The sequence below is a fragment of the Streptococcus sp. HMSC078H12 genome (genome assembly GCF_001814615.1).
Taxonomy (GTDB): Bacteria; Bacillota; Bacilli; order Lactobacillales; family Streptococcaceae; genus Streptococcus; species Streptococcus salivarius_F.
On sequence record NZ_KV817316.1, the window covers coordinates 79,756 to 195,098 of the forward strand.

Below are 115,343 nucleotides of genomic sequence, written 5' to 3' on the forward strand. Positions count from 1 at the left end.
AAAAAAATTAACCTTTCTTCGTGATAAGTATGATGTCGATAATCTTGGCTTGCGAATAGAGGGTAATATTTGGGATTTGGATTTTCAACTGCTTAATAGTCAAAATCAGGTAGTTGCTAGGATTCAAAAGGAACTCTTCCATCTGACATCGACCTATACTGTTACTGTTTATGAAAATTCATACGCCGATTTGGCCATTTCCCTGTGTGTCGCTATCGACTATGTGGAAATGCTCGAGAATAGCTCAAAATAAAAAACAATTAATTAAGGAGAAACAATGAAACAACTTACTTCAGCACAAATTCGTCAAATGTGGCTTGATTTCTGGAAATCAAAAGGTCACGCTGTTGAACCATCAGCTAACTTGGTTCCAGTTAACGATCCAACCCTTCTTTGGATTAACTCAGGGGTTGCCACTTTGAAAAAATACTTTGATGGCTCTGTGATTCCTGAAAATCCACGTATTACCAACTCACAAAAGGCTATCCGTACCAACGATATCGAAAACGTTGGTAAGACAGCTCGTCACCACACAATGTTTGAAATGCTTGGTAACTTCTCGGTTGGTGACTACTTCCGTGATGAAGCCATCGAATGGGGTTATGAGCTTTTGACAAGCCCAGAGTGGTTTGATTTTCCAAAAGACAAACTTTACATGACTTACTATCCAGATGATAAAGATTCATACAACCGTTGGATTTCTTGTGGTGTTGAACCTAGTCATTTGATTCCAATTGAAGATAACTTCTGGGAAATCGGTGCTGGACCTTCAGGACCAGATACTGAAATCTTCTTTGACCGTGGCGAAGACTTTGACCCTGACAATATTGGTATCCGTTTGCTTGAAGAAGATATTGAAAACGACCGTTACATTGAAATTTGGAACATCGTTTTGTCACAATTCAATGCAGATCCAGCTGTTCCACGTTCAGAATACAAAGAACTTCCTAATAAAAACATTGATACGGGCGCAGGTCTTGAACGTCTTGTAGCCGTAATGCAAGGGGCTAAAACAAACTTTGAAACAGACCTCTTCATGCCTATCATTCGTGAAATCGAAAAAATGTCTGGTAAAACTTATGATCCAGATGGTGACACAATGAGCTTCAAGGTTATCGCTGACCACATCCGTTCATTGGCATTTGCCATTGGTGATGGTGCCCTTCCAGGTAATGAAGGTCGCGGTTATGTCCTTCGTCGTCTTCTCCGTCGTGCCGTAATGCACGGCCGTCGTCTCGGCATTTCTGATGCTTTCTTGTACAAACTTGTTCCAACTGTTGGTCAAATCATGGAAAGCTATTACCCAGAAGTTCTTGAGAAGAAAGACTTTATCGAAAAAATCGTTAAACGTGAAGAAGAAACCTTTGCACGTACCATCGATGCAGGTTCAAGCATGCTTGACGAGCTTCTTGCTAACCTTAAGAAATCTGGTAAAGATACGCTTGAAGGTAAAGACATCTTTAAACTTTACGATACTTATGGATTCCCAGTGGAATTGACAGAAGAGTTGGCTGAAGATGAAGGCTTCAAGATTGACCATGAAGGTTTCAAAGCTGCTATGAAAGAACAACAAGAACGTGCGCGTGCTAGCGTGGTTAAAGGTGGTTCTATGGGTATGCAAAATGAAACCCTCGCCAACATCACTGAACCATCTGAGTTCTTGTATGAAGCTGAAACAGCTGAAAGCCGTTTGAGCGTTATCGTTGCTGATGATGCCCGTCATGATAGTGTTAACTCTGGTCAAGCACTCCTTGTCTTTGAACAAACACCATTCTACGCTGAAATGGGTGGACAAGTAGCAGACCACGGTACGATCTCAGATGCAGCTGGTACAGTCGTTGCGCGTGTGGTTGATGTTCAACGTGCACCAAATGGCCAAGCCCTTCACACTGTTGAAGTTGAAGGCGAACTTGTTGTAGGTGCTAACTACAAACTTGAAATTGACCACACACGTCGTCACCGTGTTATGAAGAACCACACAGCGACTCACCTCTTGCATGCAGCTCTTCATAATATCGTTGGTGATCACGCTGTCCAAGCTGGTTCTCTTAACGAACAAGAATTCTTGCGTTTCGACTTTACTCACTTTGAGGCTGTTACTCCAGAAGAATTGCGTGCTATCGAAGAACAAGTCAACGAAGAAATCTGGAAAGCTACTCCAGTAACAACTATTGAAACAGACATTGATACTGCTAAATCAATGGGAGCTATGGCCCTCTTTGGTGAAAAATATGGTAAGAATGTTCGTGTCGTTTCAATCGGCGACTACTCTGTTGAGCTTTGTGGTGGTACACACGTTGCCAACACTGCAGAAATCGGTATGTTCAAGATTGTCAAAGAAGAAGGTATCGGTTCAGGAACACGTCGTATCTTGGCAGTGACATCACGTGAAGCTTACCTTGCTTACCGTGAAGAAGAAGATGCCCTCAAAGCAATCGCAGCAACACTTAAGGCACCACAATTGAAAGAAGTACCTAACAAGGTTGCTAGCCTTCAAGAGCAGTTGCATGCCCTTCAAAAAGAAAATGCTGCTCTTAAAGAAAAAGCAGCAGCTGCAGCAGCTGGTGATGTCTTCAAAGACGTTAAAGAAGCTAACGGTGTTCGTTACATCGCTAGCCAAGTAGAAGTTTCTGACGCAGGTGCTCTTCGTACCTTTGCTGACCAATGGAAACAAGCAGACTACTCTGACGTACTTGTCCTTGCAGCTCACATTGGCGAAAAAGTTAATGTCCTTGTAGCAAGCAAGTCTAAAGATGTTCACGCAGGTAATGTCATCAAGGTTCTCGCACCAATCGTATCAGGTCGTGGTGGTGGTAAACCAGATATGGCCATGGCCGGTGGTAGCGATGCCAATGGTATCCAAGATCTTCTTTCAGCAGTAGCAGAACAGCTTTAAGATGTGATACAATAAAAGAAACTTGAAAAGGTAGGATGAAAATCCTATCTTTTTCTTTGTAAGTGGTGGTGAAAGTAATGATTGTTTTCATTTCACGATTGAAATAGTGAATACTGGGTGGTATACTATTACAAATCATAAAAATTATAATAGTTTCAAGTAATAGGGAGCTAGCAATGTTTGGACATGACTTTGGTCATCGGTTAAGAGAGTTGAGATTAGCACAAGGACTCACTAAAGAAAAATTTTGTGAAGGGGATGAGGTTTTATCAGTACGGCAATTGACACGTATAGAAACAGGGAAGTCTCAACCTAAACTAGAAACCTTAGAGCACTTGGCAAGACGTCTGAATATATCTTTATCGGAATTGCTTGGAGAGAGAGCTGTAGGCTCAAAGTTGCCGGTAGAATACCTCAATCTCAAATATCAATTGATGCATGCGACTAGTTTAGATAAGCCAAATAATCTAATGAAACTAGACGAAAAGCTGGGTAAAATTATTGATAGCTATTATGATGATTTGCCAGCTGATGAACAGAGGGTTGTTGATATCTTACAGTCAAAACTTTACTCTTATACTTCAAAGACACATCAAAAATTTGGCATGAGCATATTGGAGAAGAGTTTACCATCATTATGTGAGAAAAGGGTATACACTATCAATGATCTACTACTTATAGAACTATATCAAATCTCGTTAGGAGATGGTGATAGTATGAGGTCAGATGGGTTTAGTGAAGGGACTTTTTATACTATTTGTAGAAATCTAATAAATAGTTATGATAATATTCCCACGGAGTATTTATTTTTACTTAGGGATGCCTTATTAGTGGTTCCAATAGTTGAATATGAACGAAAAAAGTTTCATTTATCGGAAGTAGCATTCAATCAACTGCATCGCATTATGGAGGAAACTCAAGATTATCAGAAAAAACCAATTTTGAGAATGCTAGAGGGACAGTATCTATATGTTGTAAAGAATGATATTTTTGAGGCTAAAAAGGCTTATCAAGAAGGGATAATCTTGGCTAGATTATTAGGAGATACCACTTTAGCTGACATCATATCAGAGAAAATGAGAGATGTTATGAAAGAATAGAGCAGGACATACGTGTCCTGTTCTTTTTTTCTAATATGCAGTATATTATATTCATAAGAAGAACTAAAGAATATAACTTATTTCATCGAGATTTTTGAAAATGACACAGTCTAAAATAGAGTATTAAGGAGAATTATTATGAAACCTGCTACAAAACGTTTCACAACTTTAACCGCACTCGCTTTAACTTCCGTTCTATTACTTGGTGCATGTGGTAATAACAAGAAGGAAGCCACATTAACATCGAGCTCTAGTAAGGTTAGTCAGAAAGTGAAATCGACAAAACCATCCTCAAAAGAAAAAGCGAAGAAGTCTGAGAAAAAGACAAAATCTTCTAGTTCAGAAGAAGTATCAAAAGCGACCTCTGGAGAAAAGGATTCACAACCATCAGCCGGAAATGTTGCTGGATCTGCTCAACAAGAAGTTGCCCCAACAAATCCTAGTGAAGAAACAGCTGGAGTAAATCAAGGAACTCCTACAGAACAACCATCTGCTTCATCGGAACAAACACCAGCTACCACAGTAGTTGATGCTACGGCAATGGCTAATGGTGATTTCTCTAGTGTTGCTGGTACCTATCAAAATGACCTAGGGGACACAATTACAGTATCCCCATCCGGTAGTGTAACCCGTGTTGGTGCTGAAAGTGGTTATAGTGATACAAGTAGTCAGCTCTTTAATGGTTTTGCTCAAGATGGCGGTTATGTAGCAGGATTTGCTCATAATGATGGGCCAACCAGTGACCCAATTTTCTTTGATAGTAATGGACAGATTCGTTTCGGTTCTGATGCGATATATGGTCGGATGCATGTTTACAATAAATTAGATTAATGGTATTGTCCCTCGGTACTTAAGAAAAGGAAATTACAAGTAGTAGAAGGAGCACGCTTTAAAAATGTCTCAAAAAGAACATGGAGAAGTGAGAAGTGCTAGTGGTACCTTAAAGGGGACCTATCACTATTTGGATTCTCCCAGTCCCCATTTGTTTCCGTTTGTCTTTATTAGTAACGTAACAGATAGCCTTCAGATGTTTCGCGTGTGTAAGAATGGGAAGCCAATTGCCTTTCCATTACTTCTACCAAATCAGTATAAAATTGTTTACATTAAGGACTTTCAAAATGTTAGCTCCTGCGATGAGATTACAGTGACTGAACATTTAGAAGAATACATCTATGATGAATCATAGTTAGACCAGATTGATACCTATAGTCAAATCAACCCAGAATGAATTAATTAATCTATTCAGATTTGCTTAATGTGTCAAGGAATTAGATGTAGCAAAAGCCCTCAGGTAGCCCTTTGGGCTTTTCTTAATTATAGTTATCTGAAAGAATTAGCTATCAATTTTCTACAAAATAAAGTTTAGTAATATTAATGAAATACTTGTAAAATATTTTTAAAAGAAGTATACTGTAGGTGTGAAAACGGTTCCAAGTTTTATCAAACAGCCTAGAAAGTGAGAGTGATCAAAATGAGGAAGGCATATGTTTTTAAGGAACGCCAACGTTACTCAATACGTAAATATTCTTTTGGAGCTGCATCAGTCTTAATTGGTGCGAGCTTGATGCTTGGTGGACATGCTTTGGCTCAGGAACAAGCCAATAGCGTAAATTCCAACAAGGACTATGAAGTTTTTGTAAATAATTCTGAACCACTTCAAATCGACCAGGCAACTTCAGAAGCTGTTACCGATGTCCTCAATCAACCAGCTTCAAGATCTGAAGCGCCAAGACCTAAGCTTGCCAGCAGTGAAGTTGCTTCTTCTGAAGCTAGTAGTGTAGTAGCTAGCGTGGCTGCTTCTTTGGAAGTACCGGCAGAGGTTGCTCATTCTGCATCTGCTGTCGCTTCTGTTTCTAGATCAGAAGTGGCTACTCCACGTTCTGAAGTGTCATCAGTAGCTAGCTCTGAAGCAGCAAGTGAGACTAACCGTTCAGCAACTTCAGAAGTAGCAGAAACTAGAGTTACTGACCGTGAAGCTGTAGATACTCCTCAACCTGGTGTGGATGGTCCTGTGACTGCTGATGGTTCTCTTGATATTCCATCAAACGGTACTTTCTATTTCCGTCGTACAACTGAAATTCGTACAGCGCCTATCATGGATATCAAACCTACCTTTGTCTTTAGTGCGGGCGACCATGTTATCTATGATAAGGTCTTGAAGAGAGACAATCATCAATGGATTTCTTATATTGGTTATGACTATGAACGCTACTACGCTGATATCGCAGCATTGAAGGCTGAAAACACTAATAGCACCACTGAAGCAACTAGAGATGAAGTCATCCCTGAACGTGGTACTTATTACTTCACTAAACCTGCAGATGTGAAGAATCAACCTAGCTTGACTGCCAAGACTGAGTTTAATTTTGATCCTGGTATGTCAGTTAACTACGATAGATCTTTGCTTGCGGACAACCATCGTTGGATTTCTTATGTGTCATATAACGGTACTCGTCGTTACGTCGACCTAGGTGCTGCTGCAGAGGCTGTAGCTAAACCAAGAGGCGATATCGCTATTGAAAGCCATGACAATGGTGACTTTAGTGTAGTCATCAGTAATGTTTCAGACCAAAACGGTGTCCTCGGGGTATCTGTTCCAATCTGGTCTGAAAAGAATGGCCAAGATGATATCATTTGGTACAATGCAACTCGTCTTAACAATGGTAACTACAAGGTTAACGTCAGTCTAACTGACCATAAGAATGAACGTGGTCTCTACAATGTTCATCTTTACTATGTTGAAACTAATGGTAAATTAGTTGGTGTGGGGGGCACAACTTACACAGTTCCTGCTAAGGTTGAAGAAACTCATACAACTACTAGCTATAGCCTTCCTGACTCAGGAACTTATACTTTCAAAGAACGCTCTAGCATTAAGGCAGAACCTCGTGTAGCAAGCCCAGAGTTAGCCTACTACGATGCTGGTATGTCAGTCAACTACGACAAGATTGTCAGTGGTGATGGTTATGAATGGCTTTCTTACCTCAGCTACAATGGCAACCGCCGTTATGTAGCTGTGGCAAAACTTGCTCAACAAGAAAGCAAACCAAGCGGTACTATCAATATTGAAAACCTCTCTAACCTCGGTTTTGACGTTCATATCACTAATGTTTCTGGTGGTGACAAGGCTATTCAAGGCGTAAGTGTTCCAGTTTGGACAGCTAAAGACGGCCAAGACGACCTTGTATGGCACCAAGCTAGCAGACAAAGTGATGGTAGCTACAAGGTTCGTATCAATGTTAGTGACCATAAGGCTGAAGCAGGTGAATACATTGTCCATCTCTACTATGTCCAAGATGGTAAAATGGTAGGTATCGGAGGCACTAGTACAACTGTTCCAGTTCAAAATGCAACTCGCCACAATCTTCCAGCTTCAGGTTCATATACCTTTACCGCTCGAACTGGCATCAAGACTCAACCTTTGGTAGCCAACCCAGATGTTAGCTACTATGATTCAGGCATGTCAGTCAACTATGACAAGGTTGTCAATAATGACGGCTATACATGGCTTTCTTACCTCAGCTATTCAGGACATCGTTTCTATGTGGCTATCGCACCAACGAGTGTGACTAAACCTGTAGAACAACCTGTTCAACCAAGCACACCATCATCTGGTACCTATACTTTCAAAGAACGCTCTAGCATTAAAGCAGAACCAAGTGTAGCTAGTCCAGAGTTGGCCTACTATGATGCTGGTATGTCTGTTAACTATGACAGATTGGTGACTGCAGATGGTCATACATGGCTCTCTTATGTTAGCCATGGAGGAAACCGTCGTTACATTGCCATTGATGGTAAGGCAACAGCAGTTGCTCAACCAGCAAGTCCAAGCCTAGCTGCGACTGGTACTTATACCTTTACCAAACCTAGCTCTATCAAGGCTCAACCAAGTGTTGCAAGTCCAGAGTTAGCCTACTATGATAAAGGCATGTCCGTTCGATATGACAAGGTCCTTACAGCTGATGGACACACATGGTTGTCTTATGTAACCTATAGCGGTGCAAGACGCTATGTAGATATTTCTTAAGAGTTTTAACATCACTCTCTTTTGAGGGTGGTGTTTTTTGGTTTCAAGAGTTGAATCAATATATTGTTCAATATGTTTTAGAAACATTTGCTGTAAATTAGCGAAAGTTGTAAAATCAAGGTGAAAGTATGGGATTCGTTCTATGAGTAACTAGCATCTTAAGTTATAGAATAAGGATGTTGTAATTAGAGGTGTTCAATTATGTTAGATATTTTTGTTTTAGAAGAAGATTATTTTCAACAAGTTCGTCTTGAGGATGCTATCCATAAGTCTAAACAAATATATATTTTAAGAATTGGGAAGGTCGATTTATACGATAAACCCAATCAATTATTAGAGTGTATTACGGAAAGGGGTTCGCACTTACTGTTTTTTCTAGATATTGCAACTGATAGTGATATCGAAGGGGGAATATTGGTTGCTCAACAGATACGTGAGCGAGATCCTTATGCTAGTATTGTTTTCATCACAGCACATCCCGAACTCCTACCATCAACCTTTCAGTATCGCTTAGCTGCACTTGATTTTATTGACAAGAATTTGCCTGATATTGAATATGAAGATAGGATTATTTCTGATATTGGATTAGCACTTTCTAAAAATGGTCTGAGCCAAATAGAGTGTGCTTTTACTATAGATACAAAGAATGCAACTATACAAGTTCCTTTTCATAAGATACTCTATTTTGAAACATCTCCAACAGTTCATAAGGTGATTCTTCATACAACAGAAGAGCAAATTGAGTTCTATGGTCAATTGTCAAAAATTGTGAAACAAGATTGCAGACTATATAAATGCCATAAATCATTTGTTGTAAATCCCGAAAACATTGTGAGATTGGACAAAGAGTTAGGTATTATTTATTTTGAAAACGGAGAGTCATGCTTGGTTTCAAAAGCTAAACAAAAAGAGATTGTTGCTAAGATGCTTGTTCCAAAAAACATGGCAGTTTGATGTATATAGTATTTTTGTTTTAAAATGTTATTTTCTGATTATGACGAAAAAACGATCTTTTATGACTTCAATGAAAAATTTAGCTGTTTTTGTATTATAATTACCGAGTAAATTATCAGAAAAGGAACACCACTCATGAAAAATACAAGCAAACTTATTGGTTTAGTATTAGCCCTTATCGTAGTTATCCTCGCTATCTTTTTGGTGACTAAATTTAACAGCCATGAATCAGCGCGTGTTAGCACAAGTAGTAGCCCAGCCAAGACGGTCAAGAAATCATCTTCAAGCTCAAGTAAAGCTGTTAAGAAGGATAAGAAATCAGCTCAATCATCATCTTCAGAAGTTTCAAATGAAGAAAATGACAATCAGGCCTCAGCAGTAGCACCTAAGGCTTCTTCTCAAGAACAAGCTCAAGCAGGCGCTACGCAAGGTAGTAAAGTGGCTGAAGCAACAGCTGGAACAGATAATGTTACATCTGAGAAGAACACAAATAACGGTCAATCATCGCTTGACTTTGGTGCCCTTGACAATGGTGATATTAGCTCTCTTGTGGGAACTTGGACTAACGCGAATGGTGAATCAGTTACAATTAATGCTGATGGTACAATTATTAAAAACTCAACAGGTTATACTGCTCAATTGAAGCCTCAAAGAGTTTCAGATAATATTTTCTATGCAGGAGTTTTCTCAGATACAAGCTCAGCTGCATTGAGAGCGATTTCTGGAGGTAGTAACGGCTCTGATTACCTTGTTATTGGTCAGGACCAAACTGCTGAAGGTGTCCCTTATTATCGTAACTAGTACGAAAAAGATTGCTATTTATGAACTGCACCCCAAAAGTTAGACAGATAAAATCTAACTTTGTGGGGTGTTTTTATTATGAAATTGACTTATGAGGATAAAGTTCAAATATATGAACTGAGAAAGCAAGGAGAAAGCTTTAAACGACTTTCAAATCAATTTGGGGTGAATGTTTCTGGTCTAAAGTACATGGTTAAATTAATTGATCGTTATGGAATAAACATCGTTAGAAAGGGAAAGAAACGTTACTATTCTCCTAAATTAAAACGAGAAATGATTGATAAAGTTCTGCTTGAAGGTTGTTCTCAACAAAGTGTTTGTCTGGACTATGGCCTCTCAAATCAAGGATTGCTTAATAATTGGATAGCACAATACAAGAAAAATGGGTATACTATTGTTGAAAAAACAAGAGGGAGACCGCCTAAAATGGGACGTAAGCCAAAGAAGAAACCTGAAGAGATGGCAGCGCTAGAGCGACTTCAAGCAGAAAATGAATACCTGAGAGCGGAGAGTGCTGTTCTAAAAAAGTTGAGAGAACTCCGATTGAGGGACGAGAAAGAGCAAGTAGAAAAACGGAAATTGTTCGAGAATTGGTAACAGAGTTTGCTTTAGAGATTCTTCTAAAGATTATTAAGCTTGCTCGTTCGACCTATTATTACCACTTGAAGCAGCTAGATCAAACGGATAAGAATCAAACTATCAAAACTGAAATTCAAGCTATTTTTACTGAACACAAGGGAAATTATGGTTATCGTCGGATACATTTAGAATTAAGAAATCGTGGTTTTTTGGTCAATCATAAGAGGGTTCAGCGATTGATGAACGTACTCAATTTACAAGCTAGAATCCGGCAGAAACGCAAGTATTCTTCTCACAAAGGAGATATAGGTAAGAAAGCCGACAACCTTATTCAACGCCAGTTTGAAGCTTCAAAACCAATGGAAAAGTGCTACACAGATGTGACAGAATTTGCCATTCCAGCAAGGAGTAAGAAAACTCTTTTTGTTGCTAGTATACTGACTCCAAAAAGTTAGAAATTTAAATAGTTTATTTATGACGAAGTTTTTAGTAATGATAAATTGGAAGAATAAGTGCAACACTTACTTGAACTCATCCTCTAGAGCTTCACAAGTAGTTCTATAAGCTAAACATTCTCCTAAGTTGCTTTTGAGATATTAGAAATTGTGACAGGACTATATTGATAACCATACATTCGATCGATGATATCAACAATTTCTCGAGTTGTTACACCGGTTTAATAACCATCTCTTCCAAGGGGACATCTCGACGTCCATAAGCGGGAAGCAAAGATGGGCTAAAGTTCCCATTACAATCTCTTGGAATGGTTAACTGAACAGTCCCCATATTTGGTTTCAAGTTTCCGTGAATACGTTCCATTGCGACTATTACCAGAATTGTAGCCTGCTTTTTCGTAAGGCTCATACCCTAAAAAGGCTGATAAATCAGCTTGGAGTAGATTATTCTTAGCTGTATCAAGAGAAGAACGGAAAAATTCATCAATATCTTGCTTTGGGGTTAGGATGTTAAGTAAAATCTGTTGGTAAACTGAGCTATAGGAATAAATTTCTTTCTAGTAATGTTTCGCAACTCTACTATAACGGATTTATTCCTTTTTGTGTTTACACAACTTATTTTACACTACCCTTATATCCCACTACTATCAGGAATTGTTTATAAATTTATCTTCTGAAAAAATCTGAATAATCTTTGTTACTATTTTAATAGTCAAGCAGTCTGGACTATTAAATATTGACTTAGAAAGGAAAGTATATGAGTTATACGAAGCCAGTTATAGAAAAAATTTCTACTTTTAAAAATGGTACTGCAGGATTAGTCGCAGGTAGCTTCAGAGATATATTTGGTGGCAGGGCTTTATTTTTAATTAGAATATAATCTATTACCCGGACATATTCATTAAGTTAATATAGTAATTATTATGGAAAACAAGTAATCCACAGAGTGGAGGTGAAAAAAATCTGAAATTTGTTCAATCTTAATCTATTTTCTGATATTTTTCCGAAATTCATATTATAGAATTTAAAAGAACAATTTTTAGCATAGGAGTATCGTATTATGACAAATAAGATTGAAATAAGAGATGTTACAAAAACTCTTAAAGAAGGAGATATATTAAAGAACGTATCCTTTACAGCTGAAGAGGGGGAAGTCACTGCCTTTTTGGGACCGAATGGTGCTGGAAAAAGTTCGACACTACGAATACTTTTGGGTCTGGATAGGGCATCTTCAGGAACTGCTTTAATAGGAGGTAAGAAATATTGTGATATTGAACGTCCTCTTTTAACTGTAGGAGCTTCTTTTGATGGTGTGGGGGCTCCTAGTGATCGAACAGTTTTTCAACATTTGAAAATTGCTGCTGCTAGTAATGGAATAGATTTTTCCAGAATAACAGAGGTGTTATCCATTACTGATATTGAACATAAAAGAAATTCAAAAATAGGCAACCTTTCCTTAGGAGAGGGTCAGAGATTAGGTATTGCAACAGCGCTGTTGGGAAACCCCCAGTACCTGATTTTAGATGAACCTACAAATGGTCTAGATCCTAGTGGAATTAGATGGTTTAGAAATTTTATTAGGGAACAAGCAAGCACTGGTAAGACAGTATTGTTATCTTCACATATACTTTCAGAAGTAGAAGCGGTAACTGATAAGGTTGTTTTTATTGACAAAGGAAGTATCATAGCTTTGGGTACACTTCATAATATATTGAACGGATTTGATAATCTAGAAGATGTTTTCTTTCATTTAACAGGAGGTGACTATGATGAGTAGTATAAAAAGCCATAATACTTTATCAGAGCTATATAAAATTTTTTATAGTAGATCAACCAAAATAGTTTTACCAATTGTTTTTATTTTTCAGCCGTTATTGTCTTATATCAGTTCTAAACAAATTTTAGCAGTTGGATTGAATGCAACCCCTGAAACAAATAGTAGCTTAGTAGAACCAATACCTCCAATTGAGTATATTGGTTTTGAAGCTATACTATTTGGCTTGTTTGCTATGATTATTTTAGGAGCAATTCTTGGAAGTATGGAATATAAAAATAGTTCTTTACGTACCAGCTTGTTATTATGTTCAAATAAGTCAGTATTCTTTATAATAAAATTTTTTGTCACAAGTGTATTTATTTTTGTTGTGTCATTTGTTTCAATCTATTTATCTATTGCAAGTGCACAGTTTGGTTTAGAAAGAGAAGGATTGAGCCCTCTGATACTGAGTAATAATGTTTGGTACTTTATATTGTTAGGATCATTATCGTGGTCGCTACTAACGGTGTTATCCTATTCAATGGCTTTTTATTTTAAATCCTCACTTGGATCATTATTATTCTTATTACCACAAGTCTATAATTTAGGTAGTTTTCTTGCTGACAGAATTCAGCTTGCTAAGTATTTACCAGTATCTTTAGGGCAAGATTTAATTGCAACATCTCCTTTAAAAATCACAACACCAGGACGCAGTGTTTTATTTTTGAGTACTTGGGTATTAGTAATTAGTAGCTTTGCATATTACAAATTTTTGAAAGAAGATGTAGGTAATGTCAGATGAATTCTTTTAGAAGTGAGTATTTAAAGTTTATTTATAATAAATGGTTATTATTGACTGTCCTAGCAACTATAATTTTAGTACCTTTATTTGTTATTTTTTTACATGAAACTCCAAGTTATATAACCGAGGATTATGTTTTAACGCAAATCTTAGAAAGCTTCTATCTCGGACAAGCTGGGATTATTATTATTACAATACTATTTATAGGTCAAGAATTTAACGGTTCAACTTTAAGAAGCAGTTTATTAGCTAACCCAACACGGTGGAAATTCTTTTTTATAAAATTAATAGTAATATTATCAATATCTATATTAGTTTGGAGTCTGGTTGCTTTCTGTACTATTTGCGTAGTATATACTTTTTATGGTCTATTAATTCCCTTACATATTTATACCTTAGCATTAAGAATAATATTGGTATCAATTGGTTTAATATTAATATGTTTTAGTTTAGTTCTTATAACAAGGAGTATAGTTGTTCCAATGGGAATGTCCTTGTCTTTCTTGTTGGGGTTAGGTCAAATGCTTTTGCAATTCAGCGATGCTTTTCTCTACTTCCCGATTATCTCCACTATGAATTCATTTTTTATGATTGAGAATCAATCTTATATCCCTTATACAATAGGTATTGCAATTCAATTTTTATGGGGGATTTTGCTGTTATCTTTCTCTATTTTGCTGTTTAGGAAGAGGAGTGTCCGATAAAAATTTTGTATTTTGTGATAATATTTAGTTATGAAAGAAAAAAAAGTATATCGAATATTAGCAATTGATGATGATGAAAGCATTCTTCGTTTGATAAAGAATTCTTTAGAACGCTCAGAGTTTGAAGTTACGACGAGGAGAGAAGTAGGTAACATAGATATTTGTTCATTTATTGGCTTTGATTTAATTTTATTAGATATTATGATGCCGATTGGTGGTTTAGAAATTTGTAAATCCATTCGAGAACAAATCGATGTACCGATAATTTTCGTAACAGCCAAGCAATTGGATAGTGATTTGGCTAGCGGGGTAAAGGCTGGTGCGGATGATTATATAAAAAAACCATTTAGTATTACAGAATTAGTTGCTCGTGTTAGGATGCATATCCAAAGGGAGGAAAGAACTCGTAAAAATAATAAAGAAATATGTACAAAGAATTTGATAATTAATGTCAGCAATCAAGAAATCTTAATTGAAGAAGAGACTATATCATTGACAAAGCGAGAATTTACAATTTTATATACTTTAGCAAGCAACCCGAAGAGAGTATATTCCGTTGAGGAGCTCTATGAGAGAATATATCCGTCGGAATCAGATGCACAATTTCGTTCTATTGCAGAGTATATTTATCAAATTCGTTCAAAATTAAAACCCTTTTCAATTAATCCGATCAAGACACAGTGGGGAGGCGGATATAGTTGGAACGAAAATTAGATTTTAAGGCTTTAGTAAAAAAGACGCAGTGGACAATTGTTAAACAATTTTGTTTGAATGTAATAGTAGCCTATATTTTTCCTATATCGACTATTTCTATTGATATTCATTCAGAAAATCAGTCAATCGCTAGTGGCTTGTTAGGGCTATTATTTAATGTTTTTTCATGGGTTTATATTTGTATATCTTTGATTATTATAGTTTCTATTAATATTAAAGCTTTGTTAACAAGAGTAAAGCAAGAAATGGAGATTGTTTATCATGGTAGCATGTGGCTAACCTCTGTAAACAATTCATCGAATTTAACAATTCTTGAATTCATAGAAACAAATAAACACATTGAATTAATGCAACAAAGAATTAAAAATATGATTCAGGTAGAGAAAGACCAAAAGGAGGATATTCTCTTTAAAGTTTCAGCGATGGCACATGACTTGAAGACACCTTTGACTGTAATTAAAGGAAACTCGGAATTGTTGCAATTGGCACCTTTATCAGGTGTTGATGTTCAATGTCTTAAAGACATTGAGAGAGCAAGTAACCAATTAGATAGCTATTTTAATCAGTTAATCAACTACTCTAAAACTTTTTACTCTTATCAGATTTCTTTCCATCAGTATCGTATTAGTAATTTATCCAAAATACTGGAACAAGAGTGTGAATACCTTATTGGAGATAACATTGACTACAAGTATAATTCGAAGATAGACCGAGACTGTAATATTGAATTGGATTTAGATTTAATAATCCGTTCGGTGGCAAATATTGTTAATAATGCAATGGCTTATGCAGACGATTCTAAAAAGAGAATCAGAGTTATCTTTGAGTTAGAAGATGGTAGTATTGCCTTAAGTATTTGGAATAATGGTTCTAAATTTTCTGATGATGTTTTAAAAAATTTTGGAAAATTATTTTATCGAGAAGACACTAGTAGAAATTCACAGTTTGAACATTTTGGAATAGGTTTGGCATTTGTAAAACAAGTAATGAGCATTCATTCTGGTGATATACAACTGCAAAATAAGGAAAAAGGGGCTATGGTTAAATTAATTATTCCTATAAAAAATAGTGATAACACCTATGCTTGAATATCGTAATCTTGAATTCTATGAAGTTCATAAAGTAAGCATATTGATAATAATTATTTCAAAATCTTTGCAATTAGCACTCATAACTGATTTATTCGGCTCTTTTCCACCATTTGTCAAGTCTATCAAGGCTTTAAGTAAAGATAAATTGCATGAATGAGTGCAACATTTACTCGAACTCTTCTATTAGAGCTTCACAAGCAGTTTTCTAAGCTAAATATTTTCGTGATTGATGAATAAAGCCTTGTTCAAATCCTCCTCACAGATAGCGGCTAAATCTGTTTTCTTTGGGAAATATTCTCTTAGTAAGCCATTTGCGTTTTCATTGCTTCCTCTCTGCCAAGATGTATAGGCGTCCGCAAAGAAAAAGGAAATTCCTAAGTTCTCTACTAGAGGATAGCAGGCAAACTCTTTTCCCTGTCTGAAGTGAAGGTTTTAAGAGCCTCTTTTGGAAATAGATTACAGAGTTGTTCGATGGCTGAAAACATGGATTTGGCTGTTCTATTTGGTATCTTGAAAACTAAGTAAAAGCGAGTTTTCCGCTCTAGGAAGGTCGCTAAACAGCCCTTGCTTTTGCCTCTGGAAGATACCACAGTATCGAGCTCCCAGTGACCAAAGGTCTCACGATTCCTGACCTCTTTAGGACGTTTGGCAATCGACGTGCCAATCCTAAATGTCCCACGTGTTTCTTTGGGTTGTCGAGTCTTCCCTTTACGACGAAGGACGCTTAAATCCAGATCAATCAAACCAGTATAGAGTCAGTTATAGATAGTTTTAAAAGCTACCATTGGCTTTTGTTCAAGCTGATAGCGGCCATAAATCTGTTCAGGCGACCAGGAGGATTTTAAACAGTTCTCCATTTCCTTTTTTAACTCTGGTGTCAAACGAGATTTTCGACCTTTTTGTTTAGCCTTGTGGTCGTACTGTTCCTGTGCTAAGGCTGCAGAATAACCATTTTGACATCGTTTTAACTCTCTTGAAATGGTAAACTTATGGACGCCAAGTTTACTTGCAATTTGGCAAGGTTTCAATCCTAATTCTAAGTAGGTTTCTATCGTTATTCGGTCGGTTATGGTAAGATGGGAGTAGCTCATAGTTTTTCCTCGGGTTCTTTTGTGTGGTTACTTACAGTTTACACCAATGAAACGCTATGAGTTTTTTTGTTGCACTATATTTTACAATTTATCATAAAATAAATAAAAAGACAGATATCTTTCATTTTAGATAGAGTAAGATTAAATCCTTTATGGAGTAGAGATATCTACCTATAGTGATTTTTATTACAATTCTGAAGGAGTTATGCCATGCTTAACATCTATGTTTTAGAGGATCATTTTATCCAACAAAATCGTATTGAAGAGGTTATTCATACGATTCTTAAGAAAAATAACATTAAAGTGGGTGACTTTGAGGTTTTTGACAAACCCAATCAACTGTTAGAGTCTATTACCGAACGGGGGTCTCATCAGCTCTTTTTCTTGGACATTCAAATTAAAGACGATACTAAAAAAGGTTTGGAAGTGGCTAAGCAGATTCGCAAGAATGACCCCTATGCCAATATTGTTTTCTTCACGACCCATTCAGAGTATCTGCCCTTAACTTTTCAATACCAATTGGCAGCTCTAGATTTTATTGATAAGTCTTTGGAGGGGAAGGACTTTCAAAAGCGTGTGGAAAGTATTATCTTATTAACCTGCAAAAAGATACAGAGTCAGAATCCAGAAGATGCTTTTCGGATTGAGAATGTAAAGACCGTTATTCAGGTTCCCTTTCATGATATCTTGTACTTTGAGACGTCAGATATTGTTCATAAGGTTATCCTTTATACTAAAGAGGAGCAGATTGAGTTTTATGGCAGTCTCTCACAAATCGAAAAGAGTGACCCTAGACTGTTTAAATGTCATAAGTCCTTCCTAGTTAATCCAGAAAATATCATCAAATTAGATAAAAGTACGGGGACGGTCTATTTTGAAAATGGTGGCGTTTGCTATGTTTCAAAATTGAAACTAAAGAGATTGATTGAGAGAATTGGACGATGACAGCGATTAATTTTGTGTTGGATAATCTAGACTTTTTAGCGGAGATTATCCTCTTTATTCTCATTTATCAATACATTACCTCCGAGAAGATAAAGTTAAGATGGTATATCATCATCCCCTTGATTATCCGATTTTTGTTTGTGCTTTCTCCAGCCCTATCCTATGTTTTAGGGCATGCCTTCTTGGTTGTTTATTCCTTCTACAGAAATCGTTATGGCAATAGGTTATTAGATATTTTCTATGGCTTGTTTCCAATCGTCATAGAAAGTCTTGTTCACAATCTTATTATTTATGGGATTGCCTTAGTCATCAATCGTCATTATATGATAGTACTTAACCATTTCCATTTAAACCTTGTCATTGAGTTGCTAGTCTTTCCTGTGTTTTGGTTAATCATTAAGACCTTAAAAGTAGATTTCAAAGCATTGAACTATGGTTTTAGAAAGTCATTTTCAAAGTACTTTTTATTGCTTATAGATATATCAATGTTATCTTATGCCCTCCTTCTCCAATATATTACCTTTTTTGTGCAACAGAGCCCTGGAGGAAGAGATTGGCATGTTTATCTCGTGGTGACTTATGCTTTACTCTTTCTTGCGACCCTTGTTTATATCAATGCGACCTTCAGTGAGAGGCTAAAAGAAGAAGTCCTACTCCAAAAAGATAGGCAAATGAGTGATTTGGCTCATTATAGTCAACAAATCGAGAGACTCTATACTGATCTTCGTCGATTTAGGCATGATTACCTAAATGTTTTGTCTAGTATCAAATATGGCATTGACTCCAAAGATATAGCTATCATTTCCGATATCTACGATAATATCCTTGAAAAAACAAAGACTCGGATTGAGGGAAAACAGTACGAAATTGCCAACCTGATTAATATTAAAGATGAAGCCGTTAAAGGTGTCTTGGCTAGTAAAATCTTGGAAGCACAGGGACAGTCTATTACCGTTCATCTTGAGGTCAGCGACGTCTTTGAAGTATCAAGGATGGAATTGTTGGATTTCATAACAGTGCTCTCCATCTTCTTGGATAATGCTATTGAGGCTAGTTTGGATAGCAGTACTAAACAAGTGAACGTTGCTCTTATCAGTGGAGAGACAAAGGTAGTAATAGTGGAGAATACCATTGCTCAAGAATCTATCAATACAGTCGGTATCTTTAAACTTGGCCGCTCAAGTAAAGGAGAGGGACGTGGTATAGGTCTGTCCACTGTTCGAGAGATTTTAGGGAAGTACCCTAATTGTTCTTTGTCAACACAATCTAAAGACTATCGTTTTAAACAGACGCTAAAAATAGAAGATGTGGTTTGATTATGACGAAAAAACGACTGTTTATGACTTCAATGAAAAATTTATCTTTCTATATATTATAATAACCTCGTAAATTATCAGAAAAGGAATCTCACTCATGAAAAATACAAGTAAACTCATTGGTATCCTATCAGCTCTAATTGTAGTTATCCTCGCTGTCTTCTTAGTGACTAAGTTTAATAGTCATGAGTCGGCGCGTGTTAGCACAAGTAGTAGCCCAGCCAAGACGGTCAAGAAATCATCTTCAAGCTCAAGTAAAGCTGTTAAGAAGGATAAGAAATCAGCTCAATCATCATCTTCAGAAGTTTCAAATGAAGAAAATGACAATCAGGCTTCAGCAGTATCACCTAAAGCTTCTTCTCAAGCTCAAGCAGGAACTACAGATGGTGGACAAGTGGCTGAATCTACAACACCAGCTTCTCAAGTTGGAGGAGTTGAAGGTGGTCGAGGTGCATGGACAGCAACTTCTGGGACATTGACACTTGATGAGGAAACACCTGTATATGCTGCTCCAGATAAAGATAGCGGAGCAGTTTCTACACTTCCTGCCGGAGATGTTGACTGGGATAAATATGAAATTTTACCTGATGGAAACTGGTATAGTTTTGTTAAGAATGGCCAACGTTATTATATTTCATATTCAGATGTAGGACATTGATAAATGATTAAAAAGAAAACATGATAACTCGCATAACGTTATCATGTTTTTTATGTATCGCTCTCTTTTTCCTAACAAAATTACGAATAAATAAGTATGGCTTGCTTCGGCTTTCGATTATGACAAAAAATGGACAGTTTATGATTTAGGTGTGAACAAGTCAAATAAATTTGGTATACTAATGGTCAAGTGAGAAATATTTAGTAATATTCTGTAAAACACTTGTAATATTTGTCACTGAGTGTTACAATCAACCAGTAACATCAATTCGATAGAGAGAAATAATAATATGAAACGAGAAAAATTTTTACACGAACAACAACGTTTTTCCATTCGTAAATATTCATTTGGGGCAGCATCAGTTCTTTTAGGAGCTAGTTTGGTCTTTGCAGGTCAAGCTTTGGCTGATGAGCATCATGAGGTTTCAACATTTTCAGATGCCACTTTGCGTGCTACCTCAGATAGTGATGCTGTGACAGCAGCTGATATTTTCAGTGGCGTAGCAACAGATGGGGCAGCGTCAAGTGAGAAAGCTAGTCAAGTCTCAACAACTAGCCAAACCGTTAGTGAAACTGCTACTAGCGAGGTTGCAAGTGAAGTGAGTACTAGTACCTCACAAGCAACAGATAAAACTTCTGAATCAACAGCTGCCAGCTCAGAAGCAACAAGTACTACAAATGCTTCATCTGAAAAAGCCACTAACCTTGATGTATCTGCCTTAACGAGAGCAGCTGTCAATACTAGTTTGGTGAGCCAACCAGCTACAACTACAGACAGCGACCTTCCAAGCCAAGGAACTTATGTCTACAAGGAACGTACAGAGGTTAAGAATCAACCTAAGGTATCTGCCAAGGCTGAATTTTATGTAAATCCAGGGGATAGCGTCCTTTACGATCAAGTCGTGACAGCTGATGGCTACCAATGGATTAGCTACAAATCATACTCTGGTGTGCGTCGTTATGCGCCAGTGAAACCAGTGGCAGCTGGTAGTGGTAACGGTAATAGTGGTAATGGGGATGGCAAACCTTCTAGTGGTGCTCAAGCCACAACAGGTGCTTTGGATATTCCAGCGACAGGAACTTACTACTTTACACGTGACACAGATATTAAGAAAGAACCAAAAGCAGACCTCAAACCTACTTTTGTTTTCGGTAAGGGTGACCATGTCATCTATGATAAAGTTTTGACAGCTGATAATCACCAATGGATTTCTTACCTTGGTTATGACTATGTTCGCTACTATGCAGATATTGCGACTTTGACACCTGCAAAAGCTGAAACACCAACTGTTAAACCAACAGAAACTAATCAAGCAAAACCAGAAGTTACTGGTGCTGAAAAGCTTCCAGCAAGTGGTACTTATAATGTGACACGTAGCTTGAATGTCAAAAACGAACCTAAAGCTTCTGCAGAAACGCTTTATACCTTGGAAAAAGGCTACAAAGTGAACTATGACAAGGTATTGACTGCAGACAACCACCAATGGATTTCTTACATTAGTTATAGTGGTACACGTCGTTATGTGGATATTGCGACCTTGAAAACTACTGAGTCTAAGCCACAAGAAAATCGTGTTTCTGGTAACCTTACCATCAACAATCAAACCTCTAATGGCTTTGATGTAGTCGTTATTAATGTTTCAGGTGGTGGCAAAGAAGTTAAAGAAGTCCGTGTCCCAATTTGGTCAGATAAGGATGGTCAAGATGACCTTACATGGTATCATGCTGATAAACAGTCAGATGGAAGCTACAAGGTTCATGTAGACACAGCCAGTCATAAGGGGGATGCTGGTACATATTCTGTCCATCTTTACTATATGTTGGACGGTAAGAGAACCTATATCACAGAAACTAAAGCTACAGTCCCTCAATCTGTTGAATCTCAAGTGACTGGAAAATTGACCATCAGCAACCAAACGTCTAATGGCTTTGATGTAGTCGTAACCAATGTTTCTGGTGGCGGCAAAGAAGTTAAAGAAGTGCGTGTCCCAATCTGGTCAGATAAGAATGGTCAAGATGACCTCACATGGTATCATGCTGACAAACAATCAGACGGAAGTTACAAGGTTCATGTAGATACAGCTAGCCATAAGGGTGATGCTGGTACATATTCTGTGCATCTTTACTATATGTTGAATGGTAAGAGAACTTATATTACAGAAACTAAAGCTACAGTCCCTCAATCTACGGAATCTCAAGTAACAGGGAAATTGACCATTAACAACCAAACGTCTAATGGGTTCGATGTTGTCGTAACCAATGTTTCAGGTGGTGGTAAAGAAGTTAAAGAAGTGCGTGTCCCAATTTGGTCAGATAAGAATGGCCAAGACGACCTTACTTGGTATCATGCCGATAAACAGTCAGATGGAAGCTATAAGGTTCATGTAGACACAGCTAGTCATAAGGGCGATACTGGTACATATTCTGTGCATCTTTACTATATGTTGAATGGTAAGAGAACTTATATTACAGAAACTAAAGCTACAGTGCCTCAAGCCACTGAATCTCAAGTGACTGGAAAATTGACAAATAACGGTTCTTACTACAGTGTTCGTGGTAAATACGATGACATTATCATTGTCAATAAGAAACATGGTCTTTCTAAGGACTATAACCCAGGTGAAAATCCTACAGCTAAGGCAGCTTTTGTTCGTCTTCGTGACGATATGATTAACCAAGGTTTGAATGTTGGACGTTCATATAGTGGATTCCGTTCTTATGACTATCAAAAGACTCTTTACGACAACTATGTTAGCCGTGATGGTCAAGCAGCTGCGGACCGTTACTCAGCTCGTCCTGGATATAGCGAACACCAAACTGGATTGGTCTTTGACTTGACTGACAAATCTGGTAATTTGCTTGAAGATTCACGTGCTAGTCAATGGCTTAAAGACAATGCACATAACTATGGCTTTATCGTGCGTTTCCAAGCAGGTAAAGAAGCGTCAACTGGTTACATGCCAGAAGCATGGCACATCCGCTATGTGGGTAAAGAAGCTAAAGATATTCACGATTCAGGTTTGAGTTTGGAAGAATACTTCGGTATCGAAGGTGGCGATTATGCTGCTAGCAGCAAACCTGCTGAAAGCAAACCAGCCACTACAGGTGCTATCAACCTTCCAGCGACAGGAACTTATACCTTTACAGGTCGTGCGTCAATCAAGGCGGAAGCTAAGGTTTCAAGCCCTGAGTTGGCCTACTATGACAAAGGTATGAGCGTTAACTATGACAAGGTTTTGACAGCCGATGGTCATCAATGGCTTTCATATGTGACAGCAAGCGGTGCCCGTCGTTACGTTGATATTGCAACAGTTAAAGCGACAGAAACTAAACCAGAAGTTAAACCGGTTGCTAAGCCAGCGGATAAACCAAATCTCCCAGAATCAGGCACTTATACCTTCACAGGTCGTGCGTCAATCAAGGCAGAAGCTAAAGTTTCAAGCCCAGAATTAGCCTACTATGACAAGGGTATGAGTGTAAACTACGATAAGGTTCTCACAGCCGATGGCCGTCAATGGCTTTCATACGTGACCTCAAGTGGTGCTCGTCGTTATGTTGACATTGCAGCAGTCAAAGAAGAGGCTAAGCCAGAAGTCAAACCGGTTGCTAAGCCAGCGGATAAACCAAGTCTCCCAGAATCAGGCACTTATACTTTCACAGGTCGTGCATCAATTAAGGCAGAAGCTAAGGTTTCAAGCCCAGAGTTGGCCTACTATGACAAAGGTATGACTGCTAACTATGACAAAGTTTTGACAGCTGATGGCCGTCAATGGCTTTCATATGTGACAACAAGTGGTGCTCGTCGTTATGTTGATATTGCAGCAGCTAAGCCAGAAGCAAGTCAACCAGCCGCAAAACCAAGTCTCCCAGAATCAGGGCGTTATTCTTTCACAGGTCGCGCGTCAATCAAGGCAGAAGCTAAGGTTTCAAGTCCAGAGTTGGCCTACTATGACAAAGGCATGAGTGTTAACTATGACAAAGTTTTGACAGCCGATGGTCACACATGGCTCTCATACATGACAGTGAGCGGTGCTCGTCGTTATGTTGATATTGCTTAATAAAGTAATGAATCAGGTTGGACAATGTGTCCAGCCTTTTTTGATAGCCTTTCTTTATCATGAGATTGAATTTTTCAATTTTTGTGACGTCTTTTGGAGTGCTATAATGGTTAATATAGAATCGAGGTTACTATGAAAATCGCATTGGTACAGATGGATGTTGCTCACGGACAACCTACGGAAAATAAAAAGCACGTGAAAGAAATGTTGGAAAGTGCCCTTGGCGAAAATTCTGATGTCATTGTGCTTCCTGAAATGTGGAATACAGGCTATGCTTTAGATGAACTGGATGGGCTTGCAGACAAGGAAGGTTTGGACTCTCAAGAACTCTTGTCTCATTTTGCTAGGAAACATGCTGTGGCTATTATCGGAGGGTCTGTTGCTATTGAGAAGGACGGCAAATTCTACAACACGACCTACGTCTACAATAAGTCTGGGGACCTAATCAATACTTATAGCAAGGTCCATCTCTTTGGCCTCATGGCAGAGGACCAGTACATGTCTTCTGGGTCTTCGGAGTCTATATTTGAGCTTGATGGTGTGACAGCTGCTAGTGTCATTTGTTATGATATACGTTTTCCTGAATGGGTGCGGACACAGATGGCACAAGGGGCCAAGGTGCTTTTTGTGGTAGCGCAGTGGCCGGAACCTCGTGTGCAGCAATGGGAGATTTTGTTAAAGTCGCGTGCGGTTGAAAATCAAGCTTTTGTAGTTGCTGTTAATCGTGTCGGAACAGGACCAGACGATGTCTTTTCAGGGCATTCTATGGTTATCGATCCACTTGGAAATGTGGTCTTACAATCCAAGGAGCATGAGGAGGGCATTTTTACGGCCGATATTAATCTTAAAGAGGTAGATAAGGTTCGAGGTCAGATTCCTGTTTTTGAGGATCGTCGCACGGACTTGTATCATTAAGGAGCGTTTATGTTATTTGAAGAATCGGACTTATTGAAGGCATTGCCAGAACAGTTTTTTGCAGGTTTGGTTGCTAAGGTTAATGCCAAGGTGGCGGAAGGAGCAGATGTTATCAATCTTGGTCAAGGCAATCCCGACCAACCGACCTATGACCATATTGTTGAGGCGCTGTGCGTCTCAGCGAAAAATCCTGCTAGCCATAAGTATTCACAGTTTCGAGGCAATCGTCCCTTTAAGGAAGCAGCTGCTAGTTTTTACGAAAAACATTATGGGGTCAATTTGGATGCAGAGCGTGAGATTTGTGTCATGGGTGGAGCTAAAATTGGACTAGTGGAATTGCCTCTAGCTTTGATGAATCCTGGTGACCTCCTGCTCTTGCCTGACCCAGGTTATCCAGATTACTTGTCAGGAGTGAGTTTAGGCCGTGTGACCTATGAAACCTTTCCTTTGACCGCTGAAAATGATTTCTTGCCAGATTTGGATGCCATTCCAGAGGAGACAGCTCGCCGCGCTAAGTTTATCTATATCAATTATCCGAATAATCCGACGGGGGCTGTGGCGACTAAGGCTTTTTATGAAAAGTTAGTTGCTTGGGCGAAGACCTACGAAGTAGGAGTGGTGAGTGATTTGGCTTACGGAGCTTTGGGTTATCAGGGCTATGAGAATCCTAGCTTTTTATCAACGCCTGGTGCTAAAGATGTGGGCATTGAGTTCTATACTTTCTCGAAAACCTTCAATATGGCTGGTTGGCGTTTGGCCTTTGCAGCTGGGAATGACCAGATGATTGAAGCCTTAAATCTGATTCAAGACCATCTTTTTGTGGGAATCTTTCCTGCCTTGCAGGAGGCTGGGATTGCAGCTCTCTTAGACCCTAAATCTGAGGAGGCTGTTGCTCAACTGAATGCGACTTATGATAGCCGTCGAGATGCTTTTGTCCAGGCAGCTGCTAAGATTGGCTGGCAGGCCTTTCCATCCAGAGGTTCTTTCTATGCTTGGATGCCTGTGCCAGAGGGGTACACCAGTGAGAGTTTTGCGGATCTTTTGCTTGAGAAGGTCCATGTTGCTGTGGCACCAGGTAAAGGATTTGGTCCTGCGGGTGATGCTTATGTTCGTATTGGGCTTTTGGTAGAGCCAGAGCGTCTGGTAGAAGCGGTCAATCGTATCGCCAACTTGCATTTATTTAATAACTAGATAGCAATTATGAAAACAAGTAGTTGAAAAAGACTGCTTGTTTTTTCGTATTAATTACATTCCCCTCTTGACAAATGAATAAAAATGCAATAAACTGGTTACATATTTATTCAAAAGGAGTGCATAAATGAAAGTTTCAATCGTTGGTATCACTGGTTATAGTGGTTTAGAGTTAGTTAAAATTTTGAATAATCATAAAAAAGTGGAACTTGTTTCTATTCACGCAACCAAGGAAGTGGGCCGACGATTGTCTGATGTGTATCCCTATCTGACAGGTGTTTGTGACTTAGATATTGAAGCTTATGATGCGGAAAAGATTATGAAACAGGCAGATTTGGTTTTCTTTGCCACACCTTCAGGAGTCGCTAGCTCGCTAGCAGAGGAATTTGTTCTGGCTGATTTTCCTATTATTGATTTGTCTGGCGATCATCGCTTGCCAGCAGATGTTTATCAAGAATGGTATAAAAAATCACCTGCTAAGCAGAATGTTTTGAATAAATTTACATACGCGTTATCAGAATATGCAGATGTGAAGGATAAGAAATTTATTGCCAATCCTGGATGCTATGCGACAGCGACAGAGTTAGCCTTGATTCCTTTGGTGGCAGTTAGTTTGATTGAGACGGAAAGTGTCATTGTGGATGCTAAGTCTGGTTTAACTGGTGCAGGTAAGGCTTTGAGTGAGTCTAGTCATTTTGTCAATGTTCACGATAATTACGTGACTTATAAACTCAATCATCATCAGCATATTCCTGAGATTGTTCAAACCTTGCAGGTCTTTAATCCGGAAATGCCTGAGATTCAGTTTTCAACGTCGCTGTTACCAGTTAATCGTGGAATCATGGCTACGGTTTATTGTAAGTTGAAGAAGGACGTGACTGTAGCTGATGTAGCTTCAGCATTCACGAAGGCTTATGATGATAAACCCTTTGTACGTGTGCAAGACAGTTTGCCAGAACTACACAACGTTATTGGATCGAATTTTACAGATATTGGCTTTGCCTATAATGAGAAAACCAATGTTCTGACAGTTATTTCGGTCATTGATAATTTGATCAAGGGTGCTGCTGGTCAAGCGGTTCAAAATCTCAACTTCATGCAGGGGTGGGATGAGACAGAAGGTTTACTTATGACACCGTCATACTTGTAGATGTAAGCATAGAGTTAGGAGAAAAAATATGAAAGTCATCGATGGAACGATTGCTAGTCCGCTGGGATTCTCAGCAGATGGGCTACATGCAGGATTTAAAAAGAGAAAAATGGACTTTGGTTGGATTGTCTCTGAAAAACCAGCTAGTGTTGCAGGTGTTTACACGACCAATAAGGTGATAGCAGCTCCTCTAATTGTGACCAAGACCTCAGTTAAAAAGGCTGGAAAAATGAAAGCTATCGTTGTTAACTCAGGTGTGGCCAATTCTTGTACAGGGACTCAAGGTTTGGAGGATGCTTACACCATGCAGGAGTGGACCGCTGAAAAGCTAGGTGTTGAACCAGACTTGGTTGGTGTAGCTTCTACAGGGATTATCGGTGAGTTGCTACCAATGGATACCTTGAAAAATGGTCTTTCCAAGATAGTGGTTAATGGGAATGCTGATGATTTTGCCAAGGCGATTTTGACGACTGATACAGCGACTAAGACTATTGCTGTGACGGAGACCTTCGGACGTGATGTGGTTACTATGGCTGGTGTCGCTAAGGGCTCAGGCATGATTCACCCTAATATGGCGACCATGCTAGGATTTATCACTTGTGATGCTAATATTTCTAGTGATACCCTTCAATTGGCCTTGAGCCAAAATGTGGAAAAGACCTTTAATCAGATTACGGTTGATGGGGATACTTCGACTAATGATATGGTTCTTGTTATGTCAAATGGCTGTACCCTCAATGAAGAGATTCTGCCAGATACACCAGAGTTCGATAAATTTTCGAAGATGTTGAATTTCGTGATGCAAGAGTTGGCTAAGAAAATTGCCAAGGACGGTGAAGGTGCCAATAAACTCATCCAAGTTGATGTAGTCAATGCCCCTAATGCCCTTGATGCACGTATGATGGCCAAATCTGTTGTTGGTTCAAGCCTGGTTAAAACAGCTATCTTTGGTGAAGATCCTAACTGGGGACGTATTTTGGCCGCTGTTGGCTATGCTGGTGTGGATGTCCCTGTGGATAATGTTGATATTATGCTTGGCGGTCTGCCAGTTATGTTGGTCTCTAGTCCTGTTTCCTTTGATGATGAAGAAATGAAAGACATCATGCATGATGATGAAGTCACTATAACGGTAGATCTTCATGCTGGACATGAAAAAGGAACTGCATGGGGGTGTGATCTTTCCTACGATTACGTTAAGATTAATGCCCTCTACCATACTTAAGTTATCTATGACAAAGGAGTTAACTGATGACTACTGAATATATTGTAATCAAGATTGGTGGAGTAGCCAGTAAGCAGCTAACTCCTGAGATATTGGCTAAACTGTCAGAATGGCAGCAGGCTGGTCAAAAAATTGTTATTGTCCATGGGGGCGGTTTTGCTATTAATCAGCTGATGGAGGAGAATCATATTCCAATTCACAAGGTCAATGGTCTTCGTGTGACGGGTCAGTCAGATATGGCCTTGATCAAAGAAGCCTTGGTTGACATAGTTGGGAAAAACTTAGCAGATGAGCTGACAACTGCAGGTTTGCCAGCCTATCAGCTTGTAGATGAATTGCCAGACCTTGTCCATGCTGATTTCTTAGATCAAGAGACCTATGGTTTTGTGGGTGAAGTCAAAAACATCACTAATCAAACCCTAGTGAGCCTCCTATCTCAAGGCAAACTTCCCTTGATTCCTAGCCTAGGTTATAGTGAGCAGGGGGATTTGCTCAATATCAATGCCGATTACCTTGCCAGAGCTGTGGCGATTAGTCTAGGTGCCAAAAAACTTATCCTTATGACAGATGTCAAGGGCGTTTTAGAAAATGGTCAGGTTTTGGAACATCTGAACTTTGTGGACGTTCAGAAAAAAATAGATTCAGGTGTGATAACTGGAGGCATGATTCCTAAAATTCAAAGTGCTGTTCAGACAGTTCAAGCTGGTGTCGAGCAGGTCATTATTGGTGATAACCTAACAGATGGTACCATAATCAAGGAGTAAGAGATGACAAAACTATTTTCAAATTATAAACGGGCAGCGATTGATTTTGCTTCGGCTCAGGGCAATTATTTGATAGATACAACTGGCAAGACCTACTTGGATTTTTCATCAGGTATTGGGGTAACCAATCTGGGCTACCATCCCCATGTCAATCAGGCTTTGACAGAGCAGGTGGGCAAGATTTTGCACCAGCCTAATCTCTATCACAATCAGTTGCAAGAAGATGTTGCTGACCTTTTAATTGGTGATAAGGACTATCTGGCCTTTTTCTGTAACAGTGGTGCAGAGGCCAATGAGGCAGCCATCAAAATTGCCCGTAAGGCTTCAGGTAAACAAGAAATCATTACCTTCCAAAATTCCTTCCATGGTCGAACGTTTGGATCTATGTCTGCCACTGGTCAGGATAAAATCAAACAAGGTTTTGGTGAAGGTGTGCCCCACTTTAGCTATGCCGTTTTTAACGATATCGACAGCGTTAAGACCCTAGCTAGTGAAGAAACTGCAGCTATTATGCTAGAGTTGGTTCAAGGGGAATCAGGTGTGCAACCTGCGGATAAGGACTTCGTTAAGGCTTTGTCTGATTTTTGTAAGGAGACAGGTATTTATCTCATTGTAGATGAGGTTCAGACAGGAATTGGTCGTACTGGTAAGCTTTATGCTTATGAGCACTACGATATTGAACCAGATATCTTTACATTGGCCAAAGGTTTGGCCAATGGGGTACCAGTTGGTGCTATGCTTGCCAAGTCATCTCTTGGAGGGGCTTTTTCTTACGGAAGTCACGGCTCTACCTTTGGAGGAAATAAACTGGCTATGGCGGCGGCCAAGGCTACGCTTGAAGTTATGTTGGCTCCAGGTTTTCTGGATACTGCTCTTAAAAATGGAAACAAGCTACAAGAAAAATTGCAGGCAGCTTTATCTGATAAAGAGACGGTTACCACTGTGCGTGGCTTGGGTTATATGATTGGTATAGAGACCACTGGCAATCTGGGAGAATTGGTTCAGGCGGCTAGAGATAAGGGGTTAATTGTCTTAACTGCAGGGACAAACGTGATTCGTCTTTTGCCACCAATCACCCTAAGTGATGCTGAAATCGAAAAGGGTGTGGCTATCCTATCAGAAATATTTGACTAGAACATAAAAATCACTTGATTCAAGAATCAAGTGATTTCTTTTACTTATTGTCAGTAGCAATCTCGCTGAGAAGTCCTTTAGCTGTTGTTGTTGGCAGAATACGGACACGATTAAGTGAGAGGAGACCATCCTTGGCACTAGCTAGCCCTTCGTTAGTTGTCAGTCCTAACTTGTATGTTTTCTTAGCTAGGTCCAGTGTCGTTTGATTGTAGCGACCTGATGGGTAGGCAATGGTATTGACCTTGGTATTGAGCTTGTTTTCAAGGAAGTCGATAGAATCCGTTAATTCAACCTTTTGTGTTGCCTTGTCAGTGGCTGACAAATCGGGGTGGTTAACCGTATGAGACTGGAAGCTCATGCCGTGCGCCATCATTTCTTTCATCTGCTTGACGGTAAGATTTCCAGCATTTCCCTTCTTAACAAAGCCAGTGATGACATTGTTGGTCGCCTTAGCCTTGTATTTTTTGAGAATCGGATAGGCAATCGTATAGAAATCTTCGTTACCGTCATCAAAGGTCAGCCAGACAACCTTCTTAGCAGGCAAGGCATTTTCGGTGAAGGCTTTATAGGCTTCTTCAGGCGTTAGGAAATAGTAGCCTGCCTTGGCCAAGGCCTTGATTTGTGCCTCGAAGAGGTCTGGGTCAACGATAAGGTTGGCGTTAGAAGCTTCAGATGGATCCATGACGTGTACGGCATGATACATCAGGATAGGGATTTGGACAGGCTCGTCATAGGTTTTCCATTTAGCTGTACTCGTAGATTGGCTTGTCTGGGTTCCTTTTTGGCTATTTCCAGACTGGCTTGGGCGGTTTAACATAAAAACTGCCAGTAAGCCAAGGAGGACTAGATTTAGTAAAAGCAGAAGAAGGTTCAGTTTCTTTCTGTTAGCGTTAGTTGATTTTTTCTTTTGAGAAGTCATTGTATCCCCTTTCAAATAGGTCTAGCTATTATTCTAACAAAAATGGAGTGGAAATGCACAGAATTTTCAGTAAAAAAGAATACTTAGCACCTTAAATGGCAACAATATTCTGTCAATTCCGATAGAAATATGTTACAATTAAAAAAATGTATGTTTTTAAGGAGAAATCGTAAATGTCTATTAAAATTGGATTGCTTGGCTTTGGTACAGTAGCTAGCGGTATTCCTTTCCTTTTGAAGGAAAATGGCGAAAAGGTTCTTGCAGCCTCACGTGACCAACTTGAAATTGCAAAAGTTTTGGTTAAAGATGACGAGGAAAAAAATCGTCTTATCGCTGCAGGCAACGACTACAATTTTGTCACAAATGTTGACGAAATCCTTAACGATGACGAGATTCAAATCGTTGTTGAATTGATGGGTCGTATCGAGCCAGCTCGTACTTTTATCACTAAAGCACTTGAAGCAGGTAAAAACGTTGTTTCTGCTAACAAAGACTTGATTGCTACTCACGGCAAAGAGTTGATTTCTCTTGCCCAAGATAAGGGTGTGGCTTTCTACTATGAAGCTGCTGTTGCTGGTGGTATTCCAATTTTGCGTACTTTGGCTAATTCTTTGACATCTGACAAGGTGACACGTATCCTTGGTGTGCTCAACGGAACATCTAACTTTATGATGACTAAGATGGTTGACGAAGGTTGGTCATATGAGGATGCTCTTAAGACTGCCCAAGAACTTGGTTATGCTGAAAGTGATCCAACCAACGACGTTGAAGGTATTGATGCTGCTTATAAAGCTGTTATCCTTAGCCAATTTGGTTTTGGTGCCACAATTGATTTCGACGATGTGACTCACAAGGGGATTACAAACATCTCTACTGATGATGTAGCTGTCGCTCAAGAATTGGGTTATGTCATCAAATTGGTTGGTGATGTGCGTGAAGTAGAGTCAGGTATCTCAGCAGAAGTATCACCAACATTCTTGCCAAAAAATCACCCACTTGCTAGCGTCAACGATGTTATGAATGCAGTCTTTGTTGAATCTATCGGTATCGGTGAATCAATGTACTACGGACCAGGTGCTGGTCAAAAACCAACAGCAACATCTGTTTTGGCAGACATTATCCGTATTGCTCGTCGTCTTTCAGATGGCAATGTTGGTAAACCATTCAACGAGTTCCGTCGTGACTTGCCATTGGCTAATCCAGCGGACGTTAAGAGCAACTATTACTTTGCCCTTGATACGCCAGACGAAAAAGGTAAAATCCTTCACTTGTCTGAAATCTTCAACTCAGAAGATATTTCATTTGAGCAAGTCTTGCAACAAAAGGCAAATGGCACAACAGCTCGTATCGTTGTGATTACACACGCTATGTCTAAGACGCAACTCCAAGCTGTTACTGAAAAACTTGAAGCAGCAGAAGACTTCACTGTTGTCAACACATTGAAAGTTTTGTCTAACTAATTGATAAGCCTATACTGGTGCGTATAAGAAAGGTATTCAAGGAGAAAAGTCGCTAATGGCTTTCCTCCTTTTGGTGTGTTATTATGAAAATTACTGTTCCAGCAACATCTGCCAATATTGGTCCAGGTTTTGATTCTGTGGGTGTTGCCGTTTCTAAATATTTGACAATTGAGGTGCTTGAACCGGCAGATTCATGGCATATTGAACATGATTTAGGAGATATTCCTTCAGATGAAAATAACCTCCTCATTTCAACAGCCTTGCAAGTTAAGTCTGATTTGCAGCCCCATAAATTGGTGATGACGTCAGATATTCCCTTGGCGCGTGGGCTAGGTTCTTCAAGCTCAGTTATTGTCGCAGGGATTGAGTTAGCCAATCAATTGGCAGACTTGCAGCTTTCAGATGACGATAAACTTGACATTGCGACCAAGATTGAAGGTCACCCAGACAATGTTGCCCCAGCTATCTTTGGGAATCTCGTTGTAGCCTCTTATGTGGATGAACATGTTAATAGCATTGTGTCAGAGTTTCCAGAGTGTGCTTTTGTTGCCTTCATTCCGAGCTATGAACTTAAGACGTCTGATTCACGTGGGGTGCTTCCAAGTGACTTGTCTTATAAAGAAGCTGTGGCTGCATCATCTATTGCCAATGTTGCCATTGCAGCTCTTTTTGCGGGTGATTTGGTTAAGGCGGGACGTGCCATCCAAGGAGACATGTTCCACGAACGCTACCGCCAAAAATTGGTCAAGGAATTTGCGACCATTAAGCAATTGTCAGGCCAATATGGTGCCTATGCAACCTATCTCTCAGGTGCTGGTCCGACAGTTATGACCTTAACGCCAAATGATCAGGCTGAGGCTCTTAAAACGGCTATCGATGGCCTTGGTTTAGATGGTGAAACCTTCATCCTATCTGTGGATAAAGCAGGTGTTGTCGTTGACTAGAAAGAATCAAGGATTGCTTTTTGGACTAGCAACCTATATTCAATGGGGATTTTTATCCCTTTTTTGGAAGCTTTTAGCAGGTGTTTCAGCCTATAACACCTTCTCATGGCGGATTGTCTTTACTGTAGTGACCATGCTAGGTTATGCGCTAATGGCTAAACAAAATACACGTTTTAAAGTCGAACTTGTAGGACTTTGGCAGGATAAGAAGGCCTTGTTTCGCATGCTACTTGCCAGCTTTCTCATAGCAGCTAACTGGTTGATTTATATCTATGCTGTGGGCCATGGGCAAGCGACGCAGGCTAGTCTGGGCTATTATATTATGCCTATTGTTTCTATCCTGTTTGCCCTCATTTTTCTTCGTGAATCATTGAGCAGAACCATGTGGGCAGCAGTAGTCTTAGCTTTTATAGGAGTCTTAGTTCTTGTTGTCAATACAGGAAAGCTTCCCATGGTTTCTTTGGGGCTAGCCCTGAGCTTTGGTTTCTACGGTTTAATCAAAAAAGGGGTTAAGCTCTCCAGTGACGTAGCCATGCTAGTAGAAAGTGGATTGCTACTACCTTTTGTAGCCATCTATCTCATTTTCTTTTCTCCAGAATCATTTTCGTCCTATTCGAGCATGGAAATGTTTCTCCTAGCCATCTCAGGTGTGGTGACCGCTGTTCCCTTGCTTTGCTTCTCGGAAGCAGTCAAAAGGGCACCGCTTAACCTAATCGGTTTCATCCAGTATCTTAATCCTACGATTCAACTTCTCGTAGCCATTCTCGTTTTTGGTGAGACGGTCAGCTTTGGAGAATTGAAAGGCTTCCTCTTTATCTGGATAGCCATCCTAGTCTTTGTAACTGGCCAAATAGTAACATTTCGTAGAAGTTCCTGATAGCTATCGGGAACTTTTTATGATGTCGTCCTAAAAATGAGCCAAGTTTATCTGACAATTTTAGAACTTTAAGATATAATAGTAGTATTAGATTAAAATAGCGGAGAATTTTATGCGAAAAATGAAAAAGCTAGTGAGCTACCTGCTTCTGCTCGCTATCCCAGTTGCCATCGCTGCAGTCTTGTTTATCTTTAACGGTTCGGGCTATCGCTTGTCAGAACAAGATGCGGCAGACATTGCTTACAAAAATGCAGGTGTCAAAACTTCTGAGATTTCTCAATCAACAGTTTCGAAAGCACGTTCTGGACTTCACGGAAGTTATGAGATTAGTTTCACAACGTCAGACAACCATTTTGAGTATACGATTGACGGTCAGTCAGGATCTATTTTGAAACATAAAAGTGACCATCCAACATCTAAGGATGAGGATGATACTCAAAAAAGTGAAGAGCCTAAAGACGAGACTCAACCTAGCGAAAGCAAGGAAGAGACAGCAGTATCCAAAGAAACTGCGCAAACAACAGCTCTTAACCATGCTGGCCTAGCTGAAGGTTCTGTGACCAACTTGAAAACGGACTTGAAGACTGAAGGAGACGGTAAAGTCTACAATATCAGCTTTGATTATGCTGCTAGCGGTCTACGTTATAAATACGCGGTAAATGCTGATTCAGGAGCTATCGTAGCCTATACGACTGAGTATCTGACAGGGGCTGCGACTCCTGCTCAGTAGGTCGCAGATAGAGTGAAAAGCTCTCCTTATTATTGAGGAAAATCCTTGCAATTTCTCTGAAATGGTGTAAACTTAAAGTGAAAACGGTAACAGTGGTTGTAAAAGTTGCCGTAGAATCAAGGAGGCTTTGACCATGAAAGAATTCCAAGCATTTAAAGACACGCTTAGCAATAAGGCTCTCAAAGCCATTTACGAAGAAAGTAAATTGGAAGTTCAAGATGAAACAACCGAAGGTACAGAAGCCTTCTCACTAGCCTTGGCAACCCAAATGGCTATCAATCTACTTGAAAGCTATGAAAAATGGCTAAAAGAAGAAAGAGCTAAGGAAGAAAAATAAGATACAATCCTTGTCGGAAGACAGGGATTTTTCTTATGAAAAATAAAAAGGGAAACATTGTATGTATGTTTCAAGGTGGAATCTGTAGTCTGACTGATTGTGATAGCATCTTCCCCACAATTTCATTTGTCTTGAGATTAAAAATGTGATAGAATAAGACCATTCAGAGGTGCTTTGAAGCCCATTTGTCACAGGAAGCGGTGGTACTGAGAAATCCGCACAAATGTCAAAGCTGGTTGCTGATGGTCAAATTGAATCAAGAAAGCTGTGAGTGGTTGCCACTCAAAATTGGGTGGTACCGCGGATACACATTCGTCCCTGTCATGTTTATGGCAGGGATTTTTTATATCTTTTAAAGAACCAAGACCGAAGGTCGCAGGTGAATTTAGAGTTATTGATGCAGACGGAGCGAAAGCGAGGTCTACGTTCCTATCAAAGGAGGGTGACATGAAGCAATCTTTTGAGACTAGCAAATTGTACTATGGTTTTCCCATTTTTATCTTGGGTTACCAGGACCAGGCACATGGCTATAATGTGACGACTTGTAGTTCTTCCTATAGTCTAGGAGATTGGCTGGTCATCGGAGTTGGTGCTGAGGAAAATGCGGCTGATCAGATTAAGCATTATCAACAGTTCACTGTGAATATCCCTGACGAAAATCTCATGCTTGAGATGGAGCAGGCTGGTTTTATCAGCCATCGAGAGAAGTTGGAACACTTGGAACTGGACTACGAGATTTCTGAACGGACTCAGGCTCCGATTTTGGAGGCCTGTCCAGTCGTATTGGATTGCCAGGTAGATCGGATTATTGAGGAAGATTGCATCTGCCATATCTTTGCTAAGATTCTTGAGCGACTGGCTGATCCAGAGCTCTTAGATGATAAGGGGCATTTTAAAAATGACCGTTTTGCGCCGACTTACTTTATGGGGGACGGCCATCAGCGCGTTTACCGCTATCTAGATGACCGAGTCGATTCCATGGGGAGCTTTATCAAGAAAGCGAGGAAGAAGAATGACAAGAGCTGAACTGCCAGAACGAATCGAAACCGAGCGTCTGGTCTTACGAGTCCGTACAGTGGCGGATGCTGAGGATATCCATGCTTACGCCAGTCTTCCAGAAGTCTCTTACCCAGCAGGCTTCCCACCCGTCAAAACCTTGGAAGATGAGATCTATTACCTAGAGCATATCCTTCCTGAGCGCAATGAAAAGGACAATCTCCCAGCAGGCTATGGAATTGTGGTCAAAGGGACAGATAAAGTTATTGGCTCTGTTGACTTCAACCATCGCCACGAAGATGATGTGCTTGAAATTGGCTATACTTTGCACCCAGACTATTGGGGTCGAGGCTATGTGCCAGAAGCAGCGCGTGCTTTAATCGACCTAGCTTTTAAAGAATTGAGTCTTCACAAGATTGAGCTGACTTGCTTTGGTTATAACCTTCAAAGTCAACGAGTCGCGGAAAAGCTTGGTTTTACCCTTGAAGCTCGCATAAGGGATCGCAAAGATGCCCAAGGGAATCGCTGTGATGATTTGAGATACGGCTTGCTGAAGAGTGAATGGGAGGTGGATTGATGCATGTTTTCATCATTGGAGCTCCAGCTGCAGGGAAAATGACCATTGGTCAGGCACTTTCGAAACTCACCGGTGCGACTCTCTTTTTCAACCATCAACCAATTGATTTCGCACTCGAAATCTATCAGGATTTTACGGAAGAAATGTGGGAATTTGTTCGTAGCGTTAACTTTTCTTTTCTTGGAACAAGCGCCAGGCATCATCGGTCGGTGATTTTAACAGGTGTAACTGACTTTTCAAATCAATACCATCTGATGTATTTGAAGAATATTCAAGATTTATTAAATGAGTATCATCAAGAGATTCTCTTTGTTGAATTAGAAACGTCTCTTGAGGAGCGCTTACGTCGCAATCGAACGGAGAATCGGTTGAAATACAAACCCTTGAAACGGAATTTTGAGGTATCTGAAAGAGAAATTATAGAGACTGATAAAACAGATCAACTTAATTCTCAAAAGCAACCGAGTGGTCTTCACCACTACCTGAAAATTGATAATACGAATCTGTCTGCAGAAGAAGTCGCAAAGCAGATTCAAGAAAAAATGAAAACAATAGAGAAAGGACACACACATGTCTAAAGAACTTTCACCTAAATACAATCCAGCCGAGGTTGAGGCTGGTCGTTACCAAAAATGGCTTGATGAGAATGTTTTTAAGCCTTCTGGCGATAAAAAGGCTAAGCCTTATTCAATCGTCATTCCACCACCAAACGTAACTGGTAAACTTCACCTTGGTCACGCTTGGGATACAACTTTGCAAGATATCATCATCCGTCAAAAACGTATGCAAGGTTTCGATACACTTTGGCTTCCAGGTATGGACCACGCAGGGATTGCTACTCAAGCTAAAGTAGAAGCACGTTTGGCTGAAGACGGCATCTCTCGTTATGACCTTGGTCGTGAAAAATTCCTTGATAAAGTCTGGGAATGGAAAGACGAGTATGCGTCAACTATCAAGCAACAATGGGGCAAGATGGGGCTCTCTGTAGACTACTCTCGTGAGCGTTTCACTCTTGACGAAGGTCTTTCAAAAGCGGTTCGTAAAGTCTTTGTAGAGCTTTACAAAAAAGGCTGGATTTACCGTGGTGAATTTATCATCAACTGGGATCCAAAAGCTCGTACAGCCCTTTCTGATATCGAGGTTATTCACAAGGATGTCGAAGGTGCCTTCTACCACATGAACTACATGTTGGAAGACGGTTCACGTGCCCTTGAAGTAGCAACAACGCGTCCTGAGACTATGTTTGGGGATACTGCCGTAGCGGTTAACCCAAATGATGACCGTTATAAAGACTTGATTGGTAAAAATGTTATCTTGCCAATCTTGAACAAGCCAATCCCAATCGTTGGGGACGAACACGCAGACCCTGAGTTTGGTACTGGTGTGGTTAAAATCACTCCTGCCCACGACCCTAATGACTTCTTGGTTGGTCAACGTCATAACTTGCCACAAGTCAATGTTATGAACGATGATGGTACCATGAATGAATTGGCTGGCGAATTCAACGGTATGGACCGCTTTGAAGCACGTAAGGCTGTTGTTAAGAAATTGGAAGAAATCGGTGCTCTTGTTGAAATTGAGAAAATGACTCACTCAGTTGGTCACTCAGAGCGTACAGGTGTGCCTGTTGAGCCACGTTTGTCTACACAATGGTTCGTTAAGATGGATCAATTGGCGAAAAATGCTATCGCCAACCAAGACACAGACGACAAGGTCGATTTCTACCCACCTCGTTTCAACGATACCTTCCTTCAATGGATGGAAAATGTCCACGACTGGGTAATCTCTCGTCAGCTCTGGTGGGGTCACCAAATCCCTGCTTGGTACAATGCTGAGGGTGAAATGTACGTTGGTGAAGAAGCACCAGAAGGCGACGGATGGAAACAAGACGAAGATGTCCTGGATACTTGGTTCAGTTCTGCCCTCTGGCCATTCTCAACTATGGGTTGGCCTGATGTGGAAGCAGAAGACTTCAAACGTTACTTCCCAACTTCAACTTTGGTAACAGGTTACGACATCATCTTCTTCTGGGTGTCTCGTATGATTTTCCAATCATTGGAATTCACAGGACGCCAACCATTTAAGAATGTCCTTATCCACGGTCTTATCCGTGACGAGCAAGGACGTAAGATGTCTAAATCACTTGGTAACGGTATTGACCCGATGGATGTTATCGAGAAATACGGTGCTGATGCCCTCCGTTGGTTCCTTTCAAACGGTTCTGCACCAGGTCAAGACGTGCGCTTCTCTTACGAGAAAATGGATGCGTCTTGGAACTTCATTAACAAGATTTGGAACATCTCTCGCTATATCCTTATGAACAATGAAGGTTTGACCTTGGATGCGGCGCGTGAAAATGTAGCCAAAGTGGCTGCTGGCCAAGCAGGTAACGTTACAGACCGTTGGATTCTCCACAACCTCAATGAAACTATCGGAAAAGTCACTGAAAACTTTGATAAGTTTGAGTTTGGTGTGGCTGGTCATATTCTCTACAACTTCATCTGGGACGAGTTTGCGGACTGGTATGTTGAGTTGACTAAAGAAGTGCTTTATAGCGATAACGAGGACGAAAAAGTCATCACTCGTTCTGTCCTTCTTTACACCTTGGACCAAATCTTGCGTCTCCTTCACCCAATCATGCCATTCGTAACCGAAGAAATCTATGGCCAAATCTCTGAAGGAACGATCGTGACTGCTGAATACCCAGTGGTTCGTCCAGAATTTGAAAACGAAGAAGCAGCAGCCGGCGTTGAAGCTCTTAAAGACGTGATTCGCTCAGTACGTAACTCACGTGCAGAAGTGAATGTGGCGCCAAGCAAACCAATCACTATCTTGATCAAGACAAGCGACAGCAAGCTCGATGCCTTCTTCAATGACAATGTCAACTACATCAAACGCTTCACAAACCCAGAACACTTGGAAATTGCAGCGGATGTAGAAGTACCTGACTTGGTTATGTCAAGCATCATCACAGGCGCAGAAATCTACTTGCCACTCGCAGACCTTCTCAATGTCGAAGAAGAATTGGCTCGTCTTGAAAAAGAATTGGCCAAATGGCAAAAAGAACTCGACATGGTTGGTAAAAAACTTAGCAACGAACGCTTCGTAGCTAATGCCAAACCAGAAGTCGTCCAAAAAGAACGCGACAAACAAGAAGATTACCAAGCTAAATACGATGCGACAGTCGTACGTATTGAAGAAATGAAGAAATTGGTGAAATAAACATGTAAACACGGCGGAATGCTGTGTTTTTGGTATAATAAATAAAACGTTAGAAAGCGATTTATAAATAACGAATATGGAAAAATTCCAAGTTTTTACTCCAGAAAAGTATGTTCATTTTATGCTTGATAAGATAAGATATGATGGGGAAAATATATTAAAAAAATATTTTTTAGAGAATTCTGTAGGTGAGGGAAATATTTTGTGTGTAGCAATTAAAAGATATATTGAAGTGGCGCTAAAACACAGATATTCCATTTCATCCATAAAATCTGATTTAGAAAAGTACTTTGTTGCCTTTGAAATTGACCCTCAATTAAAAGAAAATTGTTTAAGAAATTTAGATAATATTGCTTTAGGATATGGAATTCAAGAGGTAAACTGGCAGATTTTTTCTGATGATTATTTAAGATTTAATCTTAAAATGAGATTTGATTTTATTGTTGGTAATCCTCCATATATCACCTATCAAGAACTCAATAATTTGGATAGAATATTCTTAAAAAATAATTTTATTTCTTGTAAAAAAGGTAAATTTGATTATTGTTATGCTTTTATTGAAAAGAGTTTACTAGATTTAAAAACAACAACAGGAAAAATGTGTTATCTAATTCCTAATAGCATATTTAAAAATGTTTTTGCTGAAAATCTAAGAGAAACTTTCAAAAAAAACATTCAACAAATAATTGACTACAGACACACACATATTTTTGGGAAAATTTTAACATCTTCAGCAATTATAGTTATTGATAATTCTAGAATAAGTAATTATTTAGAATATATTGATAGTGATTTTAATAAGTCTTTTTTTATAAGAAAAGAAGATTTAGGCTCAAAATGGTATTTTACTGAAAATATCGAATTTAAATCTAATCAGTTAACCTTTGGAGAGTTGTTTAAAGTCTCAAATAGCGTAGCTACATTATCTAATAAGGTATTTATTATTCCTGAGCAAGAAGATTTGGACTTAGAGGATGAAATTTTAAAACTTGCGGCTAGCCCAAGAAAGTTATCGAAAAATATTGTAGATAAAATTATTTTTCCATATAAGTTTGTAAATAATGAACTTATAAGATATTCCAGAGAAGAGTTTGAAAGAGTTTTTCCTAAAGCAACTAGATATCTTCGAGAATGGAAAGATGTTTTAGATAATAGAAAGTCTGATGGGGAATGGTTTGAGTATGGTCGCTCACAAGGTTTGAAATTTATGAATCAGGAAAAATTAATGATTTCATCGGTAATTACTGAGAAAGTAAATGTATATGAGTTAGATTCTCAAACAATACCATATTCGGGATTTTATATTATTCCATTAGCAGAAAAAAGTCTTGATTATGCAAAAAAAATTCTTGAATCAGAAGATTTCTATGATTATATAGAAACTAGAGCAATTAATGCGAGTGGAAAATCAATTCGTATATCCGTGAATGATGTAAAAAATTATCCAATAAGAGTATGAGGGATGAACAATGGCGGAAAAAGTGAAAGAAGTAAGTTTTAAATCAACAACAAGAACGGTAAACCTTTTAGGGAGAGATAATGTACTGGATTATAGAAGTGCGATATTAGAATTAGTAAAAAATAGTTACGATGCATTTTCGAATCAAGTAAATATTCGAATAATAGGAAAAGATATAACTATTAACAAAAAAGAAGACAAAAAAGCTACGTCTATAGAAATAATTGATTATGGCCAAGGAATGAGTTTGGATAAAATTATTAATGTTTTTTTTACATTAGGGACAGATGATAAAACTCATACTACTTCACAAGAATACCAAGAATCTGTACGTGTAATGAATGGTTCTATGGGGATTGGTAGATTATCGCTGGGAAGACTGGGAAATGTTAGTCGTGTTATTACTTCAGATGGTAGTGAAGCGTATAGATTTAGTATAAATTGGAATAACTTTATGACAGGAAAATCTTTAGATACTGTAAAAGTAGATATAGAACAATTGTCAATGAGTGAGTTTACCTCAGAATATACAAATAGAGGTCTAGAAAATAAAAAATGTTCGGGAACCATTTTAATAGCTAGTGAGTTAAAAGATGAATGGTTACTATCAGATAAAGGACAATCAGGGACAAATTATTCTCTATTAAAGCTAACTTTAAATAAATTAAAAAACCCTCTTAAATTAGAAAAATCAGGCGAATTTAAAATTATACTAGACTATTTTGGAGAAAAAGAAGAAATAGAGCCATCTTTAGCTGATGTTTCAACAGATGCAGAAATTTCGTTTGCTTTTTCACACGACAGCGATATGTTAGTTTTAGACGGCTATTTTGATGAAATTGATATTAGTAAATTACCGCCGGATTTTGTAAAAGCGAAATTCGATAAATTAAAAAGTTATATTCAATATAATGATGGTAAAAAAAGAAGTAGGTATCATTTTGAGCGAGAGTATAAAATTTCAAAGTATATTCCTAATAAACTACCTAATAATCCGATAGGTGATTTTGATGGAGTGTTATATTTTACAAAAATAAGGAAAACTGGGGGAAATTATCCCTTTATTAAAGGTGCAATACAGACTAATGCATTTGATATCGAACCTGGAATTTTATTATATAGAGATGGTTTTAGAATTAGACCCTATGGTGAGGTTGATACTATAGGATTTGACTGGGTTGGAATTGAAAAAGAAAGAACAAAAAATCCAGCTGGTGTTGCTCGCAAAAGTTACATGATGCAAGCAAATCAGTTAAGTGGTTATGTAAATATTACTAGGGAAAAAAATGGAGGCTTCGAAGACCAAGCTAATCGAGAAGGTTTAAAAAATAGTGCAGAGTTTGAATATCTTGAGAGTGTTATTCTAAAAATTGTAAAAGATTTTTCTTCTATACGTTCAGAAATCGTTATTTTATATAATGAATTTTTGAAAGAGAAAGCTGATGTTGTACATTTTAGTGAGAAAGGAAAAAAGACAAAGAAAAAGTTGGATAATCTTGTTAATAAACACAAAGGAAATTTACAAGATTTATATAAAGACCCAGAATACGAAGCATTAATTTCTAATCCACAATCGTTATTCGAGATGTATTCATTACAGGATACTACTGAGGAAGAAAATAACTCACTTGTCAATGAGGGTGATACATTACGAACTATGGCAACTCAAGGAATAGTTATGTCAACTTTTGCTCATCAAATAAAAAATGATAAGAAATTCTTTCAGCAGATACCCCAAAATCTAATAGATACTGGGGATTATTATTCAGAGTATTTTAATTCAGATTTTCATGAATTTAAACAGCCGTATAATTTATATGAATTTTCACAAGCGATTGAAAGAAAAACAACTAATATACTTGGATTTTTAGAGAGTAGTGTTAATAATCCAACAAGAGATAAAAAAGAGAAAATTAATTTATCGACTTATCTGTTTAAAATTTATTCTTGGTGGGATAAGTCTGTTAAAGATAATTTTTATTCATATGATTATTTAGTTAATGGTAAATCTTCTAGAGAATTATTACCTGAGCAGATTAAAAATATTTATATTTATGCTAGTGAAACTCAATTAGATAGTATTTTTCTAAACTTAATAACTAATTCTTATAAAAATTTTAAATATCCAACTAAAATTAAACACAGAATTATTAATATTGACCTAGAAGTTGTAGATCTTGACTTAATTAAGATAACTTATGAAGATAATGGTAATGGCCTAAATAAGAACATTAAAAATTCTGATATAATTTTTGAAGCTTATAAATCGTACACTAAGGGTGGGACTGGTCTTGGAATGACAATTTTAGCTTCTGTTATATCTAATCTAAAGGGTGACAAAGAACTTTTATCCAATCCCGGTGACAGAGGATTTAAATTTAGAATGATTTTAAAAGGTGGAGTAGAATTAAATGTCTGAAACGAAAACAATTTATTATATTGATGATGATGAAGATGCAATTTATACATTAAAAGATCTGAAAGAAATTTTTTTAAGAAAAGGATATGATGTCCAGTTTCTAGGAATAAAAAATGAAGAATCAAAGGAAGAATTTTTAACAACATTATATTCAAAAGAAAAATATGGAATTATTTTAGACTATGATTTATCTATGAGTGAAATTTATGGGGATGCAATTGAACTATGGCAAACTATTAAGAAACAGAACCCCTTCTTTCCTGTTTGTATTTATACTTCTCACAGTGATGATGTTCAAATTGACTCTTCGGTAGAGAAGAAATTTTCTAAAGATGGATACTCACTGGATGGACAGGTATTTACTAAGGAAGATGAAATTGATAGTATGTTAAAATATATTGATGAGCAAGTTAAGTTAGGAATAGAAAATATCAATACGCTGGAGAGAGTAAATCAAGGTTTAAAGAAATCTGATACTTTTTCTACAGAAGTAGCAATTAACGAAGTTAAAATAGAGCATCAATTTTCTATTAAACAACCTCGACTTTTAAATGATGATATTGCTGATCAATTAGATGATTTAATTGCGAAAGCTTATCAAATTATTGATGAGGCAGGAGAGATGTAGTGAATTATATTAGACAACTATTCAAACTAGATTATAGAGGTTTTGAATCTCCACCGATCAGAAGAGAAAACGTTAGTGAAAAATATTCTGTCAAAAGTCAAAGAGATTTGTTAAAAAGGTATCTAGTAGAGGATTTTAGCGGAATGTGCATATATTGTGGATGGAATTGTAAAAGGTATGGTGGAGCTAGTTTTCATATTGAACATATAAAAAGTCAAAATGATAATAAAGATTTGATAGATGAATATAGCAACTTGGCTTTATCTTGCCCAATATGTAATACTACAAAAAATAAAAAATCCCTCCCTTCTGATTTGGATCCTTTAGGGGAAGACTATAAAAAATTATTTTATAGAAATAATAGAGGTGCAATTGTACCAAACAATACCATAACAGAAGAAGAAAGGAGTTTATCAGAGAAATATATAAAAACTTTAGGTCTGTCAAAAGAATTATATAAGTTAGACTACATCTATTCATCACTTAACATTATTAAACGTAAATCTTATCAATCGCAACAAAAAAATGTATCATTAATTTGTAGTATTTCAACTATATTAGACTTTATAGATGATAACTATTTTCGAAATAGTCAACTGAAATAGTGATATTAAAATGAATTGAGATGATTTTCTAGCAGCAAATTTTAAGTTTTTAGAAAGTAGTTAACCTAATGACAAATTCTGTACGCTCGAACCACTCTGAGAAGTACAACATTGCAGCTTTCTTCTCAGGAGTTGGGGAAATTGAGTTCGGATTTGAACAGACCGACGAGTTCAGAGGTGTGTATGTCAATTAGTTTGATAAGTAAGCGCGTCAGACTTATTAGTTCAACTATACAGATATCCCCTTCAGCTTTCTTTAAGCAACCCAAGTTATACTATAATCATCCTAATAAGTATTGCTGAACATGGTTCGGTAGAACTCACACCTCTGACGCTGAGTCAGACAGTGAAACTTTCTTTTTTTTCATAAATTTCCCAAACAAGTCTAACCTACCATAGTTAGGCTTGTTTTTTTTGTAATAAGAAGATCAGTTTTCCGTAAAAAGTAAACGCTTACGCAAATTTAGTGAAAACGTTAGGCAAAGTCAGTGAAAACGTCTAAAAAACCATCAATTCGTTGACTTTCGTGGAAAATAGGACTAAAATAACAGGGTAAAAAAAATTAAAAGGAGAATTCTACTATGAATCTAACTATCTTAGCCCTCGGTTTGGCCGTTATGGGTGTATCTGTTGGTGAGGGTATCCTCGTTGCCAATATCGCTAAAGCTGCAGCTCGCCAACCTGAGATGTTTAGCAAACTTCAAACATTGATGTTTACTGGTGTTGCCTTTATCGAAGGTACCTTCTTCGTATTGTTTGCCCTTAGCTACATTGTCTAATAGACAAATAAAAGATGAAGGAGGGATGAGCAGTGGAAACTACAAGTAATCCAACCGTCTCATTATTTGGGATTGATTTTGACTTGACTGTCCTTGCCATGTCTCTCTTGACAGTAATTATCGTTTTTGGAGTGGTTTTTTGGTCAAGTCGTAAGATGACCATTAAACCAAAGGGAAAACAAAATGTGCTTGAGTTCATCTATGAGTTTGTGAATAGTACCATTTCTCAAAGTCTTGGGAAATTCACGAAGAATTATAGTTTGCTCTTGTTTGTAATTTTCACCTTTGTTTTTACAGCAAACAACTTAGGTTTGCTTGTGTCTGTAAAAAGTGAGCATTACAATTTTTGGACTTCTCCAACATCGAACTTCGGTGTTACTATCACTCTTTCTTTGATTATTACCCTCATTAGTCATATTGAGGGGATCCGTAAAAAAGGGTTTAAAGGCTATCTAAAGGGCTACCTTTCACCATACCCAGCTATGCTCCCAATGAACATTTTGGAACAATTAACCAACCTTGCTTCATTGGCCTTGCGTTTGTTTGGTAACATTTATTCTGGTGAGGTACTTACTGGCTTGATTCTTCAATTGGTGACCTGGTCTGCTTTTGCAGCACCTGTATCCTTTGCTTTGAACCTTGTCTGGGTTGCCTTTTCAGCCTTTATCGGCTTTATCCAAGCCTATGTCTTTATTATCCTAAGTTCAAACTATATTGGTGATAAAGTCAACGAAGAATAATTAAGAAAGGGAGAAATGAAATGTCAATACTTATTAATAGTACGACACTTGGTAATATCATTATCACACTCGGCTCAGTTTTTCTCTTGTATTACCTCATCCGTAAATTCGCATGGGATCAAATTACAGGAATCTTTGCTGCTCGTGAAAAGAAAATTGCCACAGATATTGATAGTGCTGAAAATGCTCGTCAAGAAGCAGAAAGCTTGGCACAAAAACGTCAAGATGAGTTGGCAGGTGCTCGCACTGAGGCAGCTCAAATTATTGATGGGGCCAAGGAAACTGGTAAAACTCAAGAATCAAAAATCATTGCAGAAGCACATGATGAAGCTAAACGCTTGAAAGAAAAAGCAAATCAAGACATCGCCCAAAGCCGTGTGGAAGCACTTGCTGGCGTTAAAGGTGAAGTTGCAGACTTGACTGTCCTCTTGGCGGAAAAAGTTATGAAACAAAACCTTGATGCTAAAGCGCAATCTGACTTGATTGATAGCTATCTTGATCAATTAGGAGATGCTTAATGGATAAGAAAACACAAGCTCTTGTTGAGCAGTATGCCAGAAGCCTGGTAGAAGTCGCTTTTGAACAAGACGCCGTGTCAACAATCCAAGAAGAAGTAAGGCAAATCCTAACAGTTTTTGCTGAAACAAATCTAAAAACCTTCTTGTCGCAGGAAAATGTGACAAGTGAAGCTAAAAAAGAAAGTTTGAGCTTGTTTCAAGAGTCTTGTTCAGTGTATATGAACAATTTTCTTGAGGTAATCTTACTCAATGACCGTGCCAACATTCTCTATGATGTGTTGAAATTGGTCCTTGAGCTCTTTGATCAAGAAGACAATACTTACGATGTTACAGTGACATCAGCAAGTCCCTTGTCTGAGGAACAAAAAGCCCGACTTTTGGCGATTGTTTCACAAAAATTTGAGATTAAGACACGTCGTTTAGTAGAAAAAATTGATGAGGACCTCATCGGAGGATTCGTCATCAAAGCAAAAAATAAGGTTGTTGACACGTCAATTCGCAGTCAATTGCAAACCTTTAAAACGAATTTGAAATAGAAAGTGGTGTGACTTTTGGCAATTAACGCACAAGAAATTAGCGCTTTAATTAAAAAGCAAATTGAAAACTTCCAGCCAAACTTTGACGTCACTGAAACTGGTGTCGTTACCTATATCGGTGACGGTATCGCACGTGCTCGTGGTCTTGATAATGCCATGAGTGGTGAGTTGCTCGAATTTGAAAATGGTGCCTATGGTATGGCCCAAAACCTTGAAACTAATGATGTCGGTATCATTATCTTGGGGGATTTCGTAGCAATTCGTGAAGGCGATATTGTTAAACGTACTGGAAAAATCATGGAAGTTCCAGTTGGTGAAGCCCTTATTGGTCGTGTAGTAAACCCACTTGGGCAACCAGTTGATGGTCTTGGTGACATCGAAACAACAGGTTTCCGTCCAGTTGAAACACCTGCTCCAGGTGTTATGCAACGTAAATCAGTTTCTGAGCCATTGCAAACTGGTCTTAAGGCCATTGATGCCTTGGTTCCAATTGGACGTGGTCAACGTGAATTGGTCATCGGGGACCGCCAAACTGGTAAAACTTCAGTAGCCATTGATGCTATCTTGAACCAAAAAGGGCAAGATATGATCTGTATTTATGTGGCTATTGGTCAAAAAGAATCAACAGTTCGTACACAAGTAGAAACTCTCCGTAAACATGGTGCTCTTGATTACACAATCGTTGTGACTGCCTCAGCATCACAGCCATCACCATTGCTTTACATCGCACCTTACGCTGGTGTTGCAATGGCTGAAGAGTTCATGTATAACGGAAAACACGTCTTGATTGTTTATGATGATTTGTCTAAACAAGCCGTGGCCTACCGTGAACTTTCATTGCTTCTCCGTCGTCCACCAGGTCGTGAAGCCTACCCAGGGGATGTCTTCTATCTCCACTCACGTCTTTTGGAACGTTCAGCCAAAGTTTCAGATGATCTTGGTGGTGGTTCAATTACTGCCTTGCCAATCATCCAAACGCAAGCCGGAGATATCTCAGCTTATATCGCAACAAACGTTATCTCAATCACAGATGGACAAATCTTCTTGCAAGAAAACTTGTTTAACTCAGGTATTCGTCCAGCCATTGATGCGGGTTCTTCCGTATCACGTGTAGGTGGATCAGCGCAAATTAAAGCGATGAAGAAGGTTGCTGGTACACTTCGTCTTGACTTGGCTTCATATCGTGAACTTGAAGCCTTTACGCAATTTGGTTCAGATTTGGATGCTGCGACTCAAGCGAAATTGAACCGCGGTCGTCGTACAATCGAAGTTTTGAAACAACCGCTTCATAAACCACTTCCAGTTGAGAAACAAGTTGTTATCCTTTACGCTTTGACACACGGTTTCTTGGATAGTGTTCCGGTTGATCAAATCTTGGATTTTGAAGAAGCACTCTATGACTACTTTGATAGTCACCATGAGGATATCTTTGAAACTATTCGTACAACTAAGGATCTTCCTGAGGAATCTGTACTTAATGAAGCTATCCAAGCTTTCAAAGATCAGTCAGAATATAAATAGAAATAGGGAGGACAGCATATGGCAGGCTCTCTAAGAGAAATCCAAGCAAAAATTGCTTCAACAAAGAAAACGAGTCAGATTACAGGAGCCATGCAAATGGTTTCTGCCTCAAAATTGACACGTTCTGAGCAAGCTGCTAAAGATTTCCAAATCTATGCCTCAAAAATTAGACAGATCACAACAGATCTTCTACATTCAGAATTGATTAATGGTTCGTCAAATCCAATGTTGGACGCACGCCCAGTTCGTAAGACAGGTTACATTGTCATTACTTCAGATAAGGGACTTGTTGGAGGTTATAACTCAACAATTCTTAAAGCTGTGTTGGACATGATTAAACGTGACCATGATTCTGAAGATGAATATGCTATCATTTCTATTGGTGGAACAGGTTCAGATTTCTTCAAGGCTCGTAACATGAATGTTGCTTTTGAACTTCGTGGCCTTGAAGATCAACCTAGTTTTGAACAAGTCGGAAAAATCATTTCTAAAGCAGTAGGAATGTATCAAAATGAACTTTTTGATGAACTCTATGTGTGCTACAACCACCATGTCAACAGTTTGTCTAGTGAGGTTCGTGTTGAACAAATGCTTCCTATCGCTGATTTGGATCCCAATGAATCAGAAGGTCATGTGTTGACCAAGTTTGAATTGGAACCAGATCGTGACACTATTTTGGATCAACTCTTGCCACAATATGCTGAGAGTCTTATCTACGGTGCTATCGTAGATGCCAAAACAGCTGAGCACGCAGCGGGTATGACTGCAATGCAGACAGCCACTGATAATGCTAAGAATGTGATTAACGATTTGACAATCCAATATAACCGTGCGCGTCAAGCTGCCATCACTCAGGAAATTACTGAAATCGTTGGCGGTGCAAGTGCACTTGAATAGCTAGAGATTTGTCTTAATTAGACACACATGAAAAAAGGATGATTGTCATCCAGAAAACTATCATAAGGAGAAAACAATGAGCTCAGGCAAAATTGCTCAGGTTGTTGGTCCTGTTGTAGACGTAGCGTTTGCAGCTGGTGATAAACTTCCTGAGATTAACAATGCATTGGTCGTTTATACTGATGAACAAAAGTCTAAACGTATCGTGCTCGAAGTAGCTCTTGAACTTGGAGAAGGTGTGGTTCGTACCATTGCCATGGAATCTACTGATGGATTGACTCGTGGACTAGAAGTTCTGGACACTGGTCGTCCAATCAGCGTTCCTGTTGGTAAAGATACCCTTGGACGTGTCTTTAACGTTCTTGGTGATACCATTGACTTGGAAGCACCTTTTGCAGACGATGCAGAGCGTGAACCAATTCACAAAAAAGCACCAACTTTCGATGAATTGTCAACATCTACTGAAATCCTTGAAACAGGGATTAAAGTTATCGACTTGCTAGCCCCTTACCTTAAGGGTGGTAAAGTCGGACTATTCGGTGGTGCCGGTGTTGGTAAAACCGTTCTTATTCAAGAGTTGATTCACAACATTGCCCAAGAGCACGGTGGTATTTCCGTGTTTACAGGTGTTGGTGAACGTACACGTGAAGGTAATGACCTTTACTGGGAAATGAAAGAATCTGGCGTTATCGAGAAAACAGCCATGGTCTTCGGTCAAATGAACGAACCACCTGGAGCACGTATGCGTGTTGCCCTTACTGGTTTGACAATCGCGGAATACTTCCGTGACGTCGAAGGTCAAGACGTGCTTCTCTTCATCGATAACATCTTCCGTTTCACTCAAGCAGGTTCTGAGGTTTCTGCCCTTCTTGGTCGTATGCCATCAGCCGTTGGTTACCAACCTACACTTGCTACTGAAATGGGTCAATTGCAAGAACGTATCACATCAACTAAAAAAGGTTCTGTTACATCAATCCAAGCCATCTACGTTCCAGCCGATGACTATACTGACCCAGCGCCAGCTACAGCATTTGCTCACTTGGATTCAACAACCAACCTTGAACGTAAGTTGACACAAATGGGTATTTACCCAGCCGTTGACCCATTGGCATCAAGCTCACGTGCCCTTTCACCTGAAATTGTTGGTGAGGAACACTATGCTGTTGCGACTGAAGTTCAACGTGTGCTTCAACGTTACCGTGAATTGCAAGATATTATCGCTATCCTTGGTATGGATGAATTGTCAGACGAAGAAAAAACATTGGTTGGACGTGCTCGTCGTATCCAATTCTTCTTGTCACAAAACTTTAACGTTGCTGAACAGTTTACAGGTCAACCAGGTTCTTATGTTCCAGTTGCTGAAACCGTTCGTAGCTTTAAAGAAATCCTTGAAGGTAAATATGACAATCTTCCAGAAGATGCCTTCCGTAGCGTAGGTCCAATTGAGGATGTGGTAGCTAAAGCTAAAGCTATGGGCTACTAATGAGGTGAAGATATGGCACAAATGACCGTACAAGTGGTAACTCCGGATGGTCTCAAATATGACCACCATGCCAGCTTTATCCACGCGGTTACTAAAGATGGTCAAATTGGTATCTTGCCAGGCCATATTAACTTGATTGCGCCACTTGAAGTGGATGAACTCAAGGTTCGTCGTGTGGATGACGAGAGTCACGTCGATTGGATTGCCGTAAACGGTGGTATCATCGAAGTTAAAGATGATTTTATTACTATCGTTGCCGATTCAGCAGAACGTGAACGCGACATTGACGTTTCTCGTGCCGAACGTGCCAAGCAACGTGCCGAACGTGACTTGGAAGAAGCAACCAAATCTGACCGTATTGATGAAGTTCAACGTGCTCAGGTTGCTCTCCGTCGAGCACTTAATCGTATCAGTGTCGGTACAAAATAAGATAAACAAAAAGCGAGACTTAGGTCTTGTTTTTTGTTTGTCGTAAGAGAAAACATGAGAAGCAGCAAGGTTATCAAAGAAAGCTCATTGTAAAACCTATCTGAAGGTAAGTTAAAAAATTAGATTTCCAGTCTTGAAAACGGTTAATTTAGCTTTTACTTTAGTTTAAGGTATCAAAGTGTTATAATATAAGCTGTTAGCTTTATATTTTTAGAGAAAATGTAGAGTAACGTAATAGAAAGTATGAGTTTTTTAAAGATATGAAAATTGAAAAGAAGCATCTTTTAGATTACACCATCTTGATACCTTATTTAATCTTATCCGTAGTTGGTTTAATAGTAGTGTATTCAACAACGAGTGCTCGTTTAGTAGCCTTAGGTGCCAATCCCTTTGCATCTGTTATAAACCAAGGAGCCTTTTGGTTGGTATCCTTGTTCTCTATTTTTTTCATCTACCGACTGAAATTGAACTTTCTCAGGAAAGATAAGCTTTTGGGTGTTGTTATTGCCTTTGAGATTTTACTTTTAGTCATTGCCAAATTTTTCACCAGGGAAATCAATGGTGCCAATGGTTGGATTGTGCTTGGTCCCTTGTCTTTCCAACCAGCGGAGTACCTTAAAATCATTGTTGTCTGGTTCTTGGCACACACTTTTTCAAAAAAACAGTCTGCTATAGAACGTTATGACTACCAAGCCTTGACGAAGAATAGATGGATTCCAAGGAATGGTAAGGAACTGAATGACTGGCGCGTTTATTTGCTCGTTATGATTGGTTTGGTTGCTATCCAGCCCGACTTGGGTAATGCGGCCATTATTGTATTGACTACGGTAGTTATGTTTTCAATTTCTGGTGTCGGCTACCGCTGGTTCACGGCCTTATTTGCCGGTATTGTAGGAGTTTCATCTGCCTTCCTAGGTTTAATTGCCTTGGTAGGGGTACAAACCATGGCTAAGGTACCTATCTTCGGTTATGTTGCCAAGCGTTTCGCAGCTTATTTTAATCCTTTTAAGGATTTGACAGGATCCGGTCTACAGTTATCTCATTCTTACTATGCTATGAGTAATGGGGGCTGGTTCGGGCTTGGACTTGGAAATTCAATTGAGAAAACTGGATATTTACCAGAAGCTACAACAGACTTTGTGTTTTCGATTGTTATTGAAGAATTAGGTCTTATCGGAGCAGGCTTGATTCTGGCCCTCCTCTTTTTCCTCATTCTTCGTATTATGATTGTGGGGGTTAAGGCCAGAAATCCATTTAACTCTATGATGGCGCTTGGTGTGGGAGCTCTCATGCTTATGCAGGTCTTTGTTAACATCGGAGGAATTTCAGGGCTAATCCCATCGACAGGGGTTACCTTCCCCTTCCTTTCACAAGGTGGTAACTCGCTTTTGGTAACTTCAGTTGGGATAGCCTTTGTCTTGAACATCGCTGCTAATGAAAAGCGTGATAATATTGTTCAAGCTATTGAGGAAGAATTGTCTCATACTCAAGAATTAGAAAGTCAAGATGAAAAAATTGTACCTTTAAGAAGAAGTCGTTAATACGGCTTCTTTTTTTACTTGGTAGCGTTTTTGCATTAGCAAGGAGATTACTAAAAGCTTATAGAAGTAGTAGAAATAGAAATACGGAAAGAAATATTTGTGATTACTCTAAAGAAAAATTGAAAACTATATAAAATACTTGCAATTCTATGACATTTTGATAGAATAGTAGAGTAAAGTTAGACTGTATTGCCTACTGTCTATCTATAAAATATATTTTATTGGAGGCTTTTCCTAAATGGCAAAAGAAAAATACGATCGTAGTAAACCACACGTTAACATTGGTACAATCGGACACGTTGACCACGGTAAAACTACTTTGACAGCTGCTATCACAACTGTATTGGCTCGTCGTCTTCCTAGCGCAGTTAACACACCAAAAGACTACGCTTCAATCGACGCTGCTCCAGAAGAACGTGAACGCGGTATCACAATCAACACTGCACACGTTGAGTACGAAACTGAAAAACGTCACTACGCTCACATCGATGCGCCAGGACACGCGGACTACGTTAAAAACATGATCACTGGTGCCGCTCAAATGGACGGTGCGATCCTTGTAGTAGCATCTACTGACGGACCAATGCCACAAACTCGTGAGCACATCCTTCTTTCACGTCAGGTTGGTGTTAAACACCTTATCGTCTTCATGAACAAAGTTGACTTGGTTGACGATGAAGAATTGCTTGAATTGGTTGAAATGGAAATCCGTGACCTTCTTTCAGAATACGATTTCCCAGGTGATGACATTCCAGTTATCCAAGGTTCAGCTCTTAAAGCTCTTGAAGGTGATTCTAAATACGAAGACATCATCATGGACTTGATGAACACTGTTGACGAATACATCCCAGAACCAGAACGTGACACTGACAAACCATTGTTGCTTCCAGTCGAAGACGTATTCTCAATCACTGGTCGTGGTACTGTTGCTTCAGGACGTATCGACCGTGGTGTTGTTCGTGTTAATGACGAAGTTGAAATCGTTGGTCTTAAAGAAGATATCCAAAAAGCAGTTGTTACTGGTGTTGAAATGTTCCGTAAACAACTTGACGAAGGTATTGCCGGAGATAACGTCGGTGTTCTTCTTCGTGGTATCCAACGTGATGAAATCGAACGTGGTCAAGTATTGGCTGCACCTGGTTCAATCAACCCACACACTAAATTCAAAGGTGAAGTTTACATCCTTTCTAAAGAAGAAGGTGGACGTCACACTCCATTCTTCAACAACTACCGTCCACAGTTCTACTTCCGTACAACTGACGTAACAGGTTCAATCGAACTTCCTGCAGGTACTGAAATGGTTATGCCTGGTGATAACGTGACTATCGACGTTGAGTTGATCCACCCAATCGCCGTTGAACAAGGTACAACATTCTCTATCCGTGAAGGTGGACGTACTGTTGGTTCAGGTATCGTATCTGAAATCGAAGCTTAATTAATATTAAGTTCCCAATACAATTATTCGTCAGACAATAATTGAGAGAGTCGAGTTTACTCGGCTCTTTTTGGTGTTTAAAAATACTCGTAATATTATATTTTTGACGTGTTTTAGATGCTTAATCTAAGTTTTGATAGTGATAAATACACATAAAGCAGGCTGAGTTTTCGGAATTTTCCTAAAATCCTAGTAATAGTAAGGGATTTGTGATAAAATAAACGAGTAAATAAATAAAAGAAGAGGTATGTGAAATGTCACGTAAACCATTTATCGCTGGTAACTGGAAAATGAACAAAAATCCAGAAGAAGCAAAAGCATTCGTTGAAGCTGTAGCATCAAAACTTCCTTCATCAGATCTTGTTGAAGCTGGTATCGCAGCTCCTGCAGTTGACTTGACAGCTGTACTTGCTGCTGCTAAAGGTTCAGACCTTAAAGTTGCTGCACAAAACACTTACTTTGAAAATGCTGGTGCCTTCACTGGTGAAACTAGCCCACAAGTTTTGAAAGAAATCGGTACTGACTACGTTGTTATCGGTCACTCAGAACGTCGTGACTACTTCCACGAAACTGATGAAGACATCAACAAAAAAGCAAAAGCAATCTTTGCTAACGGTATGCTTCCAATCATCTGTTGTGGTGAATCACTTGAAACTTACGAAGCTGGTAAAGCAGCAGAATTCGTAGGTGCTCAAGTTTCAGCTGCTCTTGCTGGATTGACTGCAGAACAAGTAGCTTCAACAGTTATCGCATACGAACCAATCTGGGCTATCGGTACTGGTAAATCAGCTTCACAAGACGACGCACAAAAAATGTGTAAAGTTGTTCGTGACGTTGTAGCTGCTGACTTTGGTCAAGAAGTTGCTGACAAAGTACGTGTTCAATACGGTGGATCAGTTAAACCTGAAAACGTTGCTGAATACATGGCTTGTCCAGACGTTGACGGAGCTCTTGTTGGTGGTGCTTCACTTGAAGCTGAAAGCTTCTTGGCATTGCTTGACTTCGTTAAATAATTTTAGATAAAGTCGAGGTTTTCCTCGGCTTTTTTGTTTTTTGATGAATAGCTTTATAAATAATTGCTTGGGATAAGACAAATGGTGCAGGTTTGTAAAAACGAACGCTTTAGGTGCTCTATTTTATAGGTTTAGGGTTTGACAAATAGAATTGGATTGCCCAAAGAGACAGATAATATGCTATAATGAAAGTAGTATAACTAGAGCTCAGATGCTAATAGTCTGTATGCTCCGCATTTTTTTCCAAAAAAGGAGAGTTAGAATCATGACTTTTGATGCAATTGACCAAATGGCGGTCAGCACTATTCGTTCGCTTTCGATCGAGGCAATTCAAGCCGCGAATTCTGGGCACCCAGGTCTTCCTATGGGTGCAGCGCCGATGGCTTATGTGCTTTGGAACCATGTGATGAATGTTAATCCAAAGACTAGCCGCAACTGGACAAACCGTGACCGTTTTGTTCTTTCTGCAGGTCATGGTTCTGCCTTACTTTATAGTCTCTTGCACCTTTCTGGCTACGACGTGACAATGGACGACTTGAAGAACTTCCGTCAATGGGGATCTAAGACTCCAGGTCACCCTGAAGTTAACCATACAGATGGTGTTGAAGCAACATCAGGTCCTCTTGGTCAAGGGATTGCTAATGCTGTAGGTATGGCAATGGCTGAAGCACACTTGGCAGCTAAATTTAACAAACCTGGTTTTGATATTGTTGACCATTATACTTATGCTCTCCATGGCGATGGTTGTTTGATGGAAGGTGTTTCTCAAGAAGCTGCTAGTCTTGCTGGTCACCTTAAACTTGGTAAGTTGGTACTTCTTTACGATTCAAATGATATCTCACTTGATGGACCAACTTCAATGGCTTTCACTGAAGATGTTAAGGCTAAGTTTGAAGCTTATGGTTGGCAACACATTCTTGTTAAAGATGGTAATGATTTGGAAGCTATTGCTAAAGCTATCGAAGAAGCTAAAGCTGAGACAGATAAACCATCTATTATTGAAGTTAAGACAATCATTGGTTACGGAGCTGAAGGACAAGGAACATCAGCTGTCCACGGTGCTCCAATTGGTCAAGACGGTATTGATCATGCAAAAGGTGTTTATGGTTATGATGCACCGGCATTTACAGTTCCAGATGAAGTCGCTCGTCGTTTCGAAGCTGGTATTAAATTCCGTGGTGAAGCTGCTGAAAATGCTTGGCAAACTAAATTTGCAGAATATGAAGCTGCTTACCCAGAATTGGCTGCGGAATACAAGGCTGCCTTTGCGAATGAACCTGTACACGTTGACTTGAATGCTCATGAATTGGGTTCAGCAGTAGCTAGCCGTGTGTCAAGCCAACAAGCTATCCAACAGATTTCTAAACAAGTTCCTTCATTCTGGGGAGGTTCAGCAGACCTTTCAGCTTCTAACAATACTATGGTTAAGGCTGAGTCTGATTTCCAAGCAGACAACTATGCTGGACGTAATATTTGGTTCGGTGTACGTGAGTTTGCTATGGCTGCAGCAATGAATGGTATTGCTCTTCATGGTGGTACTCGTGTTTATGGTGGTACTTTCTTCGTCTTCTCAAACTACTTGCTTCCAGCAGTACGTATGGCAGCTCTTCAAAACTTGCCAGTAACTTATGTTATGACTCACGACTCAGTAGCAGTTGGTGAAGATGGACCTACTCACGAACCAATCGAACAATTGGCAAGTGTGCGTTCAATGCCTAACCTTAACGTTATCCGTCCTGCAGATGGTAATGAAACTAATGCTGCGTGGAAACGTGCCTTGGCTGAGACTGAACGTCCAACAATGCTAGTTTTGACACGTCAAAACTTGCCAGTCCTTGATGGTACAGCTGAAAATGCCGAAGCTGGTGTCAATAAAGGGGCTTACATCATCTCAGAAGCTAAAGGTGATCTTGATGGTATCATCATTGCGACAGGTTCTGAAGTGAAATTGGCTCTTGATACTCAAGCGGCTCTTGAAGCTGAAGGAGTGCATGTCCGTGTTGTTTCAATGCCATCACAAAATCTCTTTGATGAACAAGATGCTGCATATAAAGAAGAAGTTCTTCCAGCAGCTGTGACAAAACGTTTGGCTATCGAAGCTGGAACTAGCTTTGGTTGGGGCAAATATGTTGGTCTTGCAGGTAAAACACTTACTATTGATACTTGGGGTGCCTCAGCACCTGGTGACCGTATCTTTAAAGAATATGGATTCACTGTTGAAAATGCAAGTCAACTTTACAAATCATTGTAAGAAAAGAATGAGCTTGGCTAGTCCAAGTTCTTTTTTGTAAATTTCATACAGAACTTGACTTTTTAGGGCATAGTGTTAGAATGACTGTGTCAGCCGATTTAGCTCAGTTGGTAGAGCAACGCACTCGTAACGCGTAGGTCACAGGTTCGAAACCTGCAATCGGCATGGTCAGAAGTATTCAGATAGAAACAGGGGTTTTTAGAAACCTCTGTTTTCTTTTGCCCTTGATTGTTCATTTGAGCTAAAATTTGATAAAATAGAAAGTAAAGAAATCAAAAAGGAAGTATCATGTCAAAAGGGTTATTAATCTCAATCGAAGGGCCAGATGGTGCTGGAAAGACAACAGTTTTGGAGGCACTTTTACCTCGTCTTAGAGAAGCCTATCCAGCCAAAGTCGTGACGACACGTGAACCAGGAGGAGTAGCTATTGCAGAGCAAATCCGTGAGGTTATTCTGGATGTAGATAATACGGCTATGGATGCTAAGACAGAGCTCTTGCTCTATATTGCTGCTCGCCGTCAACATCTGGTTGAGAAGGTTTTGCCAGAGCTTGAAAAGGGCAATATGGTCATCATGGATCGCTTTATTGATTCATCAGTTGCCTATCAAGGGACTGGTCGTGGCTTGAATCAGAATGAGATTGCCTGGTTAAATGCCTATGCGACTGATGGGTATAAACCTGATGTGACCCTATTGTTTGATGTGGATTCTGAGACTGGTTTGGACCGCATTGCAGCTAGCGGCGAACGTGAAGTCAATCGGTTGGATTTAGAGAAACTTGACCTACATCAGCGTGTACGTCAAGGTTATTTGGATTTGGCACAGGCTGAACCAGAACGTATCAAGCTAATTGATGCCTCACAGGATTTTGAGGATGTTGTAGAGCAAGCTTGGAATGTAATTAAAGACTATTTATAAGGAGCAAGATGAAGTTAGCTGAAAGTCAAAGCAAACTATTTGAAGAGTTTTCACAAATTATCAGAGAAAATCGTTTGAGTCATGCTTATTTGTTTTCGGGTGATTTTGGAAGTCTCGACATGGCTATTTGGCTAGCACAGAGTCGGTTTTGTCTGACTCCTGAGAATGGTCTACCTTGTGGTCACTGTCGTCCCTGTCGCTTGATTGCACAGGGGGACTTTTCTGATGTTAAATTAGTAGAGCCACAAGGACAGATTATTAAGACGGACACGATTCGTCAGTTGACTAGAGAGTTTAGTCAATCGAGTTTTGAGGGGCAGGCTCAGGTTTTTATCATTCGGGATGCAGATAAGATGCACGTCAATGCTGCTAACAGTCTTTTAAAGTTTATTGAAGAACCTCAAAGTCAGATTTATATTTTTCTTTTGACAGCTGATGATAGTCGTATGTTACCGACGATTAAAAGCCGAGCTCAACTCTTTTATTTTCCAAAGAATCGGGCTTATCTGGAAGAGTTGTTGCAGAAGGAAGGCTTGTTGCTGACACAAGCCAAAGTGTTGGCGGACTTTGCTAAAGATGATGTTCAGGCTTTAGACTTAGCTAAAGATAATAAGATTCTTGATCTGATTAATACAGTAGAGCGTTTCACACAGTCCCTGCTATCTAATCAGGACCTGCTTTATTTGGACGTTGCAAAACTGGCTGTCCAGTGTAGTGAAAAGTCGGAACAAGAGATGGTCTGGGCTTTTTTAACTTATCAATTGGGGAAGGATATACAAAATCCACAAGCAAGACGATGGCTAGACTTAGTTTATGAGGCACGAAAAATGTGGCTAGCTAATGTCAGCTTTCAAAATGCGATGGAGTATATGGTATTATCATGACAGAAGTCATTGGAATAAAATTTGAAGAAACTGGAGCAGTAGAATATGTTGTTCCTGATAAAAATTATGCCAAAGATGACTTTGTAGTCGTTTTGGAGAAAAAAGATAAACGCCTAGCCCAGGTTGTCATGGAAAACACAGATTTTCCTGAGGTTAGTTTGCCTGCGGATTTGAATCGGGTTGAAGGATTGGCAGGAGAGAAAGATTTCGCTAGATATGATGAAAATCTTTTGAAGGCTGAAAAGAGTATGGGAGTAGTAGCTGATTTAATTACTCAAAATCAGCTAGAAATGAAGGTGGTTGACATTGTCTTTCCGCTAAACTGCTCTTATGTGCTAATCAGTTTTGTTGCTGAAAAACGGGTAGATTTTCGTCAATTGCTCAAAGATTTGGCTTCTTACTTTAAGACACGTATTGAGTTGCGCCAAATTTCGAGTCGTGAGGAATCAAAGATTTATGGTGGCCTAGGACCTTGTGGCCGAGCACTTTGTTGTTCTAGTTTTTTGGGTGAATTCCCACCAGTATCGATTAAGATGGCTAAAAATCAGAGTTTATCTTTGAATTCTGGTAAGATGAATGGGGTCTGTGGTCGACTTATGTGTTGTCTCAGTTATGAAGATGACTTTTACCGAGATAGCAAGGCTAGTTATCCTGACTTGGGTGATGACATTGAAACCAAGGATGGCACAGGTCAGGTCGTTGCCATTGATGTAATTGCAGGGACTATTAAGGTTGTATTTGAAAAAGGGCGTGCGCCCCTAACTTATGGAGTGGAGGAAGTTCAGCTAAATGGAAAAGCGTGAATTGTATGATAAATTCGAGGAATTATCACAAAATTTGATGTCGATGTTGGCAGAAGTGGAAGCAATTAAGGCGAACTTCTCAGGGATTCTTGATGAGAATACGGCCCTCAAGTTGGAAAACGACAAGTTGCGTGAGCACTTGAGTCAAGTGGTTCAAGAGGAGACAGGGACTAAAATGTCTCATGGTAAGGTGAACCTCGAGGCTATTTATGATGATGGATTCCATATTTGTCCAGATTTTTATGGCCAACGTCGTGATAATAATGAAGCTTGTGGCTTCTGTGCAGAATTGTTGTACGGAGACTAAACATGCAGGTTCAAAAGAGTTTTAAGGGGCAATCTAGCTACGGTACCCTCTATCTGGTTCCCACTCCTATTGGGAATTTGCAGGATATGACTTTTCGTAGTGTGCAAATCCTGAAAGAGGTGGATCTTATTTGTGCGGAGGACACGCGCAATACGGGTCTCTTACTCAAGCATTTTGAGATTGAAACCAAGCAGTATTCTTTTCATGAGCACAATGCCTATGAGAAAATTCCAGATTTACTGGAGCGTTTGAAGTCAGGTCTTTCTTTGGCTCAGGTTTCTGATGCGGGTATGCCTTCCATTTCGGATCCTGGGCATGATTTGGTCAAAGCCGCCATTGCTGAGGATATTCCTGTGGTGGCCTTACCGGGAGCATCAGCTGGTATTACAGCCTTGATTGCTAGTGGTTTAGCACCCCAACCTCATATTTTTTATGGCTTCCTGCCTCGTAAAAAGGGAAAGCAGATTGATTTCTTCAAGGAAAAAGTATCTTATCCTGAGACACAGATTTTTTACGAGTCACCTTACCGTGTGGCGGATACCCTCGAAAATATGTATGAGGTCTATGGCAACCGTCAAGTAACGCTAGTTCGAGAATTAACCAAGCTTTATGAAGAGTACCAGCGAGGGTCAATTTCAGAAATTTTAGATTATATTGCTAGTAATCCTCTCAAGGGAGAATGTTTACTGATTGTGGCTGGAGCTTCTGAAAATGATAGGGAAGAAAATCTAACATCAGATGTTACGCCAGTGGAGGCTGTTGAAGCTTTAATTGCTTCTGGTATGAAACCTAATCAGGCTATAAAAACCGTTGCTAAAGAGCGAAAAATAAACAGACAAGAGCTTTATAACCTTTTCCATGGGGTTTAAGAGACTCTTTTTTTGTGGCGACATAAGATCTCAGAAAAGAAAGAATTATCAAAAAATTCCGTAGATACGCTTGTTTATCTCATGCTTTTGTGTTATATTATCTGACATAAAATAATTTGAGAATTGGAGTGGTTTCATGGATACAGGTAGCAGTGCCTTTATATTGATTTGTTCAGCCATGGTTTGTTTGATGACACCGGCCTTGGCTTTCTTCTATGGTGGGCTCGGACGTCGTAAGAATGTTATCAATACCATGATGATGTCTGTTCTTCCCTTAGCTATAGCTTCTCTCTTGTGGATTGTTGCTGGCTACTCGCTTTCTTTTGGCGGTCATGGGAACATCTTCGGTAATTTCAGTCACCTTTTTTTAAATGGCGTGTCTGAAACTGCCTCAAGTCGTGGTCTAACCATTCCTGATATGCTGTTTGCTGCTTTTCAGATGATGTTTTCAATTATCTGTGTGGCGATTTTGACGGGTTCAGTGGTAGGAAGGATGCGCTTTACACCTTTAGCCATCTTTGTTGTCTTTTGGTTGATTCTTGTCTACTATCCATTTGCACATATGGTTTGGGACGAAGGGCTCCTTGCTAAATGGGGGACGATTGACTTCGCAGGTGGTGATGTGGTTCATATTACCTCGGGGGTATCGGCCTTGGTTTTGGCAATCGTTGTTGGTAAACGTCGTGATTTTGGCATTTTAGAACACCGTCCTCATAATGTTCCTTTTGTCCTATTGGGAGCGGGTCTCTTATGGTTTGGTTGGTTTGGTTTCAATGCAGGATCAGCCTTGGCCGCTAATGGTTTGGCAGTGCACGCGCTAGTAACCACCCATGTTTCAGCTGCTGCAGCCATGTTTTCATGGTTGGCAATTGAAAAACATGTCACAGGACATCCATCCTTGGTTGGTGGTTCAACCGGTTTGGTGGCAGGACTGGTTGCAATCACACCTGGAGCAGGTTTTGTTTCAATTTGGAGTGCCATTCTAATTGGTCTTATGGTTAGTCCGATTTGTTTCTATGCTATTTCTGTCTTGAAGAAACGTTTTGCCTATGATGATGCTTTGGATGCTTTTGGTTGCCACGGTGTTGGAGGTATCTTTGGTGGTTTGGCTACTGCGATTTTTACGACACCAGATTTAGCCCTAGATAAGGCCAATATTGGCTTGATTTATGGAAAGGCCCATCTCTTTATTGTGACCATTTTGGCTATTGTCTTTACAGCTATTTGGTCTGCTCTTGTGACCTATGGTATTATTAAAGTAATTGCTCATTATATGCCTTTGCGTGTTAGTGACCGTGATGAAGCTATTGGTCTTGATGACTGTGAACACAAAGAGACAGCCTATCCAACCTTTATGGGCTTAGATTCGTAGGAGAATACAGATGAAAAAAGTAGAAGCGATTATTCGTTCGGATAAATTGGAAGATTTGAAAAATGCCTTGACTGGTAGTGGCTTGGCCAAGGGGATGACTGTAAGTCAAGTTCTGGGTTACGGTAATCAACGTGGCTTTGCAGAGTTTGTTCGTGGACAGCGCATTGTTCCTACCTTATTAGCTAAGGTTAAGGTTGAAATTGTAGTTAAGGATATGGCGGTTGACGAAGTTGTTGATGTCATTCGGAGCGCCGTGGCGACAGGAGAAGTTGGTGATGGGAAGATTTTTATTGTTCCTATTGATGATGTTATCCGCATTCGTACTGGTGAACGTGGTGGAGACGCCATTTAATATAATGAAGGCTTAAACCGGTTGGTTTGGGTCTTTTTTAGTGAATTTTGATATACTTAGAGGAGTTAGTATGATTGAGGGGGTGACCAATTGGCAAAAGGAAAAAAGAAAAGTAAGTCTAAAGCTAGACCTAAGAAAACTAAAAAGAAACAGAAGTCTTTCCTGCTCTTTCCTAAATTTTTCCAAAAGTGGAGTCTGATTTTTATTGGCCTATTTGCCTTATTGGGACTCCTAGCTAGTTTGAATTTTCCAAAGTTGACTATGGAAAAAAACATGACATCTACAGATGAGAAGACGGTTGCTTTTATTGCCGAGATTGGCGAGACGTCGCGCTATTTGGCAGCTAGAAACGACCTTTATGCATCTGTCATGATTGCTCAGGCCATCTTGGAATCTGACTCTGGACAATCCAGTTTGAGTCAGAAGCCGTCCTATAACTTCTTTGGGATTAAGGGGGACTACAATGGTCAAAGTGTGACCCTACCGACCTGGGAGGATGATGGTAAGGGCAATCCTTACTATATTGATGCGGCTTTTCGTTCTTATGGTTCTGTTGAAAATTCTTTACAGGACTATGTGGATTTCCTTGAGGGAAGCTACTATGTAGGGGTGCACCGTTCCAATACTAAGAATTATAAGGATGCGACGGCAGCCCTAACGGGGGTCTACGCTACGGACACAACCTATGGAGACAAATTAAACAGCATCATTGAACAATATCAGTTAACCATTTATGACACTTATTAGGGTTGAAGGAGAGTAAAATGAATCAGAACCAAGTGAAACTCATTGCAATAGATATGGACGGGACGCTCTTAAATAGCCAAAAAGAGATTCCTGTAGAGAATATTAAGGCTATTCAAGAAGCAGCTGCGGCAGGTATCAAAATTGTCCTTTGTACAGGACGCCCACGTTCAGGTATTCTTCCCCATTTTGAGAAATTAGGACTGAGTGAAGAAGAGTACATTATCATGAACAATGGTTGTTCAACTTATGAGACAAAAAATTGGAACTTGCTTCAATATGAAAGTTTATCTCGCTCTGAGATGGAAGAACTCTTGCAGGCTTGCGAAGGCTTTCCAGAGGTGGCTCTAACCTTTACTGGTGAGAAGACTTACTATGTTGTGGGCGATGAAGTGCCTGAGCTAGTAGCATATGATGCTAGCACTGTTTTCACAGAAGCGAAGGCTAGAAGTTTGGAAGAGATCTTTGTGGAAGGCCAAGTGATTTTCCAAGCCATGTATATGGCTGATTCTGAACCTTTGGACGCCTTCCAAAACGCTGTGCAAGATAGACTTAGTCAAAGCTATAGCACAGTTCGTAGCCAAGACTATATCTTTGAAATCATGCCACAGGGGGCAACTAAAGCCAGTGGACTTAAGCATTTAGCGGAAAAACTTGGAATTGCTCCAGATCAAATCATGGCTCTGGGTGATGCTGCTAATGACCTTGAAATGCTTAAATTCGTCGGTCAAAGTGTTGCCATGGGTAATGCTAGTGACGATATTAAAGAGTTGTGTAAGTATGTGACCTTGACAAATGACGAGGCAGGCGTAGCCCACGCTATTCGTACTTGGGCTTTATAAGAAAAAGACCTTTAGCTTCTATCTGCTAAAGGTTTTTCGATTTTTAATAATGGCAACAAGAGTAGTCAGTGTGATGGTGACATCAGTGACGGCAGCTGGGTAAGCCTGAATGGTCAAATCGTAAATGAGCCAGAGTAACATATTCTCAATGATGACCCAGCGAAGCCACTGAAGGTTTCGTGTGATGGCAATGGCTAAACTATAAGAGACTGAAGAGATGATTGGCAGATAGCCAATAAGTCCAAGCTGATTGAGGTAGGATCCTAAGATGATTTGAATAATGATGAGGATGGTCAAGATAGCCTTGGTCATCTTCTTTTTGACCATCAAGCTATTACGAATGATGGAAATACTAATGGTTAAAGCACCCGTATAGCCCCCTAGAAGTAGGTTGGCAATAGCAGTAAAAATATAGTCGGTAATTTGCCAGACCAGCATTTTATGTTTTGATTTTGCAAAAGAGGATATGGCGACACAGAGAGCTCCGATGGCTGAGAATACTTGTGCTAGAAGATAGATTGTCATGGTATAACTTTCAATTTTTGTCTCCATTATATCACAAGGATTCAAGAGATTTTCATCTCATTTTTAGAATTTACAGCCCTAATATGTTAGCGTTTACATTAGAAAATGATATAATAAAAGTGTAGAAAAGATTGTTCCCTTAATAGTAGAGAGAACCCGATGTTGCCTTGTAACATAGGTCCTTTCTTTACTTTTTACGATAGACTAGAAATGAGGAAATAATTATGAAAAACAAATTTTCCCAAGCAATCGTGCTTTCCATGGTTACCCTTTCCTCAGTGGTTTTGTTGACAGCCTGTTCCAGCCATAAGGAATCGAGTTCAGCAGATAAGACGCCTAAGAGCAGCCAGGTGACCTCATCAAGTAAGGCTAAAACATCCAGTAAAGATAGCGGTAAGACTAGCAAATCTAGTGCTAAGGTCAAGGAATCTTCGGGTTCAAAGACGGAGTCTTCAAGCACGCAAAGTAGTCAAAAGGCTTCTGTCCCAAGTTCGAGTAGTAGTCAGGCTCAGTCATCATCTTCAAAGAGTTCATCAGTTCCCTCAAGTAGCCAGTCCCAAGCACCTAAATCATCAAACGAGAGCCAATCTTCAGCCAGTCAATCTCAAGTGCCAAAGAGCTCAAGTGATAGCCAAGCTTCAAGTAGCCAATCTAGCAGCCAAGCTCAAGCTAAAACGGATACGCAAGTAACCACCGTGGATATGGATGTGAGTGCTGTAGCGCGTGGTCAGTTTGATAGTATTGCTGGTACTTGGAAGTCCAGTGATGGCAGTCGTCTGGTCTTTAATAACACTAGTCTAGTAGGAGATATCACTGCCCAAGGTCAAGCGACAGTTCACAATTATGTGCACCCGAAAGATAATTATCAAGAAGGCTCAGGTAAGTATGATGCCACTCTTTCAAGAGATAGGGGGGACACCTCTGGTATTGTTGGCGATATTAGTTTTGTTTCTAAAAAGGCAGCTATTTCTGGTCCTAGCTATGAACAAGATACCATTCAAGTAACCAGTACTGGTGGAACAAAGGTCTACTTTAAAGAATCAGACAATGTGACGCTACCTAAAGATGTGACAGTTACTGACAATCAACTTCCAATTGATGGTGGTATAGCAGAATCTGGCAGTTACACGCTTACCAAACGCACAGTTGTCAAAAATACTCCTAGTGATACAGCTCCAGTTGAATTTTACTTAGAAGCAGGCGATAAGATTAACTTTGATATGAAGGTTACTCAAGACGGTCATAGTTGGATTTCTTACATCAGCTATAGTGGTGTTCGCCGTTATGTTCAAGTGGATTAAATAAGATATCTAGAAAGGTCAGAATTTCTTCTGATCTTTCTATTATTTTGTGGAAAAAGCCTTGTCTATTCCCTAATAAATCGATACAATAGAAAGGTCGGTTTAACCGAAAATTTTTAAATAATGAGGACAAAAATGTGTCAGTAAATTGGCAAGATATTGCGTTTTCTTTCCTCGGTGGTTTGGGGCTTTTCCTCTTTAGTATCAAGTATATGGGAGATGGTCTTCAACAAGCAGCCGGAGATAAGTTGCGCTTTTACATCGATAAGTATACCAGCAACCCGTTTTTAGGGGTTTTGATTGGTATTGTCATGACGGCCTTGATTCAATCGAGTTCAGGGGTTACCGTTATTGTCGTCGGTCTGGTTTCGGCAGGGCTTTTGAGTCTTCGTCAGGCTATTGGTATTGTCATGGGGGCAAACATCGGTACAACCGTAACTTCCTTCATGATTGGTTTCAAGCTTGGTGACTATGCCCTTCCAGTGATTTTCCTGGGGGCTGCGCTTCTCTTCTTTACAAGCAATAAGAAGCTCAATAATCTAGGACGTATCTTGTTTGGTGTTGGGGGGATTTTCTTTGCCCTTAACCTTATGGGAGATGCGGTAGAACCTTTGAAGTCAGTTACAGCCTTTAAGGACTACTTGGCAACCTTGGGTGATCGCCCAGTCATGGGGGTTATCATCGGTGCTGGCTTGACCATGTTGATTCAATCGTCAGCAGCGACCATCGGTATTCTTCAGAGTCTCTACTCAGGTGGTTTGCTTGATCTGCAAGGTGCCCTTCCAATCCTCTTTGGGGATAATATCGGAACAACAATCACAGCGGTACTAGCAGCTCTTGGTTCGAACATTGCGGCTAAACGTGTGGCAGGGGCTCACGTCCTGTTCAATGTTATTGGGACGGTCTTGTGTTTGATTCTTTTGGTACCATTCACAGCCTTGATTCAATGGTTTAAGTCTGTGCTTGGATTGACACCTGAGATGACCATCGCCTTTGCTCACGGTACTTTTAACATTGCAAATACTATTGTTCAATTCCCATTCATCGGAGTTCTAGCTTACCTTGTAACTAAGATTATTCCTGGTGAGGACGAAATTAACAAGTACGAAGCACTTTACTTGGACCGTTTGCTTATCACACAGGCACCAGCTATCGCCCTTGGTAATGCCAAGAAAGAATTGGTGCACTTGGCGTCATACGCCATCCAGTCTTTGGAAGCTTCATACGCTTTCTTTGCTAAGGGAGATGAGAAATACTTCGACAAGGTTGAGAAGTATGAAACAGCTGTTAACAGCATTGATGAAGAGTTGACAACTTACTTGATCGATATTTCAAACGAATCTCTTAGTGTTTCTGAAAATGAAGTTTTGGCAAGTGTGCTTGATTCTGTTCGTGACTTGGAGCGTATGGGTGACCTTGCTCTTGCAAGTGCTAATCTTTCACAACACATTCATAGTAAGGGAATTGAATTCTCTGAAACTGCCAAGGCTGAGCTTGCGGATGTTTATAACCGTACTCACCGCATCGCCCTTGATAGTATTCGTGTGGTTGTAGATGATGACAAGGTACTTGCAGGTCAAGTCATCCTTCGTCATGAAGAGTTGGAAAAACTTGCAAAACAATTGCGTAAAATACATACCAAACGTCTTAACAATGGTGAGTGTACTGCGCAAGCAGGTATCAACTATGTTGATTACCTCTCACATTACACACGTATCGCAGACCATGCGATTAATCTTGTTGAAAAGGTTACAGAAGGTGTGATTTAATAGAGAAAGTCGAGAAAATTTCTCGGCTTTTTTGATATAATGAAAGCGTATTAAGAATATAGAAAAATGATGAGAGGTGGTCCTATGACCTATTATATTTCAGCCAAACGTTTTTACTTTGAAAATAAAATCAAGGAAGGTGGCTACCTAGCGGTTATGGATGACCATTTCGGTGACTGGTTGGAAAAGGTACCAGAAGGTGCAGAAGTACTGGATTACGGTAATTATCAGATTGCTCCGGGTCTTGTAGATACTCATATTCATGGATTTGCGGGTTATGATGTCATGGATAATTCTGAGGAAAGTCTTCTAGGCATGAGTCAGGCCTTACTTTCAGCAGGTGTGACCTCTTTCTTACCGACAGCCCTAACAGCGCCATTTGAAGAGCTGAAGGCTATTTGCCAAACAACAGCTAATACGGTTGGTAAGGAAACTGGTGCCAAAATTCAAGGGCTCTTCTTTGAAGGACCTTATTTCACTGAGACCTATAAGGGGGCTCAAAATCCTAAATACATGGGCAATCCAAGTGTGGAACAATTGAAGGCATGGCAGGAGGCAGCTCAAGGAAAATTGATTAAATTGGCTCTTGCCCCTGAACGTGAGGGAGTAGCTGAATTTATCCAGGAAGCAACCAAGCAAGGTGTAACTATTGCTCTAGGTCATTCCAATGCGACATATGAAGAAGCTATGGCAGCAGTGGAAGCCGGGGCGTCCGTTTGGGTCCACGTCTATAACGGAATGCGTGGTTTTACGCATCGTGAGCCTGGTATGGTTGGGGCAGCCTTCGATAGTCCAGAAACGATTGGTGAGCTGATTGCAGATGGTCATCACGCGGTCCCTGCAGCTTGTAAGGTTCTTATCAAGCAAAAGACACCTCAAGGAGTTGCCCTTATTACGGACTGTATGTCAGCGGGAGGACGTCCTGATGGCGACTATATGCTGGGTGAACTTCCTGTCATCGTTGAAAATGGTACCGCCCGTCTCAAAGAAGGTGGTAACCTAGCTGGATCTATCCTTCAACTTAAAGACGGTGTTAAACATGTGGTTGATTGGGGACTTGTGACGGTTGCTCAAGCTCTGCAGATGGCAACTAGTGTTCCAGCTAAATCGGTTGGGCTTGAAAATACTTGCGGGAGCCTAAAAGTAGGTCTACCAGCTGATTTTATCGTCTTAGATGATTCCTTGGACTTACAGGCAACATATGTTGATGGGCAAAAAGGTTGGGAAAAATAAGAGAATAAGTAGCACTTTCTTATGAAGGTGCTGTTTTTAATTGATTTTTACAAAGGTGTTAGAGTAGTGTAAAATAGAAATACTTTATATTTTACAGGAGGTAATATGTCAAAACGTATTTGGAGCATTGCCCTGGCCTATGTCGGTGTAATGATTGGCGCAGGGGTATCTTCAGGACAGGACCTCCTACAGTATTTTGTTAGTTTTGGAGCCTGGGGACTGATAGGTGTTATAGTTCTAGGAATTTTGCATGTTGGCTTTGGGCGACTCATGATTGCTCTGGGAAGTTATTACCGCTCAGATGATCATTCGGTAGTCCTGGCAGAAATCAGTCATCCTGTGATTTACCGTATTTTGGATATCGCTTTGATTATCACTTGTTTCCTGTTTGGTTTTGTGATGACAGCAGGTGCAGGGGCTAACCTAAACCAGCAGTTCGGCTTTCCGATTTGGGTAGGTGCTTTCCTTTGTACAGCTCTGACTATCTTTGTGAGTTTCCTAGATTTCAAAAAAATCATCGGTGTTATTGGGGTTTTTACCCCTATGATTTTGATTATGATTGCCATGATATTCGTGACCAATGTTTTAGGACGTCACTGGGATTTTGCTGAGATGGATAAGGTGTCGCAAACCATTCAATCTCCTTTTCCGAGTATTTGGCTGTCTGTGGTTAACTATTTTGCTGTTTGTGTCATGTCAGCCATAGCCATGGCCTTTGTCATGGGTGGCTCTATTCTCAAAATCAATGAAGCTGAAAAGAGTGGGGCCTGGGGAGGATTTATGGTTGGTGTGATTTTCTTCGTCACGACCTTGATTCTCTTTGCTAACAGTGATAAAATTGCTAGCTCAGATGTTCCTATGTTGGCTATTGCTAAGGAAGTGAACCCTATCTTTGCGACACTCTACGCCTTAGTCATCTTTGGTTTGATTTTTAATACCGTCTTTAGTCTCTATTATGCTCTTGGGAAACGCTTCTCAGCAGGTAGTGATAAACGCTTCAAGTTCTTTGTGGCTGCATTTGCCCTGGCTGGTTTCGCTATTTCCTTCATGGGCTTCCGTCAACTGGTAGCGGTTATGTATCCTATTATCGGTTATCTGGGAATGCTGATGTTGGTAGTGCTAGTTGTGGCTAGCTACCGCAAAAAAGCCAAAATTCGTAAGGAAAAAGAAATTCGAAATCATCACTTGTCTATCGTTGAGAAGTCTTATGATCCCAATCAAGATTTAACCCATCAGGACAAGAAAAAGGCCGAAGAACTTCGAGATGCCTCAATTATTGATAATGACATTCTCCATAAAGATAGCCATGCACATGTTCGTCAGGAAATGGGAATCAGTGAGAAGGATTAGAATTTTATTTTACAAGTTTCCCTATTTCTGCTATAATACTGACAAGAAAGAAGGGCTTATGGCGTTTTTCTAGCGAGCTTGGGATAGTGAAAGCCAAGTAGAGCAAAGTAGGCAAGTGGCGCTTTCTCTCAGTAAAGAGCTGAGTACAAACAGATAAAATGAAGTAATAAATTAGGGTGGAACCGCGTTTCTGACGCCCCTAGGTCAAATGACTTAGGAGCAGAGACATGGTTCTTTTTGTATCCTGAGTCACAAGAAACTTTATGAATAAGGAGTAAATAATGTCTAAAAAACTAACCTTCCACTGCGTCAGTGGCAGATACCTCCTTATAGTCGGACTGCCCCACGCTTCAGCACTAGGTTGCCTGAGCTAGACGCAGTACTAACTCGTCTTGCCTCGTATAATCGACGAGGCAGACTCGTGTCGCAAGAAATCATTTAAATCAAGGAGTATTTAATGTCTAAGAAATTAACATTTCAAGAAATTATTTTGACTTTGCAACAATACTGGAATGACCAGGGTTGTATGCTCATGCAGGCTTATGATAATGAAAAAGGTGCGGGAACAATGAGTCCTTACACTTTCCTTCGTGCTATTGGTCCTGAGCCATGGAATGCGGCTTATGTAGAGCCATCACGTCGTCCAGCTGATGGACGTTACGGAGAAAACCCAAACCGTCTTTACCAACACCACCAATTCCAAGTGGTTATGAAACCATCACCATCAAACATCCAAGAACTCTACCTTGAGTCATTGGAAAAATTGGGTATCAATCCTTTGGAACACGATATTCGTTTTGTTGAAGATAACTGGGAAAACCCATCAACTGGTTCAGCTGGTCTTGGTTGGGAAGTTTGGCTTGACGGTATGGAAATCACTCAGTTCACCTACTTCCAACAAGTTGGTGGATTGGCAACTGGCCCGGTAACTTCTGAGGTCACTTACGGATTGGAACGTTTGGCTTCTTACATCCAAGAGGTAGATTCTGTTTACGATATCGAGTGGGCTCCAGGCGTTAAATACGGAGAAATCTTCCTTCAACCAGAATACGAACACTCAAAATACAGCTTTGAAGTTTCTGACCAAGATATGCTTCTTGAAAACTTCGAAAAATTTGAAAAAGAAGCAGGACGTGCTTTGGAATTGGGTCTTGTTCACCCAGCCTATGACTACGTTTTGAAATGTTCACACACCTTCAACTTGCTTGACGCTCGTGGTGCTGTATCAGTTACAGAACGTGCCGGTTACATCGCCCGCATCCGTAACTTGGCCCGTGTCGTAGCCAAAACCTTCGTCGCAGAACGTAAAAAACTTGGTTACCCACTTCTCGACGAAGCCACACGCGCAAAACTCCTAGCAGAAGAGGAAGAATAAAAAAGAGTTACAAGAATGGAAAATGGGCAAACAAAGTGAGCCCACATGGCTACCCAGAGGCAAGTCGAAGACTTGCTAAAGGGATAGGCACCGCCGTACTGGTATATGGGGATTTTTGAAACGTTAGGTTCAAAAATCAGTTGGCTAAATCCACTTTGATGAGACTATTGGAAATCGATGTGGAGAAGACAGAAGATTTCCCTACAGCCTCACAAAGTTAGTTAGCAACGTCCCCAGTACCTAAGGTGCCTATCAACAAGAAGAATTTTGTAAAGGAAAAAACATGACAAAAAACTTATTAGTAGAACTTGGACTTGAAGAGTTGCCAGCCTACGTTGTCACACCAAGTGAAAAACAACTCGGTGAGAAAATGGCAGCCTTCTTGGATGACAACCGTCTTTCATACGAAAGCATTCAAACCTTCTCAACACCACGCCGTTTAGCTGTCCGTGTGATTGGTTTAGCAGATCAACAATCTGATTTGACTGAAGATTTTAAAGGACCTTCTAAGAAAATCGCCTTGGATGCAGATGGAAACTTCTCAAAAGCGGCTCAAGGATTCGTCCGTGGGAAAGGCTTGACGGTTGATGATATCGAATTCCGTGAAGTCAAAGGGGAAGAGTACGTTTATGTTACGAAGCACGAAGCTGGAAAACCAGCTAAAGAAGTCTTGGCTGGCGTTCCAGAAGTGCTTGCTTCATTGACTTTCCCTGTTAGCATGCACTGGGCTAACAACACCTTTGAATACATTCGCCCTGTTCATACCTTGATCGTTCTTTTGGGCGACGAAGCACTCGACCTTGATTTCTTGGATATTAAGTCGGGTCGTGTGAGTCGTGGGCATCGTTTCCTTGGACATGAAGTAGAAATTACCAATGCGGATTCTTATGAAGAAGACCTTCGTACCGTTTACGTAATTGTGGATAGCAAAGAACGTGAAAACATGATTCGTGAGCAAATCAAGGCCATCGAAGCAGAACAAGGTGTTCAAGTTCAAATCGAAGAAGGACTTTTGAACGAAGTCTTGAACTTGGTCGAATACCCAACTGCCTTTATGGGAAGTTTTGACACTAAATATTTGGACGTTCCAGAAGAAGTCTTGGTGACCTCAATGGAAACGCACCAACGGTACTTTGTTGTACGTGACCTTGATGGTCAGCTGAAACCAAACTTCATCTCAGTACGTAATGGTAACGCTGAGCACTTGGAAAATGTCATCCGAGGAAATGAAAAAGTCTTGGTGGCGCGTCTTGAAGATGGTGAATTCTTCTGGCGTGAAGACCAAAAACTTAAGATTGAAGACCTCGTTGCTAAATTGGCGAACGTGACCTTCCATGAAAAAATTGGTTCTCTTTCAGAACACATGGCCCGTGCTGGTGTTATTGCAGCGTCATTGGCTGAGCAAGCTGGTTTGACTGCAGAAGAAACGGCAGCCGTCGCTCGTGCAGCTGAAATCTACAAATTTGACCTCTTGACGGGTATGGTCGGAGAGTTTGATGAATTGCAAGGGATTATGGGTGAAAAATACGCCCTCCTTGCAGGTGAAGATGCTGCGGTTGCGACAGCTATCCGTGAGCACTACCTTCCTGATTCAGCAGACGGAGCCCTTCCAGAGACTAAGGTTGGTGCTATCCTTGCGCTTGCAGATAAATTGGATACCCTCCTTTCCTTCTTCTCAGTTGGCTTGATTCCATCAGGTTCTAATGACCCTTATGCGCTTCGTCGTGCAACGCAAGGGATTGTTCGTATCTTGGATGCTTTTGGTTGGCACATCCCTATGGATGAGTTGATTGACAGTCTTTACGGACTTTCATTTGATAGTCTTTCATATGACAATCAAGCAGAAGTGCTCAACTTCATCAAGGCGCGTGTGGACAAGATGATGGGACGCACATCAAAAGATATCAAAGAAGCTGTTCTTGCTGGTTCAAACTTCGTGGTTGCGGATATGCTGGAAGCAGCTGACGCCCTCTCAGAAGCTGCTAAGACGGATGGTTATAAGGCGGCTGTTGAGTCACTCTCTCGTGCCTTCAACTTGGCTGAAAAAGCAGATGCTTCAGTAGTAGTCGATGCCGCTCTTTTTGAAAATGATCAAGAAAAAGCTCTTGCCCAAGCAGCAGAAAATCTTGAATTGACAGGTTCAGCTAGTGATAAATTGGCACAGCTATTTGCTCTTAGTCCAGTCATCGATGCCTTCTTTGACAATACCATGGTGATGGCAGAGGATGAAGCTGTTAAAAACAACCGTTTGGCCCTTCTTGCAGGTCTTGTGTCTAAAGCTAATGCTGTTGCAGCCTTCAACCAATTGAATACAAAATAGAGGTGAAAAGGAATGGATCCTAAAAAAATTGCTCGTATCAATGAGCTTGCTAAAAAGAAAAAAACAGAAGGTTTGACTCCAGAAGAAGCAGTGGAGCAAGCAAAGCTTCGTGAAGAATACATTGAGGGCTATCGTCGCTCAGTTCGTCACCATATCGAAGGAATTAAAGTGGTTGACGAAGAGGGTAACGATGTGACACCTGAAAAACTACGTCAAATACAACGTGAAAAAGGTTTGCATGGCCGTAGTCTCGATGATCCTGAATCATAATAACGATGAACAAGGGTTTGGAATGTTTCCAAGCCCTTGTTTTGAAGCATAAAATTCTGAATATTCTGTATAAATTTGACCAATTATTTCAAAAATGGTAAAATATAAGTTATGTTAAAAATGGCATGATTCAGTGAGTTGTGCTAAATAGAATTGGAGTGAAAAAAATGTCGCAAAAGCAACATCATAAAGACGACGACAACCAGACTGAGAATGGGATGGTGCGTGGTCTTCAAAACCGTCACGTCCAGCTGATTGCCATCGCTGGTACGATCGGTACAGGTCTCTTCCTCGGGGCAGGTCGTTCCCTCTCCCTAACAGGACCTTCAATCATCTTAGTATATATACTGACTGGTATTTTCATGTATCTTATGATGCGAGCAATCGGTGAGATGCTCTATATGGATCCTGACCAACACACCTTTATCAACTTTATTACCAAATACCTTGGTAAGGGCTGGGGATTCTTCTCGGGTTGGTCTTACTGGGTATCACTTATTTTCCTTGGAATGGCAGAAATTACGGCCGTATCAACTTATGTCCAATATTGGTTCCCAAGTTGGCCTGCCTGGCAGATTCAGATTGTCTTCTTGCTTATCCTGAGCTCGGTTAACCTGATTGCGGTTAAGATTTTCGGGGAAGTTGAGTTTTGGTTTGGGATGATCAAGATTATCACCATTCTTGCTCTTATCGCAACAGGTATCTTCATGGTAGCAACCAACTTTGAAACGCCTGCTGGACATGCTAGCCTTGCCAATATTACACACGGCTTCCAGATGTTTCCTAAAGGTTGGGTAAGCTTTGTTATGACCTTCCAAATGGTCTTCTTTGCCTATCAAGCCATCGAATTTGTAGGGATTACAACTTCTGAGACAGCGAATCCACGTAAGGTCTTACCAAAGGCAATAAAGGAGATTCCGATTCGTATTGTCATCTTCTATGTGGGTGCCCTCATTGCCCTCATGGCTATCTTCCCATGGCAAAAACTTCCAGTTAATGAATCACCGTTCGTAACGGTCTTCCAAATGGCTGGTATCAAGTGGGCAGCAGCCTTCATTAACTTTGTTGTCTTGACAGCAGCGGCTTCATCATTGAACTCAACACTTTACTCTACAGGTCGTCACCTCTTCCAAATTGCTAAGGAAACACCAAATAGTAAAGTCATGAAAGCTTTGAAGCTAGATACTTTGTCACGTAATGGTATTCCTTCACGTGCCATCATTGTTTCAGCCATTGTGGTATGTGTTTCAGCCTTCATCAATGTCTTGCCTGGTGTATCTGATGCCTTTGCTTTGATTACCGCATCATCATCAGGGGTCTACATCGCTATCTATATCTTGACCATGCTTGCTCATCTCAAGTACCGTAAATCTCAAGAGTTCATGGCAGATGGCTTCCTTATGCCAGCCTACAAGATTCTCAATCCATTGACTATCCTTTTCTTCATCTTCGTCTTTGTTTGTCTCTTCTTGCAAAAGTCAACAGTTGTCGGAGCTATTGGAGCAGCCATCTGGATTGTCGTATTTAGTATCTATAGTAACTGGAAACACAGCAAATAAATCAATTTAGCTCACCTTTATGGTGAGTTTTTTGTTGCAAAAAAAGGACACAAGGTGTCCCAGTTATTAGTTATGCAATACTTTCTTGGTTTCCGTGGTGAAAGAAGCCACCTAAGAGGCCTTTGCTACGATGAAAAATAGCAGGCTTATGATCGTTGTGTGAACGACCATTAACATCAAGTTTAGCCCATTCAAGAGCCTGGTAGGCATTTCGGTCTGAAACTGTAGATGTCCCAATATAGCTATAAATACCTGCCTGAGCAAGAATAAACCCTTGTAGTTGACGAATATGCTCATCATTGAGTGCTTCAGAAAAATGGATTTTAACTGTCTTATAAGTCAAGGCTTGGACAGACTCAACGATAGGTGATTCTGCTAGGAGGTGCAAAAGTTCTAGATGCTTAGTAAAGTACTTATCATAGTCCATTGGAAGAATGATAGTATGGGCAATCCAATCTTCCAAGTTGGCTTTGGCTTTCTTACTGAGACCTTTTGCTGTGATACTGAGATTATCTATATTGAAAGGAAGCTGGTCGATGTGAGCAGTGTTCGAACCATATGCCTTTCTGAAAAGCGGTGTACTTGATAGAATATGTCCAGTAGGGGAAATAATAGCCAAGGCAGTTTCCTTGGTTTGGTAACCAAGCTTGTGGCATTCCATGCTAGCGTATGTATCTTTAAATTCAATAATTGCTCTTGTTTTCATCGTGTAACTCTCTTTCTGTTAGTTTATAAACTAACAATAGTTTATCATGACTTATACTCTTGGTCAAGAATTTACCTCGAAAAACAAAAAACAATTATGTAAGGGCTTGCAAAAACGTTTGGACTCTGATAAGATAGAACCATAGCAAAAGGATTGTTACTGGTCAGCAGGCAAAACCTAGATAAATACGAAAAACTAATGGGAGTAGTGTATGCTCATCCCAATTGGTTCTTGGTATTTATTTAGGTTTTTTTCGTTGAAAAAGCCTCAAAGAAAACTAGGATCCTAGACAAGAAAGGAGCCCCTATGGCTAAATATACTGAATTAGCTGAGGACATTATCAAACACGTTGGTGGCAAGGAAAATGTCAATAACTTGAAACACTGTGTGACACGTTTGCGCTTTGATTTGAAAGATGAATCTAAAGCAGATGATGACTACCTTAAGAACCGTGACGGCGTTGTTACTGTTGTTAAGGCAGGTGGACAATATCAGGTAGTTATCGGTAACCATGTGCCTGATGTTTATGCGGAGGTCCTCCAGGTTGGTGGTCTTCCAGCAGGTGGAAGTCTTGATCTTGATGAGGGAGATGCACCAAAGGGTAATCTCTTTGACCGCTTTGTATCTTTGGTATCAAGTATTTTCCAACCTTTCCTTGGTCCATTGGCTGCGGCCGGGATTATCAAAGGGGTAGTCGCTATCATGGCGGCATGTGGCCTGTCAGCTGCGACAAGTCCTATGTATGTTATCTTGAATGCGGCGGGGGATGGTTTCTTCCAGTTCTTGCCAATCTTGATTGCCTTGACATCAGCTCGTCGTTTCAAGGTTAATGAGTTTACAGCTATTGCGGTTGCAGGAGCACTTGTTTATCCTGATATTGCTACGCTAGTGACAGCTCTTCAAAAGGCAGGTCAAGGTCATGTTCTAGGGGTTATTCCGTTTACGCTTCCTGCAGGGGGTTACCTCTCAACAGTAATGCCTTCTATCTTGGCAATCTGGGTGGCTTCTTACATTCAAAAATTCTTTACTAAGATTACTCCAGATGTCATTAAAGTCTTCGTAGTACCTTTCTTTACATTGCTCATTACGGTACCATTAACATTCTTGGTGGTGGGACCAATTGCCAATGCTTTCTCTGATGGATTGACAAGTCTTTTCCAAGCAATCATGAACTTTAGTCCGATTGTCTTTGGTCTTGTACTTGGTATCCTATGGCAAGTCTTGGTTATGTTCGGAATGCACTGGGCGCTTGTTCCCCTTGCTATCTTAGATGTGGCAACAAACGGAAGTTCTACGATTCTTTCAGCAGCTATCCTTCCATGTTTCACGCAAACAGGTGTATTGGGGGCTATCATGCTTAAGACGAAAGAAGAAAAAGTCCGTACCATCTCTATGCCAGCCTTCATTTCATCTATTTTTGGGGTGACAGAACCTGCTATCTATGGGGTAACCCTTCCAATGAAAACGCCATTCTACATTTCATGTGGTGTTTCAGGACTTATGGGGGCTGCCATGATGGCCTTAGATATTAAGATGTATTCAATGGGTGGTCTGGGTGTATTTGTCTTCCCAAGCCTTATTGGGCCTGACGGTAACCTTTCTAAAGTTATCTTTGCCATTATTATTGCCATTGTGGGTGCTCTTGTATCCTTCCTTATCCAACTCTTTGCACCAGTACCAACTCTTTACGGTGGTGGGGCAGCTAAGGTTGAGGAAAAAGCTGAAGAAGCTGCACCTGCTCCTAAGGAAATTCAACAAGAAATTATTGCGAGCCCACTTATCGGGAATATTGTCCCACTTGACCAAGTTCCTGACCAAGTCTTTGCCTCAGGAGCTATGGGTAAGGGTATCGCTATTGACCCTACCGATGGGGTAGTGGTCGCACCAGCTAAGGCAACGGTTAATTTAGTCTTCCCTACTGGTCATGCGATTGGTTTGACAACTGAAAATGGTGCAGAGCTTCTCATTCATATTGGTATGGACACTGTTTCTCTTGCTGGTAAAGGATTCAAGACCTATGTGGAAGCAGGTGAAGTTGTAGAAGCAGGACAAAAACTTATCGAATTTGACCTAGCAACTATCCGAGAGGCAAAATTACCAGTCATCACACCAGTCATTGTGACCAATACGGCTGACTTTGATGATGTCTTAACGACTAAAGAAGCTCGTGTTAACACTGGTGATTATCTCCTTACCGCTGTTAAATAAAAAAGAAATCCGAGAATCAACTTCTCGGATTTTTGTTTATTTGAATTTGTAGTCTTTAACGACTTCAACGGAATTAACCGTTACATTCTCTTTTGGTTTACTGTTGTCATCGACTTCAAGGTTAGCGATGGTATCAACGACATCCATGCCTTTGATGACTTGTCCAAAGACAGTATATTTGGTATCACCAGCTGGGTAACCACCTTTTTTGTAGGCGTCAATGATAGGTTTTGGATAGCCAGCATTTCCTAGTTGCTTGCTTTGATCGTCCTTGTTTTGAACAATGTAGAATTGGCTGCCGTTTGAATTCTTAGCACCAGTATTGGCCATGGCAAGTGCGCCACGGATGTTGTAGAGGAATGGTGTAGGCTCAACAGCGAAACCTTTCTTCCAGATAGATTCTCCGCCAGTACCGTCACCCTTAGGGTCGCCACTTTGAATCATGAAGTCCTTGATGACACGGTGGAAGGTAAGACCATCATAGTATTTGTCCTTTGCATGTTTCAAGAAGTTTTCAGAAGCCTTTGGAGCAAGTGTAGGGAAGAGTTTGACTGTGATATCACCCTTTGAAGTGTGGAGGATAACTTCAGCTTCGTCCTTACCAACCTTGTCTGACAACTGTGGAAAGGCATCTTTTCCAGATTTTTGGGCTTTTTCTAATTGTTTAGTGAATATCTTATTATCAACATAAGCATCTCCACGAACGGCGCGTGCGATGTTCTCACGAAAGGCAAAACCTAGGCCTGCGATAACAAGTACAATAATTAATGGAATGTACTTTTTAATGTTTTTCATATATAACTCCTTTGGTGCATTATACCTACTATTGTAGCAGAAAAAAACCTTTTGGGAAACGGTTAACAGAGGTCTTTAATTATGGTAGAATGGGATTATCAACAAGAAAATGAACAATGGGACTAGATATAGGAAAAAGGTTGCCTCAGGCTAAAAAGTGAGAGCTGACTTTTGAAAGGACGCATGCTACTTGCTCTTATCAGAGATAGGTGTCTAAATCCTAACTATAGAAAACTTCGCTAAGCTGAAGGGACCTCTTGTTTGGATTTCTTGAAAAAAGGAGATTTTTATGTCAACTAAAGCAGAATGGGCTGAACTCTTTGAGTCGGTACACGGGCGTAAGCCTAGCCCCCAAGAATTTTTGGATGCTAAAGCAGCTGACTTTGATACAAGTGCTTTGGCTGCTCAAGCAGCATCTGTTGAAGCACTAGCTAATGAACCTGTCGCTGAAGAAGTAGCTCCAGAACCAGTTGCTACTGAAGAAGTCACAGAACAAGATGACATCGCAGATGTAGCTGAAACAGCTGAGGATGCCGTCGCAGAACAAGCAAGCAGTGAATCACCATTTGGTGCAGAAGCTTTCTCAGAAGCACCTGTGCAACAACCAACACCACAATTTGATTCAAGCATGTTTGAAAAGGCACCTATCTCATCAGCTCAAGGATTTGGAACAGTTCCTAATCCAGCAGCAGCTGGCTCAGCAGATAAACCTCTTTTCAATCTTATCTTGCCAATCGTTGCGATTGCACTTTCAGTAATCTTTGCAGTCTTGGCATGGTTTGTAGGTCCTGCTTGGCTCTTCATCATCTTGACAGTCCTCGCAGTTGCGGTGGCAGTTGTTTCACTTGTCTTTAGCCTTAAATCAAGCAAGAAATTGCTTTCAATCATTGCAACAGGTGTTGCTGGTCTCATGCTCTTTGTGTCTATTGGTGGTTTGATTTTCCAAATCTCTCAAAACGCTAGTGATAACACAAGCTCAAGCAAGACATCAAAAGTTGCTGATAAAGACGATGATGCTGACAAGAAAAATGATGACAGCGATTCAAAATCTGACTCTAAATCTGATTCAAAAGGTGATAGCACTGACGTCAACGATTACATTGACAAAAATGCTAAATTTGACTGGAATGAATCTAAGTTCCAGAAATTGAAAGTCGGTAAAGATACCGTTAAGTCTATCATCAAGACTTATGGTAAGGCTTCTGATGCACAAATCTCTGGCGATGAGATGAAGTTGAACTACTCTGGTAAAGACTATGGTGAAAGTGTTTACCTAACCTTTACGAAACAATATGATGGTACATTTATCTTGTCATATGCTTCAGGTAGATTCCCTCAAGATAAGGTAGAAGTTGATAAGTCTTATAAAGCTGACTGGACAAAAGAACAGTTTGATGCTCTCAATAAGGGGGATTACACTGATCCATCAAACGGTACAAAACTTGAAGATGTCGTTAAGGATCACCCTAAAGCTTCAAGTGCAGAATACACGATTTCAACATCTCGTCAAGGTGAATTCAAAAAAGAAATGACTATTTCTTATAGTGATTATAAGGCTGAAGATGGCAAACTCAAGAGTGTTTACTTGTCATTTGATACCAAAGAAGGTGAAGATACATTCTACCTTACTTATAAATCAGGTCCAGATGAGGATTAATTAAGGAACAGGAGGGGAAACCTTCCTGTTTTTTCTTGATAAAAGGAGAAAACTATTGAAATTCTTAAATTATACATTCGAGCAAAGCCAGTCTCTTGTTACTAAGGAGACCGTAGACAAGTTCAATCAAAAAGGGAGCTGGAAACGATTTATTGGCTTGTTTATTACTTCAATTGTTATTTATTTCTTCTCCATTGCTATGCCCATGTTTATAAAAGGATTGACGCTTGATCAAAATCCAAGATTTTCTTGGATTCAGTGGTCAGTCATTCTTTTCTATGTAGTCATGTATCTGGTCTATCTTTTCTTTTCAATAAAGCACAGAAGAAGTCCGATGAAACTAAAATTTTGCACCTACTTTTACATGGTAGTCTTACTCGCTATCTTTACAGTATGTGCTGGTATAATGATGATGACACGACGAAATATTGTCAGTATACTATCGGGGGCTATGTTTCTTCTGTCCATTTATTATTTGATTCGAACGGTTCCCCGTAAACTGAGAGAAGCCGTTCAAAATCAGACAGAGTTTAGCCCTATGGTAGCTCTTGTAACCGAAAAAATTTCAGATGGCTTGGTCTTTTTAGGAGGAACGGGGATTACAGCTGGACTGGTACTGTTTGACCGCTCTACCGGGAGCGACATCAGAGGGAGTATTGATGCAGTTTTGATGCCCCTAATGCCTGCTATTTTTGTCTTTGCGACTTATGTCTTTTCCATTGATTTGCTACGAGGCTATTACCTCTTCAAATACTCCGAGCGATATAGAGAGCAGTTTGGCTACTCAGCTAAGGACTGGTATGGCGAGAAGTCGAAGGAGTATAGGAGGATGCAGGGGTAAGGTGCATAGAGAAGACCAACAGGTTTTGAAGTTAATTATAAGATTGATGGAAACGTAATAAAGATGATTAAAGTTAATGAAAGTGTAACTACAAAAGTAGAAGCTTCAAAAATATGAAGGTCGTAGTCCAACGTTTTGGTCTCGAAGACAAACAAAAGTTTATGAAAATATAGACTTTAAAATAGTACAGCTTAATTATTATAAAATTTCACTGTCTTTAGATTCTAATGTACTGCCATTTCGTACTTTTAAGAGGTAATATTCTCCTCGTTGCGTAATGACTTGGAGCGTTGCATCCTAGTTTCTAAGGACGTTGCGCATATTTTACTATTCGTTGCGTGCTTTTAGTCATGGGTCTTGATAAATTTAAAGTAACAAATCTGAGGAGGTATTCTTAATGTTACAATTTATTAAGAAAAACAAAACTAATTTTATATGGGTGCTTGCTTTTGGATTAATGGGGTTGATACTGAAACCTTTAGTTAATTTATTGGTCAGTTTATCAAACAAATATCCGTGGGTTACGAGAATGTTATTGTTTCTATTACTCGTTGCTACTTACTTTATTTATAAACTTCCTCTCTATATAATATTAATAGCAATTTTGTTGATAGAGCCTTTTATCGAAGAATAGAAATAAGCTAGGGGTATTAAAATGGACATTGCTACGTTGATTAAAGAATATAGAACTAAAACAGGTATGACTCAGCAAGAACTTGCAGATAAAGTATTTGTTACTCGTCAGACGATTTCTAAATGGGAATTAGGAAAAAGTGAACCTGATAATGTTTCACTGGAACTATTATTTAAAGAGATGAATATTGAAAAAGAATCCCAAAAAGACATTAAAGCTAATTTAATTAGCAGAAAAAATATTTTACTTATAATAATTGCCGTTTTATTCTCTCCATCGATACTTATTATTAGACTATTGGTACTTAAAATAGGCAAGATAGAAAATAAAAGATTAGTCATTTTGATCAATACCTTTCTCTTTATAATAATTGGCATTTATCTGAAGAGTTTAAAGGATAATGTATACTTTGGTTTCTTGGGAATCATTGCAATTGCTTATAGCCTTTATAGTTTTTATAAGCTTAGTTTGGAGATTAAAAAAGACTAGATACATAGCTATACATTTAAATATAAAAAACTAGTCTTACTAATATTGAACTGCCCTCAAAAGTGTGACAGAAAAAATCTAACTTTTGGGGCCAGTTTCTTTTCTTCTTTCGTCTCTTTTCATGAGATATCTTGTCACTTAAGCACCTCAGGCAGTCTCAAAAAATTCTCTCTTATATCCGACCTTATTTTCATAAGACGAGATTAAAGTATGATAAAATAAAGAAAAAGAGATAAAGGAGTCAGCTATGGCAACTAGAGAAGAATGGGTGCGTCACTTTGAGGACGTCAATGGACGTAAACCAAGTCCTGAGGAGTTTATGGAAGCTAAGAAAGAGGGCTTTGTCATTGCTTCGGAGGAACCAAGTGTTCAAGTGTCTGAGCAGGTTGAGGCTCAGCAGGTGGATAATTCTGAAGCTACTGAAGAGGTGACAGCTGACTCAGTGGCAGATACGCAACCAGACGAGGCTCAGGTGGCATTAGAGGAGGAAGCTCCTAAGCCAATGCCTGAGTTGAATATGGAGAAAGAGCAAGAAAAAGAAGCTCCAAAGGCAAGCCAGATACCTTTGGAAAACCCTTATTACAAGCCAAAAGTAACCAAGAACAATGCTTTTGTTAATATTGCTTTGCCGATTATTATCCTAGTTTTGGGGATTCTATTCGTCATTTTGTCTTGGACGCTTCCTTTCGGTTTTGTCTTTACTTTCCTTGCTTTCTTCCTTATCATTCTAGCTATTGTGACTTTGGTTTTGAGTCTGAAGTCGACACGCAAGGCACTTTCTATTATTGCCCTAGTCATGTCAATCATCTTCTTCATGACTTCGCTTGCTGGAGCAGGCTATCAAGCAGTGAAATTTGTCATGAACCATGCTGAGCAGTTCCAAAGTGACGGTCACGATAGAGCTTATCTGTACATCGATGAGAATTATAAGTTTGACTGGACTGAGGATCAGTTTAAGGAGTTGAAGGTTGGTACTTTGACATTGGACGAGGTCTTGGATGCTCACGGTAAGGCGACTGATGCCGAGTATAGTGATGCTTACGAGGAAGATAAACCAGATTTGTTAGATCTTACCTATAGAAAAGAAAACACAGATGGAAACAACTATGTTCGTTTGACTTTCGAGCAAAAAGACGGTGTCTATGTTTTGAAATCTGCCTCAGCAACCTTCGACTATGGTAAGGTCAAAGAAGTCGATGACTATCATAGCAACTGGACAAAAGATGACTATGAAAAGTTGTCTGTAGGTACACAAGCTGATTTGCTCAAGGGGACACGACTTTCTGAGGTTGTTGAAAAACACCCAGAGGCTAGTTTCACTTATCATGAAATGACACAAACTGAACAAGGCGATCTCACTCAGTCAGTCAGTCTTAGCTACCGTGATTATAATCCAGAAAGTGGAAAGGTAGATGCTGTTCGTTTAACTTTTGACTATGACAAACGTGAAAACGAGTACTTCTTGACAGACAAATCAGACGAATAAGACTATTTTGTTAGCGATTCAAGCTCAGGGGTGCCTGGGCTTTTTAGTATCAACAAAAAGAGGATAAAATCTGGTATAATGATATTGATTGATTTTTCAAGAAAGAAGTGTCACACATGAACATACAACAACTACGTTATGTCGTAGCCATTGCCAACAGCGGAACCTTCCGTGAGGCAGCCAGCAAGCTCTTTGTGAGTCAGCCTAGCCTTTCGGTGGCTATCAAGGATTTGGAGCAAGAGCTGAATTTCCAAATTTTCACCCGTACAACGACGGGGGCTGTCTTGACCAGTCAGGGTATGACCTTTTATGAGCGTGCGCTTGAGGTGGTACGCAGTTTTGATAGTTTTGAAAATCGCTATCTCAATGCTTCTGAAAAGGGCAACCAGTTTTCGATTACTAGTCAGCACTATGACTTTTTGCCACCTTTGATTACGACTTTTTCAGAGCGCTATCCTGATTATAAGGATTTCCGTATCTTTGAGTCTACGACTATTCAGATTTTGGATGAGGTAGCCAAGGGGCACAGTGAGATTGGGATTATCTATTTGAATCGTCAAAATAGCAAGGGAATCCATCAAAATATGGACAAGCTTGGGCTTGAGGCTATTGATTTGATTCCGTTTAAAACGCATATTTATCTCCGTAAGGGCCATCCTCTGGCTAAAAAAGAAAGTCTTGTCATGGAGGACTTGGCGGCCTTGCCTACAGTGCGTTTCACTCAGGAGAAGGACGAGTATCTTTACTATTCTGAAAACTTTGTGGATACGTCAGATTCGTCTCTGATGTTTAACGTGACAGACCGTGCGACCTTGAACGGTATCTTGGAACGTACGGATGCCTATGCGACGGGATCTGGTTTCTTGGATGCACAAAGTGTGAACGGGATTACGGTGATTCCGCTTGAGGATAATTTGGATAACAAGATGGTTTATGTCCGTCGTAAAGGGATTAACTTGTCATCTTGTGCTCTCAAGTTTGTCAATGTTATGTTTGACTACTTTGATACTTACAAACCATAGGAGGATTTATGCGTAAGGTTGCGATTCCTTTGGCTATTCTGGCTTTGATTGGTTTGGATCAGTGGGTTAAGCATTGGGTTGTGGCAAATATTGCCCTTAACCAAGTTATCAAGGCGATTCCTGGACTTTTCAGCTTGACCTATCTGCAAAACCGTGGTGCTGCCTTTTCGATTTTACAGAATCAGAAATATTTCTTTGTGATTTTGACAGTTCTAGTGATTGGTGCGGCTATGGTTTATCTGGTTAAGAATTACCAGAAGAGTCTTTGGCTGGTACTATCTTTGGTTTTGATTATCTCAGGTGGTATTGGCAACTTCATCGACCGTCTGCACTTGGGTTACGTGGTTGATATGGTTCAGCTTGATTTTATTGATTTTGCAATATTTAATGTGGCAGACTCCTATCTAACGGTGGGCGTACTGCTCTTGATTTTAATCTTATGGAAAGAGGAAAATGGAAGTCATCATTAAAGAGGCGGGAAACCGTCTGGACAAGGCTTTGGCAGATTTGACAGAATTGTCACGTAGTCAGGCCAATGAAGCGATTAAGGCTGGAACGGTCTTGGTTAATGGTAAGTCGGCAAAGGCCAAGTATGCGGTTAAAGAGGGTGATGTCATCACCTATGAATTGCCAGAAGAAGAGGTCTTGGAGTACAAGGCCGAAGATATTCCTTTGGATATTATCTATGAAGATGCGGATGTGGCAGTGGTCAACAAACCTCAAGGCATGGTTGTCCATCCATCAGCTGGTCACACATCTGGTACCTTGGTCAATGCCCTAATGTATCATGTCAAGGACCTTTCGTCTATCAATGGTGTGGTTCGTCCAGGGATTGTCCACCGTATCGACAAGGACACGTCTGGTCTCCTTATGATTGCTAAGAATGATAAGGCTCACAATGCTTTGGCGGCTGAGCTTAAGGATAAGAAGTCCCTTCGCAAGTATGTGGCTATTGTGCATGGCAATTTGCCTAACGATCGAGGTGTGATTGAGGCTCCGATTGGGCGTTCAGATAAGGACCGCAAGAAGCAGGCAGTCACAGCTAAAGGAAAACCAGCAGTAACACGATTTACTGTTCTTGAACGTTTTGGTAACTATACTTTGGTAGAGTTGCAGCTGGAAACAGGTCGCACGCACCAGATTCGTGTACATATGGCTTATATCGGTCACCCGGTTGCGGGAGATCCTCTTTATGGGCCACGCAAGACCCTCAAGGGCCATGGCCAATTTCTACATGCTAAGACCCTTGGTTTCACACATCCTACGACTGGAGAATTGGTCGAATTTACAGCGGAAGAACCTGCTATTTTCAAGGAAACCTTGGAGAAGTTGAGAGAAGCGTAACAGTTATTAAACGGATAGTCTTTCTTGGGAGGGGCGTCCGTTTTTTTCTTGTAAAAGAGTCTGAAATTTGCTATAATTTACCTAATTAAATAAGTCCTTTAATCACTGTCCAGAGAGGCAGGCAAGGAGCCATGAGAAGTGTACGGGTGAACTGTACTCATATTTTTGTGTATCTCCTTGTTTTCGAGGGGATTTTTTTGTATTTAGAAAGGTTCTTTTTATGAAGAAAAAAGAGATCGTCGATGACGTAACCATGAAACGTGCCATTACACGTATCACTTATGAGATTATTGAGCGTAACAAAAATCTCGACAAGATTGTCTTGGCTGGTATTAAGACACGTGGTGTCTATATTGCACAGCGTATCCAAGAGCGCTTGAAACAGTTGGAAAACCTTGATGTGCCATTGATTGAGCTTGACACTAAAGCTTTCCGTGATGATGTTAAGGCTGAGCAAGACACATCTGTTTTCCCTATTGAAATTGATGGTACAGATGTTATCCTTGTGGATGATGTGCTTTACACAGGTCGTACGATTCGTGCAGCTATTGATAATATCGTTAGCCATGGACGTCCGGCGCGTGTTGGTTTGGCTGTTTTGGTTGACCGTGGTCACCGTGAATTGCCAATCCGTGCGGACTATGTTGGTAAAAATATCCCAACTAGTGAGTCAGAAGAAATTGAAGTTTTGGTCGCAGAAGTTGATGGCAAAGATAGCGTCAACATTATCGATCCAAGCTAAGTTAGCTGACAGATAGGCTTAAACGCCTTTTGTATCTTACTTAATTGAACACGCCCTAAACCTTGTGCAAAAAAAGATAAATATTCTTAGGAGCTGGCGCTCCGTCATCATATTTCCTATTTTTGCTTTAGGCTTTAGACGGGCTTTGTATCTTGTTAATTGAACACGGGACTCATTTCTTAGGAAAAAAGATAAGTCTCCTAGCACTCTTGTGAGTACGTTGTCGACTTCCTATTTTTCTACAGAAATGTTTGGCTAAGCCAAAGCGTCCCTTTGTATCTTATTAATTGAACACGGGCTAAGAGCTGTGTAAAATAGATAAATCTTCCTAGAAGCTAAAGCTTCTGCGTCGGATTTCCTAATTTTACTTTGCTCTTTATACGCCCTTTGTATCTTAATTTTAAGGAGTCCTTTGATATCGTGAATAACGTAAAATATGATGTGAATGATATGCCAAAACCTGGTTTATTGGTTGGTTTGTCATTCCAGCACTTGTTTGCCATGTTTGGTGCGACGGTGCTTGTGCCGATTTTGGTTGGGATTGATCCCGCTATTGCTCTTTTCTCATCTGGTTTGGGAACTTTGGCTCACTTGACGGTGACCAAGTACAAAATTCCAGCTTACATGGGGTCTAGCTTTGCCTATATTGCGGCTATGCAGACACTTATGAAGACTGATGGGATTGCAGCGGTCGCTCAAGGTGCCATGGCTGGTGGTTTAGTTTACTTGCTTGTGGCTCTGATTGTTAAGTATGCGGGTAAAGACTGGATTGATAAGGTCCTTCCACCAATCGTGGTTGGTCCCATTATCATGGTGATTGGTTTGAACCTTGCGGCTAATGCAGTCAATGATGCGACAACTTTAAATAAAAGCTATAGTATCTATGCTCTATTGATTTCGATGGTGACCCTCTTTGCGGTTATCCTCTTTAACATGTATGGCAAGAAGATTGTCGGTGTCATCCCAATTTTGCTTGGTTTAGTTGTGGGCTATATTTTCTCAGCGGTTCTTGGTTTGCTGACAGGACATAGTTTTATCAATTTCTCAGAGGTAGCGGCGGCACATTGGATTCAAGTTCCAAACTTTGACATTCCATTTGTGGATTATAGCTTTAAGCTCTATCCAAGTGCGATTTTGACCATGGCTCCGATTGCCTTTGTGACGATGACTGAACACTTTGGTCATGTCATGGTTCTAAACAGTTTGACTGAGCGTGACTACTTCAAAGATCCAGGTCTTGACCGTACCCTTACTGGTGATGGTTTGGCACAAATTATCGCTGGTTTCTTTGGAGCTCCTCCGGTAACTTCTTATGGTGAAAATATTGGGGTTATGGCCCTCAGTAAGGTCTACTCAGTTTACGTTATTGCGGGCGCGGCAGTGATTGCGGTCTTGATGAGCTTTATTGGTAAGCTATCAGCACTCTTGCATTCTATTCCAACTCCTGTATTGGGCGGGTTGTCTATTGCCCTCTTTGGGGTTATCGCTGCTAGCGGTTTGAAAATTTTAGTTGAACATAAGATTGATTTTGATAATAAAAAGAATCTCTTGATTGCTAGTGTTATCTTGGTATCTGGTATCGGTGGTTTGATGATTGACCTTGGCGGTCTTCAAATCACGGGTGTGGCAAGTTCAACCATTCTTGGTATCTTGCTTTACCAAATCTTGCCAGATCCTAAAAAAGGTAGCAAAGATTAGTCAATCAATTTAAAAGGAAAAACTATGGCGATTGCAGATGGAAAAGTGTCACTGAAACATTTGGTGACAATGGAAACCCTCACGAATGAAGAGGTCTTGGGCCTGATTCGTCGAGGTGGAGATTTTAAAAATGGCAGAGCTGACTTCCAGCTGGATCGACAGTATTTCGCTGCCAATCTCTTTTTTGAAAATTCAACACGAACGCACAAGTCCTTCGAAGTGGCGGAGAAAAAACTTGGCCTGGATGTGATTGAGTTCGATGCTGGAACTAGCTCGGTGAACAAGGGTGAGACCCTCTATGACACGATCTTAACCATGTCTGCCTTGGGTGTTGACATCTGTGTGGTCCGCCACTCGGAAGTTGATTACTACAAGCAGTTGATTGATAGTAGAACCATCCAGACCTCTATTGTCAATGGTGGTGATGGTTCAGGGCAACACCCAAGTCAGTGTTTGCTTGACTTGATGACCATTTACGAAGAGTTTGGAACCTTTGAAAATCTTAAGATTTGTATTGCAGGTGACATTACGCATTCGCGTGTCGCTAAGTCAAATATGCAGATTCTCAAGCGTTTGGGTGCTCAGCTTTATTTTGCTGGTCCGGCAGAGTGGTACTCGAATGAGTTTGATGTTTATGGTCAGCATGTGGCCATTGACGATGTCATTGAGGACTTGGATGTTCTCATGTTGCTTCGTGTTCAGCACGAGCGTCATGGGGATGACAAAGGATTTTCAAAAGAAGACTACCATGCTCTCTATGGTTTGACTGAAGAACGTTATGCCAAGTTAGCTGATCAGGCGATTATCATGCATCCTGCTCCGGTTAATCGTGATGTGGAGATTGCTGATAGCCTGGTTGAGGCGCCTAAGGCTCGTATCGTTGCTCAGATGCAAAACGGGGTCTTTGTCCGTATGGCAATTATTGAAGCTATTTTAAATGGCAAAGCGTAAACAACGTTAACCGATTCCTGAGAGAATCAGACGAAAAAGAACATGGGCTAAATCTTTGAAAAGAGACAAATCTTTCTAGAGGCTAGAGCTTCTCTGTCAGATTTGCTTTTCATTCAGATTTTAACGCCCTTTGTATCTTAGTGAAAGGAACAATTTACTATAATGGCAAAACGTTTACTTATTTTGGAAGACGGCACTATTTTTGAAGGTCAGGCCTTCGGTGCTGATGTGGATGTGACGGGTGAAATCGTCTTTAATACTGGTATGACAGGTTATCAAGAATCTATCACAGACCAGTCTTACAATGGTCAAATTTTGACCTTTACTTATCCACTTGTTGGTAACTATGGTGTTAACCGTGACGACTATGAGTCAATTAAGCCAACGACAAAGGGTGTCGTTGTGTCAGAGGCTAGCCGTCGTGCCAGCAACTGGCGTAACCAAATGACCTTGGATGAGTTTTTGAAAGCGAAAAATATCCCTGGTATCTCTGGTATTGATACACGTGCCTTGACTAAGATTATCCGTCAACACGGTACCATGAAAGCCACTTTGGCCAGCCCTGGTGACAGTATTGAGCACTTGCAAGATCAATTGCGTGCGACTGTTTTGCCAACCAACAATATTGAGCAGGTATCAACTAAGACAGCCTACCCAGCACCAGGTGTTGGTAAAAATATCGTTTTGGTTGACTTTGGTCTCAAGCACTCTATCTTGCGTGAGTTTTCAAAACGTGATTGTAACGTGACTGTTGTGCCACATGATATCACTGCTGAAGAAATTCTCCACCTTAATCCAGATGGTGTGATGTTGTCAAATGGTCCAGGTAACCCTGAAGATGTACCATATGCACTTGATATGATTCGTGGCATCCAAGGTAAAATTCCAATCTTTGGTATTTGTATGGGTCACCAGTTGTTTAGTTTGGCTAATGGTGCCAAGGCCTACAAGATGAAGTTTGGTCACCGTGGATTTAACCACGCGGTTCGTGAAATTGCGACTGGTCGTGTTGATTTCACTAGCCAAAACCATGGTTATGCCATTGACCGTGAGTCACTTCCAGATTGCCTCATGGTAACACACGAAGAAATTAACGATAAGTCAGTTGAAGGTGTTCGTCACCGTGACTTCCCAGCATTCTCAGTGCAATTCCACCCAGATGCAGCACCTGGTCCACACGACGCTAGCTATCTCTTTGATGAGTTCTTGGAATTGATTGATGCTTTCCAAGCTGAAAAAGCACGTCGTTAATTGCAACTGTCTAGTGACTATAGTGGGGTGTGACTCTTGTTCGCCCCAGTCTACTACCTTATTTAATGACAACCAGAGAGTTGTCAAATAGAAAGGAGAAGATACAGGTTCACGGAAGTGAACACGCCCTAAGGACTGTGTGAAAAAGATAAACGGTGACTAGACGCTTGGGCGTCGTCGTCATGTTTCCTATTTTCACTGGGTCCTTAACGGGCTTTGTATCATAAATTATGCCTAAACGTTCTGATATTAAAAAAATTATGGTTATCGGGTCTGGTCCTATCATCATTGGTCAGGCTGCTGAGTTCGACTACGCTGGTACGCAAGCCTGCTTGGCCTTGAAAGAAGAAGGTTACAGTGTTGTCCTTGTTAACTCTAACCCTGCGACAATCATGACTGAGAAAGAAATCGCAGACAAGGTTTACATTGAACCAATTACGCTTGAATTTGTTACACGTATCCTTCGTAAAGAGCGTCCTGACGCTCTCTTGCCAACACTTGGGGGACAAACTGGTTTGAACATGGCAATGGAATTGTCAAAAGCTGGTATTCTTGAAGAGCTTGGAGTAGAGCTTTTGGGAACAAAATTGTCTGCCATTGACCAAGCAGAAGACCGTGACCTCTTCAAACAATTGATGGAAGATTTGGAACAACCTATTCCAGAATCTGAAATCGTCAATACGGTTGAAGAAGCAGTTGCCTTTGCGACAGAAATTGGCTACCCAGTTATTGTGCGTCCTGCCTTTACCCTTGGTGGTACTGGTGGTGGTATGTGTGCCAACGAAGAAGAACTTCGTGAAATCGCTGAAAATGGCTTGAAATTGTCACCAGTAACACAATGTTTGATTGAACGTTCTATCGCTGGTTTCAAGGAAATCGAATACGAAGTTATGCGTGATGCTGCAGACAATGCTCTTGTGGTATGTAACATGGAAAACTTCGACCCAGTTGGTATCCACACAGGGGACTCAATCGTATTTGCCCCAACGCAAACCTTGTCAGATATTGAAAACCAAATGCTTCGTGATGCCAGCTTGAAGATTATCCGTGCCCTTAAAATTGAGGGTGGCTGTAACGTACAGTTGGCTCTTGATCCTAATAGCTTCAAGTACTATGTTATCGAAGTAAACCCTCGTGTATCACGCTCATCAGCCCTTGCCTCAAAAGCAACTGGTTACCCAATCGCCAAATTGGCAGCCAAGATCGCTGTTGGTTTGACACTTGATGAAATGATTAACCCAGTCACTGGTACAACTTATGCCATGTTTGAACCAGCTCTTGACTATGTGGTTGCTAAGATTCCACGTTTCCCATTTGATAAATTTGAACACGGTGAACGTCGTCTTGGTACTCAGATGAAAGCCACAGGTGAAGTTATGGCTATCGGTCGTAACATCGAAGAGTCACTTCTTAAAGCCTGCCGTTCACTTGAAATCGGTGTTTACCACAATGAGATGCCTGAGCTTGCGGACGTCACAGACGATGCCTTGGTTGAAAAGATTGTCAAAGCTCAAGACGACCGTCTCTTCTACCTTTCTGAAGCCATCCGTCGTGGATACACTATTGAAGAATTGTCAGAGTTGACTAAGATTGATATCTTCTTCCTTGACAAATTGCTCCATATCTTTGAATTGGAACAAGAATTAGCTACTCACGTAGGCGATGTTGATGTTCTGAAAGAAGCTAAACGTAATGGTTTCTCTGACCGTAAGATTGCTGATCTTTGGAATCAAACAGCTGACCAAGTTCGTGCCACACGTTTGGAAAATAACATTGTTCCTGTCTACAAGATGGTCGATACCTGTGCGGCTGAGTTTGAGTCATCAACACCATATTTCTACTCAACTTACGAGTGGGAAAATGAATCAATCAAATCTGATAAAGAATCTGTCATCGTTCTTGGTTCAGGTCCTATCCGTATCGGGCAAGGGGTTGAGTTTGACTATGCGACAGTTCACTCTGTAAAAGCTATCCAGGCTGCAGGTTATGAAGCTATCATCATGAACTCTAACCCTGAGACAGTTTCAACAGACTTCTCAGTTTCAGATAAACTTTACTTCGAACCATTGACTTTCGAAGACGTGATGAACGTTATCGAATTGGAACAACCTAAGGGTGTCGTGGTTCAGTTTGGTGGACAAACAGCCATCAACTTGGCAGAGCCATTGTCTAAAGCTGGTGTGAAAATCTTGGGTACACAGGTTGCTGACCTTGACCGTGCCGAAGACCGTGACCTCTTTGAACAAGCCCTTAAAGATTTGGACATTCCACAACCACCAGGACAAACAGCGACAAACGAAGAAGAAGCGGTTGAAGCAGCTCGTAAGATTGGCTTCCCAGTTCTTGTTCGTCCATCATACGTTTTGGGTGGACGTGCCATGGAAATCGTTGAAAATGAAGATGACCTTCGTTCTTACATGCGTACAGCCGTTAAGGCAAGTCCAGACCACCCAGTCCTTGTTGATAGCTATATCATTGGACGTGAGTGTGAAGTGGATGCTATCTCTGATGGTAAGGATGTCTTGATTCCAGGTATCATGGAACACATTGAACGTGCAGGGGTTCACTCAGGGGACTCAATGGCAGTTTACCCACCACAAACCCTTTCTAAGAAAATCCAAGAGACTATCGCTGACTACACTAAACGCTTGGCTATTGGTCTTAACTGTATCGGTATGATGAACATTCAGTTTGTTATTAAGGATGAAACGGTCTATGTTATCGAGGTTAACCCACGTGCTAGCCGTACCGTACCATTCTTGTCTAAGGTTACTGATATCCCAATGGCTCAAGTTGCTACAAACTTGATTCTTGGTAAATCATTGGCTGAGCAAGGTTACAAAGATGGTCTTTACCCAGAAAGCAACCATGTTCATGTCAAAGCACCAGTCTTCTCATTCACAAAATTGGCTAAGGTAGATAGCCTCCTTGGACCTGAAATGAAATCAACTGGTGAAGTTATGGGTACAGATGCGACTCTTGAAAAAGCGCTCTACAAAGCCTTTGAAGCATCTTACCTCCATTTGCCAACCTTTGGTAACGTCATCTTTACTATTCATGATGATACTAAAGAAGAAGCCCTTGACTTGGCCCGTCGTTTCGATGCCATCGGTTATGGTATCTATGCGACTGAAGGAACAGCTAAGTTCTTGAATGAACACGGTGTTCACGCAACGCTTGTTAACAAATTGGGTGAAAATGATGATAACGATATTCCAGCCCTCGTTCGTACAGGTAAAGCGCAAGCTATTATCAATACGGTTGGTAACAAACGTACTTATGACGAAGACGGAGCAGCTATCCGTAGCTCAGCTATTGAAGCTGGAATTCCACTCTTCACAGCGCTTGATACAGCAGATGCTATGGTGCGTGTGCTTGAAAGCCGTAGCTTTACAACAGAAGCTATCTAATCACGAAATAAAGTCTCAGCCTTGCTGGGGCTTTTTTATTGATGACAAAGTTTTCTTTTGAGACTTTTCTTAAGTGATGACGGTCGTCAGCGACCTTCTGCGAAGTTCCATGACTCAGTTTTGAGCCAAAAGTCTCAAAACTTCCGAACGCCTGAAACTAATCGTTTCAGACGTTTTTATCACTGGGAAAAGTCTCGGTATAAGCTTACTAGGTTCGCAAAATCTATTTCATATTTAAAAATAGTTTAATTATGTTCTGAGTCTCAGCCTTGCTGGGGCTTTTTTCTTACACAAATGTAAGCTATCAAATTAAAATGAAAGCTAAGACTATGGTTTTGTTTCCTAAGATTCTGCTATACTAGTAACATGATTATTACCACATCTTTACGTGAAAATGAGGCCTTGATTGCGCATGCCCAAGAATTAGCTCTGGAGCTAGGAGCTGACTACCAGCCTCGTCGCAAGTTATCCTTGGCAAAATGTTTAGAGCGATTTGGAGCTTTTTATCTTCTATATAAGGACAGATTGTCTTTTGTCAATGCGGATGGCAGTGAGCTGTCCTTTCATCCAGATACAGCAGTTCTCAGGATTAAGGCCCCCCATGACGCTTTAGTCAGTCTTTTAGGTAAGTCTCCCAAGGCTATTCTTGACACGACCATGGGTCTGGCTTCTGATAGCCTAGTGATGGCAGCAGCGGGAAATCAGCTGACTGCCCTTGAGAGTCAAGATGTGATTTTTCAGGTGGTTTCTCGTGGTCTGGCCACGTATCAGACAAATGACAAGCAGCTTGAAAAAGCCATGCGTTCTATTAAAGCTATTAAGAGCGATAGCTTGTCTTTTTTGAAGGCTCAAGCTGATCACTCTTTTGATATCATTTATGCTGATCCTATGTTTTCAGAGACTATCAAGGAATCGGAAAATCTACAAGCTATCAAACCTCTAGCTAATGGCAGTCGTCTGACAGAAGAATGGTTAAATGAGGCTAAGCGTGTCGCACGAGAAAAAATTATCATCAAGGCGCATTTTCGAGATACCGTTTTTGAGGAACTTGGGTTTGAACGTCAGATTCGTCCCAATCAAAAGCTGCACTATGGTGTCATGGATTTAAGCGAAGGCCATTGACACAGAAAGTTAAAAGTATTACAATTGTTTTATTTATGTGATACAAAAGAAAAGAGAGACTTATGCGAAAGAAAATCAGTCCAAAGTTATTTAAAAATAAAAAAAGAGTTTGGATCATTGGAGGAATTGGCTTCCTTGTCCTTTTGGTCCTAGGATTTAACCTTTTTGCAGGTGGTGGCAAGAAAGATAAGGCTTCTGAGTCCCCTACAGCAAGTAAGGTAACTAAGGGGCAGCTAGCCTCGTCGACCCTTCTGACTGGCATGGTGAAGGCTCAGTCGGAACAGTATGTTTATTTTGACAATACCATTGGACGCAATGCCACTGTGACAGTCTCTGTGGGTGAGGAAGTTAGCGTCGGTCAGCAACTGGTCCAATACGACAGCACCTCAGCCCAAGCGGCTTATGATACGGCTAGTCGTGCCTACAATAAGGCAGTTCGTGACCGTAATTATTTCCAACAGTATGGGACGGCTCCTGCGGCTTCAGCACAAACAAGTAGTGATTCGGATGAGGATGATTCGACAACTACCGTTAGTTCTCAACAGCGTCAGCAAACCGAGGCAAGTAATTACCAAACCTTGCAAGATTATAATGATGCCATTGCCAATGCAGCATCGGAGCTAGAAAAGGCACAAGATGTTCTCAACCAAACAGTCATTGTTTCAGATGCTAATGGGACAGTCGTAGAAGTCGCGGACTCTGTGGACCCTGCTTCAAAAGAGAGCCAAACCCTAGTTCATGTGACAAGTGAAGGCCAATTTGAGATTCAAGGGACCTTAACAGAATATGACATTCCAAATATTTCAGTGGGGCAAAAGGTCAAGATTACTTCCAAAGTATACCCAGACCAAACTTGGACAGGGAAGGTCAGCTATGTTTCCAATTATCCTAAGCATAATGCCAACCAGTCAACGGGGACATCTGGCAACTCAGGTCAGTCAGGTTCTCAGTATGAATACAAGGTTCAATTGACTAGTCCTATCGGAAAACTGAAACAAGGTTTTAATGTATCTCTTGAAGTGACCAAAGATGATGATGCCTTGTTGGTTCCTGTAACTGCTGTGACCAAGAAAGGCTCTGACAACTATGTCTGGGTTTACGATGATGAAACTCAGAAAATCAAGCAAGTCAAGGTCAAACTTGGCAATGCGGATGCCAAGCAACAGGAAATTGCTTCAGGACTTAAAGAAGGTCAAAAAGTTATCACCAAGGCAGATAAATCCTTTAAGGATGGCGAAACCCTAAAAGATGTGACGGATGCTGATAGCAAACAATCAAAAGACACTAGTGGAGGCGAGGTGGAGTCTAGTGACTAAGCCAGCTCTTATGGTTTTAAAGGGGATCACCAAGTCTTTCAAAAATGGTCAAGAGTCCCTGCAGGTCCTCAAGGGTATTGATTTGTCAGTTGAAGAAGGGGACTTTGTGGCAATCATGGGCCCTTCTGGTTCAGGGAAGTCAACCCTTATGAATATTATCGGTCTTCTTGATCAACCGACTACAGGTTCCTATCAACTCGAGGGCGAGGATGTGGCTGAACTCTCTGAAAATCGCCTAGCCAAGGTAAGAAATGACCAGATTGGCTTTATCTTTCAACAGTTTTTTCTCTTGCCAAAGTTAAGCGCCCAAAAGAACGTAGAGCTTCCTTTGATTTATGCAGGGAAATCTCCACGTGAACGTAAGCAAAGGGCACAACAATTCTTGGAAAAAGTTGGCTTGTCAGACCGTAGCCATCACCTACCATCGGAGCTGTCTGGTGGACAGAAGCAGAGGGTTGCCATTGCGCGTGCACTGTCTAACGATCCGGCAATCATTTTGGCGGATGAACCTACAGGTGCTCTTGATACCAAGACAGGGATGCAGATTATGGAACTCTTAACCCAGCTGAACCGTGAGGGAAAGACTATCATCATGGTTACTCATGAGCCAGAGATTGCAGACTATGCCCGACGTAAGATTGTCATCCGCGATGGGGAAATTACCCAGGACACGACGGACAGCGTTCGGATTGACTAGGAGGTAAGAATGGAAAATTGGAAATTTGCTCTTAGTTCTATTCGTTCACACAAGATGCGCTCCTTCCTGACCATGTTGGGAATCATCATTGGTGTTGCTGCGGTAGTACTTATCATGGGGCTAGGAAATGGAATGCGTCAGAGTGTTACCGATAGTGTGACTGGTGACAAGGATACAGTTCAAGTCTACTATGAAGCCAAGGGTGAGGAGCTAGATCCTGCCTATGCAGATTTGGCACAACCTACCAAACCGGTTAAAGAAGTTTGGTTGGAGCAAGTGGCTAGGCAGACGCCTGGTATTGATAGTTATTTTGTGACTAACAGCCTAACTTCCTCTATCTCCCTACAAAAAAAGACTGTTAAGAATGTTAATATCACAGGTGCCAGTCAGGGCTACTTTAAAGCTAAAAAGTTAGAGATGTTGACAGGACGTTCCTTGGAAGACAATGATTATAAAAACTTTTCACGAGTTATTGTCATTGATCAGATGGTGGCTAAAAAACTCTTTAAGACGAATGAGGATGCCCTTAACCAAGTGGTTACTATTGGGAACAATGATTATCGTGTGATTGGTGTTTATAAGAATAAAGACACAGCAATCGGTGCTTATGGTGAAATTGGAACAGCTCTTGTGGCCAATACCCAGTTAGCGGCTGAAAATAACACTGATGCTATTGGCCAGATTTTTTTCCATGTGACCGATGTGAAAAATAGTAGTAGCGTTGCTAAGGATGCTGCTAAACGCTTGACCCAGTTGGCCCAAGATGACAATGGAGAATATAAGGCAGCAGATATGAGTTCGGCCCTGGATCAGGTGAACACGATCTTTGGAACCATTACCACCGTTGTAGGAGCTATTGCTGGGATTTCATTATTAGTTGGCGGAATCGGTGTTATGAACATCATGTTGGTTTCGGTAACTGAGCGGACACGAGAGATTGGTCTTCGTAAGGCTTTAGGTGCTACACGTCGTAAAATCTTGACCCAGTTTTTGATTGAGTCGATGGTTCTGACCATTCTGGGAGGTTTGATTGGGCTAGGCTTTGCAGCCCTAGTCGTTGGACCAATTGGGAATGCCATGGACCTTAAAGCGACGGTTTCTCTTGGTGTAGCCATGGGAAGCATAGCCTTCTCAGCAGCTGTAGGGATTATCTTTGGTCTCCTACCGGCTAATAAAGCTTCGAAACTCGATCCTATCGAAGCCCTTAGGTATGATTAGAAATAACCTCTTGAAATCTTTAGATTTTGAGAGGTTTTATGGTCTTCAAAAAAAGATAGAGAAAAAAATAAAAAAAATTGCATTTTTTTCTTGACGTCTGATTTAGGTCATGATATTATAAATAAGGTTTGAAAAAACTGACCTAAGACAGTTGGGGAGCAAGACTCGTAAACATCCAACCGAGGCACAAAACGTAACTATTTTTTTGTAACGTATTGTACTTTCGTGTCTAGGTTTAGGTACGATTTTTTTGTGCCTAGCCCAAAAATAAAAACGGAGGTAAAACTACTAATGAGTGAAGCTATTATTGCTAAGAAAGCTGAACAGGTTGCTATCGTCGCTGAAAAAATGAAAGCAGCAGCATCTATCGTTGTTGTTGACTCTCGTGGACTTACAGTTGACCAAGATACAGTTCTTCGTCGTAATCTTCGTGAATCAGGCGTTGAATTTAAAGTTATCAAAAACTCTATCTTGAGCCGTGCAGCTGAAGAAGCAGGTCTTGAAGACCTTAAAGAACTTTTTGTTGGTCCATCTGCAGTAGCATTCTCAAACGAAGATGTTATCGCACCAGCAAAAGTTATTAGCGAATTTGCTAAAGACGCAGAAGCTCTTGAAATCAAAGGTGGTGTTGTTGACGGCGCGTTCACTTCAGTCGAAGAAATCAACGCTCTTGCATCACTTCCAAACAAAGAAGGTATGCTTTCTATGCTCCTTTCTGTACTTCAAGCGCCAGTGCGCAACGTTGCATACGCTGTCAAAGCGGTTGCAGAAAGCAAAGAAGACGGTGCTGCATAAGCCCATCTTCACAACTCGTAGCCTAAGCTACGTTTAAAACACTATATTAAAAAACACATTTGGAGGAAATCACAATGGCATTGAACATTGAAAACATTATTGCTGAAATTAAAGAAGCTTCAATCCTTGAATTGAACGACCTTGTAAAAGCTATCGAAGAAGAGTTTGGCGTAACTGCTGCTGCTCCTGTAGCTGCTGCTGCAGCTGGTGCTGCTGACGCTGGTGCTGCTAAAGATTCATTCGACGTTGAATTGACATCTGCAGGCGACAAAAAAGTTGGCGTTATCAAAGTTGTACGTGAAATCACAGGCGAAGGTCTTAAAGAAGCTAAAGCTATCGTTGACGGTGCACCATCAGTTCTTAAAGAAGGTGTTGCTGCAGCTGAAGCTGAAGAAATCAAAGCTAAACTTGAAGAAGCTGGAGCTTCAGTTACTCTTAAATAATAAGGTAACGACTCAAGTCGCTTAATAAAGAAAACCAGGGCATCAGCTCTGGTTTTTTCTATTGCTTTTAATATTTTCATTTGTTAGAATGTAGGTGATGTGCGTGCTTGTCACGCCCTTTTTTCTGTGTCTTTTACGGCTTTAGTGGTTGTAAATAACTATAAAAATCTTAAAGGCATGGTAAATGCTAAAAAGAAAAGGAGAAATTTATGGCTTATATTTGGTCTTATCTCAGACGTTATCCTAAGTGGCTAGCAATGAATTTTACGGCAGCCATTTTATTTGTTATTGCTAACTTGGGTTTGCCGACGGTTCTTGCCAGAATGATTGATGAGGGAATAAACCGTGGTGATGTTGATAAGCTTTACGCTTATGCTTGGGTCATGTTTGGTGTAGTTTTGACTGGGATTGTTGGTCGTATACTTCTGTCCTATGCGGTTGGAAAGTTGACCACTACTATGGTGCAAGTCATGCGTAATGACATTTATGCTAAGCTTCAGGAGTATTCCCACCACGAGTATGAGCAGATAGGGGTATCCTCTTTGGTGACTCGTATTACATCAGATGCTTTTGTGCTTATGCAGTTTGCGGATCAGGTTCTTAAGCTAGGGGTTATCACTCCTTTGATGATGGTTTCCAGTGTCTTTTTGATTTTGACGACAAGTCCATCTTTGGCTTGGATTGTGGCAATCTCCTTACCTTTCCTAGCCGTAGTTGTCTGGTATGTGGCGGTAAAAACGCGTCCGCTTTCTGAAAAGCAACAGGCAACTCTCGACAAGATTAACCAGTATGCTCGTGAAAATCTGACTGGACTTCGTGTCATCAGAGCTTTCGCTAGAGAAGATTTTCAAGAGAAGAAGTTTGCTTCTGAAAATGCTGTCTATGCGGATAATTCAAACAAGCTCTTTAAGTTAACTGGTTTGACTGAGCCACTTTTTGTGCAAATCATCATCGCCATGATTGTGGCAATTGTTTGGTTTGCCCTTGAGCCATTAGGTTCTGGGACTTTGGCAATCGGGGATTTAGTTGCCTTTATTGAGTACAGTTTCCATGCGCTATTGTCTTTCCTTTTCCTAGCCAACCTCTTTACCATGTATCCTCGTACGGCGGTATCTAGTGAACGTCTGCAGGAAATTATGGATATGCCTATTTCTATCAATCCAAATGAAGACGAGGTGACAGAGACTGAGACTAAGGGATATTTGGAGTTTGACAATGTAACCTTTGCCTATCCTGGTGAAACTGAGAGTCCTGTCCTACACAATATTTCTTTCAAGGCTAAACCTGGTGAAACCATTGCCTTTATCGGATCTACGGGTTCAGGAAAATCATCACTTGTGCAGTTGATTCCACGCTTTTATGATGTGACACTTGGACGCATTCTTGTTGATGGTGTGGATGTCCGTGACTATAATCTGAAGGCTCTGCGTCGTAAGATTGGCTTTATTCCACAAAAGGCCCTGCTCTTTACAGGAACCATCGGTGAAAATATCCGTTATGGTAAGGAAAATGCCAGTCATGAAGAATTGAATCAAGCTACGGATGTCGCTCAGGCTAAGGAATTCATCGAAAGTAAGGAAGAACGCTATGACTCTCACTTGGCTGAGGGTGGTAGCAACCTTTCTGGGGGACAGAAGCAGCGTTTGTCAATTGCACGTGCAGTTGTTAAACGTCCTGACCTTTACATCTTTGATGATTCCTTCTCTGCCTTGGATTACAAGACTGATGCGACCTTGCGCCGTCGTCTGAAAGAAGTGACCCAGGATGCGACAGTCTTGATTGTGGCTCAACGTGTGGGTACTATCATGGATGCAGACCAGATTATCGTTCTTGATAAGGGTGAAATCGTGGGTCGTGGCCGTCACGAAGAGCTTATGGAAACCAATGAGATTTACCGTGAAATTGCTAATTCTCAATTGAATCAAAAGAGTCTTACGGAAGACTAGAAGGAGGTCAAAATGAAGAAAAATAAAATGAAAACAAGTCATTCCTCAAGTTTTGGCCGCCTTTGGTCCTACTTGCAGGCTTATCGTTTCCCGCTTTATCTAGCCATTTTCTTGAAAATTGTTAGTGTCATCATGAGTGTCATTGAACCCGTAGTCATTGGTTTAGCTATTACAGAGCTGACCAAAAATACGCTGGATATCATTAAGGGGGTAGAAGGTGCCCATATCAACGTATCCTATGTTGGTTTGGTTCTGGTTGTTTATCTCTTGCGTGGTCTTATTTATGAGTTGGCTGCCTACTATTCCAACTATTTCATGACCAATGCTGTGCAAGCAACGGTTCAAGATATGCGAAATGAGATGACTGATAAAATCAATCGTACTTCAGTGTCATACTTTGATAAGCACCAGTTTGGGGACCTCTTGGGCCGCTTTACTAGTGACGTTGAGACAGTATCTAATGCCTTGCAGCAGTCATTCTTGCAGATTGTTAATGCCGTCTTTACTCTAGTCTTAGTTATTGGAACAGTGCTTTGCCTTAATCTTCAATTGGGAGCTGTGGTTGTTATCACTATTCCGATTACTTACTTTGGCGCTCGCTTCATTATGAGTAAGTCTCAACCTTACTTTAAGCAACAGGCTGATGCTCTAGGTACTCTTAACGGTTTTGTTCAGGAAAATCTGACTGGTTTCAATGTGCTTAAACTTTTTGGCCGTGAGGATAGATCTTTAGACGACTTTAAAGAGATTACGGAAGACCTTCAGAAGGTAGGTTTTAAGGCCAATTTCATTTCAGGCCTCATGATGCCTGTACTTAATGGTTTATCTGACTTGACCTATCTCATTGTCGCTGTTCTAGGTGGTTTGCAAGTTTTGGCTGGTCGCTTGACGATTGGTAATATGCAGGCCTTTGTTCAGTACGTTTGGCAGATTAATCAACCTATTCAGAACTTGACTCAGTTAGCTGGACAATTGCAGAGTGCTAAGTCTTCTTTGGACCGTATTTTCCAACTGATGGATGAACCAGACGAGGCTAATGATGCTACTGAAGTGCTTGAAGGAGATTTGACCGGTCAAGTTAGCTTTAAGCATGTAGACTTCCAGTATGTGGCTGATAAACCTTTGATTCGTGACTTTAATCTTGAAGTCAATCCTGGCGAAATGGTCGCTATTGTCGGCCCAACTGGTGCCGGAAAATCAACGATTATCAATCTTCTCATGCGTTTCTATGATGTGACTGCAGGTTCTATCTCGGTTGATGGTCATGATATTCGTAACTTATCACGTCAGGATTATCGTAAACAGTTTGGTATGGTGCTTCAGGATGCTTGGCTCTTTGAAGGAACTATCAAGGAAAATCTTCGTTTTGGTAATCTTGAGGCAACTGATGAAGAAATTGTTGAAGCCACTAAGGCTGCCAATGTGGACCACTTTATCCGTACGCTACCTGGCGGTTATAACATGGAAATGAACCAGGAATCAAGTAACATTTCACTGGGACAAAAGCAACTTTTGACCATTGCGCGTGCGCTTTTGGCTGATCCTAAAATCTTGATTTTGGACGAGGCAACCTCATCAGTTGATACTCGTCTGGAACTCTTGATTCAAAAGGCTATGAAGACTCTCATGCAGGGTCGAACAAGCTTTGTCATTGCCCACCGCTTATCAACGATTCAAGAAGCAGACAAGATTTTGGTCCTTAAAGATGGTCAAATCATCGAACAAGGGAACCATGAATCCCTCCTTGCAGATAAAGGCTTCTATTACGACTTGTATAATAGCCAGTTTGCAGAGAAATAAATAAAAAATCCATCAGTTCATAGCTGGTGGATTTTTTCTGAATTTGACGAGCAATAAAAGAGACTTCTCCTATAGGGAAAAGTCTCAAAATCAATATTATTTCTCAGCAGGTCGTGTGACGAACATGGCATCTCCGAAACTGAAGAAGCGGTAGCGTTCTTGGACGGCGTGTTTATAGGCATCAAGGACGAATTCACGGCCAGCAAAGGCTGAAACCAACATCACCAAGGTTGATTTTGGAAGGTGGAAGTTGGTTGAAAAGGCATCTACGACTGTGAATTGGTAGCCTGGTTTGATAAAGATATTGGTCCAGCCTGAGTCGGCTTGGAGTTGACCATCGTATTTATTGCCGATTGTTTCTAGTGTTCGAATAGAGGTTGTTCCCACTGCAATGATGCGTCCTCCAGCGGCTTTGACACTATTGAGTGTATCGGCAGCGTCTTGGCTGAGGGTGTAAAATTCTGAGTGCATCTCATGTTCGTCGACATTATCGACAGAAACAGGTCGGAAGGTTCCCAGTCCAACGTGAAGGGTGAGGTAGACCAATTTTACACCTTTAGCTTCAATCTTTTGAAGTAATTCAGGAGTGAAATGGAGGCCAGCTGTAGGAGCAGCGGCAGAGCCATTTTCCTTGGCATAGACCGTTTGGTAACGGTCACGGTCTTCTAATTTTTCATGGATATAAGGTGGCAGTGGCATCTCGCCCAAACTTTCCAAGACCTCAAGGAAGATACCGTCGTAGCTAAATTCTACGATTCGACCACCGTGATCTAGTTCCTCAGTGACAGTGGCAGTCAAGCGGCCATCGCCAAAACTGACTTTAGCACCTACTTTAAGGCGTTTGGCTGGTTTGGCCAATACTTCCCATTTATCCCCTTGGGTATTTTTCAAAAGTAGGAATTCCACATGGCCGTGGGTATCAGGCTTTTCACCATATAGGCGGGCTGGAAGCACACGTGTATTGTTCATGACCAAGGCATCGCCAGGGTTAAGCTGGTCGATGATGTGGTCAAAGTGGGTATCAGTCATTTCCTTGGTTACAGGATCAATGACCAAGAGTTTAGAGGCATCACGTTGTTCCAATGGGGTTTGAGCAATCAGTTCCTCTGGCAGTTCAAAATCAAAATCGTTTGTATTCATTTCTTTCCTCGTTTAAAAATGTTCAGCCTTTTTATTATAGCACGATATAGGGCGACCGTCATTAAAGGAGTTGAGTGAAAGCGCTTGACAAAAAGGTTAAAAAAAGAGATAATAAAGAAAATGGTATATACCAATATTGAGGTGAATAGAATGAAAAAGATTTTAGTTAAGAATCAAGTTGAGGGAGGCCAAGTTGCCTTTGATCTTCTTAAAGAGAGCCTTGCAGCAGGTGCTCAAACATTGGGCTTGGCGACAGGTAGTTCACCTATCGCTCTTTACCAAGAGATGGTTGAAAGCGACGTGGATTTTTCAGAACTTTACAGCGTCAATTTGGATGAATATGTTGGACTAGCACCAGACCATGAGCAGAGCTACCATGCCTTTATGAAGGCTCAACTCTTTGATGCTAAGCCATTTAAGGAGAGCTTCTTGCCTGACGGCATGGCTGAGGACTTGGAGCAGGCGGCTAAGGATTACGATGACGTCTTGGCACAACATGCCATTGACCTGCAAATCCTAGGAATCGGAAGTAATGGGCATATTGGTTTTAATGAGCCAGGTACGCCTTTTGATAGTCAAACTCATGTGGTCGACTTGACTGACAGCACCATTGAAGCCAATAGCCGTTTCTTTGCTAGTCGTGATCAGGTTCCTACTAAGGCTATTTCGATGGGAATTGCTTCTATTATGGCTGCTAAGAAGATTATCTTGTTTGCCTATGGTGACAAGAAGGCAGATGCCATTTTCAAGATGGTCAAGGGTCCTGTGACAGAGGAAGTACCAGCTAGTGTCCTACAAAATCATCCAGATGTGACTCTTATCCTAGATGAGGCAGCCGCTGCGAAATTGTAAGATAATACATAAGTCAAAAAGATGCGAGTATAGAAAAAAACAGGTTGAGCTAATGCTACTCAACCTGTTTATTAATGAATAAATATAATATAGATTTTGACCTCAAATATTTACGTTACCTAATTATGACTCATTTTTCATCAATTACCTAAAGTTCTTTAGTCGGAATAGTCCCTATTTTTATTGGTAATAAAATCTCTATTTGATATTGTCCATCTTTTATAAAGCGTTTGATATTACCTTGATATTCTTTAACAAGAGCATCGATATTTCGCAACCCCAAGCCATCTTTTTGACGAGACTTACGAGTAGATTTTTCTTTCTCATCAAAATTATTTCTAATATTGATAAAAAGATTTTGTTGAAAGTAACGGATATTAATTGATAAGCTTCTTTCTTTATTTGGTAGTCTGAGACAAGCTGCAATACTATTGTCTAGGCAGTTTCCTAATATAACAGCTAAAATATCTGGCTGAATAGATAATTCTTGTGGTACAAAGCAATCAATTTCCATTTTTATCTCATCTTTTAAATGATGTAGTTTTTGATTTAGTAAGAAATTAATAGTTTGATTTTTAGAGTAGAAAGTTTGTTTACCTACTATACTATCTGTTAATGAATAAAGATAATCTTTTGCCTCTTCAGGATTTTTCTCTAAAAGCGATAAAAGAGTCAAATGTTTATTTTTTAAGTCATGCCGAAGGCTTTGGAGACGTTGATACTCTTCTTGAGATTGTTGTATTTCTCGAACTTGAAACTGTAGCTGTTCTTTTTCCAATTGATTTTGGTAATATTGCTGCTGTTGACGAGCAAGGTACAGATTAAAATAAAGAGAGGAAAGAGTCAATACAATGAGAGATGAGAGAGAAATGATTGAAAGGTAATCTGCTCCAAATACCCCTCCTTGAATAGCAGATATTGTAAAAGCAAAGAAAATAGATAAAAGAGGCACGATAAACTGATAAAGCCAGTTCCCCTTAGAAGTAGCAATACGAAGCCTTTGATGGGACAGAAGAAGCTTTCGTAAAATAAGAGTTATTCCTGTAGACAAAAAGAAACTTATTCCGAGATACAAACTAATAGCTTCTAAATTTTTTGATAGTTCCCCTAAAGGTAAAATTAGTTGGATTCCTTGGTTTAGGACAGCCCCTGCTAACAAACTTAGGCTAGTTTGTAAAAGAATCCAAAAGGAAGACTGGCGAATAGGATAATCAAAATTGAGGCCGATTAGATAGTATTCTAAAATGTTTAGAAGGAGATTACTGACCAAAAAAACACGACTCTCAGAGAATAGGAACACGAGTTCCCCATGAAAAATCAATATGAAAAAAAGGGCTATTAAAGGCTTCTTTTTCATATTGACTTTAGAGAATGGTCTATAAAATAAAATACTTGCTAGAAATAAATCGTACAAGATACTGATTATTCGTAATCCTACTAACATTAAAAATGCCTTTCACTTAGATATCTGTAATACTTTTCTTTAAAAGAAAACTGAAACTTTCTACTAATTGGGAGTAGGTGTTCTTCAGCCCCATTTAGTAAAATAGTAACTGTTTTTGAATCAAAGTCTTTGATGTATTTGGGGTTTAAAATATAGGAAGCATGAATTTGAATAAAATAATTAGGGAGTTTTTCCAAAATCTCTTTTGTTTTTAGTAGAGACTTGTAGGTACCTGTTTTTGTGTATATAAATACTGAACGTTTATCTTTTTCAAAAAATACAATATCGCTCGAAGGGACAGAATAATTGTGTTTACCAAATGAGAAGGTAAAAAGTGCTTGGCCTATATCCAAAAAACGCAAAATACGATCCAATACTTTCGTTAACTTTTGAGATTCTATCGGTTTTACGATATAGTCAAAAGTCTGAACTTCGAAGACTTGCTCCATATAATCACGATAACTTGTCACAAAAATAATAGGAATGAAAGGATTAAATTTTCTAATCTTCTGTGCTAGGTCAATCCCATTGATTCCTGGCATATTAATATCCAAAAAGACACAGTGGATGTCTGGCGTCAGCTGATTTAACAGTTTTTGTGGATTTGTATAAAGTTTTGTTTCTAGAGGAAATTTATCATAAGAAAGTAAATAATGTTCTAATTGGCTAGCATCTCTATCAGAGTCATCACAAATAGCAACTTTTAACATTGAAAACTTCCTCTCTTATTTCTGTATGTTAATTATAACGTTAAAATGGTCAATTATGACACAATTGTAAGAAAAATGTAAGTTTAGTATACAATATTCTTATTAAAGATGAAAGGAGAATTCCAAATGAAAAACATTCAAGTACGTAAGGCCGTAGCTCAAACCGAAATTAGCTGGGGTATTATTTAATTGCTTAAAAATGTTAAATAAACATATAAGCAAATGTTACCTTCGATTCTATCACGGAAAATTTTTGATAGAATTACTACAATAAGGCGAGGGGAAATTATAAAATCACCTCGTCTTTCTTTTTGAAAAATAGTGAGGAAAAAATGAAATTCCATTGTCCAAGAATAAAAGAAATATATCCTATTTATAAACTTCACGATAATTTGTTTAGGGTAGGCTCCCAAATTGGTATAACTACTGAAATCAGTGATGAGGACGATAAAATGTGGAGTTTAGTTAATATTTTAGATGGAAGGGCTATTAATGACGTTGTAGATATTATGTTAACTAAGTATCCAGATTTAACGGAACAAGATATAATAGGTGCTATTGAACTATTGGATAAGGAGGGAGTTATTGAAGAAGATGCTACAATAAATTGTATTAAGGAAAGATATCATTCAAATATCTACTATTTTAGTCGCTATTTAAATAGTTTTAAAGATAGTATAGATATTCAGAAGAGACTTAATGAAACGACAGTTCTTTTATTAGGACTTGGCGGAGGAGGGTCTAATATACTGACTTTGCTATCTGGTCTGGGACCTAAAAAAATAAAAATAGTGGACTTTGATATCATTGAAAAAAGTAATCTAGGTAGGCAATTTTTATACAAGGAGGAAGACGTAGGGGCTCTTAAAACACAAATTGCCCATCAAGAAGTGTCAAAAATGAATTCTGATATCGAAGTTGAAACTCATAATTTACGTATAACATGTGTAAACGACTTGTTGCCATTATTAGACAATGTTGACATTGTTATTTGTGTTATTGATGAACCACAATATGATATTCAGCGTATTGTAAATAAAGCTGTAGTTACAAAAAATATTCCGTGTGTTTTTGGTGCAAGTCAAGTTAGTCGCGGACGTGTTTATTCTGTAGTACCCCATCAAACAGGATGTTTTGATTGTTTAAACATTCATTACACGAAAATTGATAGTCTATTCTTGGAACAATTTCGGGGTATTCGTACTGTTACCAAGAAAATTCCTACAATTGCTTATGGTCCGGCTATGTTTCAATTGACATCTGCTATTGTTGATGAGGCTGTTCGATTAATAACTAAATATGCAGAACCAATGAGTCTTAATCGTCAATACGAGATTAATTATGAAAACGGAGCGTCGTTTACACACAAACCTTGGGGACATTATCCTGATGAGTGTCCTACATGTGGTAACGGTAAGGAGGAAAATTGGGAAATCTTTTCTCAATACGGAGAAATAAAATTATGACCTTTGAGACGCTCACCATTGAAAATCTAACAAAATCATTTGATAAACAACATTTTGCTAATAACCATATCTTCTTAGAGATAGAAGCTTCAAAAATCACAGCTCTTTTAGGACATAATGGTGCTGGTAAATCAACCCTTTTAAAGCAAATGATTGGCTTTATTAAGCCTGATAAGGGAGATGTTCACTACGGAGATATTTCTTTTATACATAACCGTAAACAAGCTCGAACAATGATGAGTTATATGTCACAACAATATGCACCACTTGACAAGTTAACTGTTGAGCAAAATTTAGAGATGATTGGAAGAATGAGAGGGTTAAGCACCTCAGAACTCCAAAAAGAAATTGATCACCTTCTAGCAGATCTAGAAATAGTAGAATACCGTGATAAACAAGGGAAGAATCTTTCAGGAGGTCTAAAACGGCTTACATCTTTTGCGATGGCATTAATTGGCTCTGCTGATATCATGCTTCTTGACGAACCAACCAACGATGTTGATCCTGTACGTCGTGAGAAACAGTGGCAATTATTACAAAAGCTGGCTTATAAAGGACACACTATTATCATTGTTACCCACAATCTACTAGAGGTCGAAAAATATGCGGATAATTTTGCTCTTTTTAACCATGGTAAATTATTAAAATCTGGTCCAGTGCACCAAATGTCTTATAAAAATCATTATCAAATTACTTTCAATTTTGTTAGTAAAGAATTTGTAAGTCTATTCGAAAATTATACGATAGTCAATGGTTGTGTTTGTCAGATGGAAATTGAGGAAAGTGAATTAACCCGAATACTCATTCAAGTCAAGGAAGGTCTAGAAAAAGGGATTATTTCAAACCTTTCGGTTAAGATGAAAACATTATCTATTTCCGATCTCTATAAAGAGGAGCTTGTTAACTGATATGACTCAATTTTTTTACTTACTTCGTTGGAACTTTCTTCGACAAAAAAATCTATTCATTCTATTCACACTAGCTCAAGTGCTTTTGTCCGTTTCACTTCTTTTTGGGTATCCGTTGGTAATTGGTAAGATGGATACAACAACTGCTTACTATCTTGCCTCTGGATCAGTTTTAATGGGAGTTATTTCTATTGGTTGTACGATTTCATCTCCTGTCATAGCCAATGCCAAGTCAGAAGGTCATGTGGACTATATTCGAGCTTTACCTATTCCTAGGATTCTAATTTCTTTAGCTGACCTGTGTATATGGTTAATTGCTATTTTACCAGGTGTATTCATCTCTTTTATATTAGGCTGTCTTCGCTTTTCTGTACAATTAAATTTGTCAATTTTGTCTGTTTTTGTGATGTTGCTTATTTGCCTAACAATGATTAGTCTAGGATTTTCAATTGCTTATATATTTTCCCAAAATATTGTAACGCTAATGTCTCAGCTTATTTTAATGATTGGTCTTATGTTTTCACCTATCATGTATCCGGCAAGTCGTCTTCCAGATTGGCTAGATCAACTTTATTATCTACTTCCATTTGTCCCTTCTGCGAATCTTCTTAGAGCTAGCTTTTATAGACATGGAACCGTTTCGCTTGTAGATATAGGAGTTCTTATTTTCTGGATTTTTCTGACACAACTGCTTATCTTAGGAACACTACAAAAAGAATTGTAATACTATCTTGTAGAAAAACTATCCCACGAAACTCAGGTTGAGGCATTTGGCGCTCAGCCTTTTTCTTTTGTGAAAAGTCACTTCCAAGCAAATCAATTGCTTAGCCCTCTTTGATAGCGCTATAATAGTTAAGTTGACTTTGACTATCAAACAACAGATATAGATATTTCATAAAGAAAGAGGACATACAATGGCAAAACCTATTCGAGTATTGCTTTATTATAAATACCTTCCCATCGAAAATGCTGAGCAATTTGCGGCAGACCACTTGGCTTTTTGTAAGTCAATCGGTCTAAAAGGACGTATCTTGGTCGCTGACGAGGGAATCAATGGAACGGTTTCTGGTGACTATGAAACCACTCAAAAATACATGGACTATGTTCACAGCCTTCCAGGGATGGAGGACCTTTGGTTCAAGATTGATGAGGAAGAAGAGCAAGCCTTCAAGAAGATGTTTGTTCGTTACAAGAAGGAAATCGTTCACCTTGGTTTAGAGGATGATAACTTTGACAGCGACATCAATCCACTTGAAACTACAGGTGCTTACTTGTCACCAAAAGAGTTTAAAGACGCTCTTTTAGATGAGGATACTGTTGTCCTTGATACACGTAACGATTATGAATATGACCTTGGTCACTTCCGTGGAGCCATTCGTCCTGACATTCGCAACTTTCGTGAATTACCACAATGGGTTCGCGACCATAAAGAAGAGTTCATGGACAAGCGCGTGGTTGTTTACTGTACTGGTGGTGTCCGCTGTGAGAAATTCTCAGGTTGGATGGTCCGTGAAGGCTACAAAGATGTTGGCCAATTGCACGGTGGTATCGCAACTTACGGCAAAGATCCAGAGGTTCAAGGGGAGCTTTGGGATGGTAAGATGTATGTCTTTGACGAGCGTATTGCTGTTGATATCAACCATGTAGATCCTATCGTTGTCGGTAAGGACTGGTTCGATGGCACGCCTTGTGAACGCTATGTCAACTGCGGTAACCCATTCTGTAACCGTCGTATCCTTGCTTCAGAGGAAAATGAAGATAAATACCTCCGTGGCTGCTCACACGAATGTCGTGTTCACCCACGTAATCGTTATGTCTCTGAAAATGGTTTGAGTAAAGAAGAAGTTGTCTCACGTCTTGCGGCTATTGGTGAGAGCTTGGATGTAACACCTGCCTAAGTTTAAAGTTAGAAGAAGCTGAGAGCAATCTCGGCTTTTTATTTTGCAATTTATTTCTAAAATAATGGAATATATATATTGCAAATAGAAATATATAGTGTATAATATAAATGAAAACAGATAGTAATCACAATCTATGTTGAAGATAAAATCAGATATGATGAAAAGGAGGGGGCATGTGGCAAAGAATTTACGTTTAAAAGCAGCTCGAGCAGAGCATGATATGACCCAGGGAGACTTGGCAGAAGCGGTAGGTGCAACAAGACAAACCATAGGGTTGATTGAAGCCGGAAAGTACAATCCCAGCCTAGCCTTATGCATTGCCATTTGCAAAACACTGGACAGGACCTTGGATCAACTGTTTTGGGAGATTTAGGAAGGAAGTAAAGATGATGAAATTTAAGCTTGTTAATAATAAAGTTACAGATGAACGCGAAGAAGCTCTAAATAATAAAGTTGGTGCTGAATGTTTTTACATAATGATTGCTGGGACGCTTGCGTGCTTGGTCTATAGTTCCTTCTTTAACAAGGGGGTTATTACCTCTAATTACTTAGCCTTCCCATTGTTTATAGCATGGATTTGGTCTATTTATAGATCTGAACGACTTAGTGTTAACACATTTGGGGGTTCCGGAATGACAGTCTTAGGTTGTTTACTGGTGACTGCGCTTATCACTCTTATGATAATGTCAGCTAACTATCAGTTTAACCACAATGTCTATCATAATAATCCCCTGGATCCTAGATATCTCATGGCTTGGCCACTTACTTATATTTTGTATATTCCCTTTGTCTTTTTTATGAATTGGGCTCTCACAGCACTGGGAAGATATGAGAGAAGACGTCTTGAAAAACAGCTGGACGATTTGGAGAATGAAGAATAAATAGTGATAGAATCAGACCGTTCTTTTTGGTCTGATTTT

Annotated in this window: 103 protein-coding genes, 1 tRNA gene, 3 pseudogenes and 1 other annotated feature; of the genes and pseudogenes, 97 read left to right on the forward strand and 10 right to left on the reverse strand. The window is 40.1% G+C overall.

Translation table 11 applies throughout. The features are described 5' to 3' along the window. From HMPREF2979_RS10000 to HMPREF2979_RS10005, 8 genes and pseudogenes are all read left to right on the forward strand, one after another. Window positions 1–253, forward strand: a 253-nt coding sequence (locus HMPREF2979_RS10000; RefSeq protein ID WP_398584212.1) for an LURP-one-related/scramblase family protein, incomplete at its 5' end; no start/stop codon positions are given. A gap of 24 nt (window positions 254–277) precedes the next feature. Then, window positions 278–2,896: an alanine--tRNA ligase gene (gene alaS, locus HMPREF2979_RS01795; RefSeq protein ID WP_070654819.1), complete on the forward strand. Its 2,619-nt coding sequence runs from the start codon at window positions 278–280 to the stop codon at window positions 2,894–2,896. Between the two features lie 176 nt (window positions 2,897–3,072). Further along, complete coding sequence (locus HMPREF2979_RS01800; protein ID WP_070654821.1) at window positions 3,073–3,996, forward strand: helix-turn-helix domain-containing protein; 924 nt, start codon at window positions 3,073–3,075, stop codon at window positions 3,994–3,996. A 138-nt stretch (window positions 3,997–4,134) separates the two neighbouring features. Continuing rightward, window positions 4,135–4,827, forward strand: coding sequence for a DUF6287 domain-containing protein (locus HMPREF2979_RS01805; RefSeq protein WP_070654823.1), 693 nt, complete (start codon window positions 4,135–4,137; stop codon window positions 4,825–4,827). Window positions 4,828–5,467: 640 nt separating this feature from the next. Then, the gene (locus tag HMPREF2979_RS01815; protein ID WP_070654825.1) at window positions 5,468–8,023 is read left to right on the forward strand and encodes an SH3 domain-containing protein; all 2,556 of its coding nucleotides are present in this window, start codon (window positions 5,468–5,470) and stop codon (window positions 8,021–8,023) included. Between the two features lie 201 nt (window positions 8,024–8,224). Then, window positions 8,225–8,977: a response regulator transcription factor gene (locus HMPREF2979_RS01820; RefSeq protein ID WP_070654827.1), complete on the forward strand. Its 753-nt coding sequence runs from the start codon at window positions 8,225–8,227 to the stop codon at window positions 8,975–8,977. Window positions 8,978–9,112: 135 nt separating this feature from the next. Further along, the gene (locus HMPREF2979_RS01825) at window positions 9,113–9,778 is read left to right on the forward strand and encodes a DUF6287 domain-containing protein (RefSeq protein ID WP_070654829.1); all 666 of its coding nucleotides are present in this window, start codon (window positions 9,113–9,115) and stop codon (window positions 9,776–9,778) included. A 78-nt stretch (window positions 9,779–9,856) separates the two neighbouring features. Beyond that, a pseudogene (locus tag HMPREF2979_RS10005) lies at window positions 9,857–10,797 on the forward strand (IS3 family transposase); the annotation flags it as partial. 140 nt (window positions 10,798–10,937) lie between these two features. Here the strand turns inward: HMPREF2979_RS10005 and HMPREF2979_RS10010 are convergent. Then, window positions 10,938–11,386, reverse strand: a pseudogene (locus HMPREF2979_RS10010) (transposase); the annotation flags it as partial. A 183-nt stretch (window positions 11,387–11,569) separates the two neighbouring features. Here HMPREF2979_RS10010 and HMPREF2979_RS10205 point away from each other — a divergent pair. The 6 genes from HMPREF2979_RS10205 (at window position 11,570) to HMPREF2979_RS01860 (ending at window position 15,876) form a co-directional block, all read left to right on the forward strand. Then, window positions 11,570–11,692, forward strand: a complete 123-nt coding sequence (locus HMPREF2979_RS10205; RefSeq protein ID WP_148132219.1) for a putative RiPP precursor — start codon at window positions 11,570–11,572, stop codon at window positions 11,690–11,692. A 180-nt stretch (window positions 11,693–11,872) separates the two neighbouring features. Continuing rightward, window positions 11,873–12,589, forward strand: coding sequence for an ABC transporter ATP-binding protein (locus HMPREF2979_RS01840; RefSeq protein WP_070654833.1), 717 nt, complete (start codon window positions 11,873–11,875; stop codon window positions 12,587–12,589). Further along, a complete protein-coding gene (locus HMPREF2979_RS01845) occupies window positions 12,579–13,370 on the forward strand; it encodes a hypothetical protein (protein WP_070654835.1) in 792 nt (263 codons plus the stop codon). The genes HMPREF2979_RS01840 and HMPREF2979_RS01845 overlap by 11 nt, the downstream gene beginning before the upstream one ends. Then, window positions 13,367–14,074, forward strand: coding sequence for a hypothetical protein (locus HMPREF2979_RS01850; RefSeq protein ID WP_070654837.1), 708 nt, complete (start codon window positions 13,367–13,369; stop codon window positions 14,072–14,074). The genes HMPREF2979_RS01845 and HMPREF2979_RS01850 overlap by 4 nt, the downstream gene beginning before the upstream one ends. Window positions 14,075–14,104: 30 nt before the next feature. Next, the gene (locus tag HMPREF2979_RS01855) at window positions 14,105–14,788 is read left to right on the forward strand and encodes a response regulator transcription factor (RefSeq protein ID WP_070654839.1); all 684 of its coding nucleotides are present in this window, start codon (window positions 14,105–14,107) and stop codon (window positions 14,786–14,788) included. Beyond that, window positions 14,773–15,876, forward strand: coding sequence for a sensor histidine kinase (locus tag HMPREF2979_RS01860; protein WP_070654841.1), 1,104 nt, complete (start codon window positions 14,773–14,775; stop codon window positions 15,874–15,876). Before HMPREF2979_RS01855 ends, HMPREF2979_RS01860 begins: the two co-directional genes overlap by 16 nt. 389 nt (window positions 15,877–16,265) lie before the next feature. Here the strand turns inward: HMPREF2979_RS01860 and HMPREF2979_RS10590 are convergent, their stop codons facing one another. Beyond that, window positions 16,266–16,622 carry an IS30 family transposase gene (locus HMPREF2979_RS10590; RefSeq protein ID WP_398584213.1) on the reverse strand — a complete coding sequence of 119 codons (357 nt, stop codon included), beginning with the start codon at window positions 16,620–16,622 and terminating at the stop codon, window positions 16,266–16,268. Between the two features lie 12 nt (window positions 16,623–16,634). Continuing rightward, window positions 16,635–16,970 carry a helix-turn-helix domain-containing protein gene (locus tag HMPREF2979_RS10595; protein WP_398584214.1) on the reverse strand — a complete coding sequence of 112 codons (336 nt, stop codon included), beginning with the start codon at window positions 16,968–16,970 and terminating at the stop codon, window positions 16,635–16,637. A gap of 210 nt (window positions 16,971–17,180) precedes the next feature. Between HMPREF2979_RS10595 and HMPREF2979_RS01870 the strand changes: the two genes are divergently transcribed. The 10 genes from HMPREF2979_RS01870 (at window position 17,181) to HMPREF2979_RS01915 (ending at window position 30,322) form a co-directional block, all read left to right on the forward strand. Further along, a complete protein-coding gene (locus HMPREF2979_RS01870; protein WP_070654843.1) occupies window positions 17,181–17,915 on the forward strand; it encodes a response regulator transcription factor in 735 nt (244 codons plus the stop codon). Beyond that, the gene (locus HMPREF2979_RS01875; protein ID WP_070654845.1) at window positions 17,912–19,231 is read left to right on the forward strand and encodes a sensor histidine kinase; all 1,320 of its coding nucleotides are present in this window, start codon (window positions 17,912–17,914) and stop codon (window positions 19,229–19,231) included. The genes HMPREF2979_RS01870 and HMPREF2979_RS01875 overlap by 4 nt, the downstream gene beginning before the upstream one ends. A 97-nt stretch (window positions 19,232–19,328) precedes the next feature. Then, the gene (locus HMPREF2979_RS01880) at window positions 19,329–19,889 is read left to right on the forward strand and encodes a transcriptional regulator (protein ID WP_070654847.1); all 561 of its coding nucleotides are present in this window, start codon (window positions 19,329–19,331) and stop codon (window positions 19,887–19,889) included. A 289-nt stretch (window positions 19,890–20,178) separates the two neighbouring features. Further along, window positions 20,179–23,946, forward strand: a complete 3,768-nt coding sequence (gene ldcB, locus HMPREF2979_RS01885; RefSeq protein ID WP_070654849.1) for an LD-carboxypeptidase LdcB/DacB — start codon at window positions 20,179–20,181, stop codon at window positions 23,944–23,946. A 132-nt stretch (window positions 23,947–24,078) separates the two neighbouring features. Beyond that, a complete protein-coding gene (locus HMPREF2979_RS01890) occupies window positions 24,079–24,861 on the forward strand; it encodes a carbon-nitrogen family hydrolase (protein ID WP_070654851.1) in 783 nt (260 codons plus the stop codon). A 9-nt stretch (window positions 24,862–24,870) separates the two neighbouring features. After that, entirely contained in the window at window positions 24,871–26,052 is a 1,182-nt protein-coding gene (locus HMPREF2979_RS01895; protein WP_070654853.1) for a pyridoxal phosphate-dependent aminotransferase, read from the forward strand. A 127-nt stretch (window positions 26,053–26,179) separates the two neighbouring features. Then, window positions 26,180–27,202, forward strand: a complete 1,023-nt coding sequence (gene argC, locus HMPREF2979_RS01900) for an N-acetyl-gamma-glutamyl-phosphate reductase (RefSeq protein ID WP_070654855.1) — start codon at window positions 26,180–26,182, stop codon at window positions 27,200–27,202. Window positions 27,203–27,230: 28 nt separating this feature from the next. Further along, window positions 27,231–28,424: a bifunctional ornithine acetyltransferase/N-acetylglutamate synthase gene (gene argJ / locus HMPREF2979_RS01905; RefSeq protein ID WP_070654857.1), complete on the forward strand. Its 1,194-nt coding sequence runs from the start codon at window positions 27,231–27,233 to the stop codon at window positions 28,422–28,424. 26 nt (window positions 28,425–28,450) lie between these two features. Beyond that, on the forward strand, window positions 28,451–29,188 hold the full coding sequence (gene argB / locus HMPREF2979_RS01910) for an acetylglutamate kinase (protein WP_070654859.1): 738 nt from the start codon (window positions 28,451–28,453) through the stop codon (window positions 29,186–29,188). Between the two features lie 3 nt (window positions 29,189–29,191). Further along, the gene (locus tag HMPREF2979_RS01915; RefSeq protein ID WP_070654861.1) at window positions 29,192–30,322 is read left to right on the forward strand and encodes an acetylornithine transaminase; all 1,131 of its coding nucleotides are present in this window, start codon (window positions 29,192–29,194) and stop codon (window positions 30,320–30,322) included. Window positions 30,323–30,362: 40 nt separating this feature from the next. Here the strand turns inward: HMPREF2979_RS01915 and HMPREF2979_RS01920 are convergent, their stop codons facing one another. Beyond that, entirely contained in the window at window positions 30,363–31,241 is an 879-nt protein-coding gene (locus HMPREF2979_RS01920; protein ID WP_070654863.1) for a polysaccharide deacetylase family protein, read from the reverse strand. Between the two features lie 173 nt (window positions 31,242–31,414). Between HMPREF2979_RS01920 and HMPREF2979_RS01925 the strand changes: the two genes are divergently transcribed. From HMPREF2979_RS01925 to HMPREF2979_RS02100, 36 genes and pseudogenes are all read left to right on the forward strand, one after another. After that, window positions 31,415–32,701 carry a homoserine dehydrogenase gene (locus tag HMPREF2979_RS01925; protein WP_070654865.1) on the forward strand — a complete coding sequence of 429 codons (1,287 nt, stop codon included), beginning with the start codon at window positions 31,415–31,417 and terminating at the stop codon, window positions 32,699–32,701. 83 nt (window positions 32,702–32,784) lie between these two features. After that, on the forward strand, window positions 32,785–33,645 hold the full coding sequence (gene thrB, locus HMPREF2979_RS01930; RefSeq protein ID WP_070654867.1) for a homoserine kinase: 861 nt from the start codon (window positions 32,785–32,787) through the stop codon (window positions 33,643–33,645). Next, entirely contained in the window at window positions 33,638–34,522 is an 885-nt protein-coding gene (gene rarD / locus HMPREF2979_RS01935) for an EamA family transporter RarD (RefSeq protein WP_070654869.1), read from the forward strand. Before thrB ends, rarD begins: the two co-directional genes overlap by 8 nt. 112 nt (window positions 34,523–34,634) lie before the next feature. Further along, window positions 34,635–35,252 carry a PepSY domain-containing protein gene (locus HMPREF2979_RS01940; RefSeq protein WP_070654870.1) on the forward strand — a complete coding sequence of 206 codons (618 nt, stop codon included), beginning with the start codon at window positions 34,635–34,637 and terminating at the stop codon, window positions 35,250–35,252. Between the two features lie 133 nt (window positions 35,253–35,385). Then, entirely contained in the window at window positions 35,386–35,589 is a 204-nt protein-coding gene (locus tag HMPREF2979_RS01945; RefSeq protein WP_002886082.1) for a hypothetical protein, read from the forward strand. Between the two features lie 447 nt (window positions 35,590–36,036). Continuing rightward, complete coding sequence (locus HMPREF2979_RS01955; RefSeq protein WP_070654874.1) at window positions 36,037–36,615, forward strand: flavin reductase family protein; 579 nt, start codon at window positions 36,037–36,039, stop codon at window positions 36,613–36,615. Next, window positions 36,602–37,162: a GNAT family N-acetyltransferase gene (locus HMPREF2979_RS01960; RefSeq protein WP_070654876.1), complete on the forward strand. Its 561-nt coding sequence runs from the start codon at window positions 36,602–36,604 to the stop codon at window positions 37,160–37,162. Before HMPREF2979_RS01955 ends, HMPREF2979_RS01960 begins: the two co-directional genes overlap by 14 nt. Beyond that, on the forward strand, window positions 37,162–37,740 hold the full coding sequence (locus HMPREF2979_RS01965) for an AAA family ATPase (protein WP_070654878.1): 579 nt from the start codon (window positions 37,162–37,164) through the stop codon (window positions 37,738–37,740). Before HMPREF2979_RS01960 ends, HMPREF2979_RS01965 begins: the two co-directional genes overlap by 1 nt. Further along, window positions 37,733–40,384: a valine--tRNA ligase gene (locus HMPREF2979_RS01970; protein WP_070654880.1), complete on the forward strand. Its 2,652-nt coding sequence runs from the start codon at window positions 37,733–37,735 to the stop codon at window positions 40,382–40,384. The genes HMPREF2979_RS01965 and HMPREF2979_RS01970 overlap by 8 nt, the downstream gene beginning before the upstream one ends. Before the next feature lie 76 nt (window positions 40,385–40,460). Then, on the forward strand, window positions 40,461–41,843 hold the full coding sequence (locus tag HMPREF2979_RS01975) for an Eco57I restriction-modification methylase domain-containing protein (protein ID WP_070654882.1): 1,383 nt from the start codon (window positions 40,461–40,463) through the stop codon (window positions 41,841–41,843). A 10-nt stretch (window positions 41,844–41,853) separates the two neighbouring features. Then, window positions 41,854–44,262 carry an ATP-binding protein gene (locus tag HMPREF2979_RS01980; protein WP_070654884.1) on the forward strand — a complete coding sequence of 803 codons (2,409 nt, stop codon included), beginning with the start codon at window positions 41,854–41,856 and terminating at the stop codon, window positions 44,260–44,262. Then, the gene (locus HMPREF2979_RS01985) at window positions 44,255–44,890 is read left to right on the forward strand and encodes a DNA-binding transcriptional response regulator (RefSeq protein ID WP_070654886.1); all 636 of its coding nucleotides are present in this window, start codon (window positions 44,255–44,257) and stop codon (window positions 44,888–44,890) included. The genes HMPREF2979_RS01980 and HMPREF2979_RS01985 overlap by 8 nt, the downstream gene beginning before the upstream one ends. Next, window positions 44,890–45,495 (forward strand): HNH endonuclease, encoded by a 606-nt coding sequence (locus HMPREF2979_RS01990; protein WP_070654888.1) that lies wholly within the window; start codon window positions 44,890–44,892, stop codon window positions 45,493–45,495. Before HMPREF2979_RS01985 ends, HMPREF2979_RS01990 begins: the two co-directional genes overlap by 1 nt. Window positions 45,496–45,563: 68 nt before the next feature. Further along, window positions 45,564–45,686: pseudogene (locus HMPREF2979_RS10015) on the forward strand (DNA (cytosine-5-)-methyltransferase); the annotation flags it as partial. 390 nt (window positions 45,687–46,076) lie between these two features. Beyond that, a complete protein-coding gene (locus tag HMPREF2979_RS01995; RefSeq protein ID WP_002890193.1) occupies window positions 46,077–46,274 on the forward strand; it encodes a F0F1 ATP synthase subunit C in 198 nt (65 codons plus the stop codon). Window positions 46,275–46,306: 32 nt separating this feature from the next. Then, on the forward strand, window positions 46,307–47,014 hold the full coding sequence (gene atpB, locus HMPREF2979_RS02000; protein ID WP_002885921.1) for a F0F1 ATP synthase subunit A: 708 nt from the start codon (window positions 46,307–46,309) through the stop codon (window positions 47,012–47,014). Window positions 47,015–47,034: 20 nt separating this feature from the next. Next, a complete protein-coding gene (gene atpF / locus HMPREF2979_RS02005) occupies window positions 47,035–47,532 on the forward strand; it encodes a F0F1 ATP synthase subunit B (RefSeq protein WP_014634008.1) in 498 nt (165 codons plus the stop codon). Further along, window positions 47,532–48,068 carry a F0F1 ATP synthase subunit delta gene (locus tag HMPREF2979_RS02010; protein WP_002885901.1) on the forward strand — a complete coding sequence of 179 codons (537 nt, stop codon included), beginning with the start codon at window positions 47,532–47,534 and terminating at the stop codon, window positions 48,066–48,068. Before atpF ends, HMPREF2979_RS02010 begins: the two co-directional genes overlap by 1 nt. Window positions 48,069–48,083: 15 nt before the next feature. Further along, a complete protein-coding gene (gene atpA, locus HMPREF2979_RS02015) occupies window positions 48,084–49,589 on the forward strand; it encodes a F0F1 ATP synthase subunit alpha (RefSeq protein ID WP_002885972.1) in 1,506 nt (501 codons plus the stop codon). A gap of 18 nt (window positions 49,590–49,607) precedes the next feature. Further along, window positions 49,608–50,486, forward strand: coding sequence for a F0F1 ATP synthase subunit gamma (locus tag HMPREF2979_RS02020; protein ID WP_002886026.1), 879 nt, complete (start codon window positions 49,608–49,610; stop codon window positions 50,484–50,486). Between the two features lie 76 nt (window positions 50,487–50,562). Beyond that, complete coding sequence (gene atpD / locus HMPREF2979_RS02025; RefSeq protein WP_002885994.1) at window positions 50,563–51,969, forward strand: F0F1 ATP synthase subunit beta; 1,407 nt, start codon at window positions 50,563–50,565, stop codon at window positions 51,967–51,969. A 12-nt stretch (window positions 51,970–51,981) separates the two neighbouring features. Continuing rightward, complete coding sequence (locus HMPREF2979_RS02030; protein WP_002890211.1) at window positions 51,982–52,398, forward strand: F0F1 ATP synthase subunit epsilon; 417 nt, start codon at window positions 51,982–51,984, stop codon at window positions 52,396–52,398. A 260-nt stretch (window positions 52,399–52,658) separates the two neighbouring features. Beyond that, window positions 52,659–53,939: a cell division peptidoglycan polymerase FtsW gene (gene ftsW, locus HMPREF2979_RS02035; protein ID WP_070654890.1), complete on the forward strand. Its 1,281-nt coding sequence runs from the start codon at window positions 52,659–52,661 to the stop codon at window positions 53,937–53,939. Between the two features lie 238 nt (window positions 53,940–54,177). Then, window positions 54,178–55,374 (forward strand): elongation factor Tu, encoded by a 1,197-nt coding sequence (gene tuf / locus HMPREF2979_RS02040; protein WP_002886182.1) that lies wholly within the window; start codon window positions 54,178–54,180, stop codon window positions 55,372–55,374. Between the two features lie 254 nt (window positions 55,375–55,628). Continuing rightward, entirely contained in the window at window positions 55,629–56,387 is a 759-nt protein-coding gene (gene tpiA, locus HMPREF2979_RS02045) for a triose-phosphate isomerase (RefSeq protein WP_002885895.1), read from the forward strand. A 265-nt stretch (window positions 56,388–56,652) separates the two neighbouring features. Next, window positions 56,653–58,638, forward strand: coding sequence for a transketolase (gene tkt, locus HMPREF2979_RS02050; protein WP_070654892.1), 1,986 nt, complete (start codon window positions 56,653–56,655; stop codon window positions 58,636–58,638). A 92-nt stretch (window positions 58,639–58,730) separates the two neighbouring features. Beyond that, window positions 58,731–58,803 (forward strand) — tRNA-Thr (locus tag HMPREF2979_RS02055). Between the two features lie 123 nt (window positions 58,804–58,926). After that, complete coding sequence (gene tmk, locus HMPREF2979_RS02060) at window positions 58,927–59,556, forward strand: dTMP kinase (RefSeq protein ID WP_070438794.1); 630 nt, start codon at window positions 58,927–58,929, stop codon at window positions 59,554–59,556. Between the two features lie 8 nt (window positions 59,557–59,564). Continuing rightward, a complete protein-coding gene (locus HMPREF2979_RS02065) occupies window positions 59,565–60,440 on the forward strand; it encodes a DNA polymerase III subunit delta' (RefSeq protein WP_070654894.1) in 876 nt (291 codons plus the stop codon). Continuing rightward, entirely contained in the window at window positions 60,437–61,243 is an 807-nt protein-coding gene (gene ricT, locus HMPREF2979_RS02070; RefSeq protein WP_060971874.1) for a regulatory iron-sulfur-containing complex subunit RicT, read from the forward strand. Before HMPREF2979_RS02065 ends, ricT begins: the two co-directional genes overlap by 4 nt. Further along, window positions 61,230–61,550: a DNA replication initiation control protein YabA gene (yabA, locus tag HMPREF2979_RS02075; protein WP_002887582.1), complete on the forward strand. Its 321-nt coding sequence runs from the start codon at window positions 61,230–61,232 to the stop codon at window positions 61,548–61,550. The genes ricT and yabA overlap by 14 nt, the downstream gene beginning before the upstream one ends. Window positions 61,551–61,552: 2 nt before the next feature. Further along, the gene (rsmI, locus tag HMPREF2979_RS02080; RefSeq protein WP_070654896.1) at window positions 61,553–62,419 is read left to right on the forward strand and encodes a 16S rRNA (cytidine(1402)-2'-O)-methyltransferase; all 867 of its coding nucleotides are present in this window, start codon (window positions 61,553–61,555) and stop codon (window positions 62,417–62,419) included. Window positions 62,420–62,555: 136 nt separating this feature from the next. Further along, a complete protein-coding gene (locus HMPREF2979_RS02085; protein ID WP_064520850.1) occupies window positions 62,556–63,791 on the forward strand; it encodes an ammonium transporter in 1,236 nt (411 codons plus the stop codon). A gap of 10 nt (window positions 63,792–63,801) precedes the next feature. Beyond that, entirely contained in the window at window positions 63,802–64,143 is a 342-nt protein-coding gene (locus HMPREF2979_RS02090; RefSeq protein WP_014634018.1) for a P-II family nitrogen regulator, read from the forward strand. 90 nt (window positions 64,144–64,233) lie between these two features. Further along, on the forward strand, window positions 64,234–64,890 hold the full coding sequence (locus tag HMPREF2979_RS02095) for a glycoside hydrolase family 73 protein (protein WP_064520854.1): 657 nt from the start codon (window positions 64,234–64,236) through the stop codon (window positions 64,888–64,890). 17 nt (window positions 64,891–64,907) lie between these two features. Continuing rightward, window positions 64,908–65,729, forward strand: coding sequence for a Cof-type HAD-IIB family hydrolase (locus tag HMPREF2979_RS02100; RefSeq protein ID WP_037601974.1), 822 nt, complete (start codon window positions 64,908–64,910; stop codon window positions 65,727–65,729). Window positions 65,730–65,747: 18 nt separating this feature from the next. Here the strand turns inward: HMPREF2979_RS02100 and HMPREF2979_RS02105 are convergent, their stop codons facing one another. After that, the gene (locus HMPREF2979_RS02105) at window positions 65,748–66,254 is read right to left on the reverse strand and encodes a YgjV family protein (RefSeq protein ID WP_037599703.1); all 507 of its coding nucleotides are present in this window, start codon (window positions 66,252–66,254) and stop codon (window positions 65,748–65,750) included. Window positions 66,255–66,478: 224 nt separating this feature from the next. Between HMPREF2979_RS02105 and HMPREF2979_RS02110 the strand changes: the two genes are divergently transcribed. The 8 genes from HMPREF2979_RS02110 (at window position 66,479) to HMPREF2979_RS02145 (ending at window position 77,431) form a co-directional block, all read left to right on the forward strand. After that, window positions 66,479–67,555: an SH3 domain-containing protein gene (locus HMPREF2979_RS02110; RefSeq protein WP_070654898.1), complete on the forward strand. Its 1,077-nt coding sequence runs from the start codon at window positions 66,479–66,481 to the stop codon at window positions 67,553–67,555. 137 nt (window positions 67,556–67,692) lie between these two features. Continuing rightward, complete coding sequence (locus HMPREF2979_RS02115; protein WP_070654900.1) at window positions 67,693–69,324, forward strand: Na/Pi cotransporter family protein; 1,632 nt, start codon at window positions 67,693–67,695, stop codon at window positions 69,322–69,324. A gap of 84 nt (window positions 69,325–69,408) precedes the next feature. Beyond that, entirely contained in the window at window positions 69,409–70,557 is a 1,149-nt protein-coding gene (gene nagA / locus HMPREF2979_RS02120; protein ID WP_070655300.1) for an N-acetylglucosamine-6-phosphate deacetylase, read from the forward strand. 105 nt (window positions 70,558–70,662) lie between these two features. After that, a complete protein-coding gene (locus tag HMPREF2979_RS02125; protein WP_070654903.1) occupies window positions 70,663–71,907 on the forward strand; it encodes a YkvI family membrane protein in 1,245 nt (414 codons plus the stop codon). A 457-nt stretch (window positions 71,908–72,364) separates the two neighbouring features. Further along, window positions 72,365–73,282: a glycine--tRNA ligase subunit alpha gene (glyQ, locus tag HMPREF2979_RS02130; protein ID WP_002886077.1), complete on the forward strand. Its 918-nt coding sequence runs from the start codon at window positions 72,365–72,367 to the stop codon at window positions 73,280–73,282. 283 nt (window positions 73,283–73,565) lie between these two features. Beyond that, on the forward strand, window positions 73,566–75,602 hold the full coding sequence (glyS, locus tag HMPREF2979_RS02135; RefSeq protein ID WP_070654905.1) for a glycine--tRNA ligase subunit beta: 2,037 nt from the start codon (window positions 73,566–73,568) through the stop codon (window positions 75,600–75,602). Between the two features lie 12 nt (window positions 75,603–75,614). Further along, window positions 75,615–75,872, forward strand: a complete 258-nt coding sequence (locus tag HMPREF2979_RS02140; RefSeq protein WP_045769030.1) for a DUF896 family protein — start codon at window positions 75,615–75,617, stop codon at window positions 75,870–75,872. 167 nt (window positions 75,873–76,039) lie between these two features. Then, complete coding sequence (locus HMPREF2979_RS02145) at window positions 76,040–77,431, forward strand: amino acid permease (protein WP_070438773.1); 1,392 nt, start codon at window positions 76,040–76,042, stop codon at window positions 77,429–77,431. A gap of 70 nt (window positions 77,432–77,501) precedes the next feature. On the opposite strand, the gene HMPREF2979_RS02150 is transcribed toward HMPREF2979_RS02145, so the two are convergent. Beyond that, a complete protein-coding gene (locus HMPREF2979_RS02150) occupies window positions 77,502–78,137 on the reverse strand; it encodes a hypothetical protein (protein WP_064524823.1) in 636 nt (211 codons plus the stop codon). Between the two features lie 306 nt (window positions 78,138–78,443). Here HMPREF2979_RS02150 and HMPREF2979_RS02155 point away from each other — a divergent pair, with 306 nt between their 5' ends. Then, window positions 78,444–80,345 carry a beta-glucoside-specific PTS transporter subunit IIABC gene (locus HMPREF2979_RS02155; protein ID WP_064524825.1) on the forward strand — a complete coding sequence of 634 codons (1,902 nt, stop codon included), beginning with the start codon at window positions 78,444–78,446 and terminating at the stop codon, window positions 80,343–80,345. Between the two features lie 36 nt (window positions 80,346–80,381). Here HMPREF2979_RS02155 and HMPREF2979_RS02160 read toward each other — a convergent pair whose 3' ends face one another. Next, on the reverse strand, window positions 80,382–81,140 hold the full coding sequence (locus tag HMPREF2979_RS02160) for a peptidylprolyl isomerase (protein ID WP_002886160.1): 759 nt from the start codon (window positions 81,138–81,140) through the stop codon (window positions 80,382–80,384). Between the two features lie 289 nt (window positions 81,141–81,429). Between HMPREF2979_RS02160 and HMPREF2979_RS02165 the strand changes: the two genes are divergently transcribed. The 21 genes from HMPREF2979_RS02165 to HMPREF2979_RS02265 all read left to right on the forward strand — a co-directional run bounded on the left by HMPREF2979_RS02165 (window position 81,430) and on the right by HMPREF2979_RS02265 (window position 106,002). After that, window positions 81,430–82,797: a hypothetical protein gene (locus HMPREF2979_RS02165; RefSeq protein WP_070654907.1), complete on the forward strand. Its 1,368-nt coding sequence runs from the start codon at window positions 81,430–81,432 to the stop codon at window positions 82,795–82,797. Between the two features lie 334 nt (window positions 82,798–83,131). Beyond that, entirely contained in the window at window positions 83,132–83,638 is a 507-nt protein-coding gene (locus HMPREF2979_RS10395; protein ID WP_232219561.1) for a hypothetical protein, read from the forward strand. A gap of 397 nt (window positions 83,639–84,035) precedes the next feature. Further along, window positions 84,036–84,272 carry a hypothetical protein gene (locus HMPREF2979_RS02175; protein WP_037599660.1) on the forward strand — a complete coding sequence of 79 codons (237 nt, stop codon included), beginning with the start codon at window positions 84,036–84,038 and terminating at the stop codon, window positions 84,270–84,272. Between the two features lie 21 nt (window positions 84,273–84,293). After that, entirely contained in the window at window positions 84,294–84,761 is a 468-nt protein-coding gene (locus HMPREF2979_RS02180; protein WP_004183019.1) for a helix-turn-helix transcriptional regulator, read from the forward strand. 247 nt (window positions 84,762–85,008) lie between these two features. After that, complete coding sequence (locus HMPREF2979_RS02185; protein ID WP_045771931.1) at window positions 85,009–86,247, forward strand: CD20-like domain-containing protein; 1,239 nt, start codon at window positions 85,009–85,011, stop codon at window positions 86,245–86,247. A 116-nt stretch (window positions 86,248–86,363) separates the two neighbouring features. Then, window positions 86,364–87,269 carry a LysR family transcriptional regulator gene (locus HMPREF2979_RS02190; RefSeq protein ID WP_045771930.1) on the forward strand — a complete coding sequence of 302 codons (906 nt, stop codon included), beginning with the start codon at window positions 86,364–86,366 and terminating at the stop codon, window positions 87,267–87,269. 8 nt (window positions 87,270–87,277) lie between these two features. After that, complete coding sequence (gene lspA / locus HMPREF2979_RS02195; protein WP_045771929.1) at window positions 87,278–87,739, forward strand: signal peptidase II; 462 nt, start codon at window positions 87,278–87,280, stop codon at window positions 87,737–87,739. Continuing rightward, the gene (locus tag HMPREF2979_RS02200) at window positions 87,723–88,613 is read left to right on the forward strand and encodes an RluA family pseudouridine synthase (RefSeq protein WP_002886027.1); all 891 of its coding nucleotides are present in this window, start codon (window positions 87,723–87,725) and stop codon (window positions 88,611–88,613) included. Before lspA ends, HMPREF2979_RS02200 begins: the two co-directional genes overlap by 17 nt. Before the next feature lie 220 nt (window positions 88,614–88,833). After that, complete coding sequence (gene pyrR, locus HMPREF2979_RS02205) at window positions 88,834–89,355, forward strand: bifunctional pyr operon transcriptional regulator/uracil phosphoribosyltransferase PyrR (protein ID WP_002886175.1); 522 nt, start codon at window positions 88,834–88,836, stop codon at window positions 89,353–89,355. A gap of 420 nt (window positions 89,356–89,775) precedes the next feature. Next, window positions 89,776–91,053 (forward strand): uracil-xanthine permease family protein, encoded by a 1,278-nt coding sequence (locus HMPREF2979_RS02210; protein ID WP_002886039.1) that lies wholly within the window; start codon window positions 89,776–89,778, stop codon window positions 91,051–91,053. 24 nt (window positions 91,054–91,077) lie between these two features. After that, the gene (locus HMPREF2979_RS02215; protein WP_002890256.1) at window positions 91,078–92,004 is read left to right on the forward strand and encodes an aspartate carbamoyltransferase catalytic subunit; all 927 of its coding nucleotides are present in this window, start codon (window positions 91,078–91,080) and stop codon (window positions 92,002–92,004) included. Between the two features lie 162 nt (window positions 92,005–92,166). After that, entirely contained in the window at window positions 92,167–93,255 is a 1,089-nt protein-coding gene (locus HMPREF2979_RS02220) for a carbamoyl phosphate synthase small subunit (RefSeq protein ID WP_002885900.1), read from the forward strand. Between the two features lie 230 nt (window positions 93,256–93,485). Beyond that, window positions 93,486–96,665 (forward strand): carbamoyl-phosphate synthase large subunit, encoded by a 3,180-nt coding sequence (gene carB / locus HMPREF2979_RS02225; protein ID WP_070654911.1) that lies wholly within the window; start codon window positions 93,486–93,488, stop codon window positions 96,663–96,665. A gap of 366 nt (window positions 96,666–97,031) precedes the next feature. Continuing rightward, the gene (locus tag HMPREF2979_RS02230; protein WP_070654912.1) at window positions 97,032–97,787 is read left to right on the forward strand and encodes a class I SAM-dependent methyltransferase; all 756 of its coding nucleotides are present in this window, start codon (window positions 97,032–97,034) and stop codon (window positions 97,785–97,787) included. A gap of 62 nt (window positions 97,788–97,849) precedes the next feature. Beyond that, complete coding sequence (locus HMPREF2979_RS02235) at window positions 97,850–99,103, forward strand: efflux RND transporter periplasmic adaptor subunit (protein WP_070654914.1); 1,254 nt, start codon at window positions 97,850–97,852, stop codon at window positions 99,101–99,103. 10 nt (window positions 99,104–99,113) lie between these two features. Beyond that, the gene (locus HMPREF2979_RS02240) at window positions 99,114–99,800 is read left to right on the forward strand and encodes an ABC transporter ATP-binding protein (protein ID WP_263426207.1); all 687 of its coding nucleotides are present in this window, start codon (window positions 99,114–99,116) and stop codon (window positions 99,798–99,800) included. A 9-nt stretch (window positions 99,801–99,809) separates the two neighbouring features. Beyond that, a complete protein-coding gene (locus tag HMPREF2979_RS02245) occupies window positions 99,810–101,018 on the forward strand; it encodes an ABC transporter permease (RefSeq protein ID WP_013990981.1) in 1,209 nt (402 codons plus the stop codon). A gap of 123 nt (window positions 101,019–101,141) precedes the next feature. Beyond that, window positions 101,142–101,278: a sequence feature (ribosomal protein L10 leader region), on the forward strand. A gap of 31 nt (window positions 101,279–101,309) precedes the next feature. Beyond that, complete coding sequence (rplJ, locus tag HMPREF2979_RS02250; RefSeq protein WP_003095623.1) at window positions 101,310–101,813, forward strand: 50S ribosomal protein L10; 504 nt, start codon at window positions 101,310–101,312, stop codon at window positions 101,811–101,813. A gap of 74 nt (window positions 101,814–101,887) precedes the next feature. Continuing rightward, complete coding sequence (gene rplL, locus HMPREF2979_RS02255) at window positions 101,888–102,256, forward strand: 50S ribosomal protein L7/L12 (protein ID WP_002886110.1); 369 nt, start codon at window positions 101,888–101,890, stop codon at window positions 102,254–102,256. Window positions 102,257–102,465: 209 nt separating this feature from the next. Beyond that, window positions 102,466–104,202, forward strand: a complete 1,737-nt coding sequence (locus HMPREF2979_RS02260; protein ID WP_070654916.1) for an ABC transporter ATP-binding protein — start codon at window positions 102,466–102,468, stop codon at window positions 104,200–104,202. Window positions 104,203–104,214: 12 nt separating this feature from the next. Further along, window positions 104,215–106,002 carry an ABC transporter ATP-binding protein gene (locus HMPREF2979_RS02265; protein ID WP_070654918.1) on the forward strand — a complete coding sequence of 596 codons (1,788 nt, stop codon included), beginning with the start codon at window positions 104,215–104,217 and terminating at the stop codon, window positions 106,000–106,002. Window positions 106,003–106,098: 96 nt separating this feature from the next. Here HMPREF2979_RS02265 and queA read toward each other — a convergent pair whose 3' ends face one another. Beyond that, window positions 106,099–107,142 carry a tRNA preQ1(34) S-adenosylmethionine ribosyltransferase-isomerase QueA gene (queA, locus tag HMPREF2979_RS02270; protein ID WP_060971295.1) on the reverse strand — a complete coding sequence of 348 codons (1,044 nt, stop codon included), beginning with the start codon at window positions 107,140–107,142 and terminating at the stop codon, window positions 106,099–106,101. A 150-nt stretch (window positions 107,143–107,292) separates the two neighbouring features. Between queA and HMPREF2979_RS02275 the strand changes: the two genes are divergently transcribed. Next, complete coding sequence (locus HMPREF2979_RS02275; protein WP_060971296.1) at window positions 107,293–107,994, forward strand: glucosamine-6-phosphate deaminase; 702 nt, start codon at window positions 107,293–107,295, stop codon at window positions 107,992–107,994. A gap of 148 nt (window positions 107,995–108,142) precedes the next feature. Here the strand turns inward: HMPREF2979_RS02275 and HMPREF2979_RS02280 are convergent, their stop codons facing one another. After that, window positions 108,143–109,438 (reverse strand): sensor histidine kinase, encoded by a 1,296-nt coding sequence (locus tag HMPREF2979_RS02280; RefSeq protein ID WP_070654920.1) that lies wholly within the window; start codon window positions 109,436–109,438, stop codon window positions 108,143–108,145. After that, on the reverse strand, window positions 109,438–110,148 hold the full coding sequence (locus tag HMPREF2979_RS02285; RefSeq protein ID WP_070654921.1) for a LytR/AlgR family response regulator transcription factor: 711 nt from the start codon (window positions 110,146–110,148) through the stop codon (window positions 109,438–109,440). The genes HMPREF2979_RS02280 and HMPREF2979_RS02285 overlap by 1 nt, the downstream gene beginning before the upstream one ends. 332 nt (window positions 110,149–110,480) lie before the next feature. Between HMPREF2979_RS02285 and HMPREF2979_RS02290 the strand changes: the two genes are divergently transcribed. The 6 genes from HMPREF2979_RS02290 (at window position 110,481) to HMPREF2979_RS02315 (ending at window position 115,304) form a co-directional block, all read left to right on the forward strand. Beyond that, the gene (locus HMPREF2979_RS02290) at window positions 110,481–111,614 is read left to right on the forward strand and encodes a ThiF family adenylyltransferase (RefSeq protein WP_070654923.1); all 1,134 of its coding nucleotides are present in this window, start codon (window positions 110,481–110,483) and stop codon (window positions 111,612–111,614) included. Further along, the gene (locus HMPREF2979_RS02295) at window positions 111,611–112,522 is read left to right on the forward strand and encodes an ABC transporter ATP-binding protein (protein WP_070654925.1); all 912 of its coding nucleotides are present in this window, start codon (window positions 111,611–111,613) and stop codon (window positions 112,520–112,522) included. The genes HMPREF2979_RS02290 and HMPREF2979_RS02295 overlap by 4 nt, the downstream gene beginning before the upstream one ends. A 1-nt stretch (window position 112,523) precedes the next feature. Then, on the forward strand, window positions 112,524–113,246 hold the full coding sequence (locus tag HMPREF2979_RS02300) for an ABC transporter permease (protein ID WP_064524865.1): 723 nt from the start codon (window positions 112,524–112,526) through the stop codon (window positions 113,244–113,246). A gap of 190 nt (window positions 113,247–113,436) precedes the next feature. After that, window positions 113,437–114,420 (forward strand): oxygen-dependent tRNA uridine(34) hydroxylase TrhO, encoded by a 984-nt coding sequence (locus HMPREF2979_RS02305; protein ID WP_070654927.1) that lies wholly within the window; start codon window positions 113,437–113,439, stop codon window positions 114,418–114,420. A 178-nt stretch (window positions 114,421–114,598) separates the two neighbouring features. Further along, entirely contained in the window at window positions 114,599–114,796 is a 198-nt protein-coding gene (locus HMPREF2979_RS02310) for a helix-turn-helix transcriptional regulator (protein ID WP_014621323.1), read from the forward strand. 13 nt (window positions 114,797–114,809) lie between these two features. Further along, window positions 114,810–115,304 (forward strand): DUF6773 family protein, encoded by a 495-nt coding sequence (locus HMPREF2979_RS02315; RefSeq protein ID WP_070654929.1) that lies wholly within the window; start codon window positions 114,810–114,812, stop codon window positions 115,302–115,304. Window positions 115,305–115,343: the final 39 nt, after the last annotated feature.

Coding starts and splice junctions, on each gene's coding strand:
- HMPREF2979_RS02155 (WP_064524825.1), top strand. CDS start 78,444: ATGGCTAAATATACTGAATTAGCTGAGGACATTATCAAACACGTTGGT.
- atpD (WP_002885994.1), top strand. CDS start 50,563: ATGAGCTCAGGCAAAATTGCTCAGGTTGTTGGTCCTGTTGTAGACGTA.
- HMPREF2979_RS02085 (WP_064520850.1), top strand. CDS start 62,556: ATGGATACAGGTAGCAGTGCCTTTATATTGATTTGTTCAGCCATGGTT.
- HMPREF2979_RS02140 (WP_045769030.1), top strand. CDS start 75,615: ATGGATCCTAAAAAAATTGCTCGTATCAATGAGCTTGCTAAAAAGAAA.
- HMPREF2979_RS02180 (WP_004183019.1), top strand. CDS start 84,294: ATGGACATTGCTACGTTGATTAAAGAATATAGAACTAAAACAGGTATG.
- atpF (WP_014634008.1), top strand. CDS start 47,035: ATGTCAATACTTATTAATAGTACGACACTTGGTAATATCATTATCACA.
- yabA (WP_002887582.1), top strand. CDS start 61,230: ATGGAAAAGCGTGAATTGTATGATAAATTCGAGGAATTATCACAAAAT.
- HMPREF2979_RS02150 (WP_064524823.1), bottom strand. CDS start 78,137: ATGAAAACAAGAGCAATTATTGAATTTAAAGATACATACGCTAGCATG.
- HMPREF2979_RS01980 (WP_070654884.1), top strand. CDS start 41,854: ATGGCGGAAAAAGTGAAAGAAGTAAGTTTTAAATCAACAACAAGAACG.
- HMPREF2979_RS02215 (WP_002890256.1), top strand. CDS start 91,078: ATGGCGATTGCAGATGGAAAAGTGTCACTGAAACATTTGGTGACAATG.
- HMPREF2979_RS01805 (WP_070654823.1), top strand. CDS start 4,135: ATGAAACCTGCTACAAAACGTTTCACAACTTTAACCGCACTCGCTTTA.
- HMPREF2979_RS01895 (WP_070654853.1), top strand. CDS start 24,871: ATGTTATTTGAAGAATCGGACTTATTGAAGGCATTGCCAGAACAGTTT.
- HMPREF2979_RS02125 (WP_070654903.1), top strand. CDS start 70,663: ATGTCAAAACGTATTTGGAGCATTGCCCTGGCCTATGTCGGTGTAATG.
- glyQ (WP_002886077.1), top strand. CDS start 72,365: ATGTCTAAGAAATTAACATTTCAAGAAATTATTTTGACTTTGCAACAA.
- HMPREF2979_RS01945 (WP_002886082.1), top strand. CDS start 35,386: ATGAAAGAATTCCAAGCATTTAAAGACACGCTTAGCAATAAGGCTCTC.
- HMPREF2979_RS01920 (WP_070654863.1), bottom strand. CDS start 31,241: ATGACTTCTCAAAAGAAAAAATCAACTAACGCTAACAGAAAGAAACTG.
- ricT (WP_060971874.1), top strand. CDS start 60,437: ATGACAGAAGTCATTGGAATAAAATTTGAAGAAACTGGAGCAGTAGAA.
- HMPREF2979_RS01965 (WP_070654878.1), top strand. CDS start 37,162: ATGCATGTTTTCATCATTGGAGCTCCAGCTGCAGGGAAAATGACCATT.
- HMPREF2979_RS01815 (WP_070654825.1), top strand. CDS start 5,468: ATGAGGAAGGCATATGTTTTTAAGGAACGCCAACGTTACTCAATACGT.
- HMPREF2979_RS02275 (WP_060971296.1), top strand. CDS start 107,293: ATGAAAAAGATTTTAGTTAAGAATCAAGTTGAGGGAGGCCAAGTTGCC.
- HMPREF2979_RS02160 (WP_002886160.1), bottom strand. CDS start 81,140: ATGAAAAACATTAAAAAGTACATTCCATTAATTATTGTACTTGTTATC.
- HMPREF2979_RS02305 (WP_070654927.1), top strand. CDS start 113,437: ATGGCAAAACCTATTCGAGTATTGCTTTATTATAAATACCTTCCCATC.
- HMPREF2979_RS02230 (WP_070654912.1), top strand. CDS start 97,032: ATGATTATTACCACATCTTTACGTGAAAATGAGGCCTTGATTGCGCAT.
- ldcB (WP_070654849.1), top strand. CDS start 20,179: ATGAAACGAGAAAAATTTTTACACGAACAACAACGTTTTTCCATTCGT.
- rplJ (WP_003095623.1), top strand. CDS start 101,310: ATGAGTGAAGCTATTATTGCTAAGAAAGCTGAACAGGTTGCTATCGTC.
- HMPREF2979_RS02185 (WP_045771931.1), top strand. CDS start 85,009: ATGGCAACTAGAGAAGAATGGGTGCGTCACTTTGAGGACGTCAATGGA.
- HMPREF2979_RS10595 (WP_398584214.1), bottom strand. CDS start 16,970: ATGAGCTACTCCCATCTTACCATAACCGACCGAATAACGATAGAAACC.
- HMPREF2979_RS01940 (WP_070654870.1), top strand. CDS start 34,635: ATGCGAAAAATGAAAAAGCTAGTGAGCTACCTGCTTCTGCTCGCTATC.
- HMPREF2979_RS02145 (WP_070438773.1), top strand. CDS start 76,040: ATGTCGCAAAAGCAACATCATAAAGACGACGACAACCAGACTGAGAAT.
- HMPREF2979_RS02200 (WP_002886027.1), top strand. CDS start 87,723: ATGGAAGTCATCATTAAAGAGGCGGGAAACCGTCTGGACAAGGCTTTG.
- HMPREF2979_RS01800 (WP_070654821.1), top strand. CDS start 3,073: ATGTTTGGACATGACTTTGGTCATCGGTTAAGAGAGTTGAGATTAGCA.
- HMPREF2979_RS01915 (WP_070654861.1), top strand. CDS start 29,192: ATGACAAAACTATTTTCAAATTATAAACGGGCAGCGATTGATTTTGCT.
- lspA (WP_045771929.1), top strand. CDS start 87,278: ATGCGTAAGGTTGCGATTCCTTTGGCTATTCTGGCTTTGATTGGTTTG.
- HMPREF2979_RS01975 (WP_070654882.1), top strand. CDS start 40,461: ATGGAAAAATTCCAAGTTTTTACTCCAGAAAAGTATGTTCATTTTATG.
- HMPREF2979_RS02290 (WP_070654923.1), top strand. CDS start 110,481: ATGAAATTCCATTGTCCAAGAATAAAAGAAATATATCCTATTTATAAA.
- pyrR (WP_002886175.1), top strand. CDS start 88,834: ATGAAGAAAAAAGAGATCGTCGATGACGTAACCATGAAACGTGCCATT.
- HMPREF2979_RS02300 (WP_064524865.1), top strand. CDS start 112,524: ATGACTCAATTTTTTTACTTACTTCGTTGGAACTTTCTTCGACAAAAA.
- HMPREF2979_RS02260 (WP_070654916.1), top strand. CDS start 102,466: ATGGCTTATATTTGGTCTTATCTCAGACGTTATCCTAAGTGGCTAGCA.
- HMPREF2979_RS02240 (WP_263426207.1), top strand. CDS start 99,114: ATGGTTTTAAAGGGGATCACCAAGTCTTTCAAAAATGGTCAAGAGTCC.
- HMPREF2979_RS01985 (WP_070654886.1), top strand. CDS start 44,255: ATGTCTGAAACGAAAACAATTTATTATATTGATGATGATGAAGATGCA.
- HMPREF2979_RS02285 (WP_070654921.1), bottom strand. CDS start 110,148: ATGTTAAAAGTTGCTATTTGTGATGACTCTGATAGAGATGCTAGCCAA.
- queA (WP_060971295.1), bottom strand. CDS start 107,142: ATGAATACAAACGATTTTGATTTTGAACTGCCAGAGGAACTGATTGCT.
- HMPREF2979_RS02010 (WP_002885901.1), top strand. CDS start 47,532: ATGGATAAGAAAACACAAGCTCTTGTTGAGCAGTATGCCAGAAGCCTG.
- HMPREF2979_RS01890 (WP_070654851.1), top strand. CDS start 24,079: ATGAAAATCGCATTGGTACAGATGGATGTTGCTCACGGACAACCTACG.
- HMPREF2979_RS10395 (WP_232219561.1), top strand. CDS start 83,132: ATGAAACTAAAATTTTGCACCTACTTTTACATGGTAGTCTTACTCGCT.
- tmk (WP_070438794.1), top strand. CDS start 58,927: ATGTCAAAAGGGTTATTAATCTCAATCGAAGGGCCAGATGGTGCTGGA.
- HMPREF2979_RS02175 (WP_037599660.1), top strand. CDS start 84,036: ATGTTACAATTTATTAAGAAAAACAAAACTAATTTTATATGGGTGCTT.
- HMPREF2979_RS02020 (WP_002886026.1), top strand. CDS start 49,608: ATGGCAGGCTCTCTAAGAGAAATCCAAGCAAAAATTGCTTCAACAAAG.
- HMPREF2979_RS01995 (WP_002890193.1), top strand. CDS start 46,077: ATGAATCTAACTATCTTAGCCCTCGGTTTGGCCGTTATGGGTGTATCT.
- HMPREF2979_RS02265 (WP_070654918.1), top strand. CDS start 104,215: ATGAAGAAAAATAAAATGAAAACAAGTCATTCCTCAAGTTTTGGCCGC.
- thrB (WP_070654867.1), top strand. CDS start 32,785: ATGAAAATTACTGTTCCAGCAACATCTGCCAATATTGGTCCAGGTTTT.
- HMPREF2979_RS01870 (WP_070654843.1), top strand. CDS start 17,181: ATGCTTAACATCTATGTTTTAGAGGATCATTTTATCCAACAAAATCGT.
- HMPREF2979_RS02065 (WP_070654894.1), top strand. CDS start 59,565: ATGAAGTTAGCTGAAAGTCAAAGCAAACTATTTGAAGAGTTTTCACAA.
- HMPREF2979_RS02030 (WP_002890211.1), top strand. CDS start 51,982: ATGGCACAAATGACCGTACAAGTGGTAACTCCGGATGGTCTCAAATAT.
- HMPREF2979_RS01820 (WP_070654827.1), top strand. CDS start 8,225: ATGTTAGATATTTTTGTTTTAGAAGAAGATTATTTTCAACAAGTTCGT.
- HMPREF2979_RS01855 (WP_070654839.1), top strand. CDS start 14,105: ATGAAAGAAAAAAAAGTATATCGAATATTAGCAATTGATGATGATGAA.
- HMPREF2979_RS01925 (WP_070654865.1), top strand. CDS start 31,415: ATGTCTATTAAAATTGGATTGCTTGGCTTTGGTACAGTAGCTAGCGGT.
- alaS (WP_070654819.1), top strand. CDS start 278: ATGAAACAACTTACTTCAGCACAAATTCGTCAAATGTGGCTTGATTTC.
- argC (WP_070654855.1), top strand. CDS start 26,180: ATGAAAGTTTCAATCGTTGGTATCACTGGTTATAGTGGTTTAGAGTTA.
- HMPREF2979_RS02280 (WP_070654920.1), bottom strand. CDS start 109,438: ATGTTAGTAGGATTACGAATAATCAGTATCTTGTACGATTTATTTCTA.
- HMPREF2979_RS02220 (WP_002885900.1), top strand. CDS start 92,167: ATGGCAAAACGTTTACTTATTTTGGAAGACGGCACTATTTTTGAAGGT.
- argJ (WP_070654857.1), top strand. CDS start 27,231: ATGAAAGTCATCGATGGAACGATTGCTAGTCCGCTGGGATTCTCAGCA.
- HMPREF2979_RS02315 (WP_070654929.1), top strand. CDS start 114,810: ATGATGAAATTTAAGCTTGTTAATAATAAAGTTACAGATGAACGCGAA.
- HMPREF2979_RS01845 (WP_070654835.1), top strand. CDS start 12,579: ATGATGAGTAGTATAAAAAGCCATAATACTTTATCAGAGCTATATAAA.
- HMPREF2979_RS01880 (WP_070654847.1), top strand. CDS start 19,329: ATGAAAAATACAAGTAAACTCATTGGTATCCTATCAGCTCTAATTGTA.
- tpiA (WP_002885895.1), top strand. CDS start 55,629: ATGTCACGTAAACCATTTATCGCTGGTAACTGGAAAATGAACAAAAAT.
- HMPREF2979_RS02295 (WP_070654925.1), top strand. CDS start 111,611: ATGACCTTTGAGACGCTCACCATTGAAAATCTAACAAAATCATTTGAT.
- HMPREF2979_RS01955 (WP_070654874.1), top strand. CDS start 36,037: ATGAAGCAATCTTTTGAGACTAGCAAATTGTACTATGGTTTTCCCATT.
- tkt (WP_070654892.1), top strand. CDS start 56,653: ATGACTTTTGATGCAATTGACCAAATGGCGGTCAGCACTATTCGTTCG.
- HMPREF2979_RS01840 (WP_070654833.1), top strand. CDS start 11,873: ATGACAAATAAGATTGAAATAAGAGATGTTACAAAAACTCTTAAAGAA.
- HMPREF2979_RS02110 (WP_070654898.1), top strand. CDS start 66,479: ATGAAAAACAAATTTTCCCAAGCAATCGTGCTTTCCATGGTTACCCTT.
- carB (WP_070654911.1), top strand. CDS start 93,486: ATGCCTAAACGTTCTGATATTAAAAAAATTATGGTTATCGGGTCTGGT.
- HMPREF2979_RS02235 (WP_070654914.1), top strand. CDS start 97,850: ATGCGAAAGAAAATCAGTCCAAAGTTATTTAAAAATAAAAAAAGAGTT.
- ftsW (WP_070654890.1), top strand. CDS start 52,659: ATGAAAATTGAAAAGAAGCATCTTTTAGATTACACCATCTTGATACCT.
- HMPREF2979_RS02190 (WP_045771930.1), top strand. CDS start 86,364: ATGAACATACAACAACTACGTTATGTCGTAGCCATTGCCAACAGCGGA.
- tuf (WP_002886182.1), top strand. CDS start 54,178: ATGGCAAAAGAAAAATACGATCGTAGTAAACCACACGTTAACATTGGT.
- HMPREF2979_RS02090 (WP_014634018.1), top strand. CDS start 63,802: ATGAAAAAAGTAGAAGCGATTATTCGTTCGGATAAATTGGAAGATTTG.
- HMPREF2979_RS01875 (WP_070654845.1), top strand. CDS start 17,912: ATGACAGCGATTAATTTTGTGTTGGATAATCTAGACTTTTTAGCGGAG.
- HMPREF2979_RS01960 (WP_070654876.1), top strand. CDS start 36,602: ATGACAAGAGCTGAACTGCCAGAACGAATCGAAACCGAGCGTCTGGTC.
- HMPREF2979_RS10205 (WP_148132219.1), top strand. CDS start 11,570: ATGAGTTATACGAAGCCAGTTATAGAAAAAATTTCTACTTTTAAAAAT.
- argB (WP_070654859.1), top strand. CDS start 28,451: ATGACTACTGAATATATTGTAATCAAGATTGGTGGAGTAGCCAGTAAG.
- nagA (WP_070655300.1), top strand. CDS start 69,409: ATGACCTATTATATTTCAGCCAAACGTTTTTACTTTGAAAATAAAATC.
- HMPREF2979_RS02100 (WP_037601974.1), top strand. CDS start 64,908: ATGAATCAGAACCAAGTGAAACTCATTGCAATAGATATGGACGGGACG.
- HMPREF2979_RS02105 (WP_037599703.1), bottom strand. CDS start 66,254: ATGACAATCTATCTTCTAGCACAAGTATTCTCAGCCATCGGAGCTCTC.
- HMPREF2979_RS02165 (WP_070654907.1), top strand. CDS start 81,430: ATGTCAACTAAAGCAGAATGGGCTGAACTCTTTGAGTCGGTACACGGG.
- HMPREF2979_RS01850 (WP_070654837.1), top strand. CDS start 13,367: ATGAATTCTTTTAGAAGTGAGTATTTAAAGTTTATTTATAATAAATGG.
- rsmI (WP_070654896.1), top strand. CDS start 61,553: ATGCAGGTTCAAAAGAGTTTTAAGGGGCAATCTAGCTACGGTACCCTC.
- glyS (WP_070654905.1), top strand. CDS start 73,566: ATGACAAAAAACTTATTAGTAGAACTTGGACTTGAAGAGTTGCCAGCC.
- HMPREF2979_RS01825 (WP_070654829.1), top strand. CDS start 9,113: ATGAAAAATACAAGCAAACTTATTGGTTTAGTATTAGCCCTTATCGTA.
- rplL (WP_002886110.1), top strand. CDS start 101,888: ATGGCATTGAACATTGAAAACATTATTGCTGAAATTAAAGAAGCTTCA.
- HMPREF2979_RS01970 (WP_070654880.1), top strand. CDS start 37,733: ATGTCTAAAGAACTTTCACCTAAATACAATCCAGCCGAGGTTGAGGCT.
- HMPREF2979_RS02245 (WP_013990981.1), top strand. CDS start 99,810: ATGGAAAATTGGAAATTTGCTCTTAGTTCTATTCGTTCACACAAGATG.